General features: G+C 67.5%; 107 protein-coding genes, 2 tRNA genes and 1 riboswitch (2 of these 110 only partly in view). Of the genes, 49 read left to right on the top strand and 60 right to left on the bottom strand.

The features are described 5' to 3' along the window. Positions 1-167 carry the 3' portion of a uroporphyrinogen-III C-methyltransferase gene (cobA, locus tag QZ814_RS11830; protein WP_294332370.1) on the top strand. It extends 637 nt beyond the left edge of the window, so the window shows 167 of its 804 coding nt (coding positions 638-804); its start codon lies beyond the left edge, outside the window; the stop codon is at positions 165-167. A gap of 181 nt (positions 168-348) precedes the next feature. Here cobA and QZ814_RS11825 read toward each other — a convergent pair. Further along, a tRNA-Gly gene (locus tag QZ814_RS11825) sits at positions 349-422 on the bottom strand. A 393-nt stretch (positions 423-815) separates the two neighbouring features. Here QZ814_RS11825 and QZ814_RS11820 point away from each other — a divergent pair. From QZ814_RS11820 to QZ814_RS11780, 9 genes are all read left to right on the top strand, one after another. Then, positions 816-2,210 carry a hypothetical protein gene (locus QZ814_RS11820; protein WP_294332368.1) on the top strand — a complete coding sequence of 465 codons (1,395 nt, stop codon included), beginning with the start codon at positions 816-818 and terminating at the stop codon, positions 2,208-2,210. Further along, positions 2,207-4,243 carry a hypothetical protein gene (locus tag QZ814_RS11815; protein ID WP_294332366.1) on the top strand — a complete coding sequence of 679 codons (2,037 nt, stop codon included), beginning with the start codon at positions 2,207-2,209 and terminating at the stop codon, positions 4,241-4,243. The genes QZ814_RS11820 and QZ814_RS11815 overlap by 4 nt, the downstream gene beginning before the upstream one ends. Before the next feature lie 138 nt (positions 4,244-4,381). Next, on the top strand, positions 4,382-5,602 hold the full coding sequence (locus QZ814_RS11810; protein ID WP_294332365.1) for an FAD-dependent oxidoreductase: 1,221 nt from the start codon (positions 4,382-4,384) through the stop codon (positions 5,600-5,602). A 57-nt stretch (positions 5,603-5,659) separates the two neighbouring features. Beyond that, entirely contained in the window at positions 5,660-6,433 is a 774-nt protein-coding gene (locus QZ814_RS11805; RefSeq protein ID WP_294332363.1) for an enoyl-CoA hydratase-related protein, read from the top strand. 1 nt (position 6,434) lies between these two features. After that, on the top strand, positions 6,435-7,922 hold the full coding sequence (locus QZ814_RS11800; RefSeq protein ID WP_294332361.1) for a DUF5597 domain-containing protein: 1,488 nt from the start codon (positions 6,435-6,437) through the stop codon (positions 7,920-7,922). Positions 7,923-7,962: 40 nt separating this feature from the next. Continuing rightward, positions 7,963-8,805: a diacylglycerol kinase family protein gene (locus tag QZ814_RS11795; protein ID WP_294332358.1), complete on the top strand. Its 843-nt coding sequence runs from the start codon at positions 7,963-7,965 to the stop codon at positions 8,803-8,805. Next, positions 8,802-9,548, top strand: a complete 747-nt coding sequence (locus QZ814_RS11790; RefSeq protein WP_294332356.1) for a metallophosphoesterase — start codon at positions 8,802-8,804, stop codon at positions 9,546-9,548. Before QZ814_RS11795 ends, QZ814_RS11790 begins: the two co-directional genes overlap by 4 nt. Before the next feature lie 54 nt (positions 9,549-9,602). Beyond that, entirely contained in the window at positions 9,603-10,151 is a 549-nt protein-coding gene (locus QZ814_RS11785; RefSeq protein ID WP_294332354.1) for a MarR family transcriptional regulator, read from the top strand. An 87-nt stretch (positions 10,152-10,238) separates the two neighbouring features. Further along, on the top strand, positions 10,239-10,625 hold the full coding sequence (locus QZ814_RS11780; protein ID WP_294332352.1) for a hypothetical protein: 387 nt from the start codon (positions 10,239-10,241) through the stop codon (positions 10,623-10,625). Between the two features lie 516 nt (positions 10,626-11,141). Here QZ814_RS11780 and rpsI read toward each other — a convergent pair. From rpsI to QZ814_RS11720, 12 genes are all read right to left on the bottom strand, one after another. Then, a complete protein-coding gene (gene rpsI / locus QZ814_RS11775) occupies positions 11,142-11,708 on the bottom strand; it encodes a 30S ribosomal protein S9 (RefSeq protein ID WP_294332351.1) in 567 nt (188 codons plus the stop codon). After that, entirely contained in the window at positions 11,708-12,187 is a 480-nt protein-coding gene (gene rplM / locus QZ814_RS11770; protein ID WP_019369452.1) for a 50S ribosomal protein L13, read from the bottom strand. The genes rpsI and rplM overlap by 1 nt, the downstream gene beginning before the upstream one ends. A 136-nt stretch (positions 12,188-12,323) precedes the next feature. Next, entirely contained in the window at positions 12,324-12,638 is a 315-nt protein-coding gene (gene cutA / locus QZ814_RS11765) for a divalent-cation tolerance protein CutA (protein ID WP_294332349.1), read from the bottom strand. Then, on the bottom strand, positions 12,635-13,663 hold the full coding sequence (locus tag QZ814_RS11760) for a COX15/CtaA family protein (RefSeq protein ID WP_294332346.1): 1,029 nt from the start codon (positions 13,661-13,663) through the stop codon (positions 12,635-12,637). Before QZ814_RS11760 ends, cutA begins: the two co-directional genes overlap by 4 nt. An 82-nt stretch (positions 13,664-13,745) precedes the next feature. Further along, complete coding sequence (locus tag QZ814_RS11755; RefSeq protein WP_294332343.1) at positions 13,746-14,720, bottom strand: hypothetical protein; 975 nt, start codon at positions 14,718-14,720, stop codon at positions 13,746-13,748. A gap of 57 nt (positions 14,721-14,777) precedes the next feature. Continuing rightward, complete coding sequence (locus QZ814_RS11750; protein WP_294332339.1) at positions 14,778-14,987, bottom strand: hypothetical protein; 210 nt, start codon at positions 14,985-14,987, stop codon at positions 14,778-14,780. Then, a complete protein-coding gene (locus QZ814_RS11745; RefSeq protein ID WP_294332336.1) occupies positions 14,984-15,355 on the bottom strand; it encodes a hypothetical protein in 372 nt (123 codons plus the stop codon). The genes QZ814_RS11750 and QZ814_RS11745 overlap by 4 nt, the downstream gene beginning before the upstream one ends. Positions 15,356-15,551: 196 nt before the next feature. After that, positions 15,552-17,477 carry a 1-deoxy-D-xylulose-5-phosphate synthase gene (dxs, locus tag QZ814_RS11740; protein ID WP_294332333.1) on the bottom strand — a complete coding sequence of 642 codons (1,926 nt, stop codon included), beginning with the start codon at positions 17,475-17,477 and terminating at the stop codon, positions 15,552-15,554. A 51-nt stretch (positions 17,478-17,528) separates the two neighbouring features. Beyond that, a complete protein-coding gene (locus QZ814_RS11735; protein ID WP_294332329.1) occupies positions 17,529-17,987 on the bottom strand; it encodes a transcriptional repressor in 459 nt (152 codons plus the stop codon). Positions 17,988-18,040: 53 nt separating this feature from the next. Next, positions 18,041-18,427: a MerC domain-containing protein gene (locus QZ814_RS11730; RefSeq protein ID WP_294332327.1), complete on the bottom strand. Its 387-nt coding sequence runs from the start codon at positions 18,425-18,427 to the stop codon at positions 18,041-18,043. A 58-nt stretch (positions 18,428-18,485) separates the two neighbouring features. Then, positions 18,486-19,466: an alpha/beta hydrolase gene (locus QZ814_RS11725; protein WP_294332324.1), complete on the bottom strand. Its 981-nt coding sequence runs from the start codon at positions 19,464-19,466 to the stop codon at positions 18,486-18,488. Positions 19,467-19,632: 166 nt separating this feature from the next. Further along, on the bottom strand, positions 19,633-20,355 hold the full coding sequence (locus QZ814_RS11720) for an alpha/beta hydrolase (protein ID WP_294332319.1): 723 nt from the start codon (positions 20,353-20,355) through the stop codon (positions 19,633-19,635). A gap of 137 nt (positions 20,356-20,492) precedes the next feature. On the opposite strand from QZ814_RS11720, the gene QZ814_RS11715 reads away from it, so the two are divergent. The 7 genes from QZ814_RS11715 (at position 20,493) to QZ814_RS11685 (ending at position 25,572) form a co-directional block, all read left to right on the top strand. Next, positions 20,493-21,242, top strand: a complete 750-nt coding sequence (locus QZ814_RS11715; protein WP_294332317.1) for a TlyA family RNA methyltransferase — start codon at positions 20,493-20,495, stop codon at positions 21,240-21,242. 80 nt (positions 21,243-21,322) lie between these two features. Next, complete coding sequence (locus QZ814_RS11710) at positions 21,323-22,513, top strand: MFS transporter (RefSeq protein ID WP_294332314.1); 1,191 nt, start codon at positions 21,323-21,325, stop codon at positions 22,511-22,513. Between the two features lie 103 nt (positions 22,514-22,616). Further along, positions 22,617-23,180, top strand: a complete 564-nt coding sequence (locus tag QZ814_RS11705) for a TspO/MBR family protein (protein ID WP_294332312.1) — start codon at positions 22,617-22,619, stop codon at positions 23,178-23,180. A 15-nt stretch (positions 23,181-23,195) separates the two neighbouring features. Then, positions 23,196-23,456: an accessory factor UbiK family protein gene (locus tag QZ814_RS11700; RefSeq protein ID WP_294332309.1), complete on the top strand. Its 261-nt coding sequence runs from the start codon at positions 23,196-23,198 to the stop codon at positions 23,454-23,456. A gap of 112 nt (positions 23,457-23,568) precedes the next feature. Next, a complete protein-coding gene (locus QZ814_RS11695) occupies positions 23,569-24,078 on the top strand; it encodes a YbjN domain-containing protein (protein ID WP_010544228.1) in 510 nt (169 codons plus the stop codon). A gap of 1 nt (position 24,079) precedes the next feature. Beyond that, positions 24,080-24,883 (top strand): pyrroline-5-carboxylate reductase, encoded by an 804-nt coding sequence (proC, locus tag QZ814_RS11690; RefSeq protein WP_294332306.1) that lies wholly within the window; start codon positions 24,080-24,082, stop codon positions 24,881-24,883. Positions 24,884-24,954: 71 nt separating this feature from the next. Next, a complete protein-coding gene (locus QZ814_RS11685) occupies positions 24,955-25,572 on the top strand; it encodes a hemerythrin domain-containing protein (RefSeq protein ID WP_294332302.1) in 618 nt (205 codons plus the stop codon). Positions 25,573-25,594: 22 nt separating this feature from the next. On the opposite strand, the gene QZ814_RS11680 is transcribed toward QZ814_RS11685, so the two are convergent. Next, positions 25,595-26,080 (bottom strand): helix-turn-helix domain-containing protein, encoded by a 486-nt coding sequence (locus tag QZ814_RS11680; protein ID WP_294332299.1) that lies wholly within the window; start codon positions 26,078-26,080, stop codon positions 25,595-25,597. 69 nt (positions 26,081-26,149) lie between these two features. Between QZ814_RS11680 and QZ814_RS11675 the strand changes: the two genes are divergently transcribed. Both QZ814_RS11675 and QZ814_RS11670 read left to right on the top strand, forming a co-directional pair. Continuing rightward, on the top strand, positions 26,150-27,247 hold the full coding sequence (locus QZ814_RS11675; RefSeq protein ID WP_294332296.1) for a branched-chain amino acid aminotransferase: 1,098 nt from the start codon (positions 26,150-26,152) through the stop codon (positions 27,245-27,247). A gap of 23 nt (positions 27,248-27,270) precedes the next feature. Then, positions 27,271-27,345: transfer RNA gene (locus QZ814_RS11670), tRNA-Gln, on the top strand. 222 nt (positions 27,346-27,567) lie between these two features. Here QZ814_RS11670 and QZ814_RS11665 read toward each other — a convergent pair. The 3 genes from QZ814_RS11665 to QZ814_RS11655 all read right to left on the bottom strand — a co-directional run bounded on the left by QZ814_RS11665 (position 27,568) and on the right by QZ814_RS11655 (position 31,112). Beyond that, positions 27,568-28,650, bottom strand: coding sequence for a putative sulfate exporter family transporter (locus QZ814_RS11665; RefSeq protein ID WP_294332293.1), 1,083 nt, complete (start codon positions 28,648-28,650; stop codon positions 27,568-27,570). A gap of 204 nt (positions 28,651-28,854) precedes the next feature. Beyond that, positions 28,855-29,745: a LysR substrate-binding domain-containing protein gene (locus tag QZ814_RS11660; RefSeq protein WP_294332291.1), complete on the bottom strand. Its 891-nt coding sequence runs from the start codon at positions 29,743-29,745 to the stop codon at positions 28,855-28,857. A gap of 86 nt (positions 29,746-29,831) precedes the next feature. Continuing rightward, on the bottom strand, positions 29,832-31,112 hold the full coding sequence (locus QZ814_RS11655; RefSeq protein WP_294332288.1) for an amidohydrolase family protein: 1,281 nt from the start codon (positions 31,110-31,112) through the stop codon (positions 29,832-29,834). Between the two features lie 27 nt (positions 31,113-31,139). Here QZ814_RS11655 and QZ814_RS11650 point away from each other — a divergent pair, with 27 nt between their 5' ends. Further along, positions 31,140-33,320: a penicillin acylase family protein gene (locus tag QZ814_RS11650; protein WP_294332284.1), complete on the top strand. Its 2,181-nt coding sequence runs from the start codon at positions 31,140-31,142 to the stop codon at positions 33,318-33,320. Between the two features lie 15 nt (positions 33,321-33,335). Here the strand turns inward: QZ814_RS11650 and QZ814_RS11645 are convergent, their stop codons facing one another. The 9 genes from QZ814_RS11645 to QZ814_RS11605 are packed head-to-tail and all read right to left on the bottom strand — an operon-like array spanning position 33,336 to position 42,000. After that, positions 33,336-35,009, bottom strand: a complete 1,674-nt coding sequence (locus tag QZ814_RS11645) for a GMC family oxidoreductase (RefSeq protein WP_294332282.1) — start codon at positions 35,007-35,009, stop codon at positions 33,336-33,338. Positions 35,010-35,038: 29 nt separating this feature from the next. After that, positions 35,039-35,884: a sugar phosphate isomerase/epimerase gene (locus QZ814_RS11640; RefSeq protein WP_294332279.1), complete on the bottom strand. Its 846-nt coding sequence runs from the start codon at positions 35,882-35,884 to the stop codon at positions 35,039-35,041. Further along, entirely contained in the window at positions 35,881-36,444 is a 564-nt protein-coding gene (locus tag QZ814_RS11635; protein WP_294332276.1) for a gluconate 2-dehydrogenase subunit 3 family protein, read from the bottom strand. Before QZ814_RS11635 ends, QZ814_RS11640 begins: the two co-directional genes overlap by 4 nt. Further along, positions 36,441-37,271: a DUF1080 domain-containing protein gene (locus QZ814_RS11630; protein ID WP_294332274.1), complete on the bottom strand. Its 831-nt coding sequence runs from the start codon at positions 37,269-37,271 to the stop codon at positions 36,441-36,443. The genes QZ814_RS11635 and QZ814_RS11630 overlap by 4 nt, the downstream gene beginning before the upstream one ends. Before the next feature lie 11 nt (positions 37,272-37,282). Continuing rightward, on the bottom strand, positions 37,283-38,188 hold the full coding sequence (locus QZ814_RS11625) for a TIM barrel protein (RefSeq protein WP_294332271.1): 906 nt from the start codon (positions 38,186-38,188) through the stop codon (positions 37,283-37,285). Further along, on the bottom strand, positions 38,185-38,550 hold the full coding sequence (locus tag QZ814_RS11620; RefSeq protein WP_294332268.1) for a c-type cytochrome: 366 nt from the start codon (positions 38,548-38,550) through the stop codon (positions 38,185-38,187). The genes QZ814_RS11625 and QZ814_RS11620 overlap by 4 nt, the downstream gene beginning before the upstream one ends. Further along, the gene (locus QZ814_RS11615; protein WP_294332266.1) at positions 38,547-39,695 is read right to left on the bottom strand and encodes a Gfo/Idh/MocA family oxidoreductase; all 1,149 of its coding nucleotides are present in this window, start codon (positions 39,693-39,695) and stop codon (positions 38,547-38,549) included. The genes QZ814_RS11620 and QZ814_RS11615 overlap by 4 nt, the downstream gene beginning before the upstream one ends. Further along, positions 39,692-40,756 carry a sugar phosphate isomerase/epimerase gene (locus QZ814_RS11610; RefSeq protein WP_294332263.1) on the bottom strand — a complete coding sequence of 355 codons (1,065 nt, stop codon included), beginning with the start codon at positions 40,754-40,756 and terminating at the stop codon, positions 39,692-39,694. The genes QZ814_RS11615 and QZ814_RS11610 overlap by 4 nt, the downstream gene beginning before the upstream one ends. Next, entirely contained in the window at positions 40,753-42,000 is a 1,248-nt protein-coding gene (locus QZ814_RS11605; RefSeq protein ID WP_294332261.1) for an MFS transporter, read from the bottom strand. Before QZ814_RS11605 ends, QZ814_RS11610 begins: the two co-directional genes overlap by 4 nt. Positions 42,001-42,128: 128 nt before the next feature. On the opposite strand from QZ814_RS11605, the gene QZ814_RS11600 reads away from it, so the two are divergent. From QZ814_RS11600 to QZ814_RS11585, 4 genes are all read left to right on the top strand, one after another. Further along, entirely contained in the window at positions 42,129-43,136 is a 1,008-nt protein-coding gene (locus QZ814_RS11600; protein WP_294332260.1) for a LacI family DNA-binding transcriptional regulator, read from the top strand. Positions 43,137-43,203: 67 nt separating this feature from the next. Beyond that, a complete protein-coding gene (locus QZ814_RS11595) occupies positions 43,204-44,145 on the top strand; it encodes a VOC family protein (RefSeq protein ID WP_294332257.1) in 942 nt (313 codons plus the stop codon). A 97-nt stretch (positions 44,146-44,242) separates the two neighbouring features. Further along, positions 44,243-45,316: a helix-turn-helix domain-containing protein gene (locus tag QZ814_RS11590; protein ID WP_294332254.1), complete on the top strand. Its 1,074-nt coding sequence runs from the start codon at positions 44,243-44,245 to the stop codon at positions 45,314-45,316. 345 nt (positions 45,317-45,661) lie between these two features. Beyond that, positions 45,662-47,071, top strand: coding sequence for a carbohydrate porin (locus QZ814_RS11585; protein ID WP_294332252.1), 1,410 nt, complete (start codon positions 45,662-45,664; stop codon positions 47,069-47,071). A gap of 44 nt (positions 47,072-47,115) precedes the next feature. Here the strand turns inward: QZ814_RS11585 and QZ814_RS11580 are convergent, their stop codons facing one another. The 3 genes from QZ814_RS11580 to glpK form a co-directional block, all read right to left on the bottom strand. Continuing rightward, a complete protein-coding gene (locus tag QZ814_RS11580) occupies positions 47,116-47,601 on the bottom strand; it encodes an SRPBCC family protein (protein WP_294332249.1) in 486 nt (161 codons plus the stop codon). Beyond that, on the bottom strand, positions 47,582-47,944 hold the full coding sequence (locus QZ814_RS11575; protein WP_294332246.1) for a metalloregulator ArsR/SmtB family transcription factor: 363 nt from the start codon (positions 47,942-47,944) through the stop codon (positions 47,582-47,584). The genes QZ814_RS11580 and QZ814_RS11575 overlap by 20 nt, the downstream gene beginning before the upstream one ends. Before the next feature lie 166 nt (positions 47,945-48,110). Then, on the bottom strand, positions 48,111-49,595 hold the full coding sequence (gene glpK / locus QZ814_RS11570) for a glycerol kinase GlpK (protein ID WP_294332243.1): 1,485 nt from the start codon (positions 49,593-49,595) through the stop codon (positions 48,111-48,113). Positions 49,596-49,710: 115 nt separating this feature from the next. Between glpK and QZ814_RS11565 the strand changes: the two genes are divergently transcribed. The 7 genes from QZ814_RS11565 (at position 49,711) to QZ814_RS11535 (ending at position 62,082) form a co-directional block, all read left to right on the top strand. Further along, the gene (locus tag QZ814_RS11565) at positions 49,711-51,237 is read left to right on the top strand and encodes a glycerol-3-phosphate dehydrogenase (protein ID WP_294332241.1); all 1,527 of its coding nucleotides are present in this window, start codon (positions 49,711-49,713) and stop codon (positions 51,235-51,237) included. After that, entirely contained in the window at positions 51,237-52,019 is a 783-nt protein-coding gene (locus QZ814_RS11560) for a DeoR/GlpR family DNA-binding transcription regulator (protein WP_294332238.1), read from the top strand. The genes QZ814_RS11565 and QZ814_RS11560 overlap by 1 nt, the downstream gene beginning before the upstream one ends. Before the next feature lie 85 nt (positions 52,020-52,104). Then, positions 52,105-53,361: an MFS transporter gene (locus tag QZ814_RS11555; protein WP_294332235.1), complete on the top strand. Its 1,257-nt coding sequence runs from the start codon at positions 52,105-52,107 to the stop codon at positions 53,359-53,361. Continuing rightward, positions 53,358-55,745, top strand: coding sequence for a glycoside hydrolase family 31 protein (locus tag QZ814_RS11550; protein WP_294332233.1), 2,388 nt, complete (start codon positions 53,358-53,360; stop codon positions 55,743-55,745). Before QZ814_RS11555 ends, QZ814_RS11550 begins: the two co-directional genes overlap by 4 nt. Positions 55,746-55,904: 159 nt before the next feature. After that, positions 55,905-58,142, top strand: a complete 2,238-nt coding sequence (locus tag QZ814_RS11545; protein ID WP_294332231.1) for a TonB-dependent receptor — start codon at positions 55,905-55,907, stop codon at positions 58,140-58,142. Between the two features lie 262 nt (positions 58,143-58,404). Next, positions 58,405-60,711, top strand: a complete 2,307-nt coding sequence (locus QZ814_RS11540) for a TonB-dependent receptor (protein WP_294332229.1) — start codon at positions 58,405-58,407, stop codon at positions 60,709-60,711. A 57-nt stretch (positions 60,712-60,768) separates the two neighbouring features. Continuing rightward, the gene (locus QZ814_RS11535) at positions 60,769-62,082 is read left to right on the top strand and encodes a dienelactone hydrolase (protein ID WP_294332226.1); all 1,314 of its coding nucleotides are present in this window, start codon (positions 60,769-60,771) and stop codon (positions 62,080-62,082) included. A 136-nt stretch (positions 62,083-62,218) separates the two neighbouring features. Here QZ814_RS11535 and QZ814_RS11530 read toward each other — a convergent pair whose 3' ends face one another. Both QZ814_RS11530 and QZ814_RS11525 read right to left on the bottom strand, forming a co-directional pair. Then, positions 62,219-63,604 carry an L-serine ammonia-lyase gene (locus QZ814_RS11530; protein WP_294332223.1) on the bottom strand — a complete coding sequence of 462 codons (1,386 nt, stop codon included), beginning with the start codon at positions 63,602-63,604 and terminating at the stop codon, positions 62,219-62,221. Positions 63,605-63,700: 96 nt separating this feature from the next. Next, positions 63,701-63,791: riboswitch (glycine riboswitch) on the bottom strand. 27 nt (positions 63,792-63,818) lie between these two features. Beyond that, entirely contained in the window at positions 63,819-64,490 is a 672-nt protein-coding gene (locus QZ814_RS11525) for an HAD-IA family hydrolase (RefSeq protein ID WP_294332220.1), read from the bottom strand. An 82-nt stretch (positions 64,491-64,572) separates the two neighbouring features. Between QZ814_RS11525 and glmU the strand changes: the two genes are divergently transcribed. The 6 genes from glmU to QZ814_RS11495 all read left to right on the top strand — a co-directional run bounded on the left by glmU (position 64,573) and on the right by QZ814_RS11495 (position 71,095). Continuing rightward, on the top strand, positions 64,573-65,928 hold the full coding sequence (gene glmU / locus QZ814_RS11520) for a bifunctional UDP-N-acetylglucosamine diphosphorylase/glucosamine-1-phosphate N-acetyltransferase GlmU (RefSeq protein WP_294332218.1): 1,356 nt from the start codon (positions 64,573-64,575) through the stop codon (positions 65,926-65,928). Then, the gene (locus QZ814_RS11515) at positions 65,925-66,323 is read left to right on the top strand and encodes a hypothetical protein (RefSeq protein ID WP_294332215.1); all 399 of its coding nucleotides are present in this window, start codon (positions 65,925-65,927) and stop codon (positions 66,321-66,323) included. The genes glmU and QZ814_RS11515 overlap by 4 nt, the downstream gene beginning before the upstream one ends. 52 nt (positions 66,324-66,375) lie before the next feature. After that, positions 66,376-66,687, top strand: a complete 312-nt coding sequence (locus tag QZ814_RS11510) for a hypothetical protein (RefSeq protein ID WP_294332213.1) — start codon at positions 66,376-66,378, stop codon at positions 66,685-66,687. Between the two features lie 143 nt (positions 66,688-66,830). Further along, on the top strand, positions 66,831-68,654 hold the full coding sequence (gene glmS, locus QZ814_RS11505) for a glutamine--fructose-6-phosphate transaminase (isomerizing) (protein WP_294332210.1): 1,824 nt from the start codon (positions 66,831-66,833) through the stop codon (positions 68,652-68,654). A 498-nt stretch (positions 68,655-69,152) separates the two neighbouring features. Then, positions 69,153-69,926, top strand: a complete 774-nt coding sequence (locus QZ814_RS11500; RefSeq protein ID WP_294332208.1) for a polysaccharide deacetylase family protein — start codon at positions 69,153-69,155, stop codon at positions 69,924-69,926. Next, entirely contained in the window at positions 69,926-71,095 is a 1,170-nt protein-coding gene (locus QZ814_RS11495; protein WP_294332205.1) for a glycosyltransferase, read from the top strand. The genes QZ814_RS11500 and QZ814_RS11495 overlap by 1 nt, the downstream gene beginning before the upstream one ends. A gap of 122 nt (positions 71,096-71,217) precedes the next feature. On the opposite strand, the gene QZ814_RS11490 is transcribed toward QZ814_RS11495, so the two are convergent. From QZ814_RS11490 to QZ814_RS11470, 5 genes are all read right to left on the bottom strand, one after another. After that, entirely contained in the window at positions 71,218-72,426 is a 1,209-nt protein-coding gene (locus QZ814_RS11490) for a histidine-type phosphatase (protein ID WP_294332203.1), read from the bottom strand. 363 nt (positions 72,427-72,789) lie between these two features. Further along, positions 72,790-73,509 (bottom strand): 3'(2'),5'-bisphosphate nucleotidase CysQ, encoded by a 720-nt coding sequence (locus QZ814_RS11485; RefSeq protein WP_294332200.1) that lies wholly within the window; start codon positions 73,507-73,509, stop codon positions 72,790-72,792. Then, complete coding sequence (gene cysN, locus QZ814_RS11480) at positions 73,506-75,419, bottom strand: sulfate adenylyltransferase subunit CysN (protein ID WP_294332197.1); 1,914 nt, start codon at positions 75,417-75,419, stop codon at positions 73,506-73,508. Before cysN ends, QZ814_RS11485 begins: the two co-directional genes overlap by 4 nt. Next, positions 75,419-76,360, bottom strand: a complete 942-nt coding sequence (cysD, locus tag QZ814_RS11475) for a sulfate adenylyltransferase subunit CysD (RefSeq protein WP_294332195.1) — start codon at positions 76,358-76,360, stop codon at positions 75,419-75,421. Before cysD ends, cysN begins: the two co-directional genes overlap by 1 nt. A gap of 97 nt (positions 76,361-76,457) precedes the next feature. Continuing rightward, positions 76,458-77,774 carry a UDP-glucose/GDP-mannose dehydrogenase family protein gene (locus tag QZ814_RS11470; protein WP_294332193.1) on the bottom strand — a complete coding sequence of 439 codons (1,317 nt, stop codon included), beginning with the start codon at positions 77,772-77,774 and terminating at the stop codon, positions 76,458-76,460. A 652-nt stretch (positions 77,775-78,426) separates the two neighbouring features. Between QZ814_RS11470 and QZ814_RS11465 the strand changes: the two genes are divergently transcribed. The 3 genes from QZ814_RS11465 (at position 78,427) to QZ814_RS11455 (ending at position 82,526) form a co-directional block, all read left to right on the top strand. After that, positions 78,427-79,608 (top strand): EAL domain-containing protein, encoded by a 1,182-nt coding sequence (locus QZ814_RS11465; RefSeq protein ID WP_294332187.1) that lies wholly within the window; start codon positions 78,427-78,429, stop codon positions 79,606-79,608. After that, on the top strand, positions 79,605-82,070 hold the full coding sequence (locus QZ814_RS11460; protein ID WP_294332184.1) for an ATP-binding protein: 2,466 nt from the start codon (positions 79,605-79,607) through the stop codon (positions 82,068-82,070). The genes QZ814_RS11465 and QZ814_RS11460 overlap by 4 nt, the downstream gene beginning before the upstream one ends. Positions 82,071-82,139: 69 nt before the next feature. Next, positions 82,140-82,526, top strand: a complete 387-nt coding sequence (locus tag QZ814_RS11455) for a response regulator (protein WP_294332181.1) — start codon at positions 82,140-82,142, stop codon at positions 82,524-82,526. On the opposite strand, the gene QZ814_RS11450 is transcribed toward QZ814_RS11455, so the two are convergent. From QZ814_RS11450 to QZ814_RS11435, 4 genes are all read right to left on the bottom strand, one after another. Further along, positions 82,527-83,813 carry an MFS transporter gene (locus QZ814_RS11450; protein ID WP_294332178.1) on the bottom strand — a complete coding sequence of 429 codons (1,287 nt, stop codon included), beginning with the start codon at positions 83,811-83,813 and terminating at the stop codon, positions 82,527-82,529. 91 nt (positions 83,814-83,904) lie between these two features. Then, entirely contained in the window at positions 83,905-84,756 is an 852-nt protein-coding gene (locus QZ814_RS11445; RefSeq protein WP_294332174.1) for an intradiol ring-cleavage dioxygenase, read from the bottom strand. A gap of 133 nt (positions 84,757-84,889) precedes the next feature. Beyond that, positions 84,890-86,170 (bottom strand): ATP-binding protein, encoded by a 1,281-nt coding sequence (locus QZ814_RS11440; protein ID WP_294332172.1) that lies wholly within the window; start codon positions 86,168-86,170, stop codon positions 84,890-84,892. Next, on the bottom strand, positions 86,167-86,904 hold the full coding sequence (locus QZ814_RS11435; protein ID WP_294332170.1) for a response regulator transcription factor: 738 nt from the start codon (positions 86,902-86,904) through the stop codon (positions 86,167-86,169). Before QZ814_RS11435 ends, QZ814_RS11440 begins: the two co-directional genes overlap by 4 nt. Positions 86,905-87,125: 221 nt before the next feature. On the opposite strand from QZ814_RS11435, the gene rpsU reads away from it, so the two are divergent. Together rpsU and QZ814_RS11425 are read left to right on the top strand one after the other, a co-directional pair. Further along, on the top strand, positions 87,126-87,332 hold the full coding sequence (gene rpsU / locus QZ814_RS11430; protein WP_010545388.1) for a 30S ribosomal protein S21: 207 nt from the start codon (positions 87,126-87,128) through the stop codon (positions 87,330-87,332). 84 nt (positions 87,333-87,416) lie between these two features. Continuing rightward, positions 87,417-87,995 carry an FKBP-type peptidyl-prolyl cis-trans isomerase gene (locus QZ814_RS11425; protein ID WP_294332168.1) on the top strand — a complete coding sequence of 193 codons (579 nt, stop codon included), beginning with the start codon at positions 87,417-87,419 and terminating at the stop codon, positions 87,993-87,995. A gap of 65 nt (positions 87,996-88,060) precedes the next feature. Here the strand turns inward: QZ814_RS11425 and QZ814_RS11420 are convergent, their stop codons facing one another. From QZ814_RS11420 to wecB, 3 genes are all read right to left on the bottom strand, one after another. Then, entirely contained in the window at positions 88,061-88,813 is a 753-nt protein-coding gene (locus QZ814_RS11420; RefSeq protein ID WP_294332165.1) for a metallophosphoesterase family protein, read from the bottom strand. Between the two features lie 3 nt (positions 88,814-88,816). Further along, positions 88,817-90,115, bottom strand: coding sequence for a UDP-N-acetyl-D-mannosamine dehydrogenase (wecC, locus tag QZ814_RS11415; RefSeq protein WP_294332162.1), 1,299 nt, complete (start codon positions 90,113-90,115; stop codon positions 88,817-88,819). A gap of 67 nt (positions 90,116-90,182) precedes the next feature. After that, positions 90,183-91,322 carry a UDP-N-acetylglucosamine 2-epimerase (non-hydrolyzing) gene (wecB, locus tag QZ814_RS11410; RefSeq protein WP_294332160.1) on the bottom strand — a complete coding sequence of 380 codons (1,140 nt, stop codon included), beginning with the start codon at positions 91,320-91,322 and terminating at the stop codon, positions 90,183-90,185. 112 nt (positions 91,323-91,434) lie between these two features. Here wecB and galU point away from each other — a divergent pair, with 112 nt between their 5' ends. Further along, complete coding sequence (gene galU, locus QZ814_RS11405) at positions 91,435-92,304, top strand: UTP--glucose-1-phosphate uridylyltransferase GalU (RefSeq protein WP_294332158.1); 870 nt, start codon at positions 91,435-91,437, stop codon at positions 92,302-92,304. A gap of 40 nt (positions 92,305-92,344) precedes the next feature. Here galU and QZ814_RS11400 read toward each other — a convergent pair whose 3' ends face one another. From QZ814_RS11400 to QZ814_RS11355, 10 genes are all read right to left on the bottom strand, one after another. Further along, positions 92,345-93,691: a nucleotide sugar dehydrogenase gene (locus QZ814_RS11400; RefSeq protein WP_294332155.1), complete on the bottom strand. Its 1,347-nt coding sequence runs from the start codon at positions 93,689-93,691 to the stop codon at positions 92,345-92,347. A 46-nt stretch (positions 93,692-93,737) separates the two neighbouring features. Beyond that, the gene (locus QZ814_RS11395; RefSeq protein WP_294332152.1) at positions 93,738-94,757 is read right to left on the bottom strand and encodes an NAD-dependent epimerase/dehydratase family protein; all 1,020 of its coding nucleotides are present in this window, start codon (positions 94,755-94,757) and stop codon (positions 93,738-93,740) included. Between the two features lie 46 nt (positions 94,758-94,803). Beyond that, on the bottom strand, positions 94,804-95,568 hold the full coding sequence (gene moeB / locus QZ814_RS11390) for a molybdopterin-synthase adenylyltransferase MoeB (protein ID WP_294332148.1): 765 nt from the start codon (positions 95,566-95,568) through the stop codon (positions 94,804-94,806). Further along, positions 95,565-95,942 carry a hypothetical protein gene (locus tag QZ814_RS11385; RefSeq protein ID WP_294332144.1) on the bottom strand — a complete coding sequence of 126 codons (378 nt, stop codon included), beginning with the start codon at positions 95,940-95,942 and terminating at the stop codon, positions 95,565-95,567. Before QZ814_RS11385 ends, moeB begins: the two co-directional genes overlap by 4 nt. After that, positions 95,939-96,385, bottom strand: a complete 447-nt coding sequence (dut, locus tag QZ814_RS11380; RefSeq protein ID WP_294332140.1) for a dUTP diphosphatase — start codon at positions 96,383-96,385, stop codon at positions 95,939-95,941. Before dut ends, QZ814_RS11385 begins: the two co-directional genes overlap by 4 nt. A 2-nt stretch (positions 96,386-96,387) precedes the next feature. Beyond that, the gene (locus tag QZ814_RS11375; protein ID WP_294332138.1) at positions 96,388-97,131 is read right to left on the bottom strand and encodes an alpha/beta hydrolase; all 744 of its coding nucleotides are present in this window, start codon (positions 97,129-97,131) and stop codon (positions 96,388-96,390) included. Between the two features lie 214 nt (positions 97,132-97,345). Next, the gene (coaBC, locus tag QZ814_RS11370) at positions 97,346-98,518 is read right to left on the bottom strand and encodes a bifunctional phosphopantothenoylcysteine decarboxylase/phosphopantothenate--cysteine ligase CoaBC (RefSeq protein WP_294332135.1); all 1,173 of its coding nucleotides are present in this window, start codon (positions 98,516-98,518) and stop codon (positions 97,346-97,348) included. Continuing rightward, the gene (locus tag QZ814_RS11365) at positions 98,515-99,633 is read right to left on the bottom strand and encodes a hypothetical protein (RefSeq protein ID WP_294332132.1); all 1,119 of its coding nucleotides are present in this window, start codon (positions 99,631-99,633) and stop codon (positions 98,515-98,517) included. The genes coaBC and QZ814_RS11365 overlap by 4 nt, the downstream gene beginning before the upstream one ends. Next, a complete protein-coding gene (gene ubiB, locus QZ814_RS11360) occupies positions 99,630-101,162 on the bottom strand; it encodes a 2-polyprenylphenol 6-hydroxylase (protein ID WP_294332130.1) in 1,533 nt (510 codons plus the stop codon). The genes QZ814_RS11365 and ubiB overlap by 4 nt, the downstream gene beginning before the upstream one ends. A 40-nt stretch (positions 101,163-101,202) precedes the next feature. Beyond that, a complete protein-coding gene (locus QZ814_RS11355) occupies positions 101,203-101,934 on the bottom strand; it encodes a class I SAM-dependent methyltransferase (RefSeq protein WP_294332128.1) in 732 nt (243 codons plus the stop codon). A gap of 90 nt (positions 101,935-102,024) precedes the next feature. Here QZ814_RS11355 and mutM point away from each other — a divergent pair, with 90 nt between their 5' ends. The 6 genes from mutM (at position 102,025) to QZ814_RS11325 (ending at position 106,421) form a co-directional block, all read left to right on the top strand. Then, positions 102,025-102,834 (top strand): bifunctional DNA-formamidopyrimidine glycosylase/DNA-(apurinic or apyrimidinic site) lyase, encoded by an 810-nt coding sequence (mutM, locus tag QZ814_RS11350; protein WP_294332125.1) that lies wholly within the window; start codon positions 102,025-102,027, stop codon positions 102,832-102,834. A gap of 97 nt (positions 102,835-102,931) precedes the next feature. Beyond that, positions 102,932-103,195, top strand: a complete 264-nt coding sequence (gene rpsT, locus QZ814_RS11345) for a 30S ribosomal protein S20 (protein ID WP_010545371.1) — start codon at positions 102,932-102,934, stop codon at positions 103,193-103,195. A 435-nt stretch (positions 103,196-103,630) separates the two neighbouring features. After that, positions 103,631-105,022 carry a chromosomal replication initiator protein DnaA gene (gene dnaA / locus QZ814_RS11340; RefSeq protein ID WP_294332119.1) on the top strand — a complete coding sequence of 464 codons (1,392 nt, stop codon included), beginning with the start codon at positions 103,631-103,633 and terminating at the stop codon, positions 105,020-105,022. Then, positions 105,019-105,507, top strand: coding sequence for an N-acetyltransferase (locus tag QZ814_RS11335; protein WP_294332116.1), 489 nt, complete (start codon positions 105,019-105,021; stop codon positions 105,505-105,507). Before dnaA ends, QZ814_RS11335 begins: the two co-directional genes overlap by 4 nt. 120 nt (positions 105,508-105,627) lie before the next feature. Beyond that, the gene (locus QZ814_RS11330; RefSeq protein ID WP_294332113.1) at positions 105,628-105,819 is read left to right on the top strand and encodes a hypothetical protein; all 192 of its coding nucleotides are present in this window, start codon (positions 105,628-105,630) and stop codon (positions 105,817-105,819) included. A 110-nt stretch (positions 105,820-105,929) separates the two neighbouring features. After that, positions 105,930-106,421: a nucleoside deaminase gene (locus QZ814_RS11325; RefSeq protein ID WP_294332110.1), complete on the top strand. Its 492-nt coding sequence runs from the start codon at positions 105,930-105,932 to the stop codon at positions 106,419-106,421. A 7-nt stretch (positions 106,422-106,428) separates the two neighbouring features. Here the strand turns inward: QZ814_RS11325 and QZ814_RS11320 are convergent, their stop codons facing one another. The 7 genes from QZ814_RS11320 to QZ814_RS11290 all read right to left on the bottom strand — a co-directional run. Next, entirely contained in the window at positions 106,429-106,746 is a 318-nt protein-coding gene (locus QZ814_RS11320) for a DUF3325 family protein (protein ID WP_294332107.1), read from the bottom strand. Next, a complete protein-coding gene (locus QZ814_RS11315; RefSeq protein ID WP_294332104.1) occupies positions 106,743-108,233 on the bottom strand; it encodes a PepSY-associated TM helix domain-containing protein in 1,491 nt (496 codons plus the stop codon). The genes QZ814_RS11320 and QZ814_RS11315 overlap by 4 nt, the downstream gene beginning before the upstream one ends. Continuing rightward, entirely contained in the window at positions 108,230-108,529 is a 300-nt protein-coding gene (locus QZ814_RS11310) for a ketohydroxyglutarate aldolase (protein ID WP_294332101.1), read from the bottom strand. The genes QZ814_RS11315 and QZ814_RS11310 overlap by 4 nt, the downstream gene beginning before the upstream one ends. An 8-nt stretch (positions 108,530-108,537) precedes the next feature. Further along, positions 108,538-110,631 carry a TonB-dependent siderophore receptor gene (locus tag QZ814_RS11305; RefSeq protein WP_294332100.1) on the bottom strand — a complete coding sequence of 698 codons (2,094 nt, stop codon included), beginning with the start codon at positions 110,629-110,631 and terminating at the stop codon, positions 108,538-108,540. Between the two features lie 100 nt (positions 110,632-110,731). After that, positions 110,732-111,808: a flagellar biosynthesis protein FlhB gene (gene flhB / locus QZ814_RS11300; protein ID WP_294332097.1), complete on the bottom strand. Its 1,077-nt coding sequence runs from the start codon at positions 111,806-111,808 to the stop codon at positions 110,732-110,734. Then, on the bottom strand, positions 111,808-112,566 hold the full coding sequence (gene fliR, locus QZ814_RS11295; protein ID WP_294332093.1) for a flagellar biosynthetic protein FliR: 759 nt from the start codon (positions 112,564-112,566) through the stop codon (positions 111,808-111,810). Before fliR ends, flhB begins: the two co-directional genes overlap by 1 nt. Continuing rightward, on the bottom strand, positions 112,563-112,621 hold the end of the coding sequence (locus QZ814_RS11290; protein WP_294332091.1) for a flagellar biosynthetic protein FliQ. The gene runs 205 nt beyond the window's last position; only the last 59 of its 264 coding nucleotides appear in the window; the start codon falls outside the window, past its right edge; the stop codon is at positions 112,563-112,565. The genes fliR and QZ814_RS11290 overlap by 4 nt, the downstream gene beginning before the upstream one ends.

Below are 112,621 nucleotides of genomic sequence, written 5' to 3'. Positions count from 1 at the left end.
TCCACACCCGGCTCGATTTGCTGCCGATCGCCGTGGCCGGCTTTCCCGGCGATCAGCCAACCCTCATCCTGGTCGGCGAGGCGCTTGCCGCGGCGGGGAGCGGGTCGGTGGCCGGTGCCGCGCCGCATCGCCGAAGCGCCGATGCTTGCGGCGATCGCCGCGGGTGATGCGGAGGCGGGGGGGCTCCACCGGCACGCCAGCAGGGCGCCTCTCGCCCTGTTCGCCCGGGGCCGAGGAGGAGAGCGGGGCGCACGCCGCCTCTTCGAGCATCGCGAAGACTGCCCGGGGACAGGCTGCGATAGTTTCTACAGGCTAGAAGGCGTTCCGTAATTTCTCGGCAGCGGGAATTGGAGCGGGTGAAGGGAATCGAACCCTCGTCGTAAGCTTGGGAAGCTTCTGCTCTACCATTGAGCTACACCCGCGCCGCGTTGCGTTACCGCAACGTCTCGCCATGGCCCAGCGAACATTGCGCCGACTGCCAGTGCGCGGTGCAATAGCCGTGGGCGACGCCGCTGGCAATGGCTTACGTGCGGGGTGGGGACGCGGCGTAGCGCAGGCCGGGATGCCTGCCGTCCGGCGCTGTGCCGCACCAGAAGATATTCCAGAATGCATAGATGTTGCTGCGGCTGCTGTCGCCAGATATGCGACGTCCCATCCGTAAGGGATGCGTAGTTGACGTGTAGATACAATGGGCGGAAATTAACGCGATACTATCCGATTCCCTTGAATTCGGACGATCGCGTGTTTCGCGTAATTCTCCTGTAAGCTGTTCAATGTTCACGCCGGGGGCGTGCGTCGTATCGGGGGGTGTGACGATGAAGCTGCGGTGGACGACGGCGACCGCCGTGCTCGCGACGAGCGTGTTGCTCGGCGGATGTACCACGATCGGCAGCGGCGTCGTGACGGGGCCGCCGGGAATCAACAAATACGCGTTCCGCGAATGTTTGCTGGATAACGGATTTTATTCGCACCAGGCGCTCAGCGGCATCGCCGCGGCGGATTGGCGCCGGCGGCACCGGGATCCGAAATTCGCGGCGCGGGACGTGCGGCATCCGACACCGGAGGCGCGGACGCTCCTGGAGGAATCCTCGGCCAATTTCGTTCTCCGTTCTTCGACGATCATCGCCAATGGCCTGATGCCCAGCCTGCAATATTGGCAGCCCGGCGATCGTCGCAGCGGCACGGGGGTAGCCGAGACGTCCGGCGCGGCGGCGTTCGACGACACGCGAGGTGAGGAGGATCATGGCCGCAATCTTCCCTATGTGTTGATGCCGGCCCCGCGCGACTATCCCGAGCATCCGCAAAACGGCATCGGCGACTTCGCCAAGGGTGGGGCCGATCGCCCCGATTGGCGCCTCAACCGGTTCCTTGACTGCTATATCGCGCCGGTGGGCGCACCGGATGCGCTGAAGACGGCAACCGGTGCTCCCGGGCTATGGGCGCAGAATGGCGACGACGATATCGAGGGGCGGCTGCTGCGCGCGCATATCCTGCTGACGCTGCTGACGCGGTTCGGCACGCAACTGATCGTCTCGCACCCGGGCAAGAAACAGGTGACCCAGGCGGAACTGCTGCTGGGGCATGTGGCCGAGGCCGAAAAGGCCCTGCGCAGCGCCAGCCTGGTGTGGAACGCCGAACTGCGCGCCCAGGTCGCCGGCACCGGACTGTTGACGGTCGGCGATCAAGCAGGCGGCCACGACATCGACAAGGCGTCGACGCTCACCCTTTCCGACGGGATCGACGACCTCCAGCCGGTGCTGCGCTGGTACGGCTATACCACCCGGCTGCTGCGGGTGTTCCAGATCGGCGTCGATATCGAGCGGATCGACCTGCAGCAGTCGCTCGATCGCGCGAGCAATATCGTCGCGGCGTTCAGCACGCCGATCAAGGGGGCCTTCAACGCGATCCTGAAGGATTCGCTCGCGGGCATCGCGACGGTCCAGGAGATACGCATTTACGGCGATGCCTATCTCCGCGACGCGCGCGAAACCCTGAGTGTCCACCGCCGTTTCACCAAGCGCGACCCGTCCGGCTGGCGATACGATGTTCGGCGCCTTCGCGCGGGGTGGACGCTCTGGGATGCGGAACTGACCAGGTCGTGCCTCGTGCTCGCGACCGTGGCGCAGAAGGAGTCCAGGCCGGGAGAGGATCTCTGTTCGACCGGCGTCGCACCGAAACCCGCTGCGGGCGGCATGGGAGGGGGGCAATGACGCAAGCGACCGAGAAGATCGGGCTGCTGTTCGTGCATGGCATTGGCGAGCAGAAGCCGTTCGAACATCTGAAGAGCAGCGTGTCGGAGCTGGCCGAACTGCTGGCGCGCGGATCGGATACGTCGTTCGTTTCCTGCGCGGTCGAGGATCGCACCGCCGATTGGGCGCTGCCGGTGGGAACGCCCACCGCGAGCGGCGACGCGCCCGTCACGCTGCGGGTGAACGTCGTGCCACGGGAGGGGGCGGGGGACGCGGCGAGACGGCATTATGAATTTCACTGCCACGAGGTCTATTGGGCCGATCTCGGTGCCCGCAGCGGCCTGTTCGACGTGCTGAAATTCTGGATCTGGGGTCTCGGCCAATGGGCGGCGCCGATCTACCGCGATCTCGACGCAGCGCAGGTCAAGCAGGTGGCGAAACCCGCCGCCGACGGCAGGACGATGACGTTCGGTTCCCACCTCACGGCGATGCCGGCATCGGTCGCCGGTGAATTCTGGAGCGAACTGGGCGGGCGGCTCAAGCTGTGGATCGCGGGGGTGGGCGCCTTGTTGACGCTAGTAACGCTGTCGCTGGTCAAGCGCGTCGCGGCGAGCCTTACGCAATCGGCGCCGTCCCCCACGCTGCTCGTCCAGTATATCGGCGATGTGCGCACCTATGAGGAGCGTGCCCGGCCGGGCGATTCGACCCTGAGCGATCCCGGCTTTCCGCGCCGGGTGGCAATCCGGCGCCGGATGGTCACGCAGATGGTGGGGATGGGTGCCCGCACCGATCTGCACGGCTGGTATGTTCTCGGCCACAGCCTGGGCTCGGTCGTCGCCTATAACGGGCTCACGGAAATCGGCCATGCGCTGCCCAACTATCTCGGCAAGGACCAGTGGGACGCGCTGCCGCCGCACCTGAAGCGCGATCCGCAATGCCCGCGCCGGGAGGGCGAGGAACATCTGATGATGCCGGCGCGCGCGGACTGGCTGCACGATGCGGATGTGATCGATCGCAAGGCCTTGTTCGCGCGGCTGCGCGGGGTCGTCACCTATGGCAGCCCGCTCAACAAGTTCGCCGGTCTCTGGCCGCGGATCGTCGCCACCGCCACCAGGCGCCTGGATGGCACGAGCGTGTTTCCGGAGGGCAGCTGCCGCTGGCTCAATCTGCAGGCGCCGCAGGGTCCCGTTGCCGGCACGTTGGACCGGTTCGGCGCCACGCGGGTCGAGGAGGGCGGCGCGAAGCGTGTGACGAGCAGCAAGTTCAAGACCAGGCCGTTCGAAGGCGATGTGCCGCCTTGCACGACCTATCGCACGCCGATCTGGCAGCCCTATCTGCTGGCTCATCTGAACTATTTCCAGAATAGCCAGTCCTACAAGCAGGGCGTTGGCATCACCCAGCGGACCCAAGTCGCGCAGTGGCTGATCGGCGAGAATCCCGGTCTGGACATCGCCACCGTTCGCCTGCCGCTCTGGTTCGGCAAGCTGGCCGCGGCGCTGGCGGTGTTGATCCTCACCGCCACCTTGGCCGCGGCAGCCGTCGCGCTGGTTACCGTCGGCGGTGGACTCGGCAAGCAGATGATTTTTCCGACGCCCGGTGCGAAGCCCAGCAGCAGCGATTTCTTCGCGACCTTCCATGCCAGTGTCTGGCCGATTCTCGCCATCGTCGCTGGTGCGATCCTGCTCGCCGGGCTGCTCCGTTGGTCGACCGGCGCCTGGTACGGCTGGCGCCTGGCCCGGCATCAGAACGATAACCGGGGACGCGACGATCCGGGCATGACGATCGAGAAGGATTGGACGCCCGTGGTGCGGCTGGAGGCGGCGCAGTGGTTCGCCTCGGCGCTGTCCGTCGTCCTAACCGTTGCCGGCGCCCTCGCGTGGTGGAGCGGCTATCGGCCCGCGTTTCTCGATCCGCTGCACTGCCCGTGGCTGGAGGCGCATCCTGTCGCCGGACTGGTCTGCCTCGAACTGCTGCTCGTGCTGCTGGCCGCGGCGCTGCAGGCCTTGGTGAATTGCGTCCCGGTTTCCACCAAGCAGGTGGCCGCTGCCCCCTGACCGTGCCGTCAAGGCGCACTTCTCCCGATTGGCGGGGTCCCGTTGCTGCGATAGGGGCGGCGGCGATGCGTGACCCCGTGGATCGACCTTGCTATGGCATCTGGCAATTGGATCCAATGCGAGCAGGGAGAGGGTGTGTTGACGAAGTACGATATCCTGATCGTCGGCAGCGGCCATGGCGGCGCGCAATGTGCGATCGCGCTGCGCCAGGCCGGGTTTGCCGGCACGCTGGCGGTGATCGGGGAAGATCCCGACCTGCCCTATGAGCGGCCGCCGCTGTCCAAGGACTATCTGAAGGGCGAAAAGGGCTTCGATCGCATCCTGATTCGCGCGTCCGGCTTCTGGGACGAGCGGCAGGTGACGATGCTGTGCGGCCGGCGCGTGGTGGCGGTCGATCCGGCGGCGAAGACGGTTACCGACGCGGGCGGTGCCACGATCGGCTATGGCGCGCTGGTCTGGGCAGGCGGTGGCAGCGCGCGGCGGCTGGCGTGCAGCGGGCACGACCTCGCCGGCGTCCATGCGATCCGCACCCGGCGCGACGTCGACCAGCTGCTCGCCGAATTGCCCGCCACCCGCCGCGTGGTGGTGATCGGCGGCGGCTATATCGGGCTGGAGGCCGCGGCCGCGCTGATCAAGGCGGACAAGCAGGTGGTGGTGCTGGAGGCGATGGACCGCGTGCTCGCCCGCGTCGCCGGGGAGCCGCTGTCGCGCTTCTACGAGGCCGAGCACCGCGCCCAAGGCGTCGAGATCCGCACCGGCGCGAAGGTCGAGTGCCTGGAGGAACGGGACGGCCGCGTCGCCGGCGTGCGGCTGGAAGGCGGCGAGATGCTGCCGGCGGACATGGTGATCGTCGGCATCGGCATCGTGCCCGAAGTCGCGCCGCTGCTGGCGGCGGGCGCTGCGGGCGGCAACGGCGTGCGGGTGAATGCGCAGTGCCGCACCAGCCTGGCGGACATCTATGCGATCGGCGATTGCGCGCTGCACGCGAACGCCTATGCCGACGGCGCCGAGATCCGGCTGGAATCGGTGCAGAACGCCAATGATCAGGCCAATGTCGTCGCCAAGATCCTGACCGGGCAGGACGCGCACTATGATGCGGTGCCGTGGTTCTGGTCGAACCAGTACGACCTCAAGCTGCAGACGGTGGGGCTGTCGATCGGCCATGACGCGACGGTGGTGCGCGGCGACCCGGCCGCGCGCGCCTTTTCGGTGATCTACCTCAAGCAGGGGCGGGTGATCGCGCTCGACTGCGTCAATGCCATGCGCGATTATGTGCAGGGCAAGCGGCTGGTGGCCGAGCGCATGGTGGTCGATCCCGCCAGGCTCGCCGATCCGGCGGTGGTGCTGAAGGAGCTTTGAGTTGCGCGGCCGCGCGCGGGCGGGCATCCCATCCCCCAGCCAAAGGGAGAATTGAGGATGTCCGACGCGCCGGTGCTGCTTGCGAGGGAAGGCGATATCGCGGTGGTGCGCCTGAACCGCCCCGATCGGCTGAACGCGCTGACGTCCGAAATGCTCGATCTGCTCGCCGCGACGCTACGGCAGGCGGCGGACGAGGGCGCGCGGGCGGTGCTGCTCACCGGCGAGGGGCGTGCCTTCTGCGCGGGGGCGGATCTGACCGCCAGCGTCGGCATGCGCGATTCGGGCGAGGCGCTGCGGCAGCATTATAACCCGGTGATCGCGACGATGGCCGAGCTGCCGATTCCCATCGTCAGCGCGGTGAACGGCGCGGCGGCGGGGGCGGGGGCCTCGATCGCGCTCGCGGCGGACATCGTGGTGATGGCCCAGTCCGCCTATCTGCTGCTCGCCTTCGCCAATATCGGGCTGGTGCCCGATGCGGGCGCGACCTGGCTGATCGGCAAGGCCGCGGGGCGCGCGCGGCTGCTCGAAATGGCGCTGCTCGGCGAACGCATGCCGGCCGAAGAGGCGCTGGCCGCCGGGCTGGTGACGCGGGTGGTGGAGGATGGCGGGCTGTGGCAGGTCGCCCACGGCCTCGCTGCCAAGCTGGCCGCGATGCCGACGGTGGCGCTGGGCCTGATCCGCCGGCAGGTCGGGGCCGCCCTTTCGGGCACGCTGGCCGAGACGCTGGAGATCGAGGCCGATCACCAGAGCATCGCCGCCAGGACCGAGGATTGCCGCGAGGCGATCGCCGCCTTCCTCGCCAAGCGCGAACCGCAGTTCAAGGGCCGCTGAAATGCGATGGCGCTGGACCGCACTGTTGCTGGCGCTGCTCGCGGCACCTCCGGCGACGGCGCAGATACCGGCCCTGCGCCACGGCCAGCTGATCGTTGACGGCAAGCCCTTCCTGATCCTGGGGGGCGAGCTCGGCAACTCCTCGGCATCGGAGCGCGCCTGGCTGGCGCCGGCCTGGCCCCGGCTGCAGGCGATGCACCTCAACACCGTGCTGGCGCCGGTGAGCTGGGAACTGATCGAGCCGGCGGAGGGCCGGTTCGATTTCGCCGGCGTCGACGGCCTGATCGAGGATGCCCGCGCGCACGGGCTGCGGCTGGGGCTGTTGTGGTTCGGGGCGTGGAAGAATTCCATGTCCACCTATGTCCCCGCCTGGGTGAAGCGCGACGCGCGCCGTTTCCCCCGCGCGCTTGCCGCCGACGGCACGCACCAGGAAATCCTCTCCGCCTTCGCGGCGGCGACGCGCGATGCCGACGCCCGCGCCTTTGCCGCACTGATGGCGCATCTGCGCGCCGTCGATGGCGATCGGCACACGGTGATTCTGGTGCAGGTGGAGAACGAGATCGGCTTCCTGCCCGACGCACGCGAGCACGGCCCTATTGCCGATGCTGCCTTCGCCCGCTTTCGGGGCAGCGAGGAAGCGTTCACCGCCGAGGCCTATGCCCGCTATACCGAGGCGGTGGCCGCCGCCGGCAAGCGTGCCTATCCGCTGCCGATGTATGTCAACGGGGCGCAGGGGCGGCCGGGGCGCAAGCCCGGCGAGTATCCGGCGGGCGGCCCGCTGGTCCATCTGCTGGCGGCGTGGAAGCGCGCCGCGCCGTCGCTCGATTTCCTCGCCCCCGACATCTATTTCCCCAATTTCGGCGAGATCGCGCGCAGCTATGCGCTGCCCGGCAACCCGCTGTTCGTGCCCGAGGCAAACAATGCCGGCGACCCGCGCGCGGCTGCCAATGCGCTGCTGGTGTTCGGCGGGCTCAACGGCATCGGCTTCAGCCCCTTCTCGATCGACACGATCGATGCGCCCGGCGCGGCGCGGCTGACGGCGCTCTATGCGCTGCTCGGCGGCATGGCGCCGGTCATCCTCGACGCGCAGGCGAACGCCCGCATCGCCGGCTTCGCTCCGCCGGTGACGCCCGACGGCGCGGTCGACGAGCAGCCGCAGACGGTGGCGCTGGGGGGCTATCGATTCACGGTGCGCTTCGTCGATCCCTGGACTTCCCGTACCGCGCAGACCCCGGCCGAGCATGGCGGGATGCTCCTGTGGCAGGGCGGTGACGACTATCTGGTCGCCGGCACCGGCATCACGGTAACGGCCGCGCCGGTTTCGGGGGACGGCAAGGCCGGGCTGGAGTCGGTCGAGGAGGGGCGGTTCGAGGCGGGCCGCTTCGTGCCGCTGCGCCGCCTCAATGGCGACCAGACGCATCAGGGCCGCCATGTCCGCCTGCCGCCGGACGCGATCGGGGTGCAGCGGGTGCGGCTGTACCGCTACTGAGCGCGCGCGGCGAAATCGGTTGTCGGACGTTACGAGGGCCATGCAGACACTCTGGTTCATCACCAATCCCAATTCCGGCACCACCTCCGCGGCGAAATGCGAAGCGCTGGAGGCGGTGTTCGCGGAGCGCGGCCTGTCGCTCGCCGGCCGCACCCGCTTCCCCGCCGATCCGTTGCCCGACGGCGCGGCGCTGGAGGCGGCGGGGGTGGATACGGTGGTGCTGTTCGCCGGCGACGGCACGATCAACGCCGCGCTCTGCGCGCTCGCCGAATGGGACGGTGCGTTCCTGATCCTGCCCGGCGGCACGATGAACCTGCTCGCCAAGGCGCTGCACGACGAGACCGATCCGCACAAGATCCTCCACGCCGCGCATGGCTGCGACCGGCGGGTGGCGCTGCCCTATATCGTCGCGGGCGAGCATCGCGCGTTCGTCGGGCTGATCCTCGGGCCGGCGGCGAGCTGGTTCCGCGCCCGCGAAGTGGTGCGCAAGGGGCGGTTCGGGCGGCTGCTCGCGGCGGTCCGCGGCGCCTGGCGCAACACCTTCCACCGGCGCGGGGTGCGGGTGGAAGGCGCGCAGGGGCTCGGCGACCGCTATCAGGCGGTGTTCGTCAGCCCCGCGCTGGACGGGCTGGAGGTCGCTGCGGTCGACGCGCGCGACTGGGGCTCGATCGCGCAGCTCGGCTGGGAATGGGTGACCGGCGACTGGGTCGCGGCGCGTGCCGTCACCGAAAGCCGCACCGAGCAGCTCCGCCTCGGCGAGCGGCGCCCGGTGCTGGCGCTGTTCGACGGCGAGCCCGAAACGCTCGCGCCCGGCACCACCGTCCGTGCCGGGCGGAGCCTGGAGACGTTCATCGCCACCCGCGCCGAAGGGGTGGCGGCATGATGCGCCTCTTCCATGTCAGCGACGTCCATTTCGGCCGGGAGAATCGCGAGGCGGTCGACTGGTTCAACGCGAAGGTGCGCGACGAGAAGCCGGACGCGGTGATCATGACCGGCGACCTCACCATGCGCGCCCGGGCGAAGGAGTTCGCCGCCGCCGCCGAATGGCTGGAGAGCCTCGCCGTGCCGGTGACGGTCGAGGTGGGCAACCACGATCTGCCCTATTTCAATCCCTTCGCCCGGCTGGCGATGCCGTACCGTCGCTACAAGGCGCTGGAGCACATGATCGAGCGGCCGCTCGACATTCGAGGCGTGTCGATCGTGCCGCTCAAGACCACCGCGCGTTTCCAGTTTCGCACGAACTGGTCGAAGGGGCATGTCAGCATGCACGCGCTGCAGCGGTCGCTGGCGCTGGCCGAGGCGGTGCCGACGGGCGACCTGGTGTTCGTCGCCGCCCATCACCCGCTGATCGAGGCGGGGACGCGGGCGACGTCGCGGACGCATGGCGGGCGCCGGGCGCTGGTCGCGCTCGCCCAGGCTGGCGCCGATGCGGTGCTCAGCGGCCATGTCCATGACCCGTTCGACATCGAGCACCGCGTCGACGATCAGGTGGTCCGCCTGATCGGCGCGGGCACGCTCTCGGAGCGCACCCGTGACCAGCCGCCCTCGTTCAACGAAATTACCGTGGAGGGGACGACCTTCTCCACCCGCGCCCGCTTCCTGGGGGAGGCAAGCGTGCAGCTTTGAGGGACGGTCGCACGTCCTCTTGACGCTGCTCTGTACTAAGCTGATATTTCTGTCATGACAGAACATGCTGCCGAGCCTTCGCTTCCCGTCGCCGTCCAGCAGTTCGTGCTGCACTGGGGTGAAATGGGCAGCCAATGGGGCGTCAACCGCTCGGTCGCGCAGATCCATGCGCTGCTCTACCTCAGCGACCGGCCGATGCACGCCGAGGAGATCAGCGACCGGCTGCGGATCGCGCGGAGCAACACCTCGAACAGCCTCAAGGAACTGCTCGGCTGGAAGCTGATCCGCCGGGTGCCGGTGCTCCACGACCGCCGCGACCATTATGAGGCGGAGGTGGACCTGATGCAGATGCTCACCCGCATCGCGCAAGGCCGAAAGGAGCGCGAGATTGATCCCGCCGTCGCCGCGCTGGAGACCTGCGTCGCCGAGGCCCAGGCCGATCCGCACATTTCGCCCGTGGCCCGTGCGCGGATCGAGGCGCTGCACGGCTTCACCGTGACGCTGGACGACTGGTACCAGCAGATGATCGCCATCCCGCCCTCCCGGCTGATGACGCTGATCAAGCTGGGGAAGAAGGTGCTGGGGTTTTTGCCGAAGGGATAGGGTTTGGGCTATCGGGACCGCGGGTAATGGCAGCGCGTCCGGTTCCCCCACTTGCAGACATGTGCGCCATTTGGAAAGCTGCTGCTAATGACCCGGACCGACCATGAATGGAGCCTATGCAATCCGGGACCGGGCACGCTTCTCGTTTGGGTTGAACCGTGGTGTGACGAGTTTGAGGTACCTCCCAGCGCTACGATAACCCTGAAAACCCCAGATGGTGTTGAAAGCGGCACTGTGGGAGAAATAGAGTGGGGACCCGAAAATCTCATCATCTGGGCAAACGGACCAACCGTGGCCGTGTTCGTCGATGATGTGCTTCAGGAATCTGCCTCAGCGATTGTCCCGATACCCAACGGTTTAACCAAGGGCATGCTAAACACCCTCTTCGCCGAACACCCCCAAGCTCGCCTTGGCGGCTATCCTTTGCCTGTCGTTGCCACACCTCCTTGGTGGCGGCGGCTTAGAAACCTTTGAATAAATGAGTTACAGCCAGCGGAAGGGTGCTAACCACCTTTCCAGGTTGTGACCGCTGTCCGCTTCCCACAAACTGCCGGCCATCGTGATGATAAATCTACAGGCGATCGGCGGATTGTGAAATGTCATTTGTTCACTATATGTTCGTCTCTGCCGGATGGTACGGCCGCTCTTTGATCTTGTTAGATGCGCTAGTTGCGTACGATGAGGGGCGCACTGTATCTCTGTGGTCGGCGTCATCGCAGACGAGGTGCACTGCATCGTCGTGCACCTAAACTTCCTAAACTTCGCCTCGCTGCCCTGTCGCGATTCCAGCAGAAACGCGCGCACGCCTAAACTTCCTAAACTTCGGTCAGCTGCTGCTCTGCGGGTGCGGGCGTTCTTCACCACTTTCGGCCCGCGATCGCCGATCGCGTCCTGTCGATTTAGGGGCGTCTCGAGGCTGCGTTTGAATCGTAAGAAAAAGGGCGGCCCGTTGCCGGACCGCCCCTTGTTTCCTGGCCGAAGCCGAGACGCTTAGCGCTTCGAGAACTGGAAGCTGCGGCGGGCCTTCGCCTTGCCGTACTTCTTACGCTCGACGGCGCGGCTGTCGCGGGTCAGGAAGCCGGCCTTCTTCACCGGGGCACGCAGCACCGGCTCATACTTGGTCAGCGCCTGCGAGATGCCGTGCTTGACGGCACCGGCCTGCCCCGAGAGGCCGCCGCCCTTGACGGTGCAGATCACGTCATACTGGCCCTCACGCTCGGCGACACCGAACGGCTGGTTGATGACGAGACGCAGCGTCGGACGCGCGAAATAGACTTCCTGGTCACGACCGTTGATCGTGATCTTGCCGGTGCCGGGCTTCAGCCACACGCGGGCCACGGCGTCCTTACGACGGCCGGTGGCATAGGCGCGGCCATACTGGTCCAGCTCCTGCGCACGCAGCGGCGTGGTCGGGGCGGCCGGCTCGTCGATCTGGCCGGCGAGATAGGCGTCGGCAGCGGCGGCAGCCGGAGCGGCGGCCTGGCCTTCGGTCGGCGCGGCGGGCTGCTGGCCCAGCGCGGCACCCAGGTCGGAAAGCGACTGGCGGTTGTCAGACATTATGCACCCACCTTGTTCTTGCGGCTCATGCCGGCGATGTCGAGAACCTCGGGGTTCTGGGCTTCATGCGGATGCTCCGAACCGGCGAAGATGCGCAGGTTGCGCATCTGCTGGCGACCGAGCGGGCCGCGCGGGATCATGCGCTCCACGGCCTTCTCCAGAACGCGCTCCGGGAAGCGGCCCTCAAGAACCTTGGCGGCGGTGATGCCCTTGATGCCGCCCGCATAGCCGGTGTGCTTGTAGTACACCTTCTGGCCGAGCTTCTTGCCGGTGAAACGGATCTTGTCCGCGTTGATCACGATGACATTGTCACCGCAGTCGACGTGCGGGGTGAAGCTGGTCTTGTGCTTGCCGCGCAGGACGTTCGCGATCACCACCGCTGCACGACCGACGACGAGCCCTTCGGCGTCGACGATGTGCCACTTCTTCTCCACCTCGGCCGGCTTGGCCGACTTGGTGGTCTTCATCAGCGCCTTCATGGCCTGTGACCTTTCGCGTAGGAAATGCATACGCGCCACCGTTGCCGGCAGCGCGATCCACGCCCCAATGCCGATAGGAGGGCTGAAAGTCAAGAAATGCGTGGGTTTGCTGACGGGTAAAATGATACCTGTCGGTTCAGCGTGTCTCTTCGGTGATCCAGCGGGCGACCGCGGCGCCCGCCTCGACCGGCCATTGCTCGATCACCGGCAGGTCATAGCCATGGATCGCCGCGATCCGCTCGCGCAGGCGGAGTGCCAGGGCAGGGCGGGTCTTGAACAGCGCCGGCACCTCGTCGCCGCGCTCGATGGCGCCCTGCCAGCGATAGATCGAGGTGCAGGGCGCGAGGAGGTTGACGCAGGCCGCCAGCCGCTCCGCCAGCACCGTCTCGGCCACCCGCTCGGCGTCGGCGCGGCTGGCGAAGGTGACGTAGAGCAGCGCGGTGTCGCTCACCGCGTGCGGCCGGTCGCGTGGACGCCCCAGACGGTCGCGCACACCAGCAGCGCGCCGACTAGCTGGTGGGTGGCGGCGACATGGAGGCTCACGCCGGTCATCACCGTGGCGATGCCGAGCAGGATCTGGATGCCGAAGGCCGAATGGATCGCGATCGAGGCGCGGCGATCACCGGCGGCCTTGGCCTTGCGGGCGAGGACGATCAGCCCGCCCACGACCACCCAGGCCCACCAGCGGTGGATGAAGTGGACGATTGCCGGATCGTAGAGGGCGGCGTGGAGCGGGCTCTCTCCCACCTGGCTGACGCCGGGGAAGAAATGGTCGTTCATCAGCGGCCACTGGTTGGTGACCAGCCCCGCATCGAGGCCGGCGACCAGCGCACCATAGAAGAGCTGGATCGCCAGCAGCACCAGCACGCCCGCGCCGAGGCCGGTCAGTCGCGCGGGGCGTTCGGCATGGTTGGCGGCGAGCGCGCGCAGGTCGAGCATCGTCCAGACGATGCCGCCCAGCGTGAACAGCGCGGTCATCAGATGCGTCGCCAGCCAGAAATGGCTGACCGAGGTGCGGGTATGGTTGAGGCCCGACTTCACCATCCACCAGCCGAACGCGCCCTGCAGCCCGCCCAGCGCCAGCAGCGCGACCAGCCGCCAGCCATAGCCCTTGGGGATCTGCCGGCGGATCGCGAACCACAAGAGCGGCAGCGCGAACACCATGCCGATCAGCCGGCCGAGCAGGCGGTGGACATATTCCCAGAAGAAGATGCCCTTGAACCCGGCGAGCGTCATGCCCTGGTTGAGCTGCTCATATTGGCCGATCTGCTTGTAATGGTCGAACTCGGCCTGCCATTGCGCGTCGTTGAGCGGGGGGATGATCCCCGAGATCGGCTTCCATTCGGTGATCGACAGGCCCGATTCGGTCAGGCGGGTGATCCCGCCGACGACGACCATCGCGACGATCATCGCGGCGACGACGAACAGCCAGAGCGCAAGCGCGCGGGGGCGGGCGGTGAGGGGAAGGACGGTCATCTTCAGCACGTACCGCGATGTAGGCCGTGGGGGAAGCAGGCGCTAGCTTCCGGCCGATGGACTTTCGGTCAGGATCGCGGGGCTATCGACTGCGCACGTAGAGGATGCGCGATCCGAAATCGATCACCGCGCCGGTCCGCTTCAGGAATACGCCGCCCAGATATCCGCTGATCCCGGCATCGGGGTCGGCCGGGCGCGGGCGGGCGGCATAGCCGTAAATGTCGCTGATCGATCCGCCGGCAATGTCGGGCGAGGTCCAGTCGCCGATCTGGAGCCGTATCGGGGCATCCAGCCGATATTCCGAAACATGCGTGCCGGTCGGTCCGCTGCCTTCGCCGGTATCCTTCCCCAGCGGGAGCTTCGCGGCTTCCGCCCAGGGCAGGTCGACCGTCAGTTCGCTGGCCGAGGTGACGGCCATCGTGCGCGTGATGCCGTGGAGCGTCGCCCGCACGGTATAGCGCTGTTCCTTTTCGTCAAATTGCATCGGCAAGGCGACATAGCCCGCCTTGCGCAGCGCGGCCGCCTTTGCGCTGACCTCGGCCGGGCTGGGTGCGACCAGCGCCTGGTTCCTAGCGAAGTCGAGCACGACGCGATTGTCCCGGATCCATCCGATCCCGAGCATGCCATAGTCATCCTGCGGGACCTCGAACACGCTGACGCGCGCGTCACGGACGGTTGCGTTGCCCACCTGCAGCGTGGCGACGATCCCTGGATCGAGGCCGAGATCGCTGACATGGCCGGGACGGTCGATCCCGAAGGCGCGATGTCCGGCGGTGAGCACGACGCCGAATGCCGCCGCCTTGGCGTGTTCCAGCTGAGCATAGAAGCTGGCGTTCGAATGGACCATCATCCTCAGCGGATGGCCGTTGAAGCGCGCGACGACGATCGGACGAGGATTGCCGCCGCTGCGGATGACCTTGAAGGGCACGACATGGCTGGCGCGGACCTTGGGCCCCTGCGACGCGGCAGGGGTGCCTGCCGCGGCCAGTCCGGCCAAGGCGGCGCAGGCGAGCACGGGCGCGAGGAACCTGGATCGAGAATCGAGACGTCGGATCATCACCGAAACGTATACGATTTTGCCGGCGCGTCAAAGCGGCGTGCGGCGCACGTCACGTCAGCGATCGGGGAGGACGGGCGGGGCCGGAGGCGGTGTGGCCGAGCGCTTCATCGCGATGTCGATCAGCGTCTCCAGGCGGATCACTCGCTCGCGCGTTTCGATCGAATAGCGTCGCGCTTCTTCAGCGGTGGTCAGCGCCTGCTCGACCTTGTGCTGGAGCAGCGCGACCTGCTGGAGGGCGCGCAGCGCATCGGTCCAGAAGCTCACTGGCGGGCCCAGCCGGACAGGGCGGTGGACAGCGCGTCCCAGTCGATCGAGGAATCGGCCAGCAGCTGTTCGCGGACCTGGGCGCGATAGGCATCCTCGTCGAACTGTGCGGCAGCAGTGCGGGCGACTTCCAGCTGGGTGAAGGCTTGGTCGGTGCGGGCATTAGCCTGCTCGAGCTGGGAGAGCAGGTCGCGCATCAGCGCCATCTCGGCATCGGTTGGTTCGGTATAGCGTTCGGCGGCGGTGCGCATGAAGTCGCTGACCGTCATGTCTGCGGCTTCCGCATTGGCCGAAATGCGCCGCTTTTCCTCGGGCGATACCAGCACGACGACGCGGCTGGAGCGAGTCTGGGGAAGCTGGGTTGCCATGTGCATGTACATGACATGTGCATGTTAAAGATTCAAGGCGGGGAGGCCCAGATCCTCCCCGGCACGGGGAGGGGGACCGCCGCCGCAGGCGGTGGTGGAGGGGGATCTCCACGAAGGACGTCCTTCGCTGCAATTCCCGTCCACCAAGCCGCTGCGCGTCTTGGTCCCCCTCCCCGTTCCGGGGAGGATCAAGAAGTTACGCCCGCACCCCGTCGGCCAGTTCGGCCTCGTTATAGCGCAGCGCCTTGAGTACCGTGTCGACGATGTGCGCGGCGTTGAGGCCGGCTTCGTCATACTGCTTCTCGGGCTTGTCCTGGTCCTGGAACACGTCCGGCAGGCGCATGGTACGCAGCTTGAGACCGGCGTCGACCAGGCCAGTGTCGCTGGCCAGCGTCAGCACATGCGCGCCAAGGCCGCCGATCGCGCCTTCTTCGATCGTCACCGCCACCTCGTGGGTGGTGAGCAGGCGGCGGATCAGGTCCTCGTCGAGCGGCTTGGCGAAGCGCAGGTCGGCGACCGTGGTCGAAAGTCCCTTGGCGTCGAGCGTGTCCGCGGCCTTGAGCGCCTCGGCGAGGCGGGTGCCGAGCGACAGAATCGCCACCTTCTTGCCCTCGCGGACCACGCGGCCCTTGCCGATCTCCAGCCGCTCCGGAACCTTCGGAAGCTCCAGCCCGATGCCGTTGCCGCGCGGGTAGCGGAGCGCAATCGGGCCGCTGTCGTGCAGCGCGGCGGTGTGGGTCATGTGGACGAGTTCGACCTCGTCGGCCGCCGCCATCACCACGAAGTTGGGCAGGCTGGCGAGATAGGTCACGTCGAAGCTGCCGGCATGGGTCGCGCCGTCGGCACCGACCAGCCCGGCGCGGTCGATCGCGAAGCGGACCGGCAGGTTCTGGATCGCGACGTCGTGCACCACCTGGTCATAAGCTCGCTGCAGGAAGGTCGAGTAGATCGCGCAGAACGGCCGCATCCCCTGCGCAGCGAGGCCCGCTGCAAAGGTGACCGCGTGCTGCTCGGCGATGCCGACGTCGAAGGTGCGCTCCGGGAACATCGTCTGGAACTTGTCGAGGCCGGTGCCCGAGGGCATCGCCGCGGTGATTGCGCAGACCGTGGAGTCACGCTCCGCCTCGGCGAGCAGGGCGTCGGCGAAGACCTTGGTATAGGCAGGCGGGCCCGGGGGCGCCTTGGCCTGCGCGCCGGTGATCACGTCGAACTTCTGGACGCCGTGATACTTGTCCGCCGCATTCTCGGCCGGGGCATAGCCCTTGCCCTTCTTGGTGACGACATGGACCAGGATCGGGCCCTGCTCGGCGTCGCGGACATTCTCCAGCACCGGGATCAGATGCTCGAGATTATGGCCGTCGATTGGGCCGACATAATAGAAGCCCAGTTCCTCGAACAGCGTGCCGCCGGTCGCCATGCCGCGGGCGAATTCCTCCGCCTTGCCGGCGGCGGCGGTCAGGCGGCGGGAGACCTTCTGGGTCACCCGCCGCGCGAGGCTGCGCAGGCCCATATATTCGGACGAGGAAATCAGGCGCGCGAGATAGGCCGAAAGCCCGCCCACCGGCGGTGCGATCGACATGTCGTTGTCGTTGAGGATCACGACCAGCCGGTTGCCGGCGGCCTCGGCATTGTTCATCGCCTCATAGGCCATGCCGGCGCTCATCGCGCCGTCTCCGATCACCGCGATCGCCTTGCCGGGCGCGCCCTTCAGCTTGTTCGCCGTGGCGAAGCCGAGCGCGGCCGAAATCGAGGTCGAGGAGTGCGCGGCGCCGAACGGGTCGTACTCGCTCTCGCTGCGCTTGGTGAAGCCGGAGAGGCCACCGCCCTGGCGGATGGTGCGGATGCGGTCGCGCCGGCCGGTGAGGATCTTGTGCGGATAGCATTGATGCCCGACGTCCCAGATCAGCCGGTCGTCGGGGGTGTTGAAGACATAGTGGATCGCCACCGTCAGCTCGACGACGCCGAGGCCGGAGCCGAGATGGCCCCCGGTCGTGCCCACGGCACTGATGGTTTCGGCGCGAAGCTCGTCTGCCAGCTGGCGAAGCTGGGCGGGGGCGAGCTTCCGGAGGTCCTGCGGCGTGTCGACCGTGTCGAGCAGCGGCGTCTTGGGTAGGTCAGCCATGGCGTTTGTTAGCGCAGTGTTACGGCCGAGTCGAACGGTCAAATGGGCAGGTCAATCGCACTTGCCGCACTTGCCGCGCACCTCGATCACCGGGCGAACCGGTGAGAAACCAGCATGTTGCGCTGCCGAACGGACGTTTTTGGTGATCGTATCGTCGTCGAGATGGGTGGTCTGGCCGCAGCTGTCGCATACCAGGAAAATACAGTCGTGCAGGCATTCCGGATGGGCATTGGCGACATAGGCGTTGGCGCTTTCCACCCGCCGCGCGAGGTTCGATCCGACGAACAGGTCGAGGATCCGGTAGACGCTGTTGGCGGCGACGCGGCGCCCCTCGGCCTTCGAAACGGCCTCGGCGATGTCATAGGCCGACGCGGGCTTGTCGAAACCGGCCAGCGCCTCGAACACGCGCTCACGCATCGCCGTCCACTGCTCCCCGGCCTCTTCCAGCCGGGTGCGGGCCGCCTTGGTGAGATCGGCCCCGTGATGCTCGTGATGATGATGCGCGGACATGGCGTGGATTTAGGCGCTGCGACCGGTTCCGGCAAGCAGGGCGCGCCGGGCGCTCAGTGGCTGGCGCGGTGGTTCAGGTCGTGGCCAAGGGCGACAAGGCACACGCCGACCAGCGTCCAGAAGGTTTCGAACCCGCCATGCGGCAGGGTAAGCGCCCCGCTCATGATCCCGAGCCCGAACGCGCCGACGACGGCCGGCGCCATATAGCCATGATGCAGAATCCCGCGACCCAGCGCGAAGATGCCGAAGCCGATCGCGAGCACCAGCCCGACCTCATGGATATGCGGGTCGAGCAACCCGCCCGCGGTGGAGGCGAGGGTGAGCAGCACGGTCGTTGCGATGCAGTGGATCAGGCACAGGCCGCTGATTCCGATGGCGATGCGATCGAACGCGCCATCCAGGCTCGCCCACCAGCGGGCAATGGGGGTACTCAGCGACATGGACGGCATATAGACCTGTCCAGGCGGCGGTACAACATATCATCGCGTAAAATCTTGGTCAGCGGGCGCTGGCGCCGAACAGGCCATGCCCGGCCGCCCATGCATGCCAGAGATCGGGCCAGCCGGCGGCGGGAAGATGCGCGGCGCCGCGCAGGCCGAACCCATGCCCGCCGCGTTCGAACAGGTGCATCTCCACGGGCACGCCGGCAGCCTTCAGGGCAGCGCGGAACCGCACGCTGTTTTCCACCGGCACGGTGCCGTCGTCTTCGGCATGGACGAGGAAGCAAGGCGGCGTGTCGGCACGGACCTGCTGGTCGGGCGCATGTTCGACGAGGTCGGCAGGGACCGCATGGTGCCCCAGCAGATTGGCGCGCGACGCCGTGTGCGCGATCGGCGACTCCATCGCGATGACCGGGTAGATCGGGGCAGCAAGCATCGGCCGCGCGGACAGCGCGTCGGCTGCGTCGATGGGGGCATAGACGCGGCGATCGAAGCGCGTGCAGCCATCGGCGCAGAGATGCCCGCCGGCGGAAAAGCCGATCGTCGCCACCCGCGCGGGATCGACGCGCCATTCTGCGGCCCGCGCGCGGATCAGGCGGATCGCGCGCTGCGCATCGGCGAGCGGCGTGTCGGCGGGATCGGCCCAGCCCTGCGCAGGCAGCCGATAAAAGAGCACGAAGGCAGTAATCCCGCGCGCTTGCAGCCATGCGGCGAGTTCATAGCCTTCCTTGTCGATCACCACCCGCGCATAGCCGCCGCCCGGGGTGATCAGCACCGCGGCACCATTCGGCGTCTCGGCGGGGAAGACGTCGAGTCGCGGCGTGCGGATCGAGTCATACGCCCGGTCGCGGGGGCCGCCGGCGATGGTGCGGTCAACGATATGATCGGTCAGGGCGCCATTCTGCAAGCCCGGCGCGTCGTTCGGCCAGAGTCGGATGCTGGTCTGCGGCGCAGGATCCGCTGCCGCTCGCGCCGCCCCGGCAAGGATCGGGCTGGCGAGTGCGCCGGCAAGGAGACCGCGACGATCCATATCAGTCATGGTCGGAACGTGCCGTGCGTGTGCGGGATTGCAACTGCACCACGGCAAATGGAAGGCTGCATGGGCGCAAGATACTAGAGGATCGGCAAGGGTAGGCCGGGTGCCGCTCTAGGGTACGTCACCCGGCCATTCCCATGCGTGTTACTATAGGAGATTCTCCACGATTTTACCAGCGTGCTTGGGTTGATTTGATCGCATTTTGCGCAGCGCGGGTTGCGCGGTTGCCCAGATAATGCGCCTGCGCCGCATCGGTGGCGTTTACCGCCAGCAGCGAGCGCGCTTCGGCGGTGTTGCGCACCGTGCCGCTACGCTCGGTGGCGGTATCGAGCAGGCGGTCGAGCAACGCCTGGCCCTCTTCCCACCAGCCGATTCCGCTGGCGGCGTTGAGGTGCCCCTGCGGACCCGCATCGACAAACAGGCTGCCCCAGCCGCGAGCAAGGTCTTCGGCGCGCGCGAGGTTGACCCAGGGATCGTCGCTGCTCGCCACGACCACGCTGGGGAAGGGCAGCAGGGACGCCGGCGTCGGACGGAAGGCGTGCAGTTCGGCCGGGGCCGAGTCGCGGTCGACATCGGCGGGGGCCACCAGCAGCGCGCCGGCCACCGGCGTGCCGAAGGTCTGCCCCGCCAGCGTCGCCCACCAGGCAACGGCGAGGCAGCCCAGGCTGTGCGCGGCGAGCACCACCGGCGCCTGCGCCTGCCGGATCGCCTGGTCGAGCTTGGTCACCCAGGCGTTGCGGTGCGGCGCATCCCACATGCCGAGTTCGACGCGGTGGGTATCGGGGCGGGACTGTTCCCACAGCGTCTGCCAGTGCGACGGCCCGGAGCCGCCGAGACCGGGTACGGTAAGGATGATCGGCGAGCGATCATCGATCGGCGAAAAGATCGTCATTGCGTTCCTCTCCTTGTGTCCTTGGGAGGGACTGGCCGGACTTCCTCTATAATCTCCACTGATTTAGTGGGCAATACGGCGTGCGCCGAATGGAGGAGCGGTTGCGCCAAGGCGTGGCCCGCGCCTAAAGGGCGGGCATGGCAAAGCTTCGCGCCGATCAATTGCTCGTCGACCGCGGGCTCGCCGAGAGCCGCACGCGGGCCCAGGCGCTCATCATGGCCGGTCTCGCCTTCACCGGCGAGCGCAAGATCGAGAAGGCGGGCCAGATGCTCGCCGAGGATGCGGCGCTGGAGGTGCGCGGGCGCGACCATCCCTGGGTGTCGCGCGGCGGCATCAAGCTCGCCCATGCGCTGGAGCATTTCGGCTGGGACGTGACCGGCGCGGTGGCGATCGACGTCGGCTCGTCGACCGGCGGCTTCACCGACGTGCTGCTGACGAACGGCGCGGCGCGCGTCTATGCGGTGGACAGCGGCACCAACCAGCTCGCCTGGAAGCTGCGGCAGGACGAGCGGGTGGTGGTCCACGAACAGACCAGCGCGCGCATCCTGACGCACGCGCACATTCCCGAGCCGATCGACCTGGTGGTGTGTGACGCGAGCTTCATCGGGCTGGCCAAGGTGCTCGACGTGCCCTTGGGCTTCACCCGCCCCGGCGCGCGGCTGGCGGCGCTGATCAAGCCGCAGTTCGAGGCGGGGCGCGAGGAAGTCGGCAAGGGCGGGGTGGTGCGCGATCCGGCGGTGCACGCGCGGGTCTGCGCCGAGGTGGCAGCCTGGCTGGACGGCAAGGGCTGGCAGGTGCTGGGCGTGACCCGCAGCCCGATCACCGGGCCGGAAGGCAATGTGGAGTTCCTGATCGGCGCGGTGCGAGCCGAGGAAGAAGCCTCCTAGCAAACTGCTGAATTGGATTCAGTACCGCGTGCCGATTTTGCGATGTTATCGTCTCCAGCGCGCGCGCTTAAAAAGTCGGCATGAAAGCGGATCTCATTTCCATCGATCCTCCGGCGTCTGACCGGCGCGGCGGCTGGTCTGCGGTCGTCGCGCTGACGCTGTGCGTCGCGACGCTGATCGCATCGGAATTCATGCCGGTCAGTATCCTGACCCCGATCGCATCCGATCTCGGCCTTACCGAAGGGGCCGCGGGACAGGCGATTTCCATTTCCGGCTTGTTCGCGGTGCTGACGAGCCTTTCGCTCTCATGGGCGGCCGCAGGAATCGACCGGCGCCGGCTTCTGCTCGGGCTGTCGATGTTGATGTTGGCCTCGGGCGTCACGGTTGCGTTTGCGCCCAACTTTGCGGTGCTGATGCTGGGCCGCGCGTTGATCGGAATCGTCATCGGCGGCTTCTGGTCGATGTCGGCAGCCACGGTGATGCGCCTTCTGCCCGAGGCACAGGTGCCCAAGGGGTTGGCGACGCTGAATGCTGGCAATGCCTTCGCCACGACGATCGCCGCGCCGCTCGGCAGTTTCCTTGGCCAGTATATCGGTTGGCGAGGGGCCTTCTTTCTGGTGGTTCCGCTGGCGGCCGCGACGCTCGTCTGGCTTTGGCGCACATTGCCGGAGATGCCTTCGCCCCGCACGGCGGTACGCGTCAGTCCTTTCCGCGTGCTGTGCCGGCCTGCGGCACGCATCGGCATGGCGGCCGTGGCATTGCTGTTCATGGGCCAATTTGCATTGTTCACCTATCTTCGCCCGTTCCTCGAAACCGTGACCGGGCTCAGCGTCACCTCGCTTTCCCTGGTGCTGCTGATGATGGGAGGTGCGGGATTGGCCGGGACTTGGTTGATCGCACGCGCCGTCGCGCGAAGGCTGGCGGCGACGTTGGTCATCGCCCCGTTGCTGATGGCGGCCATCGCTACGGGCCTCGTCGCGGTGGGCGCGTGGCCGCTTCCAGTCGTCGTGCTGCTCACCGGCTGGGGACTGATCGGCACCGCCGTGCCGGTCGCCTGGTGGGCTTGGGTGAGCCGGCGGCTGGCCGAGGATGCGGAAGCGGCGGGCGGCCTGATGGTGGCGGTGATCCAGCTCGCAATTGCGCTGGGCGCGGCGGGCGGCGGGATGCTGTTCGACAGGGCTGGTCCGGGCGCCGCATTCCTGGCGGGGGCGGTGCTGTTGCTTGCGTCTGCCCCGCTTGCCTTGCTGGCGGGACGCGATCGGTGCGGATGATCGACTCCGCCAGCGCATGGTTGGCATCCCAACACGGCTTTGCAGCCAGCCTTTGATCGCCTAGGCAACAGCACTCGCAAAGGGGTAGGCAGGAGAGACGCACGTGAACGCACTGGCATCGAAGGCGCAACTGCGGCGTGGCTTCTGGCTTCGCGCGCTGGTGACGGTGCCGCTGGTTGTGCTGCTCGGCTTCGGATCGGCGATGGTCGCGCCCGCCGGGGACCAGAACCCCTGGTTCACCGCGCTCGCCAAACCCGCGATCCAGCCGCCCAACATCGCCTTTCCGGTCGTCTGGACGATCCTCTATGTGCTGATGGGCCTCGCCCTAGCGCTGGTGCTGAGCGCGCGGGGCGCACGCGGGCGGACCGCGGCGGTCGCGCTGTTCGTCCTCCAGCTCGCGGTGAACCTCGCCTGGTCGCCGATCTTCTTCCGCTTCCACAAGCTCGACCTCGCGCTGATCGTGATCGTGGCGCTGGCGGTGCTGGTGGCGGTGACGATGGTCGCCTTCTGGCGCGTCCGCACGCTCGCCGGGCTGATGCTGCTGCCCTATCTCGCCTGGGTGTGCTTCGCGAGCGTGCTGTTCTCGCAGGTGCGCGATCTCAATCCCGATGCGGAAAAGATTGCGTCGGCGGCGTCGAACGCCCACATCCACCTCGAAACGCTTTGACTGGGATTTTTTGACATGCAGACCGACAATCGCCTGTTCGACGATCTGGTGAAGATGGTGAACGGCGCCGCCGGCACCTTCGCCGGGGTGGCCCGCGAAGCCGAGGCCGGCGCGCGCGAGCGCGCCCGTGAATGGATCGGCGGGCTCGATTTCGTCAGCCGCGACGAGTTCGAAGCGGTGAAGGCCATGGCTGCCGCCGCGCGCGACGAGGCCGATGCGCTGAAGGCGCGCCTCGATGCGCTGGAAGCGAAGCTGAACCCGCAAGGGACTGCGTGACGCTGGCTGCGCGATCCTTGTCCACAGCTTTAAGCGGCGGGGCGCAGGCGCAAGCTTGTGCCCCGTTCGCGTGCTTGGCACTAGCGGCTATGGCTACACGACCGGGGGCGACATGGGCATGCTAGACGAAGCGGAATTCGACCGCGACGCCGCGGCACCCATCGACATGCTCGAGACCTATTTCGCCGCGCATGGCTGGACGCACGAGCGCGAGGACGACGAGATCGTCGCCAAGGTGAAGGGCAGCTGGACCCAGTACGAACTCCGCGCGATCTGGCGCGAGGACGACGGCGTGCTGCAGTTCATGGGCTTCCCCGACGTGCGCGTGCCCGAGGAGCGGCGCGGACTGGTCTACGAGACGATCGGTCTGGTCAACGAACAGCTGTGGATCGGCCATTTCGAGCTCTGGTCGTCGACCGGCATTCTGCTGTTCCGCCACGCCGCGCTGATCGACGGCGACGAGGGCGCCTCGCTCACGCTCGCCCAGGCCGAACTGCTGGTCGAAAGCGCGATCGACGAGTGCGAGCGCTTCTATCCTGTCTTCCAGTTCGTCCTGTGGGGCGGCAAGACGCCGAGCGAGGCGATCGCCGCCGCGCTGATCGAGACCCAGGGCGAGGCCTGAGATGTCGCTGTTGCCGCGGATCTGGCTGATCGGGGCCGGCAATATGGGCGGGGCGATGCTGCGCCGCTGGGCCGGGGCGGGGATCGACCCGTCCGCGATTACCGTGATCGATCCGGGCAGCCCTGCCATTCCTGAAGGCGTGCGGCATGTGACCGCGCCGCCAGCGGATGAGCGCCCCACCGCGGTCGTCCTGGCCGTGAAGCCGCAGCAGCTTCACGCCGTTGCGCCGGTGCTGGCACCGGCGGTCACCGGCGTGCCGCTGCTCGTGTCGATCCTGGCGGGTGTCGAGGTCGCGACGCTCTCGCAGGCGCTGGGCGCGAAGACGGTCGTGCGTGCCATGCCCAACCTGCCGGTCGCGATCGGCAAGGGCGTCGTCGGCCTCACCACGCCGAGCGACGATGCCGAAGCGCGCGCCACCGCCGAGACGCTGATGGCCCCGCTCGGGCTGGTCGAATGGGTGCCGAGCGAGACCATGCTCGATGCGCTGACGGCACTTGCCGGCTGTGGCCCCGGCTTCGTGTTCCGCTTCGTCGATGCGCTGGCCGAGGCCGGCGCGGCGCTGGGCCTGCCCGCCGATCAGGCGCAGCGGCTGGCGCTTGCCACGGTCGAGGGATCGGGCCTGATGGCGGCTGCTGCCAGCGAAAGCCCGGCCGTGCTCGCCGATCGCGTCGCCAGCCCGGGCGGCTCGACGCGCGAGGGCCTGAACGTGCTCGATCGCGACACGGCACTGAAGACGCTGCTGCGCGAAACGCTCGCCGCTTCTGCCCGGCGCAACGCCGAAATGGCCGCCGAAGCGCGCAAATAGCGCGCACCGCTACGGAACGGCTGCGATTTCCAGCGGTTAAGCCTCCGATCCTAGTATCGACGGAGGCTGACATGGCGACGACGACCGAACGCGACCCCAAGCGCACGACGAAGACGACGGCCAAGGACACGGCCAAGACGAGCAGCGGCAGCAGCGTGGGCGTGATCGCCGGCGCCGTGGCCGGTGGTGCGGCGCTAGGCCTGCTCGCGATGCTCGGCCGCAAGGCGGCGGTACAGGCGCCGAGCGCGCTCGCCGGCAATTGGGACGATGCGCTCAAGGCCGAGCACAAGGCGGTGCTGAAGGTGTTCGACACTCTGGAAGCGACCGACGACAAGGCGACGATACGTCGTAACATGCTGCTCGCGCACATCAAGCACGCGCTGGTGAAGCATGCGATCGAAGAAGAAAATGTCATCTACCCGGCACTCCGCGAAGCGGGCAAGACCGCGCAGGCGGACGCGCTCAACGCCGAGCATGGCTATGTGAAGCAGTTCCTCTACGAGCTGGAGAACATGCCGAGCACCTCGCCCAAATGGCTGGCGAAGGTGAAGGAATTTCGCGCAGCGCTGGAGAAGCACATTCGCGAGGAAGAGGACACGCTGTTCCCCGAACTGCGCGCCCAGCTCAGCGAGGAAAAGAACAAGGCCCTCACCCTTGCGATGAACAAGGAAGGCTTCAAGGTCGCCTGAACCCGGCGGCGGCTGGGTGCGTTTAGCGCCCCAGCGTCGCCACCCGGCCGCGCTCGTCCTCGGGCATCAGCCCTTCGAGCACGGCCCAGAATCCCCCGACGGCTCCCTGGCCGGCGCTTGAATAGGCGCCGGCCATTTTTTCGCGGAGCGCCTCGAACAGCTCGGCCTCGAGCTTCGCCCCGGCGTCGGTGAGCCGCAGCAGCCGCTGCCGCCGATCCCGCGTGCCGGCGCGCGTCTCGACCAGCCCGCGCTCCGCCAGCTCCCCCAGCACCCGGCCCAGCGACTGTTTGGTGATCGCCAGCAGCGAGAGCAGCTCGCTCACCGTCAGGTCGGGCTTGCGCGCGATGAAATAGAGCGCGCGGTGGTGCGCCCGGCCCAGCCCCAGGCGCGCCAGCCCGTCATCGATCGAGCGGGTGAGATGCGAATAGCCGAAATAGAGCAGCTCGATGCCGCGCCGGATCTCGGGTTCGCGCAGGAAGAGGGGAGAGGCAGGAATTGGGGCAGCCATGTTGACCGTTTCTGCCACCGCGCCTAGTCCTGCGCAACCCGAGGCTCTGGGGACGAGAAAGACCGAGTGATGGAAGACGCGACGATCCTGGATTTCGAATTCGAGGCCCACACCAATCCGCGCACCGGCGACGAGCGCGCGACGATCCTCGCGAATCCCGGCTTCGGCAAGGTATTCACCGATCACATGGCGGTGATCCGCTATTCGGCCGACAAGGGCTGGCACGATGCGCGCATCCAGCCCTATGCGCCGCTCCAGATCGATCCGGCCTGCGCGGTGCTCCACTATGCGCAGGAGATTTTCGAGGGGCTGAAGGCCTATCGCCTGCCCGATGGCGGCGCGGGGCTGTTCCGCCCGGGCGAGAATGCCCGCCGCTTCCGCGAATCGGCCGAGCGCATGGCGATGACGCCGCTGCCGGAGGAACTGTTCCTCGCCTCGATCCGCGAACTGGTGAAGGCCGATCGCGACTGGATCCCGGAAAGCGAGGGCGCCGCGCTGTATCTCCGCCCCTTCATGTTCGCGAGCGAGACCTTCCTCGGGGTCAAGCCGGCGAGCGAATATCTCTACCTCGTCATCGCCTCGCCGGCGGGCGCCTATTTCAAGGGCGGCGCGCCGTCGGTGACCCTGTGGGTGTCCGATCACTATACCCGCGCGGCGCCGGGCGGCACGGGGGCGGCCAAGTGCGGCGGCAACTATGCCGCGAGCCTCGTCGCCCAGGCCGAGGCGATCCGCCAGGGCTGCGACCAGGTGGTGTTCCTCGACGCGGTCGAGAACCGCTATGTCGAGGAACTGGGGGGCATGAACGTGTTCTTCGTGTTCGACGACGGCAGCATCTCCACCCCGCCGCTCTCGGGCACGATCCTGCCGGGCATCACCCGCGACTCGCTGATCACGCTGGCGCGGGATGCCGGGGTGGACGTCCGCGAGGAACGCTATTCGATCGACCAGTGGCGCGAGGACGCCAAGAGCGGCCGCCTGCGCGAGGCGTTCGCCTGCGGCACCGCCGCGGTGGTCACGCCGATCGGTGCGGTCCGCGGGGCCGGCTTCGACTTCCAGATCGGCAATGGCGGCCCGGGCCTGCTGACCGAGCGGCTGCGCGAGCAGCTGGTGGGAATTCAGCGCGGAACGGCGGCAGACTCGCACGGATGGCTTGAACGCCTCTTCTGAGGCTCTATAAGCCCGCTTCCCGTTGGGGCGTCGCCAAGTGGTAAGGCAACGGTTTTTGGTACCGTCATTCGGAGGTTCGAATCCTCCCGCCCCAGCCAGTTTTCCCAAAAATCGTTGCCTCAGTCTCCTACCCCGAAGTTTTCGCTTCGTGTGGGGCAGGTCTGTGGTGCGCTTTCCGGGCCTCCGCCGCCGGGTGAGTTGTAAACTGCCGGTCCACACTGCTGCCTAGCGTCGGGGCGCTGAGCTTGCGCCTATCGGCATACACTGGAGGTTGGGCAGGCGACGCTACGGCATGGGGGTGTCGAAGCGGACCATGAACGTCAGGCCAGCGCCAGCAGGTGGATGAGGCCGAGGCTGATCGCCCCGAGCACGAGTAGCGAGAGAATCACGGCCGCGCTCACTCGGCCGCCGGCATGGGCGACGGTGCGAACATCGACCCCCAGACCGAGTGCCGCCATCGAGACGACGGTCAGCAGCGTGGCGATATCGTTCGCCGGGGCCAGCGCCGCATGCGGGATCAGGCCGAAGGAACGCAAAGCCACCAGGCCGAGGAACCCGAGGATGAACCAGGGCACCAGGTGGTGCCGCGCCGGCCGGCCACGGGCAGGGCGCTCTCCAGCGGTGACGTGCGGGGGGCGTTCATCGGCTTCCGCCCGCAGCGCAGGCGCGACGAGCGACAGGACCAGGCAGACCGGGCCAAGCATCAGCACCCGCACCAGCTTCACCAGCGTGCCCATCTGGACGGCGGCCGCACCCCCGGGCGCAGCCGCGGCGATCACCTGCGGCACCGCATAGACGGTGAGGCCGGCAAGTGCGCCGAACTGGTGGCCGCTAAGACGAAGGCCGAAGGCGAGCAGCGGCAGCGACAGGACGACCACTACGCCGAGTACGGCCGTGAAGCCGATCGAGGCCGCAACGTCGTCGCCGTCCGCGCCGATCACCGGCGCCACCGCCGCGATCGCTGAGTTGCCGCAGATCGAATTGCCGCAGGCGACGAGCAGGGCCATGCGCTTTGGCAGCCGCAGCATTCGGCCGATCAGATAGCTGCTGGTGATCGCCACGCAGACCACGCCCGCGATCCCGAACAACAGGCCCGGGCCGGCGGCGAGGATCGTCGCGGCGCTCACCGAGGCGCCGAGCAGGACCACCGCGAGTTCCAGCAGGAACTTGGCGCTGAAGCGGATGCCCGGGAACCAGCGCCTGTCCGGCGTCCAGGCGGTACGCACCGCCGTGCCGATCAGGATGGCAAGGACCAACGCTTCCAGCCAGGCGCGTCCGAACACCGCCTCTTCGATCCGCTGCAGGACGAAGGCAGCGCCGGTCACGGCAAGGCAAAGCGCGAGGCCGGGCAAAACGGTGCTGCCGGGCAGGTCGGGGCGGCGGGGCAGGCTCTGCGCAGTCACTTCGTGTCTCCTTGGTGAGACACAGATGCGACGGGGCTTACCGATCATTCCAACGATCAATCCATATGGTTCTGATCGTCCAATGTTATTGGTCCGCGCGTTTCATCACCGCGCCCAGGCGATGCTGCACAAACTCCACAAACGTCCAGGAAGATGTCGTTCAGTTAGGGGGGCGGCCGCCTTCAATCCGATCACCAATGGCGATTAGATTACCCATTCGGGCTGCACGTCGAAGCTCGCAAGGACGTCGAGCAAGGCGTCGGCGGCCTTGCTGCGATACCGTTCCTTCTGCCGCAGACCATGAAAGCGGCGCGGCGGTAGCGCGAAGGGCAGGGCGAACAATGCGCGTGCTTCCAGGAGCGGCAGGACGACCAACTGCGACAGCATCGCCGCGCCGACACCCGCGCGGACGGCGGCGAGCACCGACTCATTGGACGGCAGGGTCAGCACGACATTGAGGTCGCGCGGGTCCAATCCCCGGTCCCGGATCGCGGCTTCGCAGGTCGAACGGGTGCCGGAGCCAGGCTCGCGCATCACCCAGGGCGCGGCGGCCAGCCAGGCGTTGGTGATCGCTTCCGCCGGCGTGGCGCTGACCAGCAACAGATGGTCTTCGCCAACCTTCCAGTGGGCGAGCGACGGCTCGTCGACGGCACCTTCGACGAAGCCCAGCTCGGCGTCACCATCGCGGACGCTGTGCGCGGCTCCTTCGGTATTGGCGATGGCGACGGACAATTCGATATCGGGATAGCGGCGATGGAAGGCGGCGAGCCGCTCGGGCAGCCAATAGGCGGCAATCGTCTGGCTGGCGACGAGCCGAAGATGGCCCCGCTTCAACCCGGCATATTCGCCGAGCGCCAGCTGGGCTTCCGCCGCTCGGGCGAGGACGGCGCGCGCTTCGCCTAGGAAAAAGCGGCCGGCATCGGTCAGCTCGATGCCGCGACCGACGCGGTGGAACAGCTTGATGTCGTGCCGAGCCTCAAGCGTCGCGATGGCGGCGGAGGCGGCGGACTGGGTGACGCCGACCGCCTCCGCCGCCCGCGTCATGTGCTCGCGTTCGGCCACAGCGACGAAAATGCGGAGCTGTTCGAGGGTCATATCGGGCACCTAGCGGTTTGCGTGGTCATGGCATCGCCTGCCCCGGGGGCACGTAGAAGGGACGCGCGCACGCGGCGGCGATCCGTTCACCCCGTTGTCGGCACCACCACCTTGCCCCCCTTCATGACGAAGCGGACGGCGTGTATCGCCTCGATGTCGCGGGTGGGATCGCCTGTCACGGCGACGAGATCGGCAAGCAGGCCCGATTTGATCGCCCCCAGCCGTTCGGCCTGGCCGGACCAGCGGGCATTGCCCGAGGTGGCGGCCAGCAGCACGTCTGCCGGACGCATGCCCGAGGCCGCCAGCAGCACCATCTCGCGGGCATTGTCGCCATGCGCGAACACGCCGACATCGCCGCCCATGCAGATCGGCACGCCCGCCTTCAGCGCCAGCCGGAAGCTCTCGCGATTGAGGCGGACGGCGGCAGGCGCAGGCTCCGCACCGTTCCAGCCGCGATAGCGCGAGGTTGCATCCGAGGCGGCAAGGGTCGGGCAAAGGGCGATTTTCTTTGCGGCCATCGCGGCGAAGATCGCGGCCGTGCCGCCATAGCCATGCTCGATCGTGTCGACGCCGGCTTCGATCGCGCGGCGCATGCCTTCCGCAGTGGCGGCGTGCACCGCGACCGGGCGGCCGGCATCGTGCGCGGCGGCGACGGCGGCCTTCATTTCTTCCAGGCTGAGCGTCGGGCGGCTGTCCTCGCCGGGGCGCCAGCGATAATCGGCGTAGAGCTTGATCCAGTCGGCGCCCGCGGCGATCTGTCGGCGGACGGCGGCGACGATCTGCTCGGGGCCGGAGACTTCCTCGGCGCCCTGCGGCACCTCGACGCCCGGCTCGAACCCTTTCGGCCCATAGGCACCGAGCGCGACGATGGCGCGGGTCGCCACCTGCAGGCGCGGCCCCTCGACGATGCCCTGGTCGATCGCCGCCTTGAGCCCGACATCGGCATAGCCGGCGCCCTCGGTGCCGAGATCGCGCAGGCTGGTGAAGCCGGCGTGCAGCGTCGCACGGGCCTGCGCAACCGCGCGGGCGGTGCGCAGCGCGAGCGGCTCGTGCAGCACCTGATCGTCCCAGCTCGTCTCGTTATACGGGTGGAGAAAGAGGTGCGCGTGGCCCTCGATCATGCCGGGCATCAGCGTATCGCCGTCGAGCGGGATCACCTTCGCGTCGGCGGGGGCGGGGAGATTGGGACCGACCGCGACGATCCGGTCGCCGCGGACCAGCACCTGCCAGCCGGCATGGCTCTGGCCGTCCATGCCGTCGAACACCGCGGCGGGCTTGAGCAGGAGGGCGGCAGGTTCCGCCTGCTGCGCCGTCGCCGTGCCGCCCAGTGCCAGCGCGGCGAGGACCGCGAACCAGTGCTTGGCCATCTGCTCCCCCTCTTCTAGTCTCGCGCCATGGATACGCTGATCCGCCGTGCGCGCAATCCGCTGCTGTTGCTGGCCTTGTTCGGGGCGACCGCTGCCGCGCCGGATCCGGAGCGCGCCCGGTGGCAGGCGCAGGCGGCCCGCGTGACGATTACCCGCGACGATTGGGGCGTGCCCCATATCCGCGGCAATAGCGACGCCGACGCCGTGTTCGGCATGATCTATGCCCAGGCCGAGGATGATTTCAGTCGGATCGAGGCGAATTACCTGACCGCGCTCGGCCGCACTGCCGAGGCGGAAGGCGAGGGCGCGCTCTGGGCCGATCTGCGCCAGCGGCTGTATGTCGATCCGGAGGAACTGAAGCGGGGCTATTCCCGCAGTCCGGCGTGGCTGCAGGCGCTGATGCAGGCCTGGGCGGACGGCCTGAACTTCTATCTGGCGACGCATCCGCAGGTGAGGCCCAAGGTGCTCGCCCGCTTCGAGCCGTGGATGGCGCTGAGCTTCACCGAGGGGAGCATCGGCGGCGATATCGAGCGTATATCGCTGAGCGACCTCAAGACTTTCTACGGCACGCCCACTCCGCCGACGCCCGAGGAGCAGGGCAATGTGCCGCGCGAGCCCAGCGGCTCCAACGGCATCGCGATCGCGCCGAAGCTGACGGTGGATGGCCATGCGCTGCTGCTGATCAACCCGCACACCAGCTTCTATTTCCGCTCCGAGGCGCAGGTGACCAGCGAGCAGGGGCTGAACGCGTACGGCGCGAGCACCTGGGGGCAGTTCTTCATCTATCAGGGCTTCAACGCGCAGGCGGGGTGGATGCACACCTCGTCCACGGTCGACAATGTCGATGCCTTTGCCGAGCGGATCGTGCGGGCGGGGCAGGGCTGGGCCTATCGCTATGGCAGCGAGATGCGTCCGGTAGCGGCGCGTGAGGTGACGCTGCGCTATCGCAAGCCGGACAGCACGATGGGCGAGCGGCGCTTCACCACCTGGCGCACGCATCACGGGCCGATCGTCGCGGCGAAGCACGGGCGCTGGATCGCCACCGCGTTGATGTGGCGGCCGGTGCCGGCGCTGGAGCAGAGCTTCCTGCGTACCAAGGCGACCGATCTTGCCAGCTATCTGCAGGTCGCCGAGCGCAAGGCCAATTCGTCCAACGACACGCTGTTCGCGGATTCGAAGGGCGAGATCGCGTTCCTGATGCCGCAGTTCATGCCGGTGCGCGACGATCGGTTCGACTATACCCGCCCCGTCGACGGCAGCGATCCCGCGACCGACTGGAAGGGGCTGCACACGCTCCCCAGCCTGCCGAGCGTGCTCAACCCCAAGGTCGGCTGGGCGCACAACACCAATGACTGGCCGTGGGAAGCCGCCGGGCCCGACAGCCCCAAGGTGAAGGACTATCCGCGCTACATGGACCAGGTGGGCGGCAATGCGCGCGGCGTGCATGCAGACCTGCTGCTCACCGGCAAGAGCGACTGGACGGCCGAGCGGCTGCGCGCGGCGGCGTTCGATCCGTATCTGCCCGCCTTCGCCAAGCTGGTGCCCGAGCTGGTCGCGGCGTGGCGTGCGCTGCCGGAAGGGGATCCGCGCCGCGCGGCGCTGGCCGACCCCGTGGCGGTGCTGGCTGGCTGGGACCATCGCTGGCGTGCGGACTCGGTTGCGACCAGCCTCGCCGTGTTCTGGGGCGACCAGCTGTGGCGCGAGGTGGGCAGCTTTGCCCAGGCCGAGCGGATGAACGTGCCCGACTATATCGCCGCCAAGGTCGATGCAGGCACCCGTCTGGCGGCGCTGTCGGCGGCGGTCGAGCGGCTGCAGCGCGATTTCGGCAGCTGGAAGACGGCCTGGGGGCAGATCAACCGCTTCCAACGGCTCGACGATGCGCTCCAGCCGCATTTCGACGATGCCAAGCCCTCGGTGCCGGTGCCGTTCACCTCGGCGCAATGGGGCAGCCTCGCCTCGTTCGGAGCGAAAGCCTGGGGGACCAAGCGCTATTACGGCACCAGCGGCAACAGCTTCGTCGCGGTGGTGTCGTTCGGGCCGCGCGTCTCGGCCAGCGCGGTGATGGCGGGCGGGCAGAGCGGCGACCCGGCTTCGCCGCACTTCGCCGACCAGATTGATCGCTATGCCAGCGGCACTCTGCGCAAAGTCTATTTCTACCCGGACGAACTCGCCGGGCATGTCGAGCGTCGCTACCGGCCGGGCCGGTAACGACGCTCGCGTGCATCAGGCGCGGAGCTGCTTCACCGCATGGTCTGCGGCGCGCATCGTCAGCGCCATGAAGGTGAGCGACGGGTTGACGCACGAGGCCGAGGCCATCTGCGCGCCGTCGGTGACGTAGAGGTTGGGCGCGTCATGCGCCTGGCTGAAGCTGCCGAGCACCGAGGTCCGCGGATCCGCGCCCATGCGCGCGCCGCCCATCTCGTGGATCGCGTCGCCGGGGACGTGGTCGCCCTCGCTGCTCTTCACGTTCTGGAGGCCCGCCGCGCGCAGCATCGCCTCGCCCTGGATGCGGGCATCGGCAATCAGCTTGAGCTCGTTGTCGCGGAAGGTGACGTCGAAGCGCATCAGCGGCACCCCGAAGCGATCGACCTTGCTGGGGTGGAGCGAGACACGATTGTCCTTGTAGGGCAGGCACTCGCCGAACGCGCCCATGCTGAACCGCCACGGGCCGTACTGGCGCATGGCGTGTTTCATCGACGCGCCGAAGCCGACCGGCGACGCGGGGACGCGCCAGGCGCTGCCCTGATAGCCATAGCCGCGCTTGAACCCCACGCCTTCTTCGCCGCCGAGGTTGCGGAAACGGGGGATGTAGACGCCGCCGGGGCGGCGGCCATATTCGATCAGGTCGGTCATGCCCGGGATCTCCCCTTCGACGCCGACGCGGAAGATGTGATCCATCACATAGCGGCCGAGCGTGCCGCTGCTGTCGAAATGGCTGCGCTCGCTGCCGGCGGGCCGCGAGTTGAGCAGGATCTGGTTCGATCCCATCGCCGAGGCGCAGAGGAAGACGAGGTCTGCGTTCACCACCTGCGCCTGGCCGGTCTTGGCATCGACATAGCGCACGCCGGTGACGCGCTTCTTCGCCGCGTCATACTCGATGTTGGTCACCACCGCATCGGACTGGAGCGTCAGCTTGCCGGTCGCGCGCGCGGCGGGGAGGGTGACCGCCTGGGTCGAGAAATAGGCGCCGAACGAGCAGCCATTGCCGCACTGGTTGCGGAACTGGCACTTGGTGCGGCCCTGGTCGGGCTTGTCCTCGGTCATGTTGGACAGGCGGGTGTGGATCAGCTTGCGGCCGGGGAACTTCGCCTCCAGCCGTTCCTTCAGCCACTTCTCGGCGACGTTCATCGGCATCGGCGGCTGGAAGTTGCTGTCCGGCAGATAGGGCAGGTTCTCGCGCGAGCCCGAGACGCCGATATAGTCCTCGACCTTGGCGTACCAGGGGGCGAGGTCGTCATAGCCGATCGGCCAGGCGCCATCCACGCCCTCGCGCTGGTTCGCCTCGAAGTCGATCGGCGCCCAGCGGAAGCTCCAGCGGCCCCAGATCAGCGACTTGCCGCCGACCGCGCCGGGGCGGATCCAGTAGAATTTGCTGCCCTCGTCGAACGCGTACGGGTTCAGCCGGTCGTTGTTGTAGAAGCCCATGTTGCTGGGCGCGACATAGCCGCGCTTGGCGATGAAATAGTCGCGCTCTTGCAGCTCCTTGGGCATGATGTTGCGGGCGGGGACGTCATAGGCGGGCTTGCCGTCGTACGGATAGTCCTCGCCATGCTCGACCATGCGGCCGCGATCGAGCATCAGCACGCGAAGACCCTTCTCGGTGAGTTCCTTCGCGGCAAAGCCGCCGCTGACGCCCGAGCCGATGACGATCGCGTCGAACCTGTTGGTTGCAGCCATGATGTTCCCTCTCCCAGGGAGTGTTATGGTTAGAAGCGCAGCGTTTGCAGCGTCTTGAAGCTGGTGGTGATGTCCGGAAGATAGGGCGCGGGCGCCTGGTCGTTCTCGACATAGAAGTGCCGCACGCCGGCGCTTGCCTTGCGCTTGAACAGCGCGGCGAAGTCGATCGTCCCGGTGCCGACCGCGGCCATGCTGCCATCGGCGCGCATGTCCTTCACGTGATAGGAATAGAGGCGGGTGTTCAGCCGGTCGACCAGCGCGGCGAGGTCCTGGCCCGCGCGCTTCGCCCAGTAGAGGTCGAGCTCGATCTTCACCAGCGCCGGATCGGTCTCCTTGAGGAGGCGATCGTACAACGAAAGGCCGCCCGGCTTGGTGGTGAACTCGAAATCATGGTTGTGATAGGCGAAGCCGAAGCCCGCCTTCTTCAGCGCGCGGGCGAACTGGTTGAAGTTGGGCAGCGCGGCGTTCCAGCCTGCCTCGGTGCGGTGCTCGTCGGTCATGTAGGGCAGCACCACGGTCTGCGCGCCGAGCGTCCGGGCCATCGCCACCGACTTGTCGAACTGACCGAGCAGCGCGTCATAGCCGATATGGAGCGAGGGGCAGCGCAGGCCGACCTTGTCCATGGTGCGGCGGAGCATCGCCGGGTCCATCGCCTCGTAGCCGCCCCCGCCGAACTCGACCTCGCGGTACCCGACCCTGGCGATCGCCTCGAGCGTGCCGGCGGGATCCTTCTGGAAGATGTCGCGAACGGTATAGAGCTGGATGCCCACCGCCTGGATCGAGGCGGCCTGCGCTGTGGGAACCAGGCGGCCCATCACGGCAAGGGCGGTGGCGCTGCCCGCGCCGGCGAGCAGAGTGCGTCGATCGAGCATCATGCGCTGTACACCTTGTTGACCTGGGAATAGGGGAAGGCGCCGTTATATTCGCCCGGCACCGGCAGATATTCGCGTTCCTGGGTGATGCCGATCTCCGAGGTGTAATACCCCGTGATCACCAGCTGGCGGAACGCCTCGAAGAAGGTCTGGCCGCCGGGGATCGCCCCGTTCATCGCCAGCGTGAGCAGGGCATCCTGCTGCTCGGGCGTCGCCTTGTCGGCGGCGACCTTGTAATCCTGCTGCGCGCGCGCCTCGATCGCGTCGAGCCCGGCGAGGATCGGCACCCGGTCGGTCGGCGAGGCCCAGTCGGCGAGCAGCTTCTCGATGAAGGCGGGCACGCCCGCGGCGATCGCGCCCGGCGTGTCGGTGGTGGGGATCACCCGCTCGCTGAGCGCGGTCATCAGCGCGCGCTGGCTGGGGCTGAACACGGCGACGCTGGGCGGGCCGTCCGGGATCAGCTGCGCGGCGGTCATCTGCGCGGCGCGGGCAAGGGGGGCGAACACGGCCGACCCGAACAGGGCGAGCACGCCGGTGAGGGCGGCGCGGCGGTCGAGGATCATTTGCGGTCTCCCGGCAGGTCCTGGGCGATGGCGCTTTCGGGCAGCGGGCGCACCCAGATGTTGCGGAACGACACCGGCGAGTCATGGTCCTGCAGCTGGATCGGCAGGGCATCGGCATGCGCGGTATATTCGGCGACGTGGCGCCAGTTGGTGGTGCCGAGCATCGCCTGATGGTTCTGCACCAGCACGCCGTTGAGGAAGGCGGTGATATAGGCGGGGCGGAGCAGCTTGCCGTCGGCGGCGAAGCGGGGCCGCTCGAACACCACGTCATAGCTCTGCCATTCGCCCGGTTTGCGCGAGGGGTTCACCAGCGGCGGCTTCCAGCCATAGACCGCACCCACCGTGCCGTCGGCATAAGTGGGGTTCTGATAGCCGTCGAGAATCTGGATCTCGTAGCGCTGCATGAACCAGATGCCGCTGTTGCCGCGATCCTGCGAGCTCTTGGTCGGCGGGCTCGGCGAGCGGAACTCCAGGTGCAGCTGGGCGTCGCCGAAGCTCTGCTTGGTGATCAGCGCATTCTCGCCGCCGCTGCTGGCGCGGCTGGGCACGGTAAGCACGCCGCCCTCGACCGGCCACAGCTTGCGCTGCGCGGTCCAGGCATCGAGCGAGCGGCCGTCGAAGAGGACGATCGCGTCCGAAGGCGCGCCGCCCGGCTGGGCCGCGGGGGTGACGGTGGCGGGATAGGGCCGGTCCGAGTCATGGACGTGCCAATTGCCGCCGCCCGGCAGGATCGGGGTATCCTTGAAGCCCGGCTTCTCCTGCGCGGCGGCCGGGGTGGCTGCCATCGCTGTCAGAACGGCCAGCAGCAGGGCGCTGCGTCTCGACATTGCTTCTCTCCTTAGCCGGCGTCGATCGTGCGATAGGCGGCGATCAGCCGCTCCTCGCCCGCGCGCCCTTCCAGCGAATTGCCGTGTTCCATGCCGATCACGCCGGCATAGTGCTTCGCCCGCAGCCAGCGGACGATGCCGGCGAAGTTGACCTCGCCGGTTCCCGGTTCCTTGCGGCCCGGATTGTCGCCGAACTGGATATAGCCGATCTCGCTCCAGCACAGGTCGAGCGTCGGGATCAGGTTCCCGGACTGGATCTGCTCGTGATAGAGATCGGCGAGGACCTTGATCCCGGGGCTGTTCGCGCCGCGCGCCACCGCATAGCCTTGCGCGATGCTCTGCATATAGACGCCGGGATGATTGGTGCGGGTGTTGAGCGGCTCCATCACCAGCGCGAAGCCATGGGGGGCGACGATATCGCCCGCGCGGCGCATCGTGTCGATCACCCGCGCCGTCTGGATATCCAGCGGCACCTTGGGATCGAGGAAGCCGGTGACCACCGTGACCCGTGTCGCGTTCAACCGCTTCGCGACGTCGATCGAGGCGCGAATGTCGGCGAGGAACGCCTCGCGCTCGGCGCCGTCGTTCGCGCCCAGGATCGGCCGCGACTGTGCCCATTTGGGCATGGCGGCGACGAACACGCCCATCTTCATGCCGCGGCTCGACAGCGCCTTGGCCATTGCCACCTGCTCGTCGATCGGGCGGCTGGCCGCCTCGTTATCCTCCCAGGCGGTGAAGCCCTGATCGGCGGCGAAGGCGATCTGCTCCAGCCGGTTGCCGCGGCTGGCGAAGCTGCCCTCGTGCGGCGCGAAATGGAGCGAGAAGCGCGCCGCGTTCGACTGGCCGTGCGCGGTGGCGGCGGCGATCAGCGGCGCTGCGGCGGCGCCGGCCAGCACGGAGCGGCGCGACACGCTCATTTGCCGCCCACCGCCTTGAGGTACGCGATGATCTGCGCGCGCTTGGCTGGATCCGCCATGCCGATCGGCATGCGGGTGCCGGGCACCTTCTTCATCGGCGCCGTCAGGAACTGGTCGAGCGTCGCCGGATCCCAGCTCAGCTTCGCATTCTTCAGCGCGGTCGAATAGCTGAAACCGGGCGCCGAGGCGGCGGGCCGGCCGACTACGCCGTTCAGATTGGGGCCGACGCCGTTCTTGCCGCCCTTTTCGACGGTGTGGCACGCCTTGCACGCGGCGAAGGCCGGCGGCGCGGCCGTCTGCGCCCAGGCCGGCGCGGACGCCGTCAGCGCCGCGGTCGCGGTAAGGGCCATCCAGAGTTTCATGCACGCTCTCCGTTGGGAATGTCGGTCCATTTGTGGTCGCCGGTGGCGTTGGCGATCACCGCCTCGACGAACGCCATCGTCCGCAGGCCATCCGCGACGCCGGGCACTTGGGCCTCGGCATCGCCGCGCAGCAGCGCCGCGAAGCCGCGATAGAGGTTGGCGAACGCCTCGATATAGCCTTCGGGATGCCCGGCCGGGGTGCGGAGCAGGGGGGTAGCGCTCGCCCCCAGGCCGGGCCCGCCCGCGCGAAGGATCTCCGCGGGGCGATCAATCCAGCGCAGGGTGAGCGTGTTCGGCTCCATCTGCGCCCAGTCCAGCCCGCCGCGCTCGCCATGGATGCGCAGACGCAGGCCGTTTTCCTCGCCTGCGGCGACCTGCGTCGCCTTCAGGACCCCACGCGCACCGCCCTCGAAGCGGAGCAGCGCGCTCACGTCGTCATCCAGTCGCCGGCCGGGGACATGGGTGGCAAGCTCGGCGGACAGGCGTTCCACGCGCAGGCCGGAGACCAGCTCGGCCAGATGGAAGGCATGGGTGCCGATGTCGCCGAGGCAGCCGCCGAGGCCTGCACGGGCCGGATCGGTGCGCCACTCGGCCTGTTTGTTGCCTTTGGTGTCCAGCGGTGCGCTCAGCCAACCCTGGATATATTCCACCTGCACCAGCCGGATCGCGCCGAAATCGCCGCGGGCGACACGGGCGCGCGCCTCCTCGACCAGCGGATAGCCGCTATAGGTGAAGGCGAGCGCGAACTGCCTGCCGCTGTCGCGCGCGGCGGCGGCGATGGCGCGGGCCTCGTCGCCGTTCATCGCCATCGGCTTTTCGCAGAAGACGTGGAAACCGGCGTTCAGCGCGGCGATCGCGACGGGGGCGTGAAGATGATTGGGGGTGACGATCGCCACCGCGTCGATGCGCTCCGCTTCGGGCCGCGCCGCTTCGCCCGCGAACAGCGCGTCATAGGTCGCATAGACCCGCGCCGGATCGAGCCCCAGCAGGTCGCCGGTCCGCGCATTCCTTCCCGCATCGGTGCTGAACGCGCCGGCGGCCAGCCGCCAGTCGCCATCGATCGCGGCGGCCATGCGGTGGACAGCGCCGATGAACGCGCCTTCGCCGCCGCCGACCATGCCGAGTTTCAGCGGGTGCCGGATCATGCCTCCGCGCTTCCCAATCCCAACAGGGTGCGGATCGCGCCCTTGTCGACGCCGCTCGACGCGAAATCGTCGAACGCGCGGCCCGTGACGCGGATGATATGGTCACGGATGAACGGGGCGCCTTCGCGGGCGCCGTCCTCGCTGTTCTTCAGCGCGCACTCCCATTCGATCACCGCCCAGCCGCGATAGCCGTACTGGGCGAGCTTGCTGAAGATGCCGACGAAATCGACCTGGCCGTCGCCGGTCGAGCGGAAGCGGCCCGCGCGGTTCACCCAGCTCTCGTATCCGCCATAGACGCCGCTGCGCCCCGTCGGGTTGAACTCGGCATCCTTCACATGGAAGCACGAAATCCGATCGTGATAGCGGTCGATGAAGTCGAGATAATCGAGCTGCTGCAGCACATAATGCGACGGATCGAACAGGATGCGCGCGCGGGGGTGGTGGCCCACCGCCTCGAGGAAGCGCTCCCACGTCGCGCCGTCGTGGATGTCCTCGCCCGGGTGGATCTCATAGGCGCAGTCGACGCCGGCGTCCTCGAACACGTCGAGGATCGGCAGCCAGCGGCGGGCGAGCTCGGCGAACGCTTCTTCGACAAGGCCGGCGGGCCGCTGCGGCCAGGGATAGACATAGGGCCAGGCCAGCGCGCCCGAGAAGGTGGCATGTGCCTTGAGCCCCAGCCGGGCGCTGGCGCGCGCGGCGAGCTTGACCTGCTCGACCGCCCAGGCCTGGCGCTCGGCCGGCTTGCCTTGGAGTTCGGCGGGCGCGAAGCCGTCGAACAGCGCGTCATAGGCCGGATGCACCGCCACCAGCTGGCCCTGCAGGTGGGTCGAAAGCTCGGTCGGCTGGATGCCGAATTTGTCGAGCCGGGCGCGGAGATCGTCGCAATAGGCCTGGCTTTCGGCGGCTTGGCGAAGGTCGATCAGCCGCGGGTCGCACGGAATCTGGATGCCGACATAGCCGAGCCCCGCGGCCCATTCGGCCAGGTGGTCGAGCGTGTCGAACGGCGCGGTGTCGCCGAGAAACTGGGCGAGGAAGATGCCGGGGCCCTGCATCGCGGTCATGCGTGCGTCTCCGAAGCATTGTTCTTGAAGGTGAACTGGAAGAGCAGCGCGATCACCGCCGCGGCGATCGCCGGGTACCACCAGAGCTGGTGCCAGTCGGCGACGGTCGCATTCGCCGGCAGCTGCGCATAGAGCAGCCCGCCGATCTGCGAGCCGAGCAGCATCCCCACGCCGTAGGTGAACAGCGTCAGCATGCCCTGCGCCTGGGCGTTGACGCCCTTGGGGGTGGCGATGGTGCCGGTGTAGATCGCGCCGGCGACGAAGAAGAAGTCGTAGCACACGCCGTGCAGCGCGACGCCGAGATAGATCGCCCAGATCCCCGCACCGCCGTCGCCGATGGCAAAGAGGGCGTAGCGCAGCGCCCAGGCGACCATGCCGACGAGCAGCAGCGGCTTCACCCCGAAGCGGCGATAGAGCCACGGCATCGAGAACATGAAGACGAGTTCGGACATCTGCCCGATTGCCAGCGTGCCGCCGACATTCTCGATCCCCACCACGCCGGCATAGGGCGAGGCATAGGCATAATACATTGCCAGCGGGATCGAGATCAGCGTCGCGCAGAGGATGAAGATCAGGAAGGATCGGTTGCGCATCAGCCCGAAGGCCTCGGTGCAGAACACCTCTGCCGTGAGGCTCTTGCCCTGCGGCGCGTCCGGCTGAACATTGGGGAGAGTGATGCTGTAGAGGCCGAGCGCCAGCGACACGATGCCCGCTACCTGGAAGATCTGCGGACTGGCGGAAAGGTGCGCCCAGCCGATGATCAGCCCCGCGACGATCCAGCCGAGCGTGCCAAAGGCGCGGACGAAGGGGAAGCGATCGACCCGCTCGCCGAAGCTCTTCAGCGCGATCGTGTTCGCGAGGCCCACGGTCGGCATGTAGAGAATCATGTAGCCGAGCAGCAGCCAGACGAAGCTGGCGCCATGCTCGGGGGTGAGCAGCGTCGGCAGCACGAAGAGCAGCACACCGCCGACGAGATGGAGCACCACCATCAGCATCTTGGGGCTGAGGAACCGCGCCGCCGCCATGCCGAGCAGGAAGGATCCGACGATCGAGGCGATCGGGCCGACCGAGAAGGCGTTGGCGATCAGGCCGCCCAGGCCCACGGTCTGCATCACCAGCCCGAGCGTGACGTTCCACGCCCCCCAGACGAAGAACTGCAGGAACATCAGCGCGCTGAGGCGCCCCGTGAGCAATCCCGATGTCGGCTGTGCGCGGCCCGCGACCAACCCTTCAGCAGCGACCATGCGCTTCCTCTCCCCCGGACGCGGCTTTGCCGCTGTTCGACTCGCAGCCTATGCACAGTCGGATACGATGTAAAGGATTACATTTGCGGGGCTCGACACGGCTCGTCGCAACCGACAAAGATATCTGCATGGCTACGATTATCGAGGTCGCCGCGGCTGCAGGCGTTTCCACGGCGACCGTCTCGCGCGTGCTCAGCCAGCCCGGGAGGGTGGCCGAGGCGACCCGGGTGCGGGTGATGGAGGTGGTCGAGGCGCTCGATTACCGCCCGAACGTCGCGGCGCGGACGCTGCGCACGCTGCGCGCCGCCAAGATCCTGCTGACCGTGCCGGACATCTCGAACCCCTTCTTCGCCAGCGTCATCCGCGGAGCGGAGGAGGCGGCGCGCGACACCGGCTATGCGGTGGTGCTGGGCGATACCCGGCACGACCCCGAAGTCGAGGATCAATATGCCGAGATGCTGTCGCGCCGCGAGGTGGACGGCCTCGTCTTCCTTGGCCACCGGCTGCCCGGCAGCCTGGAGGCGCTGGTTGCACGGCAAGGGGTGGCGGCGCCGATCGTCAATGGTTGCGAATACAGCGCCGAACTCGGCGTGCCGAGCGTGCATATCGACAATGCCGCGGCCAGCGCGGATGCGGTCGAGCATCTCGTCGAACTCGGTCACCGTGCGATCGGGGTGATCACCGGGCCGCCGATCAGCCCGATCAGCCGCGATCGTCTCGCCGGCGCACTGCGGGCCGCCACGCGGCACGGACTGGCGGACGAACTGCAGCTGTACGAGGGCGACTACGGCGCCGACTCCGCCCATCGGGGCGCGCGGGCGCTGTTGGAGAAGGGCGTCACCGCGATCTTCTGCTTCAGCGACGAGATGGCGCTGGGGGCGATCAGCGCGGTGAGCGCGAGCGGGCTGTCCTGCCCGTGCGACGTGTCGGTCATCGGCTTCGACGACCTGCCGCTCGCCCGCTTCTTCCATCCGGCGCTGACCACCATCGCCCAGCCCAAGGGGATGATCGGGCGGCGGGCGGTGGAACTGCTGGTCGGCATCCTGCGCGGGACGTCACCTGCCGAACGGCAGGTGACGCTGGCCCACGAGTTGATCCGCCGCGCCAGCACGGGACCCGCCCCCAAGCCCCGGTGACAGGCCGTCGCGCGCTGCTATGCTACTGGGAAGGCGCCGGAAAGCAGCGCCGTCCGGGAGAGACACGATGCCGACCCTTCGCACCACCGCCTCGCGCCGCGCCGGACTTGCCCTGATCGCCGCGACGATGATCGGGGCCGCGCCCGCCCAGCCGGGCCGACCGCCGGTCACCGGCATCTCCCACCTCGCCGTCTACACGACCGATCCGGCCGCGACCGACCGTTTCTACCGGGTCGTGCTCGGCGCACGGAAGGGCGCGGATCCGGAGGATCCGGCAGGCGTGCGCTACTATTTCAGTGCGCGGCAATTCGTGGAGGTGCTGCCCGCCCCCAAGGACCATCGGCCCGGCATGCTCGCGCATGTCGGCTATATCACCGCTGATGCCGCCCGCTTGCGCGCCTGGCTGATCGGGCAGGGCATGCGCGATCTCAGCCCGGTGCAGCGCGGGGCGGGGGGCGACCGATGGTTCGGCGGCCAGGATCCCGAGGGCAACGCCGTCCAGTTCGTCCAGCCGGTCAGCAACTCCACCACACCCGAGAAAGGCGCGATCTGCGGCCGGATCCTGCATATCGGTTATGCCGTGCAGGATCGCGCCAGGCAGGACGGCTTCTATCGCAGGCTGCTCGGCTTCCGGCCCTATTGGTACGGCGCCTTCCATGCCGACAAGGTCGACTGGGTGTCGCAGCAGGTTCCCGACGGCCGCGACTGGCTGGAATATATGATGGTCGGGCCAGGCTCCGACGTGACGCTTGAATCGGTTGATGCGCGGCAGCTGGGCGTGCTCAACCATGTCTCGCTGGGCGTCGTCAACATGGAGGCGGCGGTCACCACCCTCTACCGCGAGAACCGGCTGAGCCCGCGGCATGACGGTCCGCAAATGGGCCTGGACGGCAAGTGGCAGGCGAATTTCTACGATCCTGACGGGACGCGGGTAGAGCTGATGGAGTATCAGCCGGTGAGGCAGCCCTGCTGTTCGGCCTTTACGGCGGCGAGCCCCGCCGCGCCCTGAAGGCCCTGTTCGGGAACGGGACGACCGTTTCTTTCCGCGACATGCAGGGTCACAACGGAAGCGTCACAATTTCCCGCTGCTGATGTATGGCGGCGCCATGCAAGACCAGCGGAACGTGCCGACTCAGCGTGAAGTGCGCGGCATTCCCTATTTCGACGTCTCCCATCGGCCGCCCGAATTGCGTTTCGATGCCTATGCCGAATCGGTGGACCCGATCTTCGACACCCGGCGGCAGGCGGTCGACCCGTCGTTCAGCGTCGGGCTGGTCGGGTTCAATGCCGGGCCGGTGCTGCTCGGCCGATCGCGCATGTGGGGCGCCGAATTCCTCTATGATCGCGACATCGGCAAGGTCGCGCAGACCGGGGTCGAGGCGGTGCTCGTGCAGATCATCACCAGGGGCAGCGACGTGCGCCTGCACGATGGCGAGGCGTTGGTGACCCGGCCCGGCGACATCTGCATCGCCGACATGACCCGGCCCTTCGCCACCCGCACCGCAGGCTGCGAGAATATCAGCCTGGTCGTCCACCACAGCGCGCTCGGGCTCGACGAACCCCGGATCGACGGATTGCATGGGCGGGTGCTGCGCGGCGAGACGCTGGCCGCCCAGATGATCGGCGATCACGCGCGCATGCTCATCGATCGACTTCCCCAGGCGAGCGCGGACGATGCGGTTGCCGTCGCACGCGCGACCGGGCTGATGCTCGGCGGGCTGATCGCGCCGATGGCGGCGGAGGGCGGCCACCGCGCGTCGGTCGCGGTCGCGGCGCTGTTCCGGATCAAGCGGTTCATCCGCGCCAATCTCGCCCATCCCGATCTCGGGCCGGACATGGTGGCCAAGGCGATGGGCATGTCGCGCGCGTCGCTCTACCGCGCGTTCGCCCCGCTGGGCAGCGTGGCCGACTTCATCCGCCGCCAGCGGCTGGAGCGGGTGATGAGCGATCTGCGCGATCCGGCGCGCCGCGGGCGGTCGATCGCGGAGATCGCTTATGGCTGGGGTTTTGCCGACTGGTCGACCTTCTCGCGCGGCTTCAAGGCGGCGTTTGGGATCACTCCCAGCGAGGCGCGTGCGTCGTCGGGCGAACTGGCGGCCTCCGCAGCGCTGGCGGGACCGGGCGAGGTGCTGCTGCCGCACTGGCTGCGCACGATGGACGCGCCGAGCCTGCCCGCCTGAGCGGCCCTACGTCGCGCGGGCGAGCGTGGGGCCTGCGCGGCTTGTCTCCTCGAACGCCGTGGTCGTTGCAAAGACGCGCCAACATGGTCGCGGTCGCGGGCCAGCCAAGCCTCGTCCGGGACCTCCCCCGCCGAGCGGGGAGGAAGGGTAGCCCTTGGTATGACTCTTCGTCGCACCATCGCCGCGCTAGGTGCCGTGCCCGGATCGGCGCGCTAGCCCGGGACCGAAGATTGCGATGTCGCGCAACCATTTCGGCCCTGGTCCTTTGATGCGCCGCAACCAGAAAAAGGATCAGGGATGAAGCGCGGGCGTTGGCGCATGGGGCAGGTGACCCTTTGCGCGGTCATGAGCATGGGTCTGGCGACGCCGGGGCGGGCGCAGCAGGTGGATGTCGGCGCGCCGCCGCCGCCCGCCGACGAGATCGACAAGCCCAAGCCCGATGCGACAAAGCAGGATGCGAGTGCCGGCCCGCGCGCCGATACCCAGCGTCGTGCCCGCAGCCATGCGCTCCATCCCCGCGATCCCTCGCCTTCGTCGCTGGCCGGCGACACGCAGAGTGCGCCGCCACCCGGGCTGATCGGGGACTGGCAGGAAATTCGCACCCGCATGGGGGAGCGCGGCATCGGGCTTTCGGCGCGCTATGCGTCGGAGACCGCCTATAACGTTGCCGGCGGAGATCGCAGTCTGGTTGCCGAGACCGGCCAGTTCGACTTCGGCGCGCTGCTCGATCTCGACAAGCTGGTCGGCTGGGGTGGCGCCGCCTTGCAGACGACGGTGACCTGGCGCCGCGGCATCGACCTGACGACCACCGCGGGCCTCGATACGCTGCAGCAGGTGCAGGAAGTCTATGGCCGCGGCCAGACCGTGCGGCTTACCCAGTTCTGGCTCCAGCAGAAGCTGGGCGACAAGGTGGAAGTGAAGCTGGGCCGCACCAATCCCGGCGAGGATTTTGCGGTCTTTTCCTGCCATTTCCAGAACCTCAGCTTCTGCGGCGCGCAGCCGGGCAATCTGGCGGGGGATTATTGGTACAACTGGCCGGTCAGCCAGTGGGGCGCGAACGTCCATGTCGACGTCGCGCCGGGCGTCTATCTGCAGGGCGGCGCCTATGAGGTGAACCCGCGCAACCTGGAAAACACCTTCTTTATCGGCCATTTCAAGGGCGCCACCGGCGTGCTGTTCCCCGCAGAGATCGGCTGGACGCGGGGCGGCGACAAGGGGCATGTCGGCTCGTACAAGCTGGGCGGCTGGATCTCGACCGCGGACGGCGACGATCTGGTGCTCGACGTGAACCGTCAGCCGCGCGCGGTGACGGGCCTGGCGCCGCTCCAGCATTCGAGCCGCTACGGCGTGTTCGCCAGCGTTCAGCAGCAGCTCACCGGCACCTCGAAGGACGGGCGCGCGCTCACCGGCTTCAGCATGTTCGCCAACGTCACCTTCGCCGATCGCGCGACGACGCTGACCGACAATCAGGTGTCGCTGGGGCTGTTCTACAAGGGGCTGGCGCCGAGCCTGCCGGGCGACGTGATCGGCTTGGCCGTGGCACGTACCAATGTGAACGGGCGCATGGAAACGGCGGACCGCCTCGCTGGCAAGCCGGCGCGCGACGCGGAATATGCGGCGGAAATCTACTACAGCGTCTCGCCGGCCGACTGGCTGGTGGTGCAGCCCAACTTCCAGTGGATCCACCAGCCCGGTGGGGTGAAGAACGCCAAGGACGTCGGCGTGCTCGGGCTGAAGTTCGCAGTGACGCTGTGACCGGAGACTAAGCCCCTCCCCTTCAGGGGAGGGGCTCAGATGAACTATGCCGCCAGCATTTCCTCGAGCTGCTCGAACTGCTCGGCGATCCCGCCTTCCATGCCGACGAACGCCTCGTCCAGCGACTCCTTGGACGCGTGGCGATCGTGATAGGTCACGAGCGTCTTGCCGTCGGCTTCCTCGAAGGTGACGGTGGTGACGGCGCCTTCCGTTTCCTCCTCGTTGGTCCAGACGATCTTCGCGTCGGGCACCACGTCCAGATAACGCCCGAAAAAGGCGTGGACCGGCCCTTCGTCCGCGCCGAATTCGAGGCGGTAGGTGCCGCCGGTGCGGACATCCATCTCGCAGGTGCGGAGCGTAATCGGCGCCGACTTGGGCACCCACCAGCGGCGGAACAGATCCGGGTTGCTCCAGGCCTGGAAGACCAGGCGGGCAGGGGCGTCGAAGGTCCGCTGGACGACCAGGTCCACGTCCGAGGTGCGTTCTACCTTGGTCCGCGACGTCGCGGCATCATGCGTGCTCAGGCCCATCCGACTGCTCCTTGCGTTTGAGGTCTTCCACGATGGCGTCCAGCGCGTCGAACCGCGCTTCCCAAAGCTGCTGCAGGCCCGCGATCCAGGCGGCCTCCGCCACCAGGCCGGGCCCCCGCAGCCGGCAGGTGCGCACCCGCCCCAGCTTTTCGGTGGTGACCAGGCCCGCCTGTTCGAGCACGCCGATATGCTTCTTCATGCCGGTGAGGGTCATGTCGAATGCATCGGCCAGCGCAGAAACCGAACTTTCCTTGTGCCCGAGCCGCTCGAGGATGCCACGGCGGGTGGCGTCCGAAAGGGCCATGAACGAGGCGTCGAGGTCCGCGCTGTTATACTGAACCATTTGGTTCAGTGTTAGGTGAAGTCGGAGGCGAAGGCAATGCCTTTCTCAGCCCCTCCCCTTCAGGGGAGGGGGTGGGGTTGGCGGTGTCTCACCGAGACCAACCAAAGTTCTGGAATCCTTCCACCTCCAACCCCTCCTCCGAGGAGGAGGGGCTGAAGAAGAAGGTTCACCCCAGCGTCCGCCGCAGCGCGTCGTGCCAGCCGGTGAGGAGGGTGGTGCGGTGGCCCGCCTCCATCGCGGGTTCGAAACATGCCTGGCGCGACCAGATCGCCGAGAGTTCGTCGAGCCCGGACCATAGCCCCACCGCCAGTCCGGCATGGAAGGCGGCCCCGCGCGCGGTGGTTTCCAGATCGTCGGGCCGCTCGACCGCGACGTCGAGGATGTCGGCGAGGAACCGGCACAGCCAGTCGTTTGCCGCCATGCCGCCATCGACGCGCAGCATCGCCGGCCGGGTGCCGCCATCCTGCACCATCGCCTGGACCAGATCATAGGTCTGGTAGGCCACCGCCTCCAGCGCCGCGCGGGCGAGATGGGCCTGGGTCGCACTCAGCGTCAGCCCGAAGATCGCACCGCGCGCCTCGGGATCCCAGTGCGGCGCGCCGAGGCCGACGAACGCCGGCACCATATAGACGCCGTGGCTGTCCGATACCCGCGTCGCCATGTCGTTGGTCTGGCGGGCATGGGTGATCACGCCGATGCCGTCGCGCAGCCACTTGATCGCCGCACCGGCGACGAAGATCGAACCTTCCAGCGCATAGGCGGTGCGACCGTTCAGGCGATAGGCGGGGGTGGTGAGCATCCGATGCTCGGAGGTCACCGCTTTGTCGCCGGTGTTGAGCAGCAGGAAGCAGCCGGTGCCATAGGTCGACTTGGCGGTGCCCGGCGCGAAGCAGCACTGGCCGAACAGCGCTGCCTGCTGGTCGCCCGCCATGCCCGCGATCGGGATTGGCGCGCCAAACCACTCCGGATCGGCCAGCCCATAGACATGGGCGTTGTCGTGGACCTCCGGCAGCAGCGCCATGGGAATGCCGAACAGCCGGCACAGCTCGGCGTCCCATTCGCCCTTGTGAATGTTCCACAGGCTGGTGCGCGCGGCATTGGTCACGTCGGTCGCGTGCACCGCGCCCTTGGTGAGCCGCCAGAGCAGGAAGCTGTCGATCGTGCCGAAGGCGAGTTCGCCGCGTTCCGCCCGTGCCCGCGCGCCGGGGACATGGTCGAGAATCCAGCCGATCTTGGTCGCCGAGAAATAGGGGTCGACCAGCAGGCCGGTGCGCGCCCGCACCTCGGCCTCGACGCCCTCGGCCTTGAGCTCGGCGCAGCGATCGGCAGTGCGGCGGTCCTGCCACACGATGGCGCGGTGGATCGTCTCGCCGGTGGCGCGGTCCCAGACGAGCGTCGTCTCGCGCTGATTGGTGATGCCGATCGCCGCGATGCCGCCGGCGCCCACGCCGCTAGTCTGCAGCGCCTCGCGGGCGGTGGCGAGCGCGTCGCGCCAGATCGTCTCGGGATCATGCTCCACCCAGCCCTGGCCCGGATAATGCTGCTCGAACTCGGTCTGGGCAGTGGCAACACGGCGGCCGGCCGAATCGAAGATCACGCTGCGCGTCGAGGTCGTCCCCTGGTCGATCGCGAGAATGTGAGTCCGGTCCACGCGCAAATCCCCTCCACTGTTCGTTTGACGCTCCTAGATTTTCGCTCGAACGTCAACGCTTTCGTTTTCATGTTCGCTTTGCTATAAACGAAAAATAACGAACATGAGGCAAAGCATGACGGCCGCGCATTCCGACGAGCGTTTCGATCTGCTGGTGGTGGGCGGCGGCATCAACGGCGCCGGTATCGCTCGCGACGCGGCGGGGCGGGGGCTCTCCGTGCTGCTGGTCGAGAAGGAGGACCTCGCCAGCCACACTTCCTCGGCCTCGACCAAGCTGATCCATGGCGGGCTGCGCTATCTGGAATATGGCGAGTTCCGCCTGGTACGCGAGGCGCTGATCGAGCGCGAGCGGCTCTGGGGCATGGCGCCGCACATCATCTGGCCGCTGCGCTTCGTGCTGCCGCAGACCCAGTCGCCGCGCCCGGCCTGGATGGTGCGGCTGGGGCTGTTCCTCTACGACCATCTCGGGGGCCGCAAGAAGCTGCCGGGCACCGACACGATCGATCTCCAGCGCACCCCGTTCGGGCGCGGGCTGAAAACGCCCAAGGGCAAGGCGTTCGTCTATTCCGACTGCTGGGTGGAAGACAGCCGGCTGGTGGTGCTGAACGCAATGGACGCAGCCGAGCGCGGCGCTGCGATCCGCACCCGCACCGCGCTGGTCGGTGCACGGCGCGACGGCGCCGAGTGGGTGGCGACGATTGCGGACGCGGCCGGGCAGCGCACGGTGCGTGCGCGGGCGCTGGTCAACGCCGCCGGGCCCTGGGTGGCCGACGTGCTCGGCCGCACGCCGGACGTGGTGGCCGATCGCGGGCTGCGGCTGGTGAAGGGCAGTCACCTCGTCGTACCCAAGCTGTACGAGGGCGATCACGCCTTCATGCTGCAGAACCCGGACCGCCGCATCGTCTTCACCGTGCCATATGAGGGCGACTTCACGCTGATCGGCACCACGGACCAGGTGTGGGAAGGTGCGCCGGGCAAGGCGCAGATCAGCGCCGAGGAAACGCGCTATCTGCTCGATACGGCCGCGCGCTATTTCGCCAATCCGCCGGGCGAGGCGGACGTCGTGTGGAGCTATGCCGGCATCCGCCCGCTTTACGACGACAAGGCCGGCAACGCGTCGGCCGTCACGCGCGACTATGTGCTCGACCTCGATGGCGATGAAGAGCGGGCGCCGATGCTCAGCATTTTCGGCGGCAAGATCACCACCTATCGCAAGCTCGCCGAGCACGCAATGGCCGAACTGGCGCGCTTCTTCCCCAAGGCGGGCGTCGCCTGGACGGCGGGCGTGGTGCTGCCCGGCGGTGATCTGCCCGACGCCAGTTTCGAGGACTTCGTGGCAGCGTTGCAGCGGACGCGGCCGGGCCTGCCGGCGGACCTGCTCCGCCGCCTCGCCCGTGCTTATGGTTCGCGGGTGGACGACCTGCTCGGCGCAGCGACCAGCGTGTCCGATCTGGGTACCGATCTCGGCGGCGGGCTGACGACGCGGGAAGTGGACTATCTGCGCGACCAGGAATGGGCGGCGACGGCCGAGGACATTCTCTACCGGCGCAGCAAGCTGGGCCTGCATGTGCCGCCAGGCACCGAGGCGCGGCTGGAGGCCTATCTTGCCGGCGCGGCGCAGCCCCTCGCGAAATCGGCCTGATGGCCGAGGAACTGCCCGACCTGGTCGCGATGCGGCACCAGCGCATTCTCGAGCTGGCGCGGCATACCGGCAGCGTGACGGTGGAGGCGCTGGCAACGGCACTCGAGGTAACGCCGCAGACGATTCGGCGGGACCTCAACCAGTTGGCGAGCCAGGCAATGCTGTCCCGCGTGCATGGCGGCGCGGTGATCACCTCCGGCGTCGACAATATCGATCGCGAGGCGCGGCGGCAGGTGGCGGCGGGTGCCAAGGCCCGGATCGGCGTCGCCGCGGCGGCGCTGGTGCCGAACGGGGCCAGCCTGTTCATCAATATTGGTACGACCACCGAGGCCATTGCCCGCGCGCTGGTCCAGCATCGCAACCTGCTGGTGGTGACGAACAATCTCAATGTGGCGGACATCCTTGGCGGGGTGCCGACGATCGAGGTGGTGGTCGCCGGCGGCCGGGTGCGGGCGAGCGACCGCGCGGTGGTGGGCGCACTGGCGATGGATTTCCTGCGCGGCTTCAAGCTCGATTATGCGCTGATCGGCGCCTCCGCGATCGACGCCGAGGGCACGCTGCTCGACTTCGACATGGACGAGGTGCGCGTGTCGCAGACCATCCTCGAGCAGGCACGCACCGTGATCCTGGCGACCGACCAGACCAAGTTCGGCCGTCCCGCACCCGTGCGGATCGCCGAGATCGGTATCGTTGATCATTTGGTCACCGATCGTCTTCTACATGCCGAGATCGCAGCGGCGTGTGCAGCCGCACGGGTAGAGGTCCACGAAACCGACGCTTGATTGGTAAGGCCAAATGGTTCAAGATGGCCTGACAAATAAATCAGGCGACCCGTAGAGGTCGTTCAGGGAGGGCAGTGGAAGGTCTATGCGGCGCATTGCCCATCTTCGCTGGTGGATCGTCGGGCTGATCTGCGCCGGCACCATTGCCAATTATCTCGCGCGCAATTCGCTGGGCGTACTCGCACCGCAGCTCAAGACCGTGCTGCACATGTCCACCGAGCAGTACAGCTATGTCGTCGGCGGCTTCCAGCTCGCCTATACGGTGATGCAGCCGATCGCCGGCATGATCGTCGATCGTATCGGCCTGCGCGCCGGCTTCGCGCTGTTCGGTGCGGCCTGGTCCGTCGCCAACATGCTGCACGCGCTGGTCGCCGGCTGGATCGGCCTGGTCTTCTTCCGCAGCCTGCTCGGCGTGTTCGAATCCGCCGCCATCCCCTCCGGCATCAAGGCGATCGCCGAGTGGTTTCCGTCGCGCGAACGCTCGGTGGCGGTGGGCTGGTTCAATGCCGGCACGTCGCTGGGATCGCTGCTGGCGGTGCCGGTGGTCGCGTTCGTCACGCTGTGGGCGGACTGGCGGATGGCATTCGTGGTGACCGGCGCCGTCGGCCTGCTCTGGTCGGTCGGCTGGTGGGTCTTCTACCGGCAGCCGGCGGCGCACCCCGCGATCACGCCCAAGGAACTCGCGTTGATCGCCGAGGGCCGGCCCAAGCCGGTCGGTCGCCGTGCCTCGGCGCGGGAAATCCTGGGGACGGGGCGCTTCTGGATCATCGCGGTGCCGCGCTTTCTCGCCGAGCCCGCCTGGCAGACCTTCAGCTTCTGGATCCCGCTCTATCTCGCCAGCGAGCGCGGCATGGACCTGAAGCAGATCGCGCTGTTTGCCTGGCTGCCCTTCCTCGCCGCCGATCTGGGCGGCGTGCTGGGGGGATATCTCTCGCCCTTCCTCGTCCGGCGCTTTCGGTTGAAGCTAATCCCCTCGCGCGTCACCGGCGTCGCGCTGGGCGCGGTGCTGATGATCGCGCCGGGGTGCATCGGTCTCGCCGCCAGCCCCTATACGGCGATCGCCCTCTTCTGCATCGGCGGCTTCGCCCACCAGATGATCTCGGTGCTGATCAACACGCTGTCGGCCGACGTGTTCACAGCGGAGGAAGTGGGCGCGGCCAACGGCTTTATCGGCCAGGCCGGCTGGACCGGCGGCCTCCTGTTCTCGCTGCTGATCGGGCAGCTGGCGGACCGGATCGGCTATGCGCCGCTGTTCGGCATGCTGTCCGTTTTCGACATTCTCGGCGCGGTCGTGCTGATCGCCGGCCTGCGCCATCTTCGCCTTCCGGAGTCCGCGAAATGAGACGCGCCACGCTTTCCAATCCCCCGCGCTTCGCGCTCGCCGGTGAAGGGCAGGGGCGGATCACGCTGGAATCGGATACCGGCGCCGTCGCGCACCTGTTCGTGCTGGAGGACGATATCGTCCGCCTGCTGCTGCTGGCGAACGGCACCGTCACCAGCCCGCCGAGTTGGGCGATCGCGCCGGGGCAGAGCGATATCGACGAGCCGGGACGGGATCGGCTGGACGTGTCCGGCTTTACCTGTCCCGCCTACCGCCTTACCCGAGATGCCGAGCAGCTGGTGCTGGAGACCGCCCGCATCCGGCTAACCGCGCGGCTGCACGGCCTGCACTGCCGCTGGGAGCAGCGCGACGGCGACGCCTGGGTGCCGATGGCCGAGGACCGTCCGACCCACGCCTATGATTTCGGCTGGTGGGACGGCAAGGCACATCACTATGTCGCGCGCCGGCCGGGCGAGCGCTTCTACGGCCTGGGGGATCGCACCGGCGATGCCAACCGCGCCGGCCGCAGCTTCCGCCTGACCAATCTCGATCCGATGGGTTATGACGCGGAGACGAGCGACCCGCAGTACAAGTCCATCCCCTATGTGCTGGTCGCGGACGAGGCACGGCGCTGCCACGGCGCCTTCTACGACACGGTCGCCGACGTCGCCTTCGATTTCGGCCGCGAGCTGGACAATTATCACGGGCCCTACCGCCACATGGTCGCCGAGCACGGCGATGTCGACCTGTGGATGATCGCCGGCCCCGATCCCCTGGCGGTGACCAGGCGCTTCACTTGGCTGACCGGACGCCCGGCGCTGATGCCGCGCTGGTCGCTCGGCTATTCGGGTTCGACCATGACCTATACCGACGCGCCCGACGCGGCGGTGCAGATGGCCGGCTTCCTGGAAAAGCTCGCCGAGCATGACATCGGCTGCACCTCGTTCCACCTGTCCTCGGGCTATACCTCGATCGGCGACAAGCGCTACGTGTTCCACTGGAACCAGACCAAGTTTCCCGACCCCAAGGCATTCGTCTCCAGCTATGCGCAGGCGGGCGTCGAACTGGTGCCGAACATCAAGCCCGCGCTGCTGCGCAGCCATCCGCGCTATGACGAGGTCGCCGCGGCCGGCTATTTCGTCGCCGACGCGGAAGGCCAGCCGGTCGAGGCGCAGTTCTGGGACGAGGTCGGCAGCTATATCGACTTCACCAACCCGGACGCCGCCGCGTGGTGGCGCGACCAGGTGAAATCCGCGCTGCTCGACCAGGGGATCCGCTCGACCTGGAACGACAATAACGAATATGAGGTGTGGGACGCCCGCGCCCGCTTCGCCGGCTTCGGTACCGGCATTCCGGCGGCAGTGATGCGGCCCGTGCAACCGCTCTTGATGATGCGCGCCTCGCGCCGCGCCCAGATCGAGGCGCGGCCGGACGAGCGTCCCTATGTGGTGACGCGCGCCGGGATGGCGGGCCTGCACCGCTACGCGCAGACCTGGACCGGCGACAACCGCACCGAATGGAAGACGCTGCGCTACAACGCCCGCATGGCGCTGGGGCTCGCACTGTCTGGCGTGTCGAACAGCGGACATGATGTGGGCGGCTTTGCCGGTCCCGCGCCCGATGCCGAGCTGCTGGTGCGCTGGGTGCAGGCCGGCGTGCTGATGCCCCGCTTCAGCATCCACAGCTGGAACGACGATAGGACGGTCAACGAGCCCTGGATGTACCCGGAGGCGCTGCCCGCCATCCAGGCGCTGATGAAGCTGCGCCAGCGACTGGTACCGTTCTTCTACGATCTGCTGCTGCGCTACCATGGCGAGTATGCGCCGATGGTGCTCCCGACCTGGGCGGTGTTCCCGCAGGATCGCCGCTGCTGGGAGGAAAGCGACGAGCACCTGCTCGGGCCCGACCTGCTCGCGGCGCCGGTTGTGGAACAGGGCGTGGTGGAGCGCGAAGTCTATCTGCCTGCGGGTGCGGACTGGACGCATGTCTGGACGGGCGAGACCTTTGCCGGCGGGGCTATGATCACGGTCGGCGCGCCGCTCGATGGACCGCCGCCGCTGTTCGCCCGCACCGGATCGGCCATGCTCGTGGATCTGGCGGAGGGCGGCTGGCGGCCTGCATCGATACGGCGCGGCTTGTGGCTCTTCCCGCCCAAGGCGGGGGGCTTCGGCTGTGAGGCGATCGATGATGCGGGGGACGGTGCCGGCGGGGTCACACGCTGGCGGGTGGAAGGAACGTCGGACGGGGGGGTGGTCACGGTGCGCATCACCCGAACCGGCGCAGTGCCCGTGGAACCCGGCCTCACGGTTTTGTTGCCCCCAGGTAACGATCATGTCTTGAAGGTCGAAGGGCTTCCAACACGGACCGTTGCCTTCGAGCAACAGAATGGTGTTTTTGTCGAGTAAGCCAACGCCTCTCCGTGTTTCCACTATATTTCTCGGAGTTTTGATTAACTTATTATCCAAGCGTCTAAATTAGAGAGTGGGTCGAACCCGCGGGAAAGGGGAGTATTAATGAGAGGTTACTACGTGTCTGTCGCGCATGGCGCGCTGATCGCAGCGTGCATGGCCGGTACTGCGAATGCGCAGACCACCGAAAGCCCTGCCACGACGACGGCCGTCGCCGGTGCCGCCGCGGCCCAGTCCGCCGCCAAGACGGCGCAGGACGATGTCGAAATCATCGTCACCACCACCGCGCAGAAGCGCTTCGAGAACATCCAGAACGTGCCGCTCGCGGTGCAGGTGGTGACGCCCGCGCAGCTCGAAGCGCAGGGCGTCCGCCACTTCCAGGATCTCGGCAAGGTCGCCCCTTCGCTGACCGTCCGTCCGGCCGAACATCCGGTCAACTCCAACGTGTCGCTGCGCGGCGTAGGTACCTTCGCCTTCGGCATCGGCGTGGAATCCTCGGTCGCGGTGACGGTCGACGGCGTGCCGCTCGCCTTCCAGGCGCGTGCCTTCACCGATCTGCCCGACGTGGCGATGATCGAAGTGCTGCGCGGGCCGCAGAGCACGCTGTACGGCAAGGCCGCTTCCGCCGGCCTTATCAAGATCATGACCACCCAGCCGACCAACGACTTCCACGTCAAGGCGAACGCGCTGGTCACCGACGACAATGAATATGGCGCCAATTTCAGCGTCACCGGTCCGATCAACGAGACGCTCGGCTATGTGCTCTCGGCGAGCTATTCGAACTGGGACGGCAACGTAAAGAACCTGTTCAACGGCAAGCAGGTGAACGGTCGCGAGACCTTCAACAGCCGCGGCAAGATCAAGTGGAAGGCGTCGCCGGACGTCACCTTCACGCTCTCGGCCAACTATCTGAATGGCAACACCACGGTGGGCCGCCCGTTCATCCGCATGGCATCCACGGCGCTGCTGCGGAACGTCGCCGGCCAGACGAGCAACGTCACGCTGCCGGGCGTCGCCATCAGCGAGACCAACCAGACCGTCAGCAACAACTATGATTCCCGCACCAAATATTGGGGGTGGGGGACGATGCTGCGCACCGACATCAATATCGGCAAGCTCAACGTGCTCGGCCTGACCTCGTACGACAAGTTCCGCCTCGACGACTATCTCGACCATGACGATACCTCGGCGACGGTGCCGGCGGGCAGCAACATCCAGGTCGGTGCGTTCAAGTCGCGGCTGTTCACGCAGGAAATCCGCCTGCTGTCGCCGGGCGCCGATGCGTTCCGCTATGCGCTGGGCATCTATTACGCCAATGTCGGCTTCCAGCGGCCGTTCATGCGCGGGCCCGCCTTCTCGCTTGCCAACTGGTTCGCCACCTCCGGCTCGCGCCAGATCGCGGCCTTCGGCCAGATCGACTGGGAGTTCGTGAAGAACCTGACGGCCACCGTCGGCGGCCGCGCCCAGAACGAGCGGGTGAAGTACACCTTCCAGGATAACATCCCCGGCACCAACTATGCCGGTCATGCCAGCGACAACGCGACGACCTATCGCCTGGGCATGCAGTATCAGGCGACGCCGGACGTGATGGTGTTCGGCAGCTATGCCACCGGCTACAAGGGCCAGACCTACGATCTGACCACCGGCTTCAACCAGAACCGCGCCGCAGCCGGCCCGATCAGGCCGGAAACCTCGAAGGACAAGGAATTCGGCATCCGCACCCAGTTCTTCGGGCGCCGGATGACCTTCAACGTCACCTATTTCGACACCGACTATACCGACCTGCAGGCGCAGTCGATCGAGACGCTGGCCGACGGCACCACCAACTTCCGCCTCACCAATGTCGGCGGCCTCAATACCAAGGGCCTCGAGTTCGAAAGCGCGGTCCGCGTCACCCGTGACCTGACGATCAGCGGTGCCGCGACCTATCTCGATGCGACCTACACGTCCTTCCCGGTGGCGCAGTGCTTCCCCGCGCAGACCGTGGCACAAGGCTGCACCGGCTCGCCGGGCCGCCAGAACCTGACCGGCACGCGTGCGGTCCAGGCGCCGGAGTGGAAAAGCTCGGCCAGCATCGACTTTGCTCCGGCACTCACCGAGAAGCTGAACGGCGTGCTGCAGGGCAGCTGGCAGTATCAGTCGAGCGTCTACTATGTCGCGCGGGATGCCCAGACCTTCCAGAAGGCGTTCAGCATTTTCAACCTGAGCGCGGGCGTGCGCGACCACAAGCGTCGCTGGGAGGCGACCGCGTTCGTCAACAACCTGTTCGACAAGCAGTATTATCCGTCGCTGGTGAACTCGGCGGGCAATTTCGGCAACCAGATCGCCACCCAGGCGGTGCTGCCGCGCGACTTCCGTCGCTATGCGGGGATCCGCTTCGGCCTGAACTACTGATCCCGATCCAAACCAGTCATGCCGAAAGGGGGCGGGAGCGATGCTTCCGCCCCTTTTCTGTTGTCCGGAAAAGGTGCTGTGGCAGATCGGCAACACCCAGACGGTGGGCAATCGTTTTCATTGCGGAATGAACCAAGAAACACCGCAATTCTACGGGTTTGTCCTACAATTCATACAAACGAGACGACTGGCGGCCCATCGGGTTCATCGGCGCGGCATGGGGAGAGGAGAACGCAGTTCACCTTCCAAAGGGGCATGATTAATGAGGGGTTACCAGTTTTCGCTGCGCACGCTTGCGCTCGCCGCATCGTTTCTTGCCGGCGCGGCCCAGGCGACGACCGCGGAAGAGCGCAAGGACGGCGCGGCCGCACCGGCCCAGACCGCCAAGCCGGCGCAGGACGATGTCGAGATCATCGTCACCACCACCGCACAGAAGCGCTTCGAGAACATCCAGAACGTGCCGCTCGCGGTGCAGGTGGTGACGCCCGCGCAGCTCGAAGCGCAGGGCGTCCGCCACTTTCAGGATCTCGGCAAGGTCTCGCCCTCGCTGACCATCCGCAGCGCCGAGAACCCGGTCAATTCGAACGTCTCGCTGCGCGGCGTCGGCACCTTCGCCTTCGGCATCGGCGTCGAATCCTCGGTGGCGGTGACGGTCGACGGTGTGCCGCTCGCCTTCCAGGCGCGCGCCTTCACCGACCTGCCCGACGTCGCCCAGATCGAAGTGCTGCGCGGCCCGCAGAGCACGCTGTACGGCAAGGCGGCCTCGGCCGGCCTCATCAAGATCATGACCACCCAGCCGACCAACGACTTCCACGTCAAGGCGAACCTGCTCGCCACAGACGACAAGGAATATGGCGGCAATTTCAGCGTCACCGGGCCGATCAACGAGACGCTCGGCTATGTCTTTTCGGCCAGCTATTCGAATTGGGGTGGCAATGTCCGCAACGTGATCGATGGCCGCGACGTCAACGGTCGCGAGACGCTCAGCACTCGCGCCAAGCTGAAGTGGAAGGCGACGCCGGACGTCGTCTTCACGCTTTCGGGCAACTACATGAACGGCAACACCACGGTGGGCCGCCCGTTCATCCGCATGACGCCGGGCGCAGTGCTCCGCCGCCAGCCGGGGCTCACCGCCGACGTTATCCTGCCCGGCATCACCATCGACCCGCTGAACCAGAAGGTGGCCAACAACGATCGCGCCGGCACCAAATACTGGGGCTGGGGCACGATGCTCCGCACCGACATCAACATCGGCAAGATGAACGTGCTGGGCCTCACCTCCTACGACAAGTTCCGCATGGACGATTATATCGACCATGACGACACGGCGGCGGCGGGCAGCTATGGCCACAACGTCCAGGTCGGCGCGTTCAAGTCGCGGCTGTTCACCCAGGAAATCCGCCTGCTCTCGCCGGGCACCGACGCGTTCCGCTATGCGCTGGGCGTCTATTACGCCAATGTCGGCTTCCAGCGCCCGTTCATGCGCGGCCCGGCCTTCTCGCTCGCCAACTGGTACGCGACCTCGGGTTCGCGCCAGATCGCGGGCTTCGGCCAGATCGACTGGGAGTTCGTCAAGAACCTGACCGCCACCGTCGGCGGGCGCGCGCAGAATGAGCGGGTGAAGTACACCTTCCTCGACAAGAATCTGGCGGTGCCTGCGAACTTTGCCGGCCATGCCAGCGACAACGCGACCACCTATCGCCTGGGCCTGCAATATCAGGCGACGCGCGACGTGATGCTCTTCGGCAGCTACGCGACCGGCTACAAGGGCCAGACCTATGATCTGACCACCGGCTTCAACGCCAACCGCGCTGCCGCCGGCCCGATCCGTCCGGAGCGTTCGAAGGACAAGGAATTCGGCGTCCGCACCCAGTTCTTCGGCCGCCGCATGACCTTCAACGTCACCTATTTCGACACCAACTATACCGACCTGCAGGCACAGTCGATCGAGACGCTGGCGGATGGCACCAGCAACTACCGCCTGACGAACGTGGGTGGCCTCAACACCAAGGGTCTGGAATTCGAAACTGCGGCGCGCATCACCCGCGACCTTTCGGTCAACGGCAGCGCGACCTATCTGGATGCGACCTACACCTCGTTCCCGGTAGCGCAATGCTACCCGCTGCAGACCGCGGCGCAGGGCTGCGTCGCGGGGTCGCCCTCGTACCAGAACCTCACCGGTACCCGGGCGATCCAGTCCCCGGAATGGAAGGGCAGCGCCGCCTTCGAATATGCCCCCGCGCTGACCGAGAAGCTGAACGGCGTGCTGCAGGGCAGCTGGCAGTATACGTCCAGCCTCAACTATGTCGCCCGCGATCCGGAGACGTTCCAGGGCGCGTTCAGCATCTTTAACCTGAGCGCCGGCGTGCGCGACCATGGCCGCCGCTGGGAAGCGACGCTGTTCGTCAACAACTTGTTCGACAAGCAGTATTTCCAGTCGCTGGTGAACAGCTCGGGCAACTTCAACGTCAGCAGCGCGGCCGGTTCGGCCAATGCGATCGCCACCCAGGGCGTGCTGCCGCGCGATTTCCGCCGCTATGCGGGTATCCGTTTCGGCATGAATTACTGATACAGCCCGGGGCGGGGCGGACGCACGACATCCGCCCCGCCACCGGGAGGGATATGCATGATCGGTAGAAACTGGATCGCTGCCGCAGCCTGTGCAGCCGCGATCTTTTCGTTTGGAGAAACCCGCGCGCAGCAGGCGCCGGCAATCCCGAGCGTGGACGCGCCGGAACTGGCGGCGCTGGGCAGCTATGGCATCGGCGTCGCCGATCTGGACTTTGTCGACAAGGGCCGCGCCGATCCGCTGCACGGCGCGGCCGCACCGGCGGTCGGCGACCGGCACATCCCCATAAAGCTATGGTATCCGACTGCCGCCAAGGGAGCGGGCACGCGCTACCGGACGGGGCTGCCGGGCGAGAAGGGGCCGGACGTACCATTCGAGGTGCCGGGGCTCGCTACGCCCGGCGCGGCGGTTGCGAAGGGGCACTTCCCGCTGGTGATCCTGGCGCACGGCTACAGCAACACGCCCGAGGTGCTGTCCTGGCTGGGCGAGAATCTGGCGAGCAAGGGCTATGTCGTGGTGGCGCCCGCGTTCCGCGACCCGCCGATCACCATCCGGACCCCCGCCGCCCGCGCCGGCCCGCTGGCGAGCCGGCCGCTCGACATCGCGTTCGTTGCCGCCGAAGCGCAGCGGCGGGCGCGAAGCGGACAGGGGGTGTTCGCCGTCGCCGACGCCGGCCGGACGGCATTGGTCGGCTATTCGATGGGCGGCTATGGCGTACTGACGGCGGCGGGCGCTCCGCTCGATCCCGGCTTGGCGGGCGCAACGCGCGGGGTGCTCGCGCCCTATGTTGCAGGGGGACTAAGGGCGGACACGCTCAAGGTTGCTGACGTGAAAGCGGTGGTGGCGATCTCGCCCGCGAGCAATCTCTACGGCACGCCGCTCTGGGCCGCCCCCGGCGTCGCGGCGATCCGCGCGCCGACGCTGTTCATCGTCGGCAGCCAGGACCATGTCGTCGGCTACGAGGCCGGCGTGCGGCCGCTGTTCGAGCAGGAAGTGCATGCGCCCCGCTATCTGCTCACCTTCCGCGAGGCGGCGCACAGCATCGCATTGATCGGCGCGCCGCCGGCGATGCGCGAAAGCTTCTGGGACCTCGACTGGTTCGAGGACGCGGTGTGGCGCAAGGACCGGCTGATGGCGGTGCAGGCGCACTTCATCACCGCCTTCCTCGACCGCAACGTCAAGGGCGAGGCGGCCAAGGCGGCCTATCTGGACGGCCTCGTGCCCAATTCCAACGATGGCAAATGGCCGGGCGCACCCGGCGGCCGCTATGCCGGCTTCAGCCCGGGTGCGCCCGCCTCGACGATCTGGAAGGGCTTCCAGCCGAGCCGGGTGTCGGGGATGAACTTCGAGTTCAAGCCCGCCCAGCCTTGAGCAAGACGTGTCCGCTGGCGTCGGCGGTTATCCTCTAGCAACCACTGTCATCCCCGCGAAGGCGGGGATGACGCGTGTTGGGTGGATGGTGCGAAATTTCTATCCGGAGCCGTGCTGGTCCCAGCTCCGTCGTCCCTCAGCACTCGACGACGTTGACCGCCAGGCCGCCGAGGCTCGTCTCCTTGTATTTGGAGCGCATGTCCTCGCCCGTCTGGCGCATCGTCTCGATCACCGCATCGAGCGACACCTTGTGGGTGCCGTCGCCGTGGAGCGCGAGCATCGCGGCGTTGATCGCCTTCACCGCGCCCATCGTGTTGCGCTCGATGCAGGGGATCTGCACCAGCCCGCCGATCGGATCGCAGGTGAGGCCGAGATTATGCTCCATGCCGATCTCGGCGGCATTCTCGATCTGCGCGTTGCTGCCGCCCAGCGCCGCGGCGAGCCCTGCCGCCGCCATCGAGCAGGCGACGCCCACTTCGCCCTGACAACCCATTTCCGCTGCCGAGATCGATGCCTGGCGCTTGTAGAGGATGCCGATCGCGGCGGCGGTGAGCAGCAGGCGGCGGCTGCCCGCCTGGGTCGCATTGCCGACGAAGCATTCATAATAGCGCAGCACGGCCGGGATCACGCCCGCCGCGCCATTGGTGGGGGCGGTGACGACGCGGCCGCCGGCGGCATTCTCCTCGTTCACCGCCAGCGCCCACAGGCTCACCCATTCGAGCACCGAGGCGGGCTCGACGCGGGGACCGCGCGCCATCAGCTTCTGGTGGAGTTTCCGCGCGCGGCGGGGGACTTCCAGCCCGCCGGGCAGGATGCCGTCCTGCGCCATGCCGCGATCCATGCAGGCGTTCATCGCGGCGTGGATGCCGTCTACAAACGCCAGCGTCGCGGCATCGTCGCGCCAGCCGCGCTCGTTGGCAAGCATCAGCCCGGCGATGTCGAGCCCGAGCTCGTCACAGCGCTCCAGCATCTCACGGGCGCTGGCGAAGGGATGGTTGGTGCCGGCGGAGAGGCCTGCGGCCGCTTCCTCGCCCTCGCGCCGGATCGCGCCGCCGCCGACCGAGTAATAGGTCCGTTCGAGCACCGCGCCGTCGACCAAGGTCGCGCGCAGCTTCATGCCGTTGGGATGGCCGGGCAGGAACTGGCGCTTGCGGAACTTGATGTCTGCTTCGGGATCGAACCCCACCGAGGCGGTGCCGTTCAGCAGGAGGCGACGCTCGGCAGCGATCTGCGCCAGCATCGGCTCCACCGCATCGGGATCGACACCCTCGGGCCGCTCGCCCGCGAGCCCCAGCACGACAGCGCGATCGGTCGCGTGGCCCCTGCCGGTCAGCGCCAGCGAGCCGAACAGCTCGCAGCACAGCCTGGTGACGGCGCGGCCGTCCGCCACCACCCAGGCGGCGAAGTCGCGCGCGGCGCGCATCGGCCCTACGGTATGCGAGCTCGACGGCCCGATGCCGATCGTGAACACGTCGGTTATGCTGATCGGCCCTGTCTTCGGCCCGACGCCTTTGGTCGCCACGGAACCCGTCTCCTGAAACTTGCGGGCCCCTTCTGTCCGTTTGCCTGAGATCGCTATCCCGTCGGCGGGTGCTCGGGGCACCACTCTCCAGAATGTGGTTGTCGGAAGGTCCTTTTGCCTGAGAGTTTCCGGGGCGGTTGCTCCTTCGGCGATCCGGTTTCCCGGATTCTCTCCCTTTCCGACATCTTGTGTTTCGCCGTGGCGGCGATCGCTGTCAAACGCTCATTCGTGCGAGTGTCGGCAGCAGCTCGGCATAGGAATCGATCACCGCCTCGGCGCCGAGCGTCGCCACCGGAACCGCCGAGAAGCCGAAGCTGCACGCGATCACCGGCACGCCTGCCGCCTGCGCCGCCTGCACGTCGTAGATCGAATCGCCGACGAACGCCGCCGGGCCGCCGCAGCGCGCCAGCATCTCCAGAATCGGCGCGGGGGAAGGCTTGGCGGTGCCGGGGCCGAGCGTGTCGCCGCCGATCACGGTGGCGAAGCGGGCGAGCAGCCCGGTGGCCTCCAGGAGCGGCAGGGTCAGCGCTTCGGGCTTGTTGGTCACCACCGCGAGCGTGGCCCCGCGTGCCGCCAGCGCATCCAGGGCATCCAGCATGCCTGGATAGGGCCGGCTGTGGTCGGCGACATGGGCGGCATAGGCGTCGACGAAGCGCGGGTGGAGCGCATCCACCACCTCGGGATCGCCGCCGCCGGTTGCGTCCACCGCCTGGGCCAGCAGCGCCCGCGCGCCCCGGCCAACCATCGGCAGCACCCGATCGATCGGCAGGGCAGGTCGACCGTCCGCCACCAGCACCCGGTTGAGCGCGGCGGCGATGTCGCCGCTGGTGTCGAGCAGCGTGCCGTCGAGATCGAAGCCGATGGTGGCGAAGGGAAAACCGGTCATGCGCGGCCCATGGCACCGGCCTACTGGAAATGGCAACCGATGCGTGGCAGTGCCGGCCTCCCAATCAGCGGAGACTGCCCACGTGACTGCACCCATCGCCGCGATCATCCTCGCTGCCGGCAAGGGCACGCGGATGAAATCCGATACTCACAAGGTGCTCCACCCGATCGCCGGGCGGCCCATGCTGCTCCACCTGATCGACAGCGTGAAGGCGCTGGGCGCCGCGCGCGAAGTGGTGGTCGTGGGCGCGGGCCGCGAGCAGGTCGAGGCCGCCGTCACCCCGCTGGGGGCCGAGACCGCGCACCAGGCCGAGCAACTCGGCACCGGCCATGCGGTGCTGCAGGCGAAGGATGCCCTGGCGGGCTTCGATGGCGATGTACTGATCCTCTATGGCGATGTGCCGCTGGTCACCAGCGCGACGATGCGACGGATGGTCGAACGACTGCATGGCGAAGATGCGCCTGCGGTGGTGGTGCTCGGTTTCCGCCCGGTCGAACCGGGCGCCTATGGCCGGCTGATCGTCCAGGGCGGCGATCGCCTCTCGAAGATCGTCGAATACAAGGACGCGAGTGCCGAGGAGCGTGCCGTCACGCTGTGCAATTCGGGCCTGATGGCGGTGCGCGGCGTGGATCTGTTCGCACTGCTCGAACGCGTGACCGCCGACAATGCCGCTGGCGAATATTATCTCACCGACATCGTCGAGCTGGCCAATGGCGACGGCCGGGTGGCGGCAGTGATCGAGACCGACGCCACCGAAGTCACCGGCGTCAACAGCCGGGGCGAACTGGCCGCGCTGGAGGCCGAATGGCAGAAGGCCCGCCGCACCCGCGCGATGGTCGAGGGCGCCACGCTGATCGCACCGGAGACGGTGTGGTTCGCCTATGACACGCACCTCGGCCGCGACGTGACGATCGAGCCGAACGTCGTGTTCGGCCCCGGCGTCACCGTGGCGGACGGCGTGGTGCTCCGCGCGTTCAGCCATATCGAAGGTGCGACGATCGCCAGCGGTGCCACCGTCGGCCCGTTCGCTCGCTTGCGCCCCGGCGCGGTGCTGGAGGCGGACGCCCATGTCGGCAATTTCGTCGAGCTGAAGAATGCCGTGCTCGGCAAGGGCGCCAAGGCTAACCACCTCACCTATCTGGGCGATGCCCGTGTGGGTGCCGGCGCCAACATCGGCGCGGGCACGATCACGTGCAATTACAACGGCTACCTCAAGCAGAAGACGGTGATCGGCGAAGGCGCCTTCATCGGATCCAACAGCGCGCTGGTGGCGCCGGTGGCGATCGGCGATGGCGCGATCATCGGCGCCGGATCGGTGATCACGCGTGATGTGGAAGCCGATGCGCTGGCCGTTACGCGGCCGGAAACGTTGACGAAGCCGGGTTGGGCGACGACCTTCCGTGCGGCCATGAAGGCACGCAAGGAGCGCGGTAAATGAAGAAGCTACTCGGTATCGTTGGCGCTGGACTGCTGGTTGCCGGCTTGCCCGCGCTCGCCCAGACCGCGATGGGACCGGCGGAGACCATCGTCGCCGTTGCCAAATCGGGCGACGTGAGCGGCGTGTTTTCCTTCGTGGTGGCCTCGGCCGGCGGCGGCGGCTTCAACGTCTATCTCAATTCCGCGGCCGACTATAAGGACCCCGGCAACCTGACCATCGAGCTGCATTCGGCCGCGATCAACGCGCTGAAGGAGAAACTGGGCGGCTATCCGCAGGACGTCCTCACCGGCAAGCGCGTGCGGGTGAAGGGCACGGCGCGGCGCGTGCCGGTAGGATCGCATTTCCAGACCCGCATCGCCGTCGATTCGATCGATCAGATCGAGATCCTTGGCTGAACTTCGCGCCGGTCGCTGCACCGGCACCCCTTTTCGGCACGAAAGGCCGCCCATGACCGACCGCTATACCGACAAACCGTTCCTCAAGCTGCTCGACGCCTATGTACTCGACGCGATCGGCCATCTCGACGATAAGAGCGATGCACAGCTCACCGCAGCAGAACCGGCGCTGCGCGAGGCGTTCGGTGGCGACAGCGACTGGCGCAGCATCGTCGTCGAGCGGATGCAGTTTCCCGAGGGCATTGCCGGCGCGATCCGCGAGGTCTGGGAAAAGGGCGCCGTTCGCTTTCGTGAGGAGCAGGGGCACGAACCCGATCCGGCCGAGTTCACCCGGATCTTCAACGACACCAACTTCCCGCATTGAATCCAGCGCCTCGCGCTACTCACCGGATGCCCGGGAGGGGCGGGACTTGAAGCGCCCCTCGTGCATTCAGCACCCTGTCAGCATCCCCCCGCTAGCGGCGGCCGCCGGCCCGCGCTAGGGGCGGGGGCAGGAGGACGGATGCCATGTGCGGAATCGTTGGAATCGTTGGCAAGGAAGACGTCGCAGAGCGTCTGTTCGAAGGCCTCAAGCGCCTGGAATATCGCGGCTATGACTCGGCCGGTATCGCGACCGACGTAGACGGCAGGATCGAGCGCCGCCGCGCCTCGGGCAAGCTGGTCAACCTAGGCAAGGAACTCGCCGCCCACCCGTTGCCCGGCACCACCGGCATCGCCCATACCCGCTGGGCGACCCATGGCGGCCCGACCACCAACAACGCGCACCCGCACGCCACCGGCGAAGTGGCCCTCGTCCACAACGGCATCATCGAGAATTTCAAGGCGCTGCGCGAGGAACTGACCGCCCGCGGCCGGACCTTCACCAGCGAGACCGACACCGAGGTCGTGGCACACCTGGTGAGCGAGAAGGTCGAGGCCGGCATGGCCCCGGCCGAGGCGGTGCGCGAGGTACTGCCGCGCCTCCACGGCGCCTTCGCGCTCGCCATCCTGTTCCGCCAGCACCCCGACCTGCTGGTCGGCGCGCGGCTCGGCTCGCCGCTGGTCGTCGGCTATGGCGACGGCGAGACCTATCTCGGCTCGGACGCACTGGCGCTGGCGCCGCTGACCCAGCGAATCGCCTATCTGGAAGAGGGCGACTGGGTCGTCATCACGCGGGAAGGTGCGGAGATCTTCGACCGCGACAACAACCCCGTCGAACGGCCGATCACCATTTCCGGCGTCACCGGCGAGCTGATCTCCAAGGGCAATCATCGGCACTATATGCTCAAGGAGATCTACGAGCAGCCGATCGTCGTCGCGCAGACGCTGCGTTCCTACCTTCAGCGCATGGAGGAGACGATCACGCTGCCGATCCCGGACTTCGATCTCTCGGCGATCAAGCGCGTCACCATCGTTGCCTGCGGCACCAGCTTCTATGCCGGCATGGTGGCGAAATACTGGTTCGAGCAGTTCGCGCGCGTGCCGGTCGACATCGATGTCGCCTCCGAATTCCGCTACCGCGCGCCGGTGATGGAAGAGGGCGGGCTGATGATCGTGATCAGCCAGTCGGGCGAGACGGCGGACACGCTCGCTGCCCTGCGTCACGCGCGCAGCGAGGGGCAGACGATCGCCGCAGTGGTCAACGTGCCGACCAGTTCGATGGCGCGCGAGGCGGACCTGTTGCTTCCCACCCATGCCGGTCCGGAAATCGGCGTCGCCTCGACCAAGGCGTTCAGCTGCCAGCTGGCGGTGCTGGCGGCGCTGGCAGCCAATCTCGCCAAGGCCAAGGGCAAGCTCGACGAGGCGGAAGAGCGCCGCATCGTGCGGCATCTGGCGGAGGCCCCGGCCTCGCTCAACGCCGCACTTGCCTATGACGAATCGATCCAGGCGATGGCGGGGGTAATCGCGGCGGCGCGCGACGTGCTCTATCTGGGGCGCGGCACGGACTATCCGCTGGCGCTGGAAGGCGCGCTGAAGCTCAAGGAAATCAGCTATATCCATGCCGAGGGCTATGCCGCCGGCGAGATGAAGCACGGGCCGATCGCGCTGATCGACGACGCCGTGCCGGTGATCGTGATCGCGCCCTCGGGCCCGCTGTTCGACAAGACCGTCAGCAACATGCAGGAAGTCCAGGCGCGCGGCGGCAAGGTGGTGCTGATCTCGGATTATGACGGCATTCAGGCGGCCGGCGACGGCTGCATCGCCACGATCACCATGCCCAAGGTCCACCCGCTGATCGCGCCGCTCGTCTATGCCGTGCCGGTGCAGCTGCTGGCGTACCATGTCGCGGTGGCCAAGGGCACCGATGTCGACCAGCCGCGCAACCTGGCGAAATCGGTGACGGTGGAGTGACCCCCAGATCCTCCTCCGGAGGGGGAGGGGGACCGCCGCCGAAGGCGGTGGTGGAGGGGCATCGCCACTTGCAGGGGGGGGCGACCCATTAGCGTGGACACCCCTCCGTCAGGCCTTCGGCCTGCCACCTCCCTTGGCGGGAGGGCATCGCATTTGGCCAAAATACGTCGTCATCCCCGCGAAGGCGGGGATCCATTGGCGCTGATGCCGAGATTCTTTCCCCCGGCGCTCAGGGCAATGGATTTCCGCCTTCGCGGGAATGACGATCGCTTCTCGAAATCCGCCGGTCCCTGGCTTCATATGCGATCCCCCTGCCTTGCAGGGTAGGCTTGCCGCCACTGGCCCAGCGTCTGAAAATATGGCAGTCTCGCTGCGGTTCACGCCGGACCGCGTCGTTTACCCCTTTAAGTTCCGTGCGTTAGAAAAAGTCGAATTTCCGCCCGCTTGCCGCCCGGTTCCGGCGGTCTATATCGCTCGCACCTGCAGCAAAGAACGATGATGACCGCACCCACCTCCGAACGGCCCAAGGGCCCCAGCCTGCTCGCATCGATCCACGATGTCGGGCCCCGTTCCGAGGGCGCGGTCGACCAGCTTTCCGAGCTGTTCCTGAAGCATATCGGCAGTCCTCGCTATGCAATGCTGGTGGTCCCGGATCACTGGGGATCGGCGCCGCTCGTCCCCGGCAGCCCGTTTGCCACGCGGCTGCGCGCCTGGGCCGACTCGGGCATCGAGATGTTCCTGCACGGCTGGTTCCACAAGGATGTGTCCGAGCATGCCTCGGCCGGCGCGCGATTCAAGGCCAAGCACATGACCGCGGGCGAGGGCGAGTTCCTCGGCCTCGATTATGCCACCGCGCGGGACCGGATGACCCGCGGTCGGGCGCTGGTGGAGGATATCATCGGCCGCCCGGTCACCGGCTTCATCGCGCCCGCCTGGCTCTATGGCGACGGCGCCCGCGAGGCGCTGCGCGACCTCGATTTCGCGCTGGCCGAAGATCATTTCCGCGTCTGGGCGCCGCAGCAGCAGGACCGCGTGCTGGCCAAGGGCCCGGTGATCACCTGGGCCAGCCGCAGCAAGAGCCGGATCGCCTCGTCGCTGGCGGTGGCGGCGATCGCCCGCGCGCTGCTGCCGCGCCGCCCGGCGATGCGGCTCGGCGTGCATCCGGGGGATGTCACCGTACCGGCGCTGCTGACGAGCATCGACAAGACGCTTGGTGCGCTGACCAAGGGCGGCCGCTTCGGCCAATATCGTGAACTGCTGGAGACGCATTGATGCGCATCCTCGACGTCTGCGCCTTCTACAGCCCCTATGGCGGCGGCGTGAAAACCTATGTCCGTCGCAAGATGGAACTCGGCGCCAAGCTGGGGCACGAGATCATCATCCTTGCCCCCGGCGAGCGCGAGGAGATCCTCGAGGAGCGCGATGGCGCGATCCTGGCGACGATCCCGGCGCCGCTGCTGCCGCTCGACCGCCGCTACCGCTATTTCGACGACGAGCCCGCGCTGCACGCGGCGCTGGATCGCTGGAAACCGGATTTCGTCGAGGCCTCGTCGCCGTGGCGCAGCGCCTCGATGGTCGCGCGCTGGCAGGGGTCGGCACCGCGCGCGCTGGTGATGCATGCCGATCCGCTGGCCGCCTATGCCTATCGCTGGTTCGGCACGATCGCCAATCGCGAGACGATCGACAAGGGCTTCGCCTCGTTCTGGCAGCACCTGCGTCGCCTCGACGAAGGCTTCGACCAGGTGGTGACGGCGGGGCGCGATCTTGCCCGTCGGCTGACCGAAGGCGGTCTCACCAAGGTGGTGACGATCCCGATGGGCGTGGAGCCCGGCTATTTCGATCCGAGCCTGCGCGACGAAAACCTGCGCGCCGAGCTGCTGGCCAGCTGCGGCCTGGGCCCCGAGGCGACGCTGCTGATCGGCGTCGGCCGGCTGGCGGCGGAGAAGCGCTGGCCAATGGTGATCGAGGCTGCGGAAGCGGCGGCGGGGCGGCACCCCATGGGGCTGATCCTGATCGGCACCGGCACCGCGCGTTCCAAGGTGATCACCGCGATCGGCCGCAACCCGCACGCGCAGCTGTTCGAGCCGACCAGCAACCGCGAGCAACTCGCGCGCGTGCTGGCGAGTTCGGACGCGCTGGTCCATGGCTGCGAGGCGGAGACCTTCTGCATGGTCGCGGCCGAGGCGCGCGCCAGCGGCCTGCCGCTGATCGTGCCCGATGAGGGCGGCGCCGCGGACCAGTTCGTCGAAGGACAGGGCATGCTCTATCGCGCGGCGGATCCCGTGAGCCTGCGCGACGCGCTGACTCAGTTCGTCGAGACCACGCCGCTGTTCCACCGCATGCGCGCGACCGCCGATGCGCCGTCCACCCGCACGATGGACCAGCATTTCGAAGAGCTGTTCGCGAGCTACCGGGCGATGGCCTATTCGCGCGCGGCGTGAGGCACAGCGGAAAGACGAAGCGCGAACAGGGATGCTGCGGGACCGGGTTTCGCTAGGGTAGGTCGAACCCTGTACCGCGTCTGGCGGCGTGGGATGTTTGTCCCATCGCCGGGGGTGTCGGGTCAGCGCGCAGCTGCCGTCGCGATCTCCAGTCGCTTCAGGAAGCGCGGCAGCGGGCAGCGATGCTCCGCACCTTCGTCACAGCCCGCGAGCCGCAGCGGGATCCAGGCGGCGCTGGCCCGCGCGGTGCGGATATCGGCGGCGCTCTGGCTGCGATACCAGAGTCGCACGGCCTTGGTGCCGTCGGGCGCACGAATCAGCGCGATGGCGATGCCGCCGCCGGGCGACGGGTCGTTCTCGGCAAAGCCCGGCGCCTGCACCGCTACGCCCAGCACGGCGGCCAGTGCTGCGACATTGGTGTCGTGGCCGACGAGCAGGTCGAACGCGGGGGCATGGTCGTCGATCAGGTCGTGCGTGATGCGGTCGACCGTGGGCGCCATCTGGAACGCGGCCATGTAAGGCGGGCGGCTGAACACGTCGAACAGCGCGCCATGGACCGCCCCCAGCTGCGCCAGTGTCGCCGGCGAAACGCGCCCCCAGCCGACCTGCGCCATCGGCAGTCCCTCCAGATATTGCAGCATCAGCACTTGCGCGGTGCCGGAAGCAGCACGGATCGGCCCCGCAAGGTCGATGCCATGGCCGTCGGCGCTCGCGGCTACGGCAGAAGGGGCGGCCGGGCTGCACGGCGTTGCAGGACAGGCGAGCACGCGCTCGAGCATCGCCAGACCCGCACGGTGGCGTTCGGTCAGTGCCCCGGCGCCGCCGGTGTAACGCTGGATGGACTCCACCGCCTTGCCGGCATCGAAGCGTGGCGGGTGGAGGTTCAGCGGTTCGAACAAGGCGTCGGTTGTGCCTACCGGCTTGTGGCCGACCGCAAGGGCGCAGCCCGGCGCGAAGCCTTGGGCATAATAGGTCCCGCTGGCAATCGTGCGCGGCGAGCTGTTGGTCCAGATGCGCAGGGACTCGGGCGCCGGGCAACCCTGTATGGGCAGCACGCCGGCGGTGGCCAGCCAGCGGCGATCGGCCTGCGCCAGCGCGCGGAGGGCCGCGGCGCCGTGCGGCGTTACCTGCTCGGCAGGCGCGGTCCAGCGCGGCCAGGGATGGCGGGTGCGCGTGCCGGCGGGGACCTCGCCGTCCAGCGGCGAGCGGACGCCGTGGCGCATCAGAAGGATCACGCGCTCGGTGGAGGGTTGCGGACGAGCAAGGCCCGGCGTGGCGGTGCAGAGCAGGCCGGCCAGTGCCGGCAGCATCCAGAAGGGGGAAAGCGACATCGTCATCGCCTAGGCTTCGGATGTGAACGCCTTATGACGCCAAAGAGATACCAATCCGCTGCGGCGGCGGGAGCAGGTGCCGGTCAACAAAAAGCCGGTCCGCCGAGGGAGGGGAAGCGGACCGGCCCATGCGCAAGTGCTCTTCTACGCTCAAAGTGAGTCGGCGCCCACGGGGGGATCGGAGTGTGGAACGCCGACTCACTCCAAAATGGCTGGGCCCTGCGTCACTTCAGGGCTGGCCGATACGCGCTACTGGCGAAAACGGGCGGGGGGAGTCGCTCCGCATCGCATGACCCTGAATACCGCCCGCGGCGCGCCGCGGTAATTCGGGGCGAGCCCCATCCGTGTTTGTCCGGATGCCTGCTAGGATGTGCAGGTGGCGACCGCCGCGAGCACCGGCGCGGCCCATTCGTGGCGGCAGATCAGCAGGTCGGGCACGCTGGTGCTGGCGCCGTTATAGACGATCGGCGACCCGTCAATGCGCGAGGCGTGCAGCCCCGCAGCCAGCGCGACGGCGACAGGCGCGCAATTGTCCCATTGGTGCTGGCCGCCGGAATGCAGGTAGATTTCCGCCTCGCCGCGTACCACTGCCATCGCCTTGGCGCCGGCCGATCCCATGCCGACATGCACCGCGCCGATCGCGCCGCCCACGTCCGCGCAGAGCCGGCTGGCGCGGGTGCGGCTCACCAGCATGCGCGGGGGCGTTTGCGCCGGGAGCAGTGCGGGGGGCGTATCGCTCGCCAGCGTCAGGCCCAGGCGGGGAAGCGCGACGGCACCAACCGCTGGGCGCCCGTCGATGGCCAGCGCCACATGCACCGCCCAGTCCTCCCGCCGCTCGCCAAATTCGCGGGTGCCGTCGAGCGGATCGACAATCCAAACCCGGCTGCGGTGGAGCCGAACCGGATCGTCTGCCGACTCTTCGGACAGGATCGCATCCTCCGGACGGGCAGCGCGCAGTCGCGCGAGGATCAGCGCATTTGCCTCGGCATCGCCGCGCGCGCCGCCGGCGCACTCGCTTTGAATGCGCAGCAGCAGCGCCCCGGCTTCTTCGGCGATGGCATGGGCGAGCTGGGCGTCGTTCACAGCACCGGGCTCCACACGCCCATGATCGCCTCGACGATCTGCTCGGCGGCTTCCTCGGGCGTCGTGCGGGTGGTGTCGATGCGGATCTCCGGGGCGATCGGCGGCTCATAGGGGCTGGAGATGCCGGTGAAGTTGGCGATCTCGCCCGCGCGCGCCTTCTTGTAGAGGCCCTTCACGTCGCGCCGCTCGGCTTCCTCGATCGGCGTGTCGACGAAGATCTCGAAGAACTCGCCTTCGGGCAGCAGCGAGCGTACGAGCGCGCGCTCGGCCCGGAACGGCGAGATGAAGGCGGTGAGCACGATCAGGCCGGCATCGGTCATCAGCTTGGCAACTTCGCCCACCCGGCGGATATTTTCCACCCGGTCCTGATCGGTGAAGCCGAGGTCGCGGTTCAGGCCGTGGCGGACATTGTCGCCGTCGAGCAGGAAGCTGTGCTTGCCCAGCGCATGCAGCTTCTTCTCGACCAGATTGGCGATGGTCGACTTGCCTGAACCCGAAAGCCCGGTGAACCAGAGCAGGCGCGGCTGTTGGCCCTTTTGCTGGGCATGCGCCTCGCGGGTGATCTCGATCGCCTGCCAATGCACGTTCTGGGCGCGGCGCAGCGAGAATTCGAGCATGCCGGCGCCGACCGTCGCGTTGGTCAGCTTGTCGATCAGGATGAAGCCGCCGAGGTCGTGGCTGTCGGCATAGGGTTCGAACACGATGGCGCGGTCGGTGGCGATCTCGGCGACGCCGATGTCGTTCAGCGCCAGCGTCTTCACCGCGCTGCGCGCCATGGTGTTGACGTCGATCGCATATTCGGGCGCGCGGACGACGACACTTACCGTTTGCGTGCCGAGCTTGAGCCAATAGGCGCGGCCGGGCAGCAGCTCGGCCGAGTCCATCCAGACGAGCGTCGCCTTGAACTGGTCTGCCGCTTGCGGCGGCGCATCGGCGGCGGCGATCACATCGCCGCGCGAGCAGTCGACTTCGTCCGCCAGCGTCAGCGTGACCGACTCGCCCGCGACCGCGATGTCCTTGTCGCCGCCCATCGACACGATCCGTGCGACGCTGCTGGTCCGGCCGGAGGGCAGGATGCGGACCGGATCGCCCGGCCGGATGGTCCCGCTAGCGACCAGCCCCGCGAAGCCGCGGAAGTCGAGATTGGGGCGGTTTACCCATTGGACCGGCATGCGGAACGGCTTGATCCGGTCCGCCTCCGCATCGACGTCCACCGTCTCCAGATGGTCGAGCAACACCGGGCCGGCGAACCAGGGCATCGCATCGCTGCGCGTCGTGACATTGTCGCCGCGGAAGCCGGAGATCGGGATGGCGGTAAAGTCGCGAATGCCGATCGAGCCGGCGAACGCGGCATAGTCGGCGACGATGCGGTCGAACACCGCCTGGTCATAGTCGACCAGATCCATCTTGTTCACCGCCAGCACCAGATGCCGGATGCCGAGCAGATGGGCGAGATAGCTGTGGCGCTTGGTCTGGGTGAGCACGCCCTTGCGCGCGTCGATCAGGATCACGGCGAGATCGGCGGTGGAGGCGCCGGTCACCATGTTGCGGGTGTACTGCTCGTGGCCGGGGGTGTCGGCGACGATGAACTTGCGCTTTTCGGTGGCGAAGAAGCGATAGGCGACGTCGATGGTGATGCCCTGCTCGCGCTCGGCGGCGAGGCCGTCGACCAGCAGCGCGAAGTCGATCGACTGACCCTGGGTGCCGACGCGCTTCGAATCATTCTCCAGCGCGGCGAGCTGGTCCTCGAAGATCTGCTTCGAATCATAGAGCAGGCGGCCGATCAGCGTCGACTTGCCGTCGTCGACCGAGCCGCAGGTGAGGAAGCGCAGCAGCGACTTGTGCTGGTGCAGTTCGAGATAGGCCGAGATGTCGGAGGCGATCAGCGCGTCGGGGCGGTAGGCGGTCATCAGAAATACCCCTCCTGCTTCTTCTTCTCCATGCTGGCGGCCTGATCATGGTCGATCGCGCGGCCCTGGCGCTCGCTGGTGGTGGTGAGCAGCATTTCCTGGATCACGCTCTCCAGCGTGTCCGCCGTGCTCTCCACGGCGCCGGTGAGTGGATAGCAGCCGAGGGTGCGGAAGCGGATCGAGCGTTCGACCGGCACCTCGCCGGGGTGCAGCCGGAAGCGCTCGTCATCGACCATCAGCAGCATGCCGTCACGCTCCACGGTGGGGCGCGGCGCGGCGAAGTAGAGCGGCACGATCTCGATGCCCTCGGCGAGGATGTACTGCCAGATGTCGAGCTCGGTCCAGTTGGAGAGCGGGAAGACGCGGATGCTCTCGCCCTTGGCCTTGCGGGCATTGTACAGCCGCCACAGCTCGGGCCGCTGATTCTTGGGGTCCCAGCGGTGACTGGCGGTGCGGAAACTGAAGATGCGCTCCTTGGCGCGGCTCTTCTCCTCGTCGCGCCGGGCACCGCCGAAGGCCGCGTCGAAGCCGTATTTGTCGAGCGCCTGCTTCAGCCCCTCGGTCTTCCACAAGTCGGTGTGGAGGCCGCCGTGATCGAACGGATTGATCCCGCGCGCCTTGGCCTCAGGGTTCTGGTGGACGAGTAGTTCCATGCCGGCGGCGGCCGCCGAGCGCTCGCGCATTTCGTACATCGCCTTGAACTTCCAGGTCGTGTCGACATGGAGCAGCGGGAAGGGCGGGGGCGCCGGGTAAAAGGCCTTGCGCGCGAGATGGAGCATCACCGCGCTGTCCTTGCCGATCGAATAGAGCATGACCGGCCGTTCGGCCTCGGCGACGACTTCGCGCAGGATGTGGATGCTCTCGGCCTCGAGCCGCTGGAGGTGGGTCAGCGACGGCGGCGGCGATGCGGTGGCGGAATCCATGGTGCTCGTTTGCAGCATGAAGGGGCATGTAAAAAGCCCCGCCGCTGCATGCGATCTAGTTATTGTTTAGCGCGGCATACCCGCTCCCGCCAACTTGCGGGAGCGGGCAGGCGGATCAGTCGCGGCTCGGCTTGCCGACGCCGGTATATTGCAGGCCGGCGCGCTCCAGCTCGGCCGGCGGATAGATGTTGCGCAGGTCGACAAGGATCGGCGCCTTCAGACTGTTCTTGATGCGCGTGAGGTCGAGCGCGCGGAATGCGTCCCACTCGGTCACGATCACCAGCGCGTCGGCGCCCTCGGCGGCGGCATAGGGATTGGCGACGAACTCGACGTCGGTGAGCAGCTTGCTCGCCTGCTCGACGCCCTCGGGGTCATAGGCCTTCACCGTCGCGCCGGCATCCTGCAGCGCGGCGATGATCGACAGGCTGGGGGCGTCGCGCATGTCGTCGGTGTTGGGCTTGAAGGTGAGGCCGAGGATGCCGACCGTCTTGCCGCGCACGTCGCCGCCCATCGCCTTGATGACCTTGCGGCCCATCGCGCGCTTGCGGGCATCGTTCACCTGCACCGTGGCTTCGACGATGCGCAGCGGCGTCTCGTTGTCGGCCGCGGTCTTCATCAGCGCCAGCGTGTCCTTGGGGAAGCACGAGCCGCCATAGCCGGGTCCTGCGTGGAGGAACTTGCCGCCGATGCGGTTGTCCATGCCGATGCCGCGCGACACTTCCTGCACGTCCGCGCCGACCTGTTCGCACAGATCGGCGATCTCGTTGATGAAGGTGATCTTCACCGCGAGGAACGCGTTGGCGGCGTACTTGATCAGCTCGGACGTGCGGCGGCCGGTGAACAGCACGGGGGCCGACTGGTTGAGCGACAGCGGGCGGTAGATCTCGCGCATCACCTGGCGGGCGAACTCGTCCTCGGTGCCGACGACGACGCGGTCGGGGCGCTTGAAGTCCTCGATCGCGGCGCCTTCGCGCAGGAATTCGGGGTTGGAGACGACCTTGGCGCCGCTGTTGGGCGCGACCTCGGCGATGATCCGCTCGACCTCGTCGCCGGTGCCCACCGGCACGGTCGACTTGGTGACGATCACGCTCGGCTTGGTGAGGTTCTCGGCGATCTCGCGCGCTGCGGCGAAGACGTAGGAGAGATCGGCATGGCCGTCGCCACGGCGGCTGGGGGTACCGACGGCGATGAACACCGCGTCGGCATCCTTGACCCCCTCGGCAAGATCGGTGGTGAAGGACAGCCGGCCCGCCTTGACGTTGCTGGCGACCAGCGCGTCGAGCCCAGGCTCGTAGATGGGCATGACGTTCTGGTGGAGGAGCTCGATCTTGCGCGCGTCCTTGTCCACGCAGATGACTTCATGGCCGAAGTCCGAGAAGCAGGCTCCGGATACCAGGCCCACATAGCCCGTGCCGATCATCGCAATGCGCACGCTAATCCCCTGTGACGAGAAGGTTGTTCCCAGCGGTCCGGCAAGGCTCTTAGCCGAACCGTCTGGTACCGCAACCCATTGCGGCGCAGCATGTTGATCGGGAGATCGAGACGGGGCAGAAAAAGAAAAAGGCCCGCGGGGGCGGGCCTTTCCCATCTTCGTTATTGACCGGCGACCATTGGCCGCCGGCGCGTAACGGGGTTCAGAGCGGACGGATGTCCGTACCGGTGGCGCCGTCACGGAAGAACAGGGTGAAGAAGGTCATTTTTTTGGCTCCCATTTCTGCGCTGTTACGCGCAAGTCATTTCGTTAATGAAAAATTTACCCCCTCGCAATCGGGGAATCTGCGGAGGCGATAGCTTCAGAAGGGTGAATATATTCATTTACCATTCATTTATTTACTTGCCCTAGCTTGCTAGGGTCTGGGCGCTGGGGGCGGAGACGCTGTGCAAAATCGGGGGCTGCGGCGATCGCGCAAACGCCGCAAATGTCGGTTTTCTCGGGGCTTTCCACATCAGGCAGTAGTTTTTGATCAAACTGTCCTTTATTCGGTCTTTGGCCGAACCAGGCGGCGGGAGGGCATGCGGTGAGCCATGGCGTAAATGTGTCGGTGCTTTGCCGAGTGACCAATTTTGAGACAGTACGCCGCATCTTGGGAAAATCTGCTCTCCAAGACGTTCTGGCGACCGCGGCCGAACGACTCGCCGAGCAGGCGGAGCCGGTCGAGTTGTTGGGGGCCAGCCGCGACTTGATCGAACTGTCGTTCCCTGCCGCCGATCGCGAGGAGGCGGCGGCCCGGCTCGATGCCTTTCGCCAGACGCTGGGCAGCTTCCAGCAAGAGCAGGGCCTTGCCGCACGTCTGGACTTCGAGATCGGCGCGGCCTGGGCGCCCAGTGGCGAAGGCGATATGCTTCGTCTGCTGGAAGCGGCGGAGGCGGCGCTGGCGGGCGCTGCGGATGCCGATGGTCTCAACGTCATCGATCTCTCGGTGGATGGCCGGTCGGTCGACCGCCTCACGCTGATTGCGGAACTGCCGCGTGCGATCGCCGCGGGCGAGATGTTCCTGCACTATCAGCCCAAGATCAACGTCCGCCAGCAGCAGGTATCGAGCGCCGAGGCCCTGATCCGGTGGCAGCATCCCGAACGCGGGCTGGTGCTGCCCGGCGACTTCATCGCCGCCGCGGAGGAATCGGGCCAGATCGCGGAGCTCACATTGTGGACGCTGCGCCAGGTCATCGCCGACCAGCGTGCGCTCGCCGCGACCGGACATGACATTCCGCTCTTCCTCAACATCTCGGGCATGCTGCTCGCCGACCGCACCTTCATCGACGAAGCCTGCGCGATCATCACCGCCCATCCCGAAGCCAAGCTGGGCTTCGAGATCACCGAAACCGCGGTGATCCGCGATCCGCAGAGCGCGATCCGGCACCTCCAGCGCTTTGCGGACCACGGCGTGGTGCTGGCGATCGACGATTACGGCGCCGGCCTGTCGTCGCTCGCCTATCTCAAGCAGCTCCCGGCCAAGGAGCTGAAGATCGACAAGATGTTCGTGACCCAGCTGACGTCCAGCCACCGCGACCCGCTGATCGTTCGCTCGACGATCGATCTGGCGCATGCGCTGGAAATGGAAGTGACGGCGGAAGGCGTGGAGACCCCGGCCGCGCTCGCCTTGCTGAGCGTGATGGGCTGCGATCTGGTGCAGGGCTATCTCATTTCCCGGCCGGTACCGTTCCCGGCATTGTGCGCCTATCTTGGCGAGCAGGATCGGCTGGCGGAGACAATGGCGAGCCGCCCGGTATTCCTTCGTGCGGGAAGTTCGTGGAAGCGCGCGTGAGCGACCGCTTCCGGCAGGCACTCGCCCGCTCGCTGCTAGGCATCTTGATCATTGCTGGTGTGCCTTCAAGCGCGCATGCGCAGCGGCTGCCCCAGGACGTTTCCGCGCTGGTACGCGAGGCCCGCGACAGGATCGTCGATCAGTCGGCGGATCCCCTGCCAATCATCAAACGCATCGACGCGATGGCAGCGCGTGGCGCGGATCCCGCCGAGCGGGCCTTGGTGCATGGCACAGCCTTGTGGCTCTTGTCCGAATTGCAATTGCGGTCCGACCACACGGCGGCTGCGCGCGCTTCCCTGAGTTCGGCGTTGCAGGCCGTCGCCAAGATAAGAGGCCCCGTTGCGCTCAAGGGGGATCTCCAGATCGCGCTCGGGAACCTGTTCCTCACGCAGGACAAATCCGCTGACGCGCTCTCGGCCTTCCAAAGCGCGTATCGAATATTCGAGCAGCTGCGCGAGCCCAGAAGCCAAGCGATCGCGTTGCAGAGCATCGGTACGCTATATGCTGCCGCATCAGACTATAATCGTGCAGAGCGGTACCTTCGCCAGGCGGCGCTCCTGTACGAAGGCGATCCGCTGTTTTCGTTGGCGTTGCACAACCGGCGAGGCAATGTGCTTCTCGCGCTTGATCGCTATCGGGAGGCAACTGCCGAGTTCAGCGCAGCTGTCGCGCTGGCGCGGAAGCTTGGAAAGCCGTTTCTTGAAGTACGAGTTCTCGACAACCTGGCCCGTAGTCAGGTCGAATCCGGCAATCTCGGCGCCACGAAGGCGACACTTGCGCGCGCATTCTCGCTAGCAAAGGGGGCGGATGCCAGCGCTTTGCGGCGGATGCTGAACGCAACCGCGGCGCGGTTGGCATATGACGAAGGGGATGCGGCGCGGGCGGCGGGCCTGATTGCCGATACCTTCAGAGGCATGGATCTTGCCACCACCACGCAGGATTATCGGACGCCGCATCTCTATGCGTATCTCATCTACCGGCGTCTGGGTGCCGATCGGCTGGCCCTGCGGCACTTGGAAGCGCTCAAGCGGCTGAACGAAGAAGCGGCCAAGGCATCCACGACCAACAGTGCCGCGCTGATGGCGGCGCGGTTCGATTTCGCGAACCAGGAACTCACCATCCAGCGGCTCAAGACCGAGCAGTTGCGCAAGGCCGCGCAGTTTCAGCGCGTGCTGTTCCTGTCGCTCGGCGCCGCGACGCTGCTCGTCATCATCCTGCTGAGCGTCGGTCTGTTCACGATCCGGCGCAGCCGCAATCAGGTGCGCGCCGCCAACGCGGTGCTCGCCCGCACCAATGCCGCGCTGGAGAAGGCGCTGCAGGCCAAGACCGAGTTCCTGGCGACCACGAGCCACGAGATCCGGACGCCGCTCAACGGCATCCTCGGCATGACGCAGGTGATGCTCGCCGATCGCGCGCTTGCCAACGACCTCCGCGAGCGGCTGGAGGTGGTGCAGGGGGCAGGGCTCACCATGCGTGCGCTCGTCGACGACATTCTCGACGTCGCGAAGATGGAAAGCGGCAACCTCACCGTCGACCCCGTGCCGATGGATTTCCGCGCGCTTGCGAACGAAGTGGCCCGGCTGTGGTCCGAGCCTGCCGTTGCCAAGGGGCTGGCCTTTGTCAGCGACCTGGACGGTGCGCCCGACTGGATCGTCAGCGATCCCAGCCGGCTGCGGCAATTGCTGTTCAACCTCCTGTCCAACGCCACCAAATTCACCGCGGCGGGCCAGATCGGCCTGCGGGTAGCGATCGCGCCCGCGGACGACGGTGCGGCGGAGCGGCTCCATATCGCGGTTTCCGACACCGGCATCGGCATAGCGGCGGACAAGATCGAGGAGATTTTCGACAGCTTCCGACAGGCGGATTCGAGCACGACGCGTCAATATGGCGGCACCGGGCTGGGCCTCACGATCTGTCGCAATCTGGCGCAGGCGCTGGGCGGCGCCATCCTCGTCTCCAGCACGCCGGGCGAGGGATCGACGTTCACGCTGGACCTGCCCTTCGTACGCGCGCAGCCGCCGGAAACCGCGACGGCCGCCCCGGCCGACGGGGCCGGCGTGCTGATCGTCGAACGCAACCCGATCACCCGCGCGATGCTGCGGGCCGTGTTCGAAAAGGCGGTGCCGCGCCTGCAGTTCGCGAGCGACCTTCAGGAAGCGCTCCAGCTACTCGAATTGGAGCAGTTGGCCGCGCTGATCATTGACGATGGGGCGCTTGCTACCGCAACGGAAGACGTGTTCGAAACGATCGCTACGCTTTGCCGGGCCCAGTCCCAAATGCGGTCCACGCTACTAATAGCGGCGGGAGATGCCGCGCGTCGGGCGCAATTTATGGACGCTGGCGTAACACAAGTTATAGAAAAGCCGGTCGCCGGGGCGGAATTGCTGCAAGCCGCGGTTCCGGCCTGGGCACGGGTAGCGGATGTTGTGGGGAAAGACCCGCTTGTAACGCAAGCGGCTTAAGGCGATAACACACTTTGACATGAAGACATTGGCCGGAACCTCGTTGCTTGCCCCGGCGGGTGCCCCGCGATGAACATCCTGTTCATCGAGGATGATCCTATGAATCGTCGTGTCGTCAAGGACATGCTGGATGTGGCGGGGGCCACCATGGCGGAGGCTGCCTGGGCGGAAGAAGGGCTTGCCCGAATCGACTCCGAAACGTTCGACATCGTGCTGGTCGATCTGCGGATGCCGGGCACCGACGGATTCGAGACGATCCGCCAGATTCGTGCCCGCCCCGATGCCAAGGCAGACCTGCCGGTGATCGTCGTTACCGCAGACACTGCCGTCGATCTGCGCGAGCGCTGCATCGAAACGGGTGCCGACGATGTGCTGTTCAAGCCCGTGGCGATGGATGCCCTGTTCGATGCGATCGGGCGCGTGCTGGCCAAGCGCGGCGGCGCGATCCTCGCCTGATCAATCCTCGGCAATGCGGCTGTTGCGGCCGGTATCGCGCATCGTTGCGTAGGTGATCAGCGAGATGCCGATCATCGCGGTCACATACCAGTAGAAGCCGCGTTCCCACCCTGACTGCTTGAACCACAAGGCGACCGAGGGCGCGGTGCCGCCGAAGATCGCGTTGGCCAGCGCATAGGGCAGCGCCACGCCCAGTGTGCGAATATGGGCGGGGAACAGCTCGGCCTTCACCACCGCGTTGATCGCGGTGTAGCCGGTCACGATCAGCAGCGCCGCGGTCATCAGCAGGAAGGCGGTGCGCCCGTCGCGCACCCCTTCCAGCGCGACGAAGATCGGATAGGTGAAGAGCAGTCCCAGCACACCGAAGCCGATCATCAGCGGCTTGCGCCCGATCCGGTCCGACAGCGCACCGGCCAGCGGCTGGGCCAGCATGAACACGAACAGCGCCGCCGCATTCACCTGCGTCGCCGCCGCGTCCGAAAAGCCCGCTGTCTTCTTGAGGAAGGTGATCGGGTAGATGGTGTAGGCGTAGAAGGCGAGCGTGCCGCCGGCGGTGAGCAGCAGCACCAGCAGCGCCTCGCGCGGATGCTGGCGGAACAGCGCGAGGGCACCCGACGGCGCCGAACGATCGCGCCGGGTGAAGCTCTCGGTCTCGGCAAGGCGGCGGCGGAGCCAATAGACCAGCAGCGCCAGCGCGCCACCGAGCGCGAAGGGCAGGCGCCAGCCCCAGGCGCGCAGTGCCGGCTCCGGCAGCATCGCCTGCAGCGCGAGCAGCGCGACCAGCGCGGTCAGCTGGCCCGAGATCAGCGTGACATATTGGAAGCTGGAGAAGAAGCCGCGGTGGCGCCGCCCCGCCATTTCCGATAGATAGGTGGCGCTCGCGCCATATTCGCCGCCCAGCGACAGACCCTGGAGCAGTCGCGCCAGGATCAGCGCCGCGGTGGCCCAGCCGCCGATCGCCACGTAGCTCGGCGTAAGGGCGATCAGCAGCGAGCCGGCGCACATCAGCGTCACCGAGAGGCTGAGCCCCGCCTTGCGCCCATGCCGGTCGCCATAGACGCCCATCAGCCAGCCGCCGATCGGGCGCATGAAGAAGCCGATCGCGAACACGATCCAGGCGTTCAGGTCCTGCGCAGTGCCGGGCGCGAAGAAATGGGGGGCGAGGTAGCTGGCGAGCGCCGCATAGGCATACCAGTCATACCATTCGACCAGATTGCCGGCCGATCCGCCGAGGATCGAGCGCAGCCGCGTGCCGCGGTCCAGCGCGGGTTCGGAAGCAGAGGCCATGCCCCCGTCTATAGCAGAGCGTCGCCCGCCGGAAAGGCACGTGCAGGGGGGACGGTCCCCTCGGCGGGCGACGTCGATCGCGCGATAAGCCTCAGCGCGCGATTCCGATCACCGCGGTGGCGGTGTAGCCTGTATCGATGCTGCCGCTCAGCGTCGGCGTCTGCTGTGCGATCTGTGCGGCGCTGTTGTCGCCGAACACGTTGTCGCGCGCGATCGAGACGCTGCCGAGATTGGTCTGGCTGGTGCTGTACCCGCTCGCGCTGCCATATACGGTGGCGCAGGCCGCAGCCGGCATCGCCAGCTGCGAGATCAGCGTCGCATAGCGACCGCCGGTGGCAGTGGTGAGGCTGGAAAACACCTCGAAATGCATGTGCGGCCAGCGCCCGGCATAGCAGCCCGGAAAGATGGTGTTGAAGGTCACCTTGCCGCTTGCGTCGGTTACCCCCACGCCGCGGAGATAGCTCTCGTTCGGCAGATCGTAGAGCGAGTATTTCCCGTCGCGGTCGCAGTGCCAGATATAGACTGCGTAGCCCGCCAGGGGCGCGCACCCGCTGTTCACGTCGACCACCGTCAACGTCAGCGTCAGCTGAACGCCGGGCGCGACCGCAGTGGAGGTGCCGATGAAGCTCGACCGAATATCGCTGCGCACGACGTTGCTCGCGGTCAGCGCGTTGGAGGTCAGGCCCGACGCGGTGTTGGTGCCGTCGGCCGGATAGGGGCCGTTGGTTTCGGTCGGGTCCACCACGCAGCTGCCGCTCGTGGTCGCCGTTGCGGTGGGTGTCGGGGTGGGGGTGGGGGTGGCGCTCGGCGTCGGCGTGGCACTGGCTGCCGTGGCGGTGCCGCTGCCGCTCGATCCGCCACCGTCGCATCCGGCAAGGATCGCCGCGCTTCCCGCGCCGGCGAAGAGACGCAGGGCGCGTCGGCGGCTGGAAAGCGCCGTCATGGCGCGCAAATCTGCACCGAGCCCGTGGTCGTGCCCGTGGTCGTGATGGTCCTGCAAGCTGCCCTCCTGATTGTGAAGGCAAAATGAAGCGGGCAGGTCGCGCGGCGATGTCAGTGCGTGGCGGAAGATTGCATCAGGTTGCAAGCGGCAGGCGGACCCGCACCCGCCCGCCGGCGCCGCCCGGCCGATTCTCCAGTACGACGTCGCCGCCATGCAGCTCGACGATCGAGCGAACGATGGCGAGCCCCAGGCCGGTACCGCCGGTGGTCCGATTGCGCGAGCTTTCGCCGCGTACGAACGGCGCGAAGAGCGTGTCGGCGCGAGCGAGGTCGAAGCCGGGTCCCTTGTCGTCGACCAGGATCTCGCCCTGACCGCCCTCCACGGTCCACCAGATGTCCGCCGCGTGGCCGTAGCGCATGGCGTTCTCCACCAGATTGCCGAACAGCCGCCGCAGGGCTTGGGCATCCCCCAGCACGACCATGCGCGGACCGGCTTCCACCCCCACCGGCTTGCCGGCGGCAGCAAGGTCGTCGGCCAGGCTCTCGATTACGCTGCCCAGGTCGAGGCGGACCATCTCGCCATGCGTGCGGTCGTCGCGAGTGAAGCGCAACGTGGCGGCGAGCATCGCCCGCATCTCGTCGATGTCCGCCACGGCGCGGTCGCGTGCGGCATCGGGCAGTTGCTCGATCCAGAAGGCGAGGCGGGACAGAGGCGTACCGATGTCATGCGCCATCGCCGCCAGCATCACCGTGCGATTCTCCGCCTGCTGCAGGATGCGGGTCTGCATCGCTTCCATCGCCTTGCCGAGCTCGCGAATCTCGCGGGGCCCTTGCAGCGGGATGGCGACGGGGGCGCCCAGTCGCGCGCGCTTCGCCGCCTCCGCAAGCCGCCGGATCGGCCGCGACATGCGCCGCGCGGCGGCCCAGGCCAGCAGCGAGAGGATGACGAGCGTCACGAGCATCCATTGCAGGATCGCGATTCGCCAGCGTCCCAGCGCGGGCGCACGGCTGACCGAGGCGACCAGCCAGCCATTGTCGGTGCGGCGGCCGATCGTGAAGCTGCCATGGATGTCCTGGTCAGGGTCCTGCACCGGCCATTCATAATAGCCACGGACCTGGTCTGCGGGGGCGGGGATCAGCGCGGCGATCGCCCGGTCCCGGTCCGTGGAGGCGCGTTCTTCGTTGCGCCCGAAACGTTCGTTGTCCGAAACGCTGAGCAGGATTTTCTGCCCGTGCCCGGTCGCGGGTGCATGGCCGGTGCGCAAGGCCTCGGCCACGCGGGCGATAGGCACCGGACCGAAGCCCGGCGGCGGCCCGCGGAACACCATCCCGAATTGCACCAGCATCACCACTGCCGCCGAAGTAATGGCGAACAGCATCATCGGCACGACGATCGAGACGGGCTTCCAGGTCACTTTGTCGTGACTTCGGCGACGAACATATAGCCTTCGTTGCGGATGGTGCGGATCAGCTCGTCGTCGCCCGGCCGGGCGAGCTTCTTGCGCAAGCGGCTCATCTGCACGTCGATCGCGCGATCGAAATGCTCGGCATGGGCGCCGCGCGAATAGTCGAGCAGGGCATCGCGGGTCAGCACGCGGCGCGGGCGCTCGACCAGCGCGAGGAGCAGCCGGAACTCGCCGTCCGACAAGTTGATCAGCACGGCATCGGGATCATAGAGCTGCCGCCCGACCGGATCGAGGCGCCAGCCGGCGAAGCGGAGGAAGTTGCGCTCGGGCGCCGCAATCGCGGCGGGCGCGTTGCTCAGGCGGCGCAGCACCGATCGGATCCGCGCGAGCAGCTCGCGTGGATTGGCGGGCTTGGCGACATAATCGTCGGCGCCCATCTCCAGTCCGACGATGCGATCGATGTCCTCGCTCAGTACCGAATGGAAGATCACCGCCGGCCCGGCCTGGCGGTCCATCGTGCGGAGGATGGACAGGCCGTCCTCGCCCGGCATCATCAGGTCCAGCACGACCAGCGCATAGTCGTTCGCGGCGAGGGCGGCGCGCATCGTCGTCGCATCCTCGGCAGTGTCGACGACATAGCCGTGTTGCGACAGGAAAGCGGCGGTGAGTTCGCGGATCCCGGGGTCGTCATCGACAATCAGAAGGCGGGTTTCGAAATCCACGGCGTGGGCTAACTGCATCATGAAAGGGCTATTGCCGCAGAAACCTATCGAGCCGGTTGCAGCGCTGCAATCTGCTGTAATCTGCGATGGCGTGGTTTTCGCGCCACAACCCGCGGCTGCGACAGGCCCCGCACGCTTTTGCTTGAAGAATCGCTGGACCGCTGATAGGAGGCCCGTTCGACGCCGCAACTATGGTTTCGGCGGCCCCTTGCTATTGAGTTTGATCGGAGCTGTACGACTTTATGCAAATCATCGTTCGCGACAACAACGTCGACCAGGCGCTGCGGGCGCTCAAGAAGAAGCTGCAGCGGGAAGGCGTCTATCGCGAGATGAAGCTCCGCCGTCACTACGAGAAGCCCAGCGAGAAGCGCGCCCGCGAGCGTGCCGCCGCCGTGCGTCGCGCCCGCAAGCTGGAGCGCAAGCGCATGGAGCGCGACAGCGCCCGTTGAGGCCTGCCCGGCGCGCGTGTACAGCGCGCGCCGTACTTTCCTGTCTTTCATAACAGGGATGCGAATCCCTGCCGGAGTCCGATCATGTCGGTGACCGCCGTTCCGCTCCAGCCCGTCAAGGGCAGCTACAAGCTCTGGATCTGGTTGGGGGTGCTGGCTGCGGCCGCCATTGCCTTCGCGCTTGCGTGGAGCGGTACCCGTACGCCCGTCTCGTCGCATCTCGATGCGGACGGGTTCCTGGCCTGGCACAAGAGCCAGCCGGGCATCCAGACCACCGCGTCCGGCTTGCAGTATCAGGTGATCGAGGCCGGCAGCGGCGCGACGCCTGCCGATCAGGACGGTGTCGTGCTCGAGATCCGCGGCGTTCTGCGCAGCGGCAAGGAATTCCAGCCGAAGACGCCGATGCGCTTCCAGGTCGGCCAGCCGATGATCCCGGGCTTCACCGAAGGCGTGAAGCTGATGAAGAAGGGGGCGCGCTATCGCTTCTGGCTCCCGCCGAAGCTCGGCTATGGTGCCGAGGGTGGCCAGCAGAACGAGCTGTCCGACCAGGTGCTGATCTTCGACGTGAACATGCAGGAACTGGTGCCGGCCGCGGTCATCCGCCAGATGATGCAGCAGCAGGGTGGCGTACCGCAGGGGGCAGGCGAACCCGCCGGCCAGTAAGCGGTTCTCGATCCAGCACATTTCGAAAAGCCCGCGAGTGACCCTCGCGGGCTTTTTCGTGCGCGTCAGATACCGGTAGCGAGAAAACGCCGCGTGGTTCCGTCGAGACAAAGCGCGGTGAGCCGCCCGGTCGCGCTGGCCCCCGTGTCGATGGCGATGCGATTCGGAAGGATCTCCGGCTCGGCCACCACGGTATGGCCATGGACGACGAGCACCCCGTGGTCCGCCGTGCTGCGCAGGAAGGGCAGGCGGATCCAGCGCAGATCCTGGGGATCCTGCGCGTCGATTGGCACGCCGGGCCGGATGCCGGCATGGGCGAACAGCACGTCCCCGACCCGACGCCAATCGGGCAGCGCGCGCAGCAGCGCCTGATGTGCGATCGGGATCGCTGCGCGCAGCTGGTCGGCCGCGCGATCGGGCTCTGCGAGCAGCGCGGTCGGGTCCAGCCCATAGCTGCGGGCGCATTCCTCGCCGCCGAAGTGCAGCCAGGATTCGAGATGCCACATGTCGCCGTCCAGCAGGGTGACGAGCATCGACTCGTGGTTGCCGCCGAGGATCGTCAGCGTCGGATCCTCGGCAGCGCGCGCGAGCACAAGATCCAGTACACCGCAAGAATCGGGACCGCGATCGATCAGGTCGCCCAGCAGGATCAGGTGCTCGACGGCACGCGGATCGGCGGCGCGTTCCGCGTCGATGCGCGCCAGCAGCTCCTCGAGCAGGTCGCGCCGACCATGGATGTCGCCGATGGCATAGGCACGCGTGTCGGCCGGCACCGCATAGGCGCGCGGCTCGACACGGCGGAAGAGCGAGCGCAGCACGGCTCAGCCAGCGAGGCGCAGGTCGCTCACGATGGTCTCCGGTGCGGGCTGGTCGGGCCAGATTCCGCGCGTGTCGTACACCAGCTTGCCCGAACGCTCGTCGAGCGGCACCGACTTGAACAGGTCGTGATCGACCAAGACGATGAAGATCGGGCAGCTTTCGATCGCACTGTCGATGTCGGTGAGCGTGGCGCCCGTGGCGGCGAGGGCAGGGGGCAGCGCTTGCGCATAGGGCTCGACGATGCGGACGCGGGCGCCGTGCGCCTCCGCGATGGCCTGGGCGACCTTGAGCGCGGGGCTCTCGCGGAAATCGTCGATGTTCGCCTTGAAGGCGAGGCCCAGGCAGGCGATCGGCGCGCCCGGCAGGCGGGCAATCAGCGCTTCGGCGCGCGCGATGCTGTAGGCGACCTTGCCGTCGTTCACTTCGCGCGCCGTGCGGATCAGCGGGCTCTGTTCGGGGTTGGAGTGGACGAGGAACCAGGGGTCGACCGCGATGCAGTGCCCGCCCACGCCGGGCCCCGGCGACAGGATGTTGACGCGCGGATGGCGATTGGCGAGGCGGATCACTTCCCACACATCGACACCCATCCCCTCCGCGAGGATCGACAGCTCGTTGGCGAAGGCGATGTTGACGTCGCGAAACGCGTTCTCGGTGAGCTTGGTCATCTCCGCCGCCCGGGCAGTGGTGGTGACGCAGGCGCCGCGCACGAAGCGGCGGTAGAAATGCAGCGCCTTGCGCGCGCAACGCGGGGTGATGCCGCCGATCACCCGGTCATTCTCGATGAGCTCGACCAGGATGCGGCCGGGCAGCACGCGCTCCGGGCAATAGGCGATGGCGATATCGGCGCTGCCTGCGCTGTGGCCGGGCACCTTCAGGTCCGGGCGCAGCCGGGCGAGCAGCTCGGCCACCTTCTCGGTGGTGCCGACCGGCGAGGTCGACTCGAGGATGACGACGTCGCCGGTCTTGAGCACCGCCGCGATGCTGGTCGCTGCCTGGAGGACATAGCCGATGTCGGGCGCATGGTTGGCGCCGAAGGGGGTGGGCACGGCGATGACGAAGATGTCCGCCGGCTCGATGGCGAGCGACGCGCGCAGATTACCGCGCGCGACGACGCCCGAGACCAGACCGTCCAGATCGATCTCCTCGATATGGACCCGGCCGGAATTCACCGTCTCGACGACATGGGCGTCGACATCGATGCCCAGCACCTGCGCGCCGGTGCGGGCGATCACCGCCGCCGTCGGCAGGCCGATATAGCCGAGGCCGAGCACCGCCACCTTCGGCTCCGTCGTCACAAGCATCGCAAACTCCGCGCGAATTCAGGAGCGGCGACCTTGGCAGAGAGGCGTTAAAATATCGGAAGACGGCTCAGGCAAGCCCGAAGCCGGCGCGGATGATGCCGGCGATCCGCGTCGCGGCATGGCCGTCGCCGAACGGATTGTGCGCGCGTGCCATCGCGGCATAGGCTTCGCCGTCATCGAGCAGACGGCCGACCTCTTCGACAATCCGGTCCGTATCGGTGCCAACCAGCCGTGCGGTGCCGGCGGCGACGCCTTCGGGTCGTTCGGTCGTCTCGCGCATCACCAGTACCGGCTTGCCGAGCGCGGGCGCTTCCTCCTGCACCCCGCCCGAATCGCTCAGTACCAAATGGGCAAGGCCGAGTGCCCGGATGAAGTGCGGATAGTCGAGCGGGTCGATGCGGGCGATGTTGGGCTGGTCGCCGAGCGCTGCGTCCATCACGCTGACGACGTTCGGGTTGGGATGTACGGGGAACAGGATCGCCACATCGGGGCGCGCGGCGATGCGGCGCAGTGCCTCGGCGATCGCGCTCATGCCGCCGCCGAAATTTTCGCGCCGGTGGGTGGTGACGAGCACGATCCGCTTGCCGGCGAAGCGTGCGGCGATGGCGTCCAGTCCGGCCGCCAGCGACGGATCGGCGATGATCCGGTCGCGCGTCGCGAGCAGCGCGTCGATCACCGTGTTGCCCGTGACGTGGATGGAGGCGGGCGCGATGTTTTCCTCGCGCAGCGCGCCGGCGGCGGTATCGGTCGGCGCGAAATGCTGGTCGGCGATCGGCGCGACGATGCGGCGGTTCACCTCCTCGGGCCAGGGCTGATAGATGTCGCCCGAGCGCAGGCCTGCCTCGACATGGGAAACGGGGATCTTGCGGTAATAGGCGGCGAGCGCGCCGACCATGGCGGTGGCGGTATCGCCCTGCACGATCACCCGGTCCGGCCGCGCCGCATCGAGCGCGCCGCCGATACCGGTGAGCAGCCGCGCCGTCAGCGCGTCGAGCGACTGGCCGGGCGTCATCAGGTCCAGATCGATGTCCGGCGTGATCCCGGCGATCGCCAGCACCTGATCGAGCAGGCCACGATGTTGTGCCGTGACGCAGGTGGTGACCGCCAGCCCCGGCGTGGCGGCAAGCGCGCGGATGACCGGGAAAAGCTTGATGGCTTCTGGCCGGGTTCCGAAGACGACGAACAGCTTTTTGGAGGCCTGGGTCATCTAGGTTGCATATCCTGATCCTCTCACCGAACCATTACCCGATCGGTGCGTTTGCCACACGCGCCGCGTACCGTTATGCGGCGAAACCCAGTTTTCCGTCCCAAGGGGGGTTATGACGATCAAGCCGCTGCGCAAGGCCGTGTTTCCGGTCGCGGGTCTTGGCACCCGATTCCTGCCGGCCACCAAGGCGATGCCGAAGGAGATGCTGACGGTCGTCGACCGCCCGCTGATCCAATATGCGGTGGACGAGGCGGTGGAAGCCGGCATCGAGCAGATGATCTTCGTCACCGGCCGCGGCAAGGCGGCGCTCGAGGACCATTTCGACATCGCCTATGAGCTGGAGGCGACCATGGCCGCGCGCGGCAAGTCGCTGGAGGTGCTCGACGGCACGCGCCTGAAGCCGGGCAACATCGCCTATGTCCGCCAGCAGGAGCCACTGGGTCTGGGCCATGCGGTGTGGTGTGCGCGCGACATCGTCGGCGACGAGCCGTTCGCGGTGCTGTTGCCGGACGACTTCATGTTCGGCAAGCCGGGCTGCCTCAAGCAGATGGTCGACGCCTATAACCAAGTCGGCGGCAACCTGATCTGTGCCGAGATCGTACCCGACGATCAGACCCACCGCTACGGCATCATCACGCCGGGCGCGCAGGACGGTGTGCTTACCGAGGTGCAGGGGCTGGTGGAAAAGCCGGCGCCGGGCACCGCGCCGTCGAACCTGTCGGTGATCGGCCGCTACATCCTGCAGCCGGAAGTGATGCGGGTGCTGGAAAATCAGGGCAAGGGCGCCGGCGGCGAGATCCAACTGACCGACGCGATGAGCCGGATGATCGGCGACCAGGCCTTCCACGGCGTCACCTTCCAGGGCACGCGCTTCGATTGCGGCGACAAGGCGGGATTCATCCAGGCCAACCTCGCGGTCGCGCTGTCCCGTCCTGATCTCGAGCCGGCGGTGCGCGCCTTCGCGCAAAAGGCGCTGGGCTGACCCCCAAGGCGGTGCGCCGGCCTACCGGCGCACCGTATCTTCAGGCGCGGGCGATGTTCTCGCCCGTCACACCCGCCTTGCCACAGGCGTTGCGGGTATCGATCACCAGCTTTGCCGAGGCGACCAGCGCGGCATAGTCGACCGCGTCGTGATCGGTGGCGATCAGCACCGCGTCATAGCCCGCGATCGCCGCTTCGTCCCATGTGATGCCGTAGCGGTAGTTGAGCGTCGGATGCTCCCGCGTCCCGTTGATCTGCGTGACGTGCGGATCGTGGAAATCGGCGGTGGCGCCGCGAGCCTCGATCAGTTCCATCAGGCGGAGCGACGGGCTCTCGCGAATGTCGTCGACATTCTTCTTGTAGGCCACGCCCAGTACCAGGATACGCGCCCCCCGCAGGCCGCGGCCGAAGCGGGCGTCGAGCGTATCCGCCAGCACGCGGATGACATGCTGCGGCATGTCGGCGTTGATCTGGCCGGCCAGCTCGATGAAGCGGGTGTGCTGGTTATACTCGCGGGCCTTCCAGGTGAGGTAGAAGGGGTCGATCGGGATGCAGTGCCCGCCCAGGCCCGGGCCCGGATAGAAAGGCATGAAGCCGAACGGCTTGGACTTGGCCGCGTCGATCACTTCCCACACATCGATGTCCATCGCGGTGAAGATCAGCTTCAGCTCGTTGACCAGCGCGATGTTGACCGCGCGGAACACGTTTTCGGTGATCTTCACCGCCTCGGCCGTCGCCGCCGAGGAGACCTGGATCGCCTGGGGCACGATGTGGCGATAGAGCGCCATCGCGAGCCCTGCCGAGGCAGGATCGTCGGCGCCGACGACCTTGGGGATCTTGGTGGTCGAGAAGGTCGGGTTGCCGGGGTCCTCGCGCTCGGGCGAATAGGCGAGGAAGAAGTCCTTGCCTGCGGTGAGACCTTCGGCCTCGAGGATCGGCTGCATCACCTCGCGGGTGGTGCCGGGATAGGTGGTCGATTCGAGGATCACCAGCTGGCCCTTGCGGAGCGTCCGTGCAATCGCGCGGGTGGTGCGCTCGACATATTTGAGGTCGGGCTCGAGATGCCGGGTGAGCGGCGTCGGTACGCAGATCAGCAGCACGTCCACTTCGCCCAGCCGGTCGAGATCGGCGGTGGCGGCGATCCGCTGCGCGGCGACCAGCGGCGCGATGCGGTCGCCCGGTATGTGCTTGATATAGCTCTCGCCCTGGTTGAGCGCGACGACCTTCTCCGGATCGAGATCGAAGCCGAGCACCGAGCAGCCTGCCTCGCCAAAGGCCACGGCGAGCGGCAGGCCGACATAGCCCATGCCGATCACGCCGATCGTCGCCGTGCGGCTTTCAATCCGGGCTTGCAGTGCCAGTGCGTGCGCCGGCCATTCGAAGGTCATGTGGTCCGCTCCATTCGGGAGCGGCCCTCATGCACCAGTGCCGGTTTCAGCTTTGATAATGCTCCAGATACCAGCGCACGAACTTGGCCACGCCCTCTTCCGGCGTGGTCGAGGGGGCATAGCCGGTCAGGCGGCGGAGCAGATCGGCCGAGGCTTCCGTGGCGGGCACGTCGCCGGCCTGCATCGGCAGGAAGTTCTTGATCGCCGTGCGGCCCAGCGCCTTCTCCGCCGCGCCGATATAATCCATCAGCGGGGTAGGCCGTCCGGCACCGATATTGACGATGCGGAAGGGAGCGGCGGGCGACAGGCTGTCGCCTTCTACCGGCAGGTCCCCCGGCACGGCATCGACCAGGCGCACGATCGATTCGGCGAGATCGTCGATGAAGGTGAAGTCCCGCACCATCTCGCCATTGTTGTACACGTCGATCGGCTCGCCGGCGAGGATCGCGCGGGTGAACTTGAACAGCGCCATGTCGGGCCGGCCCCAGGGGCCATAGACCGTGAAGAAGCGGAAAAAGGTCATCGGCGTGCGGAACAGATGCGCGTAGCTGTGGCCCATCAGCTCGGTCGCGCCCTTGGTGGCGGCGTAGAGGCTCATTGGCGTGGCGGTGCGCTGGGTCTCGCCGAACGGCATGTCGGTATTGGCGCCGTAGACCGAGCTGGTCGAGGCGGCGAGGAAGTGGCGCACCGGATGGTGACGCGCCAGCTCCAGCAGGTTGAACGTGCCGATGACATTGGCGCCGATATAGCTGGCCGGCTGCTCGATGCTGAAGCGCACGCCGGCCTGCGCGGCGAGGTGGATCACGACGTCCGGCTTGAACGCTGTCCAAGCTTCGGCGAGTGCGGACGAGTCCTCGATCGAAAGCCGCGCGACCCGGAAGTTCGGGTGGTTGGAGAGCATGTCGTTGCGCGCTTCCTTGAGCGCGACGTCATAGTAATCCGAGAAATTGTCGATGCCGAGCACCGTGGCGCCGGCCTGCAGCAGGCGGCTGGCGGTGTGGAAGCCGATGAACCCGGCCGATCCGGTGACGAGCACGCGGGGCGAAGGGGCGGTGGGTTCGGGCATCGTGGTTCCTGTCGGTTGCGGGCAGCGTTCCCTAGCCCGACGCTCCTTACCGGAGCGTTCCCGTGCCGCAAGCCGGGCAGCCCGGATCCTTGGGCAGTTGTAGCGTGCGGAAGCGCAAGCCCAGCGCATCGACGAGCAGCAGCTTGCCGGCGCTGTCGTCGCCGAAGGGCGTGATCGCGCGGATCACTTCCAGCGCGGCGAGGCTGCCGAGAATGCCGGTGAGCGCCCCCAGTACGCCCTGTTCGGAGCAACTGACGCCCTCGCGCTCCGGATCGTGGCCGACGAAGCAGCGATAGCACGGCTTGTCCGCCTCCCAGCCGCGAAAAGTGCCGAGCTGGCCCTCGAACTCCGCGACCGCCGAGGAGACGAGCGGTACGCGCGCGGCGAGGGCGCCATCGGCCACGGTGAGGCGCGTGGCGAAATTGTCGGTGCCGTCGAGGACGACGTCGTGCCCGGCGATCCGCGCGGGGGCGTCGGCGGCGGAGAGGCGGCGGGCCTCGACGGTCACCGCCACGTTGGGGTTGATCGCAGTGACTCGCGCGGCCGCCGCCGCCGCCTTGCCCAAACCGATATCCCCGGTGGTGAAGAGCACCTGGCGCTGAAGGTTGGAGCGATCGACCATGTCGTCGTCGACGATCGCCAGCGAACCCACGCCGGCGGCTGCGAGATACTGGATCGCCGGCGCACCGATGCCGCCCGCGCCGATCACCAGCACCCGCGCCGCCTTCAGCCGGGCCTGCCCCGCGCCGCCCACTTCGCGCAGGATGATGTGGCGGGCGTAGCGTTCGAGCTCCTCGTCGGAGAGCGTCATTTCGGCCAGGTGAAGGTCACGGTCGCGCGGTACCATTGGTCGGCCGTTGCCATGCGCGGCAGCAGATTGCCCCGTGCGGCGCCGGCGACCATCGCCGCGGCATATTGCTCCACCGACGGGCACTGAATCGCACGCGGCACGGTCGTGCGGATATTGTCCTGTGTGTCGACGAGCACCGCGACGTCGACGCTGAGGGTGAGCCCCGGGCCGATCGCCAGCGGGCATTTGCGCGCCACCACTTCGCTCGCGACGAAGCCGAGCATGTCCGGCGTGATCTGCGGTTCGCTGCGATAGGGCAGCGGCGCGAGCGACGGCCAGTCGATGCGAAGCGGCGTCGCCTGCAGGGCGAGCCCGAGAGCGATGACGCCGATCACCGGCCGGTCGAGCCGAAGCCGCCAGTGCCGCGCGCGGTTTCGTCGAGGCCCGCCACTTCGTCCAGATCGGCGCGCTGCACCGGCGCAGGGACCAGTTGCGCGATGCGGTCGCCGCGGGCGATCACGAAGTCCTCGCTGCCCAGATTGGCGAGGATCACCTTCACTTCGCCGCGATAGTCGCTGTCGATCGTGCCGGGGGTGTTGAGGCAGGTGATGCCGTTCTTGAGCGCGAGGCCCGAGCGCGGGCGCACCTGCACCTCGTAGCCGGCGGGGATCGCCATGGCGAAACCGGTCGCGACGGCGTGGCGGGCGCCGGGCGCGAGCGTCAGGTCCTCGGCGGCGACCACGTCCATGCCCGCCGCACCATCGGTGGCGTAGCGGGGGAGGGGAAGGGTCTCGCCATGGGGCAGGCGCTGGATCGCGATTCGGATCGGCGGCAGCAAGGTCAGCCTTTCGTGGGAAGCGCCGCTGCCAGCCGGGTGGTGGCCGCCAACACTTCGGGATCATTGAGCAAATCATGTCCCCGTGCGGGGACGATACGCAGATCGGTAGCGATGCCGCGCAGCGCAAGGGCCTCGGCATAGGCGCGCGAGAGGGAGGGCGGAGTGACCTTGTCGTTCACCCCCACCAGCACCGCCGCACGCAGGCTGGGCATCACCCCGCCGGCGGTCTTGAGCGGATCGAGACTGGCGACCGGCGTCGCCCAGGCGGTGCCGTGCCGCAGCTTCTGCATGCCCTTGCGCCATTCGGGCAGCGCGCAGGGGCAGCCGACCAGCACCATCGCGTCGAGCAGATCGGGGCGCATGCCGGCGATATCCGCCGCGATCGCCGCACCGCCCGAATCGCCGACCAGGATCAGCCGCGCCGTGGCGAAGCGCTGGCGCAGGATGCCGATCGACTGGGCGACGGCGTTGATCCGCTCCTGCGTGTAATCGTCGCCATAGCCGAGCCCGGCCTGTCCGGGCGAGCGATTGCCCGCGGCATCGCCATAGCCGGGGCGCAGCAGTGCGAAGGCGGCGCTGTTCGGAATGGCCTGGCTGATAGCCTCGGCAAAGCGATAATGGTCGCTGCGGGTCTCGGCGCTGCCGTCGCCGTGCAGCACGACGACTACCGTCTTCACCGCGTCCGGCGCGGTCGGCCCGAAGGTGCGCGCATGGAGGTTGAGCGCGGGTTCGGCCTTGGTTGCCATGTGCGGCGGCGTGGTCGGCGTGGTGGTGCAGCCGGCGAGCAACGCCAGGCCGGCGAGGGCCGGTAGGACGAACTTGGCAGGCGGCGTTCCCCTTCCGCTGGCGGGAGGGGCCAGGGGATGGGCTGACGCCTCTCCGCCGTTCTGCCACGTCAGTCCTTCCCCCGACCCCTCCCGCAAGCGGGAGGGGAGCGCAGGCTTGTGACGACGGAGAATTTCACAGCGCATCGGCGATCCGATCGGCGAGGCGGCGGGCGACGTCGGCCTTGGACGCGCGCTCCCAGCTTTCGACGCCCTGGGCGGTGATGAGGTGGACGGCATTGGCTTCACCCCCCATCACGTCGCCGGAAACATCGTTCGCGACAATCCAGTCGGCATTCTTGCGCGTTCGTTTCGCGACGGCATGTTCGATCACTCGTTCGGTCTCGGCCGCGAAGCCCACCACGAGCCGCGGCCGGCGCGGTCCCTGCGCCAGTCCGGCAAGGATATCAGGATTCTGCGCAAGATGCAGGAGGGGGGCGGCATCACCCTTTTTGAGCTTCTGGTCGGCGGCCTCGACATGCCAGTCGGCGACCGCGGCGACCATCACTGCGGCATCGGCGGGAAGCGCGGCATCGACTGCCGCTGCCATTTCGCGGGCGGTCTCCACATCGACGCGGGTGACACCCGGCGGGGTGGGCAGCGTCACCGGGCCGGCAACCAGCGTGACCCGCGCACCCAATGCTGCAAGCGCCTCCGCGATCGCGAAGCCCTGCTTTCCCGACGAGCGATTGGCGATGTAGCGCACCGGATCGATCGGCTCGTGCGTCGGGCCGGCGGTGACCATGATGTGCTTGCCGGCGAGCCGGGGCTCCACGGGCGAAAGGGCCTGCCGGATCGCGGCGAGGATCGCTTCGGGCTCGGGCAGGCGGCCGGGGCCATATTCGCCGCACGCCATCGGGCCTTCATCCGGCTCGAGCACCGTCACGCCGTCCGCGCGAAGCTGGGCCACGTTGCGGCGGGTGGCGGCGTGGCTCCACATCCGCACGTTCATCGCCGGCGCGGCGAGCACCGGCTTGTCCGTGGCGAGCAGCAGCGTGGTTGCCAGGTCGCTGGCGACGCCGCCGGCCATCCGCGCCAGCAGATCGGCCGTGGCGGGGGCTATGACGACCAGATCGGCCTGGCGGCTGAGCTGGATATGGCCCATCTCCGCCTCGTCCTTCAGGTCCCACAGCGTGGTGTAGACCTGATTTTCGGAGAGCGCTGCAAGCGTCATCGGCGTGACGAAATGCTGGCCGCCCTCGGTGAGCACGCAGGTGACGCCGATCCCCGCCTTGCGGCACAGGCGAACGAGTTCGCAGGCCTTGTAGGCGGCGATGCCTCCGCCGACGATGAGCAGGATGCGCTTCATGGCGTCACCGTTGTAACCGTGATCCGCCGCCTGTCGAGCGCGCGCTGCCAGAGGTCCGCCAGCGCGTCCGGCACAAAGACCAGGCCGACCAGCGCGACGGGCGCGATCATCAGCGCCCAGTAGAAATTGTCGAGCCGCGCGAACAGCGACATGGCGATGCCATAGGTGATCAGCAGTGCGAACATTCGCAGGCCGAGCGGTTCGTCCCAGCTCGCCCAGCCGAGCAGGGCCAGCGCGACGAGCAGCGTGCCCACCACGAGAGGCAGCGCCTGCAGCGCGGTGGCGGTGACGAGCGCGCGAACGAAGAAGCCGGGGCCGTTGAACGCGGCCCAGCCCGCCGAATGCGGATCCAGCGGCCCGGTGACGCCGGCCACGGCATGGGCATGCAAGCCCAGCACGCCGGCGAACAGCAGCAGCGCGATGCCCCAGCCCAGCGCCTCGCCGCGCCGATCCTCGCGCCAGGCGAACACCAGCATCACGATGGTGTAGAGCGCCGCCGTCTCTCGGATCAGCATCGCGGCGAAACCCAGCGCGATCGCTTCGAGCGCGCGGCCGGGGCGGCGCAGCGCCAGCGACAGCGCGACCAGCAGCCCGGCCCAGACCTCGTGGAACAGCACCAGGCCGGGCTGGAAAAAGGCCAGCATCGAGGTGGCGATCAGCAGCACCAGTACCGCGCGGGGGAACAGGCCGGTCAGCGCGACGCCGACGCGCGATGCCCAGGCAACGGCGGTCAGCGCCGCCAGGGCCAGCAGCAGTGCGACGCTCGCCCAGCCCGGCAGCAGCGCCTCCAGCGCGGCGAGCGCGGGCAGCCGCATCGTCAGGAACGGGTGGAGCGGATAGCCGCCGGCGCGCATCGCGTCGCTCGCCGCGACATAATAGGGATCGCCGCCCTTCATGCTCGCGACGACGCGTTCGTACAGGCCGAGATCGGTCATCCGATCGGCGGTCCGTGCGGCCGCATCGCCGTCGCCGGTGAGCGACGGCACCGCCAGCGCGGTCAGCGCGGCGAGCAGGAGCAGCAGCACTGCGATCCAGGCCAGCCGCGCGCGGCCCCGCGTCAGGGCGGCGAAGCGGCTCGGCGCTAGGGTCCAGACACGGCGCGTGCGCGCGGTCATTTCAGCAGCAGCGTTCCGGCCACGCCGGCCAGCGCGGCGAGGATGCTCACCAGTGCATAACGCCAGCCGCCGCCGACCCGCACCACCTGGATTTCGCGCAAGGGCGGTTCGGGCGGGGCACCGCCGGGGGCGGGGAAGCGGCGTTCGATGTTGCGGACCAGCTCGGGCAGGCGGGCGAGGGTGCGCAGATCCTCGATCAGGCGATCGGCGACCTTGGCCTCGGGCCCCAGCTCGGTGCGGATCCATTCGCGCACGAACGGCGCCGAGACGTCCCACAGGTTGATGTCCGGATCGAGCCCGCGCGCGACGCCTTCCACCATCACCATCGTCTTCTGGAGCAGCAGCAGATGCGGCTGCGTCATCATGTCGAAGTCGCGGGTGATCGAGAACAGGCCGTCGAGCATGCCGCCGATCGACATTTCCTTGACCGGCAGCCCGCGCATCGGCTCGCCGACCGCGCGCAAGGCGGTCGCGAACTCGGCGACATTGTGGTGCGAGGGGACATAGCCCGCCTCGAAATGGATTTCGGCGACGCGCTTATAGTCGCCGGTGATCAGGCCGTAGAGGATCTCGGCGAGCCACACCCGCGCGCGGCGGTCGATCCGGCCCATGATGCCGAAGTCGATCGCGGCGATGCGGCCGTCGGGCAGGGCGAACAAATTGCCTTGGTGCATGTCCGCATGGAAGAAGCCCTCGGCGATCGCCTGGCGCAGGAACGCCTTGATCAGCTTGCCGGCGAGGCCCGGCATGTCGTGCCCGGCGCGGACCAGCGCGTCGCGGTCGCTGAGCTTGATGCCGTCGATCCACTCGAGCGTCAGCACCTTGCCGGTGGTGCGCTGCCAGTCGATCGCGGGCACCATGAAGTCCGGCTCGGCAGTCATCGCCTCGGCGAGTTCCGAGGCCGAGGCGGCCTCGCGGCGGAAGTCGAGCTCGCGCACGGTCCAGCGCTTGAAGCTTTCGATCACCAGCCGCGGGCGTAGGCGGCGTGCCTCGCCGCCATAGGCTTCGAGCTGGGCGGCGGCCCATTCATAGGTGTCGATCGCGCGGGCGAAGTCGCTCTCGATGCCCGGGCGCAGCACCTTTACCGCAACGCGGCGGCCGTCGGTGGTCACCGCGCGGTGGACCTGGGCGATCGAAGCGGCGCCGATCGGCTTTTCCTCCACTTCCGCGAACATGGCGGAGAGCGGGCGGCCATAGCTGGTTTCGATCCGCTCGCGGATGATGTCGAAGGGGACGGGGGGCAGCGCGTCCTGCAGGCGGAGCAGATCGTGCGCGGCTTCCTCGCCGACCAAATCAGGGCGGGTGGCGAGCGTCTGGCCGAGCTTGATCGCGGCGGGGCCGATCGCCTGGAAGGCATCGGCATAGGCGGGCACGGCGGGCACACGCGCACCCAACCGGGCGATGCGGGCGAGGCGGCGCACCGGGCGGGGCGTGTTGGCGTCGCGCTCGATACCGCGCAGCGCGCCGTGGCGCGCGAGGATGCGGCCCCATTTGAGCAGGCGCCAGAGATGGACGGCAGGGGCGGTCATGCCCAGATCCTCCCGGAGGAGGATCGAACGGCGGCTGCCATCAAATCTTCCAGCCGTTGTGAATCGCGACAAGCCCGCCGAGCAGCGGCTCGACCTTGGTCTGCTGGAAGCCTGCCTCGGCGATCATCCGCTCGAAGCTCGGCATGTCGGGGAAGCGGCGGATCGATTCGATCAGGTAGCGATAGCTGTCCTCGTCCTGCGCGAGCAGCTTGCCCAGCTTCGGCACCAGCTTGTGCGAATAGGCGTCGTAGATCTCGGCGAAGCCCGGCCACTGGGTGGTCGAGAATTCTAGCACGAAGAAGCGGCCGCCGCGCTTCAATACGCGGTGCGCCTCGCGGAGCGCCTTGGGGATATCGGTCACGTTCCGGATGCCGAACGCGATCGTATAGGCATCGAAGAAGCGATCGGGGAACTGCAGCGTCTCGGCATTGGCCTCGGTCCACACCAGCCCGTCGATGCCGCGCTGGGCGGCGCGCTCGACGCCGACGCTCAGCATCTCAGGGTTGATATCGGCGACGGTGATCGCCGCGCCGGTCTCGGCCATGCGGAAGGCAATGTCGCCGGTGCCGCCGGCCATGTCGAGGATGTGTTCGCCCGCGCGCGGCTTCACCCGGCGGACGAAGCGGTCCTTCCACAGCCGGTGCATGCCGCCCGACATGGCGTCGTTCATCAGGTCGTATTTGCTGGCGACATTCGAGAACACCTCGCCGACGCGGCGGGTCTTGTCCTCAGGGGCGACGTCTTCGTAACCGAAGGAGACGGTATCGGGCATGCATGGTGCCTTAGCGACACGCGACGGCCAAACCAAGGGGGCTGAGGGGCAGGTGACATTCGGTCCCGTACTTCCTAGCTGTAGCATCAGATGCCTGAACTTCCCGAAGTAGAAACCACCGTTCGCGGCCTGGCCCCCGTGCTGGAGGGGCAGCGGATCGAGCGCGTGGTGCTGAATCGCGCTGATCTGCGCCGTCCGTTCCCGGTCGACCTCGGCCAGCGGCTGACCGGCGCGACGGTTACCGGGCTGGCCCGGCGCGCGAAATACGGACTTATATATACGGATCGCGAGGACGCGCTGGTGTTCCACCTCGGCATGTCCGGACGCTGGCGGATCGATCCGGCGGAACTGGGCAAGCACGACCATGTCGTGATCGAGACCGCGCGGCACGTGCTGGCGCTCAACGATCCCCGGCGATTCGGCTCGATCGATCTGCTCCCGGCATCCGAGCTGGCGGATTGGCCGGCCTTCAAGGCACTGGGACCGGAGCCGCTCGGCCCGGACTTCACGGCGGCGCATCTGGTGAAGGCGTTCGAGGACCGAATCGCCCCGGTGAAGGCACTGCTCCTCGACCAGCGAATCGTCGCGGGGCTCGGCAACATCTATGTGTGCGAAGCGCTGTTCCTCTCGGGTATTGCGCCGACCAAGCCTGCGGGCTCGATCGGCCGCGCCAAGCTCGAGAAACTGGTCGAGGCGGTACGCGAGGTTCTGGAGGCGGCGATTCGCGCGGGCGGCTCCACCTTGCGCGATTATGCCCGGCCGGACGGCGAACTCGGCTATTTCGCAAAGGAGTGGCGGGTCTACGGTCGAGAAGGAGAGCCGTGCAGCTGCGGGCGCCCGGTGCAGCGTCGCGTGGATTCGGGGCGGTCCACCTTCTATTGTGGGAAATGCCAGCGCTGAAAGGATTGACCCGAATCGCCGGAGCCGGTAAGGGGCCCGTCTTTCCGGCGTGGGCTCGCTTCCGCGCCTCACCCATTTCGAGCAGGAACAAGACCGAATGGCGAATACGCCGCAAGCGAAGAAGCGCATCCGTCGCAACGACCGCCGCGCCGAGATCAACGGTGCACGCGTCGGCCGCATCCGTACCTTCGTCAAGAAGGTCGAAGCTGCGCTGACCGCCGGCGACAAGGCCGCTGCCACCGAAGCGCTCGCCGCTGCGCAGCCGGAAATCGCACGCGGCGTTGCCAAGGGCGTGCTCCACAAGAACACGGCTGCGCGCAAATTCTCGCGCCTCAACAAGCGTCTGCAGGCGCTCGCCTAACACCGTCTTCAAACGGTAATCAAAAGCCCTGCCGGACCTGTCCGGCGGGGCTTTTTGCGCATGTGCGCTGCAACAAATGGTTAACAAAATCGATTCGCAAGCGAATCGCACAAATCCACGAGTCGTGCCGATTCGAGTGGGCCCGCATCGCCCTTTACCTTGTTAAACGACTGACATAATTGGGTAATTTAGGGTCCCCCACGGATTTCCTAGGGGTTCGGGCTGTCAACAAAACTATTTCAGAAAGTTTACATGGCAGGCCCTTGCTCGACTCAGTTCGAGCTACCTACAACGAACCTCCCGGCTGCAGTGCTGGCAGGGAATAACGAGTTCATCGCGCGTCTCCGGGGGCATGACCGGCTGCGATGAGCCTCACATCGATATTGATTTTGGCACGCGGGAATCATGATTCCCGCGAAGGAAGGGTGCGTCGTAGTGACTCAGGTTCAACCGCTGGAACGTGAGGAAGGCCAGGACGTCGCCAAGGCTTGGGCGCATGTGCGCACCAACCTGCGTCGCTCGGCCGGCCAGCGGCTGTTCGATCAGTGGCTGAAGCCCGTGGTGCTCGTCGATGGCAGCGATTCGCTTGCCGTGCGGCTGGGGCTTCCGTCGCCGTTCCTCACCCAGTGGGTGAAGAATCACTATGCCGAGCGGCTGCTGCTCGAATTCCGGGCGGTTCTCCCCGGCGTTCGCAGCGTCACGCTCGAGACGATCCAGGACAATGATCAGCGCGTGCTGAGCGCCGAGCCTGCTCCCGCACCGGTGGCGGCGGCCCGCGCCGAATCGATCGTCGAGCCGGCCGAGCGCCCGTCCTTCGATCCGCGCTTCACCTTCGATCGATTCGTGGTGAGCACGACGAATCGCGTCGCGTTCAACGCCGCGCGTTCGGTGGCGGTGCCGGGCACGCCGATGTTCAGCCCGCTCTACCTCCATGCCGGCACCGGCCAGGGCAAGACGCACCTGATGCACGCGATCGGTCACGCCTTTCTCGAGGCCAATCCGGGCGCGACCGCGATCTATTCGACCGGCGAACGCTTCATGTTCGAGTTCGTGCAGGCGCTGCGCAACAAGGATACGCTGGCGTTCAAGAAGCGCCTCCGCTCGGTCGACCTGCTGATGATCGACGATCTGCAGTTCATCGGCGGCAAGGACGCGACCCAGGAAGAATTCTTCCACACGGTCAACGAGTTCATGAGTGCGGGCAAGCGCCTGGTGATCGCCGCCGACCGCGCGCCCCAGGCGCTCGAAGGCTTCGAGCCGCGCCTGGTCGGCCGCCTCGGCGCCGGCCTCGTCGCGGACATCAAGCCCGCCGAGCTGGATCTCCGCCGCGCGATCGTCGAGCGCAAGCTGAAGGACATGCCTGCCGTCGACATGCCGGTGGAAGTGGCCGATCTGCTCGCGGCGCGCATCACCACCAACGTTCGCGAGCTGGAAGGCGCGCTCAATCGCCTGGTCGCCTATGCGAGCCTGTCGAACGAAGCGATCACCATCGATTTCGCGACGAGCGTGCTCGGCGAGGTACTGCGCACCAGCCAGCGCCGCATCACCATCGACGAGATCCAGCGTGCGGTCTCAGCGCATTTCGAGGTGAAGCAGCTCGATCTGATTTCGGCCCGCCGCGCGGTCGCGATCGCCCGTCCGCGCCAGATCGCCATGTATCTGGCGAAGCGGCTGACCACGCGCTCGCTGCCGGAGATCGGTCGCAAGTTCGGCAACCGCGATCACTCGACGGTGATCCATGCGGTCAAGCGGATCGAGGATCTGCGCAGCAAGGACGTCGAGATCGATGGCGCCGTCCGCGCGCTGATGCGCACCCTGGAGGGGTGAGCCTGCGGATTCGCCCGGCCGCGCCGGAGGACGGCGCGGCGATCTGGGCGATCATGGAGCCGGTGATCCGTGCCGGCGAAACCTACGCGCTGGATCGTGATCTGCCTCGCGAGGCGGCGCTCGCCTACTGGCTGGGCGCCGACCGCACTACCTTCGTTGCCGAGACGGAGCGACTCATTCTCGGCACCTTTTATCTGCGGGCCAACCAGGCGGGCGGGGGCGGGCATGTCGCCAATTGTGGCTATGCGACGCTGCCCGAGGCGCGTGGTCGCGGGATCGCGCGGGCGATGGCCGAGCATAGTTTCGCCGAAGCCCGCGCGCGGGGCTTCACGGCGATGCAGTTCAACTTCGTGGTCAGCAGCAATGTCGGCGCCGTTCGGCTGTGGCAGGCGCTTGGTTTCGAGACGGTAGGTCGGGTGCCGGACGCCTTTGCGCATCCGACCTTGGGCCTTGTCGATGCGCTGGTGCTCTATCGGCGCCTGTGACGCCATCGGCGCATTGTCGGTACGGAACCGCAATGAAAATCATTTTAATCCATCGGTTTGAAGCCTCACGCGGTCGTGGCATGCTGATGTCCCGACTCAATCAAAAAAAGAGGATCGCAAATGTTCCGTGTAGCGTCTGTTGCCGCCGCTGTTGCCCTGCTTGCCAGCCCCGCCTTTGCGGCGGCGCCGTGCAAGGATGCGAAGGGCAAGTTCACCAAGTGCCCGGCGGCCGTCGCCGTAACCAAGGACGCCAAGGGCAAGTGCCGCGTGGCGAGCGGGCCCAAAAAGGGTCAGTTCACCGCCTGCAAATAAGCGAGGCGACGCGACGGCGCCGTATTGATCCGGTGCCGTCGCACTTCCCCTAAGGGCGGTTGGTCAAAGCACACGTCCGCGCGTTGCACACCCGATTGGGAGAAGACGCGATGATCGACGACGACGAACAGTGGATGCGGATGGCGATCGAGGTCGCGCGGTCGAAGGGATCGGATCCGTCCACCTCGCCGCTCGGATGCGTGATCGTGCTCGACGGGAAGGTGCTCGCTGCGGAGCGGAACCAAACGCATGAACTTCCCGACGCCACCGCCCATGCCGAGATGATGGCGATTCGCCGGGCCTGCGAGAACACCGGCGAGCTCGAGCTGCGCGGTGCCACGCTCTACTCGACGCTGCAGCCCTGCGGCATGTGCACCATGGCCTCGATCTGGTCCAAGGTCGGGCGCGTGGTGTTCGGCGCCGGAAGGGACGATGTGCACGCCATGTATTTCGAAGCGCGCCACGTCGACACGCTGTCGTTCATCGCCGATGCCTATCGCGACGATATCGTCATCGAAGGCGGCTGCCTGAAGGCGGAGTGCGCGACGCTTTATTATCCGCCCGACGCAGAGTTGCCCGTGGAGGAGCAGGCCAACCTCTGATACCGGGCTAGCGACCTATGCCCAGCAGGATCGCGAGAACGCCCAGAACCGCGACGCCGCGGGCGAGCCTTGCGTCATAGGTCAGGCCCAGCAACACACTGCCAGCCCCGAGCGGCAGCAGGCCGAACCAGCGGACCAGCGCGCTCGGCCAATCACTTGCACACAGCGTCGCCGCAAGTGCCGCGACCAGCAGGAGCCATCCAAGGGCGCGGAGCGTTCCCGGTCGGACGCGTGGCGCCCATTGCCCGAGCAGCACGGGGGCATGGCGCGGCATGGCGCCGGCGAGCGCGAAGAAGCCCAACAGGGTGAGGCCCGCCGCGATCATGCGCGCTGGATCCGTGCCCGGCGGCGCGGTGCCGGGGCTGGGCGACGCCACTGAGTCCATGCCAGCCAGCCGCTGGCGGCGGCGCCCGCGAGCAGGGTAAGGCTGACGCCGGTCTGCACGCTGTCCGCAAAGGCGCCGCCAGGCAGCCCGGCGGTGAGACTGGCGAGCGCGAGGAGGGTCAGCAGCACGGGCCAGCTGTGCTTTGCCGGGAGCAAGGCCGCCAGCAGCAGCACGCCCGCTGCGCTCCACAGGGCCATGAACACCTCTGCCTGTGCGCGATCCGCCAGACCGAGCGGCACCACCCGATTGGCGAGCAGCAAGGCGACGCAGCCGATCGGTAAGCCCGCCAGCACGCCGGCATTCAGCCGCTCGACGATCCGGTTGCCGAGGCTGCGCGGCGCGCGCTCGCGGCGCTTGACCACCCACAACACCATGCCGCTCGCCACCGCCAGGGTCAGCATCGCGCCGCAGAGGAAATAGAGCCACCGGGTCGCCAGCGGGGCGAAGCGCGCGAGGTGCAGGCCATAGGCGACGCTATAGGTCTGGAGTGCCGGCCGGTTCTCGGTGAAGTCCGCGATGACCCGGCTGGTGGCACCATCGAAGCTCACCGCGCCGGCGGCATAGGCGATCTGCCGGGCATCGTCGCGGAACATGGTGACGACCGAAGCGGCATCACCGGGATGCGCGATGGTCACCCGGCCCACCGGCTGTCCGAGGCGGCGCTCGGCCTCGTGCAGCATCGGCGCCAGCGGGGCAAGCGGCGCGGGCTTGCCGGCGGCGGGGCGGTCGACCTGGCCGGGCTGGAAGGCCTGGAACATCGCGGTCATGTCCCGCCCGTAATTGGCGCTGATCGCCCAGGGCATGTTGAGCGTCGCCAGCGTCAGCAGGCCGGTGAAGCTGATCATGATATGGAAGGGCAGGGGCAGCACCCCCAGCGCATTGTGTCCATCGAGCCAGGAGCGCTGGCCCTTGGCGGGGCGGAAGGTGAAGAAGTCCTTGAAGATGCGGCGGTGGGCGATGATGCCGGTGATCAGCCCCAGCAGCAGCACCATCGCCGCGAGCGAGGCGAGCAGCCGACCCCAGGGGAACGGCAGCTGCAGCTCGAAATGCAGCCGGTAGAAGAACTCGCCGCCCAGCGTCTCGCGGGGGACGGGCGCGCCGGTGATCGGATCGAGCGCGCGGTAGACGAAGCCGCTCCCCGGATCATAGGTCGCCTCCACCGTGTTCATCCGGTCGTTGGGCAGGGTGAGGTACCAGCCGAACGAGTTGGGCGCGTTTGTGGCGAGCCAGCCCGTGGCGGCGGTCAACGCCGCCGCGCGGTCGGCGGTCGCGGTGGTTTCGGGGCGCATCCAGCGGCCGATCTCGGGCTTGAACACGCTGAGCGTGCCGCCCAGACACATCACGAACAGCACCCAGCCGAGCAGCAGCCCCGTCCACCCGTGCAGCCATGCCATGACCTGGCGGGCACCCTCGCGGACCGCGCTCATGCCGCCGGCATTCCCGCGAACCAGGCGATGCCGGCCAGCAGCGCTGCCGCGCCCAGCACCCCGACCAGCGCCCGGACAGGCCCGGGGGCGAGGAACGCCCAGATCGTCACACCCGGCGCGACGACGAAGGCGAGCATCGTCGCCGGCACGATCGCGTCGAGCCGGGGCAGCGGCAGGGTCCGCGCCGCCGCCGCTGCGACGCAGGCCGCGACGAGGTAGGCGCCGAGGCTTCCCGCCACCGCCCGCGTCGCGATATTGGCCCGGTAGCCCCAGCCGCGGCGGAGATGCGCGCCCATGCCCGGCCTCAATAGCTGAAGCTGATGCTGCCCAGCACGCTGCGCGGCGCGCCGTAGAAGCCCTGGGTCCAGTAGAGACTGGTCAGATACTTGCTGTCGGTGAGGTTGCGCACGTTGATCGCGGCGCGGACATGGTCGACCACGCGGATGCTCGCCATCAGGTCGAGCACGGCATAGTCGCCCTGCTTCACCAGCAGGTCGCTGGTGCGGACCGCGTTCTGCCAGCGCAGCTGTGCGCCGAGCTTGAGGTCGCGCAGTTCTGGCACGGCATAGGTGGTGGCGAGCTTCAGGCTCTTGGTCGGCAGGAAGACGCGGGCGGGGCGGCCCTGCTGGTCCTCGATCTCAAGGCCGGTATAGCCGCCGCTCACCGTCCAGTTGTCGGTCACCCGGCCGCCCAGTTCCAGCTCGAAGCCGCGCGAGGTGGTGTCGACGCCGGTGTAATAAGTGGTGCCCGCAGGTCCGGTGTCGCCGGCGCCGAACTGGCCGGCGGCGGTCGCCAGATTCTTCTGTTTGGCGCGGAACAGCGAAGCGGTGGCGTAGAGCCGGCCGCCGAACCATTCGCTCTTGATGCCACCCTCGATGCTCGTGCCGGTGATCGGGTCGAGCCGCCGGTTGGTGCGGTCCACCTCGGTCTGCGGGCTGAAAATGCTGGTATAGCTGGCGTAGAGCGACAGGTTCTTCGTCAGGTCATAGGTCGCGCCGACATAGGGGCTGACGTCGCTGTTCTTGCGATACTGGTTCGCGTCGTAGGAAACGCCGTCCGCCTTGAGCCAGGTGGCGCTTGCGCCCACCACCGCCTTCAACTGGTCGGTGAGGTTGAGGTGCGCGGCGCCATAGGCGCGGGTGACGTTGATGCTGTCGTTCGCCTCGAGCTTGACCGCGCCGAATGCCGGTTCGGGAATCGGTGCGGAGGCGAGATTGGGGACGGCCGGGTAGACAAGCGCGGTAGGGCCGGAGCCCTGCCATTGGCGGTCGTCGAGTCGGCCGGTGGACACGCCGAAGGCGAGCTGGTGTTCGCGCCCGAACAGGGTGAGGGGCCCCGAGGCGGTGATGTCGCCCAGATACTGGTCGACCTCGGACGGGTAAATCCCCGCCTGGCCCAGCAGGCCGAGGCCCGTCGCCTTGTCGGCGGTGCCATAGGCGTAGAGCAGCTTCGCGGTCTGCTTGTTGTTGATGTAGGTGAACACGCCCTTGGCCTGCCAGCCCTTGCCCAGATCATAGGCGAGTTCGCCGAAGGCCCGCTGGTCGGTGGTGTCCCAATAGGTCCACGGCGCCGAGGTGCTGGCCGAGCGCGCATAGGGGATGCGGCTGCCGTCGCTGTAGGTGAGCGGCAGCGCGCCCCACAGCACGCCGCGTGCGTCATTGTCTTGGCGGCTATAGCCGACCGTCGCGGTCAGCTGTGGCGTGACCTTCCAGCTGGCGATCAGCCCGTACACGTTGCGGTTGACGTGGTGATAATCGAGATAATCGTTTCGATTTTCATGCGCATAGATCGCGCGCACCGCCACGGTGTCGGTCAGCGGCACCGAGACGTCCGCCTCGGCGCGCCAGCGGCTCCACGATCCGGCCTGCACGCTTGCCCGCGCCTGGAGCGTATCGGTCGGGCGCTTGCGGACATAGTTGATCGTGGCGGAGGGATTGCCGACGCCGGTCATCAGCGCATTGGCGCCGCGGATCGCCTCCACCCGATCGAACAGCGCGGTGTCGAGGTCGCCGTACTGGATGCCATAGGGCATGGGCAGGCCGATCCCGTCGACCTGGAAGTTGGTGATGTCGAAGCCCCGGGAGTTGTAATAGGTCCGGTCGGTCTCCACGCGCTCGACATTGATGCCCACCGTCTGGTCGAGCAGGTCGTTGACGTTGGTCAGCTGGAAATCCTGGATCCGCGCCTGGTCTATGATCGTGATCGACTGCGGGGTCTCGCGCGCGGTGAGGGTAAGGCCGGTGGCGCTGCGCGAGGCCTGCTCGGCCGTGCCGGTGACGACGATCTGGCTCTGCTGGTCGTTCGTCTTGTCCTTGTCGCTGTCGGAACCGGCAAAGGCGGTGCCGGGCAGCGCGAGCAGCGCGGAGGTGAGCAGGGCGGTACGCAGCGACAGAGGCATGATCCAGCTTTTCCCTTTGGGTCTCGTTGTGTGGGCGAGCCTTTAGAGAAGCAGGATATTGCGAGTCAATCGCATTATCAAATTTATGCCATCGCCGCATTCAGCGGCGGTTGCGGGCGATCTTCATGACATAGCTGATCACCTCGGCCACGGCGGCGTAATGCTCGACCGGGATCGGCTTATCGAGCTCGGCGCTGGCGTAGAGGGCGCGGGCGAGCGGGCGGTTCTCGACCAGCGGGATGTTGTTCTCGGTGGCCACTTCGCGGATCTTGAGCGCGAGCGCGTCGACGCCCTTCGCGACGACGATCGGCGCAGCCATCGCGCCGTGATCGTACTGGAGCGCGATCGCATAATGGGTGGGGTTGGTGATGACGACGCTGGCCTTGGGCACGTTCGACATCATTCGGCTCCTGGCGCGCTGCATCTGGAGCTGGCGGATCTTGCCCTTGATCTTGGGATCGCCCTCGCTCTCCTTATATTCGTCCTTCACCTCCTGCAGGCTCATCCGCATGCGCTTCATGTAGGACATGCGCTGCCAGACGAAGTCGAACAGCGCGAGCGCGCCGACCAGCATCGCGATCGGGCGGAGCATCGCATGGACGATGTCGCTGGCTGCGGTTCCCGCATCGACCAGATCGGCGCCGACCAGCCGGTCGATCGTCGCGGCATGTGGCCAGGCGATTGCCGCGGCGATGCCGGCGACCAAGCAGAGCTTGGCGAAGGTCTTGAAGAACTCCATCAGCGCCTGTTTGCCGAACATCCGCTTGGCGCCGTGGAAGGGATTGAGCTTGTTCCATTTGGGCGCGAGCCGCGACCAGGCGAGCATCGGCCGGCCCTGCAGCACCCCGCCCAGGATCGCGAAGGCGAACAGTGCGGCAAGGATCGGCGCCAGCGCGGTGCCGACCGCGGCGAACAGGCCGGTGGCGAAGTTCTGCGCGCCGTCCGGCTCCAGCCGGAAATCGTCGGCGCCGCCCCACAGCCGCACGAACAGGTTGCCGCATTGCTGGATGGTATAGGTGCCGAGACCGCCCATCACGACCAGTGCCGCGACGAACATCGCCGCATGGCGCATTTCCGGCGCCATCGGCACGTCGCCGCGTTTTCGGGCGTCTTCGAGTTTCTTGTCGGTAGGATCTTGAGTCTTGTCGTCCGACTCGCTGCCGCCGCCGCCGGCCATCACCAGCCCTTTTGCAGCGCGTCACCCATGGCCTGGGTGAAGAAGGTGAGCATGGTGCCGATCGTGGTGATGGCGAGCGCGAGCCCGAGCAGCAGGTTGAGCGGCTGGGCGATGAAGAACACCTGGATCGCCGGCGCCACGCGCGCGGCAAGGCCGAGTGCCACGTTGAACACGATGCCGTAGACGAGGAACGGCGCGGCGAGGCTGATACCCAGCGTCATCGACCGGCCGATCGCTTGCACCGCCAGCTCGGCGAAATCGTGCATCGGCGGCATGCCGCCGATCGGAAAGGTCTGATAACTGTGGATGATCGCGCCCAGCCAGAGATGGTGGACCTGGGTGCCCATGCACACGAGCGCGGCGACGAGGCCGACCAGCTTGGACAGGATCGGCGCCTGGCTCGACTGCGACGGATCGAACATCACCGCGGCGGACAGGCCGATCTGGGTGCTCATGATCGATCCCGCCATCGAGATGGAGAAGAACAGGATCTTGACGATCATCCCCATGGCGAGCCCGGTGATCAGCTCGGTCACCAGGATCGCGGGTAACACCGCACCGGCCTGCACCGCCGCGCGCGCGGGCTCGCCGATCATGCCGTAAAAGGCGAACGACATGGCGAAGGCGAGGAACAGCCGGATGCGGCCGGGGATGGCGTCTTCCCCGAACACGGGCAGCAGCATCAGTACCGCGCCCACCCGTGCGAACACGATGAAGAAGGCCGATACCTGCAGCGCGAGATCGGGGGGGACGATCATCCGTGGATGATCATGTCGCTGATCTTGCTCATGAACTGGCCAAGTGCCTGGCCGA

It is taken from the genome of uncultured Sphingomonas sp., from assembly GCF_913777625.1.
In the GTDB taxonomy this organism is placed as follows: domain Bacteria; phylum Pseudomonadota; class Alphaproteobacteria; order Sphingomonadales; family Sphingomonadaceae; genus Sphingomonas.
The sequence above is the reverse complement of the archived record's forward strand: the minus strand, read 5'-3'. Positions and strand labels throughout refer to the sequence as shown.

What these genes read in the sequence shown, in the direction of transcription:
- QZ814_RS11590 (WP_294332254.1), top strand. Translation starts at nt 44,243, where the DNA reads ATGCAAGACCAGCGGAACGTGCCGACTCAGCGTGAAGTGCGCGGCATT.
- QZ814_RS11660 (WP_294332291.1), bottom strand. Translation starts at nt 29,745, where the DNA reads ATGACCCTCGAACAGCTCCGCATTTTCGTCGCTGTGGCCGAACGCGAG.
- QZ814_RS11585 (WP_294332252.1), top strand. Translation starts at nt 45,662, where the DNA reads ATGAGCATGGGTCTGGCGACGCCGGGGCGGGCGCAGCAGGTGGATGTC.
- QZ814_RS11645 (WP_294332282.1), bottom strand. Translation starts at nt 35,009, where the DNA reads ATGGCTGCAACCAACAGGTTCGACGCGATCGTCATCGGCTCGGGCGTC.
- QZ814_RS11630 (WP_294332274.1), bottom strand. Translation starts at nt 37,271, where the DNA reads ATGTCGAGACGCAGCGCCCTGCTGCTGGCCGTTCTGACAGCGATGGCA.
- QZ814_RS11730 (WP_294332327.1), bottom strand. Translation starts at nt 18,427, where the DNA reads ATGTCGCTGAGTACCCCCATTGCCCGCTGGTGGGCGAGCCTGGATGGC.
- QZ814_RS11680 (WP_294332299.1), bottom strand. Translation starts at nt 26,080, where the DNA reads ATGGCTGCCCCAATTCCTGCCTCTCCCCTCTTCCTGCGCGAACCCGAG.
- proC (WP_294332306.1), top strand. Translation starts at nt 24,080, where the DNA reads ATGTCGCTGTTGCCGCGGATCTGGCTGATCGGGGCCGGCAATATGGGC.
- QZ814_RS11540 (WP_294332229.1), top strand. Translation starts at nt 58,405, where the DNA reads ATGAGGGGTTACCAGTTTTCGCTGCGCACGCTTGCGCTCGCCGCATCG.
- QZ814_RS11805 (WP_294332363.1), top strand. Translation starts at nt 5,660, where the DNA reads ATGTCCGACGCGCCGGTGCTGCTTGCGAGGGAAGGCGATATCGCGGTG.
- QZ814_RS11715 (WP_294332317.1), top strand. Translation starts at nt 20,493, where the DNA reads ATGGCAAAGCTTCGCGCCGATCAATTGCTCGTCGACCGCGGGCTCGCC.
- QZ814_RS11435 (WP_294332170.1), bottom strand. Translation starts at nt 86,904, where the DNA reads ATGATGCAGTTAGCCCACGCCGTGGATTTCGAAACCCGCCTTCTGATT.
- QZ814_RS11710 (WP_294332314.1), top strand. Translation starts at nt 21,323, where the DNA reads ATGAAAGCGGATCTCATTTCCATCGATCCTCCGGCGTCTGACCGGCGC.
- QZ814_RS11395 (WP_294332152.1), bottom strand. Translation starts at nt 94,757, where the DNA reads ATGCCCGAACCCACCGCCCCTTCGCCCCGCGTGCTCGTCACCGGATCG.
- QZ814_RS11315 (WP_294332104.1), bottom strand. Translation starts at nt 108,233, where the DNA reads ATGAGCGCGGTCCGCGAGGGTGCCCGCCAGGTCATGGCATGGCTGCAC.
- QZ814_RS11325 (WP_294332110.1), top strand. Translation starts at nt 105,930, where the DNA reads ATGATCGACGACGACGAACAGTGGATGCGGATGGCGATCGAGGTCGCG.
- QZ814_RS11355 (WP_294332128.1), bottom strand. Translation starts at nt 101,934, where the DNA reads ATGCCCGATACCGTCTCCTTCGGTTACGAAGACGTCGCCCCTGAGGAC.
- QZ814_RS11535 (WP_294332226.1), top strand. Translation starts at nt 60,769, where the DNA reads ATGATCGGTAGAAACTGGATCGCTGCCGCAGCCTGTGCAGCCGCGATC.
- QZ814_RS11640 (WP_294332279.1), bottom strand. Translation starts at nt 35,884, where the DNA reads ATGATGCTCGATCGACGCACTCTGCTCGCCGGCGCGGGCAGCGCCACC.
- QZ814_RS11820 (WP_294332368.1), top strand. Translation starts at nt 816, where the DNA reads ATGAAGCTGCGGTGGACGACGGCGACCGCCGTGCTCGCGACGAGCGTG.
- QZ814_RS11760 (WP_294332346.1), bottom strand. Translation starts at nt 13,663, where the DNA reads ATGACCGTCCTTCCCCTCACCGCCCGCCCCCGCGCGCTTGCGCTCTGG.
- coaBC (WP_294332135.1), bottom strand. Translation starts at nt 98,518, where the DNA reads ATGAAGCGCATCCTGCTCATCGTCGGCGGAGGCATCGCCGCCTACAAG.
- QZ814_RS11600 (WP_294332260.1), top strand. Translation starts at nt 42,129, where the DNA reads ATGGCTACGATTATCGAGGTCGCCGCGGCTGCAGGCGTTTCCACGGCG.
- QZ814_RS11635 (WP_294332276.1), bottom strand. Translation starts at nt 36,444, where the DNA reads ATGATCCTCGACCGCCGCGCCGCCCTCACCGGCGTGCTCGCCCTGTTC.
- QZ814_RS11685 (WP_294332302.1), top strand. Translation starts at nt 24,955, where the DNA reads ATGGCGACGACGACCGAACGCGACCCCAAGCGCACGACGAAGACGACG.
- QZ814_RS11785 (WP_294332354.1), top strand. Translation starts at nt 9,603, where the DNA reads ATGACAGAACATGCTGCCGAGCCTTCGCTTCCCGTCGCCGTCCAGCAG.
- cysN (WP_294332197.1), bottom strand. Translation starts at nt 75,419, where the DNA reads ATGACCGCCTACCGCCCCGACGCGCTGATCGCCTCCGACATCTCGGCC.
- mutM (WP_294332125.1), top strand. Translation starts at nt 102,025, where the DNA reads ATGCCTGAACTTCCCGAAGTAGAAACCACCGTTCGCGGCCTGGCCCCC.
- QZ814_RS11555 (WP_294332235.1), top strand. Translation starts at nt 52,105, where the DNA reads ATGCGGCGCATTGCCCATCTTCGCTGGTGGATCGTCGGGCTGATCTGC.
- moeB (WP_294332148.1), bottom strand. Translation starts at nt 95,568, where the DNA reads ATGACGCTCTCCGACGAGGAGCTCGAACGCTACGCCCGCCACATCATC.
- wecB (WP_294332160.1), bottom strand. Translation starts at nt 91,322, where the DNA reads ATGACCCAGGCCTCCAAAAAGCTGTTCGTCGTCTTCGGAACCCGGCCA.
- QZ814_RS11560 (WP_294332238.1), top strand. Translation starts at nt 51,237, where the DNA reads ATGGCCGAGGAACTGCCCGACCTGGTCGCGATGCGGCACCAGCGCATT.
- QZ814_RS11545 (WP_294332231.1), top strand. Translation starts at nt 55,905, where the DNA reads ATGGCCGGTACTGCGAATGCGCAGACCACCGAAAGCCCTGCCACGACG.
- flhB (WP_294332097.1), bottom strand. Translation starts at nt 111,808, where the DNA reads ATGGCCGGCGGCGGCGGCAGCGAGTCGGACGACAAGACTCAAGATCCT.
- QZ814_RS11575 (WP_294332246.1), bottom strand. Translation starts at nt 47,944, where the DNA reads ATGGTTCAGTATAACAGCGCGGACCTCGACGCCTCGTTCATGGCCCTT.
- QZ814_RS11800 (WP_294332361.1), top strand. Translation starts at nt 6,435, where the DNA reads ATGCGATGGCGCTGGACCGCACTGTTGCTGGCGCTGCTCGCGGCACCT.
- QZ814_RS11675 (WP_294332296.1), top strand. Translation starts at nt 26,150, where the DNA reads ATGGAAGACGCGACGATCCTGGATTTCGAATTCGAGGCCCACACCAAT.
- galU (WP_294332158.1), top strand. Translation starts at nt 91,435, where the DNA reads ATGACGATCAAGCCGCTGCGCAAGGCCGTGTTTCCGGTCGCGGGTCTT.
- QZ814_RS11375 (WP_294332138.1), bottom strand. Translation starts at nt 97,131, where the DNA reads ATGGCAACCAAGGCCGAACCCGCGCTCAACCTCCATGCGCGCACCTTC.
- QZ814_RS11445 (WP_294332174.1), bottom strand. Translation starts at nt 84,756, where the DNA reads ATGACGGCGCTTTCCAGCCGCCGACGCGCCCTGCGTCTCTTCGCCGGC.
- QZ814_RS11615 (WP_294332266.1), bottom strand. Translation starts at nt 39,695, where the DNA reads ATGATCCGGCACCCGCTGAAACTCGGCATGGTCGGCGGCGGCGAAGGC.
- QZ814_RS11720 (WP_294332319.1), bottom strand. Translation starts at nt 20,355, where the DNA reads ATGACGATCTTTTCGCCGATCGATGATCGCTCGCCGATCATCCTTACC.
- rpsU (WP_010545388.1), top strand. Translation starts at nt 87,126, where the DNA reads ATGCAAATCATCGTTCGCGACAACAACGTCGACCAGGCGCTGCGGGCG.
- QZ814_RS11425 (WP_294332168.1), top strand. Translation starts at nt 87,417, where the DNA reads ATGTCGGTGACCGCCGTTCCGCTCCAGCCCGTCAAGGGCAGCTACAAG.
- QZ814_RS11510 (WP_294332213.1), top strand. Translation starts at nt 66,376, where the DNA reads ATGACCGACCGCTATACCGACAAACCGTTCCTCAAGCTGCTCGACGCC.
- QZ814_RS11755 (WP_294332343.1), bottom strand. Translation starts at nt 14,720, where the DNA reads ATGATCCGACGTCTCGATTCTCGATCCAGGTTCCTCGCGCCCGTGCTC.
- QZ814_RS11780 (WP_294332352.1), top strand. Translation starts at nt 10,239, where the DNA reads ATGACCCGGACCGACCATGAATGGAGCCTATGCAATCCGGGACCGGGC.
- QZ814_RS11330 (WP_294332113.1), top strand. Translation starts at nt 105,628, where the DNA reads ATGTTCCGTGTAGCGTCTGTTGCCGCCGCTGTTGCCCTGCTTGCCAGC.
- QZ814_RS11500 (WP_294332208.1), top strand. Translation starts at nt 69,153, where the DNA reads ATGACCGCACCCACCTCCGAACGGCCCAAGGGCCCCAGCCTGCTCGCA.
- QZ814_RS11580 (WP_294332249.1), bottom strand. Translation starts at nt 47,601, where the DNA reads ATGGGCCTGAGCACGCATGATGCCGCGACGTCGCGGACCAAGGTAGAA.
- QZ814_RS11725 (WP_294332324.1), bottom strand. Translation starts at nt 19,466, where the DNA reads ATGACTGATATGGATCGTCGCGGTCTCCTTGCCGGCGCACTCGCCAGC.
- QZ814_RS11625 (WP_294332271.1), bottom strand. Translation starts at nt 38,188, where the DNA reads ATGAGCGTGTCGCGCCGCTCCGTGCTGGCCGGCGCCGCCGCAGCGCCG.
- QZ814_RS11455 (WP_294332181.1), top strand. Translation starts at nt 82,140, where the DNA reads ATGAACATCCTGTTCATCGAGGATGATCCTATGAATCGTCGTGTCGTC.
- cysD (WP_294332195.1), bottom strand. Translation starts at nt 76,360, where the DNA reads ATGCTGCAAACGAGCACCATGGATTCCGCCACCGCATCGCCGCCGCCG.
- ubiB (WP_294332130.1), bottom strand. Translation starts at nt 101,162, where the DNA reads ATGACCGCCCCTGCCGTCCATCTCTGGCGCCTGCTCAAATGGGGCCGC.
- QZ814_RS11595 (WP_294332257.1), top strand. Translation starts at nt 43,204, where the DNA reads ATGCCGACCCTTCGCACCACCGCCTCGCGCCGCGCCGGACTTGCCCTG.
- QZ814_RS11790 (WP_294332356.1), top strand. Translation starts at nt 8,802, where the DNA reads ATGATGCGCCTCTTCCATGTCAGCGACGTCCATTTCGGCCGGGAGAAT.
- rplM (WP_019369452.1), bottom strand. Translation starts at nt 12,187, where the DNA reads ATGAAGGCGCTGATGAAGACCACCAAGTCGGCCAAGCCGGCCGAGGTG.
- QZ814_RS11310 (WP_294332101.1), bottom strand. Translation starts at nt 108,529, where the DNA reads ATGGGCGCGCATCTCCGCCGCGGCTGGGGCTACCGGGCCAATATCGCG.
- QZ814_RS11495 (WP_294332205.1), top strand. Translation starts at nt 69,926, where the DNA reads ATGCGCATCCTCGACGTCTGCGCCTTCTACAGCCCCTATGGCGGCGGC.
- QZ814_RS11565 (WP_294332241.1), top strand. Translation starts at nt 49,711, where the DNA reads ATGACGGCCGCGCATTCCGACGAGCGTTTCGATCTGCTGGTGGTGGGC.
- QZ814_RS11735 (WP_294332329.1), bottom strand. Translation starts at nt 17,987, where the DNA reads ATGTCCGCGCATCATCATCACGAGCATCACGGGGCCGATCTCACCAAG.
- QZ814_RS11650 (WP_294332284.1), top strand. Translation starts at nt 31,140, where the DNA reads ATGGATACGCTGATCCGCCGTGCGCGCAATCCGCTGCTGTTGCTGGCC.
- QZ814_RS11695 (WP_010544228.1), top strand. Translation starts at nt 23,569, where the DNA reads ATGGGCATGCTAGACGAAGCGGAATTCGACCGCGACGCCGCGGCACCC.
- QZ814_RS11365 (WP_294332132.1), bottom strand. Translation starts at nt 99,633, where the DNA reads ATGACCGCGCGCACGCGCCGTGTCTGGACCCTAGCGCCGAGCCGCTTC.
- QZ814_RS11550 (WP_294332233.1), top strand. Translation starts at nt 53,358, where the DNA reads ATGAGACGCGCCACGCTTTCCAATCCCCCGCGCTTCGCGCTCGCCGGT.
- wecC (WP_294332162.1), bottom strand. Translation starts at nt 90,115, where the DNA reads ATGCTTGTGACGACGGAGCCGAAGGTGGCGGTGCTCGGCCTCGGCTAT.
- QZ814_RS11515 (WP_294332215.1), top strand. Translation starts at nt 65,925, where the DNA reads ATGAAGAAGCTACTCGGTATCGTTGGCGCTGGACTGCTGGTTGCCGGC.
- dxs (WP_294332333.1), bottom strand. Translation starts at nt 17,477, where the DNA reads ATGGCTGACCTACCCAAGACGCCGCTGCTCGACACGGTCGACACGCCG.
- QZ814_RS11525 (WP_294332220.1), bottom strand. Translation starts at nt 64,490, where the DNA reads ATGACCGGTTTTCCCTTCGCCACCATCGGCTTCGATCTCGACGGCACG.
- QZ814_RS11815 (WP_294332366.1), top strand. Translation starts at nt 2,207, where the DNA reads ATGACGCAAGCGACCGAGAAGATCGGGCTGCTGTTCGTGCATGGCATT.
- glmS (WP_294332210.1), top strand. Translation starts at nt 66,831, where the DNA reads ATGTGCGGAATCGTTGGAATCGTTGGCAAGGAAGACGTCGCAGAGCGT.
- QZ814_RS11620 (WP_294332268.1), bottom strand. Translation starts at nt 38,550, where the DNA reads ATGAAACTCTGGATGGCCCTTACCGCGACCGCGGCGCTGACGGCGTCC.
- QZ814_RS11655 (WP_294332288.1), bottom strand. Translation starts at nt 31,112, where the DNA reads ATGGCCAAGCACTGGTTCGCGGTCCTCGCCGCGCTGGCACTGGGCGGC.
- QZ814_RS11305 (WP_294332100.1), bottom strand. Translation starts at nt 110,631, where the DNA reads ATGCCTCTGTCGCTGCGTACCGCCCTGCTCACCTCCGCGCTGCTCGCG.
- QZ814_RS11700 (WP_294332309.1), top strand. Translation starts at nt 23,196, where the DNA reads ATGCAGACCGACAATCGCCTGTTCGACGATCTGGTGAAGATGGTGAAC.
- QZ814_RS11490 (WP_294332203.1), bottom strand. Translation starts at nt 72,426, where the DNA reads ATGTCGCTTTCCCCCTTCTGGATGCTGCCGGCACTGGCCGGCCTGCTC.
- QZ814_RS11745 (WP_294332336.1), bottom strand. Translation starts at nt 15,355, where the DNA reads ATGGCAACCCAGCTTCCCCAGACTCGCTCCAGCCGCGTCGTCGTGCTG.
- QZ814_RS11400 (WP_294332155.1), bottom strand. Translation starts at nt 93,691, where the DNA reads ATGACCTTCGAATGGCCGGCGCACGCACTGGCACTGCAAGCCCGGATT.
- QZ814_RS11610 (WP_294332263.1), bottom strand. Translation starts at nt 40,756, where the DNA reads ATGACCGCGATGCAGGGCCCCGGCATCTTCCTCGCCCAGTTTCTCGGC.
- QZ814_RS11450 (WP_294332178.1), bottom strand. Translation starts at nt 83,813, where the DNA reads ATGGCCTCTGCTTCCGAACCCGCGCTGGACCGCGGCACGCGGCTGCGC.
- QZ814_RS11795 (WP_294332358.1), top strand. Translation starts at nt 7,963, where the DNA reads ATGCAGACACTCTGGTTCATCACCAATCCCAATTCCGGCACCACCTCC.
- rpsT (WP_010545371.1), top strand. Translation starts at nt 102,932, where the DNA reads ATGGCGAATACGCCGCAAGCGAAGAAGCGCATCCGTCGCAACGACCGC.
- fliR (WP_294332093.1), bottom strand. Translation starts at nt 112,566, where the DNA reads ATGATCGTCCCCCCCGATCTCGCGCTGCAGGTATCGGCCTTCTTCATC.
- QZ814_RS11320 (WP_294332107.1), bottom strand. Translation starts at nt 106,746, where the DNA reads ATGATCGCGGCGGGCCTCACCCTGTTGGGCTTCTTCGCGCTCGCCGGC.
- QZ814_RS11605 (WP_294332261.1), bottom strand. Translation starts at nt 42,000, where the DNA reads ATGGTCGCTGCTGAAGGGTTGGTCGCGGGCCGCGCACAGCCGACATCG.
- rpsI (WP_294332351.1), bottom strand. Translation starts at nt 11,708, where the DNA reads ATGTCTGACAACCGCCAGTCGCTTTCCGACCTGGGTGCCGCGCTGGGC.